General features: G+C 72.0%; 101 protein-coding genes and 1 tRNA gene (1 of these 102 only partly in view). 44 read left to right on the top strand and 58 right to left on the bottom strand.

Going from position 1 to position 111,840, the window contains the following annotated elements; all coding sequences use genetic code 11:
• On the top strand, positions 1–49 hold the 3' end of the coding sequence (locus ACFY3I_RS34875) for an SMP-30/gluconolactonase/LRE family protein (protein ID WP_390865004.1). It extends 809 nt beyond the left edge of the window; 49 of the gene's 858 nt are visible here — the last part of the coding sequence; its start codon lies beyond the left edge, outside the window; the stop codon is at positions 47–49.
• Between the two features lie 94 nt (positions 50–143).
• On the opposite strand, the gene ACFY3I_RS34870 is transcribed toward ACFY3I_RS34875, so the two are convergent.
• The 4 genes from ACFY3I_RS34870 to ACFY3I_RS34855 all read right to left on the bottom strand — a co-directional run bounded on the left by ACFY3I_RS34870 (position 144) and on the right by ACFY3I_RS34855 (position 6,532).
• Entirely contained in the window at positions 144–1,538 is a 1,395-nt protein-coding gene (locus ACFY3I_RS34870) for a pyridine nucleotide-disulfide oxidoreductase (RefSeq protein WP_390865003.1), read from the bottom strand.
• Complete coding sequence (locus ACFY3I_RS34865; protein ID WP_365290055.1) at positions 1,531–2,766, bottom strand: MAB_1171c family putative transporter; 1,236 nt, start codon at positions 2,764–2,766, stop codon at positions 1,531–1,533. Before ACFY3I_RS34865 ends, ACFY3I_RS34870 begins: the two co-directional genes overlap by 8 nt.
• Positions 2,763–3,365 carry a toxin-antitoxin system, toxin component family protein gene (locus tag ACFY3I_RS34860; protein WP_390865002.1) on the bottom strand — a complete coding sequence of 201 codons (603 nt, stop codon included), beginning with the start codon at positions 3,363–3,365 and terminating at the stop codon, positions 2,763–2,765. Before ACFY3I_RS34860 ends, ACFY3I_RS34865 begins: the two co-directional genes overlap by 4 nt.
• A gap of 149 nt (positions 3,366–3,514) precedes the next feature.
• On the bottom strand, positions 3,515–6,532 hold the full coding sequence (locus ACFY3I_RS34855) for a beta-galactosidase (protein ID WP_390865001.1): 3,018 nt from the start codon (positions 6,530–6,532) through the stop codon (positions 3,515–3,517).
• Between the two features lie 73 nt (positions 6,533–6,605).
• On the opposite strand from ACFY3I_RS34855, the gene ACFY3I_RS34850 reads away from it, so the two are divergent.
• Complete coding sequence (locus ACFY3I_RS34850) at positions 6,606–7,064, top strand: Rrf2 family transcriptional regulator (RefSeq protein WP_365290060.1); 459 nt, start codon at positions 6,606–6,608, stop codon at positions 7,062–7,064.
• 208 nt (positions 7,065–7,272) lie between these two features.
• Positions 7,273–7,941 carry a DUF4360 domain-containing protein gene (locus ACFY3I_RS34845; RefSeq protein ID WP_390865000.1) on the top strand — a complete coding sequence of 223 codons (669 nt, stop codon included), beginning with the start codon at positions 7,273–7,275 and terminating at the stop codon, positions 7,939–7,941.
• Between the two features lie 44 nt (positions 7,942–7,985).
• On the opposite strand, the gene ACFY3I_RS34840 is transcribed toward ACFY3I_RS34845, so the two are convergent.
• Positions 7,986–8,975 (bottom strand): GlxA family transcriptional regulator, encoded by a 990-nt coding sequence (locus tag ACFY3I_RS34840; RefSeq protein ID WP_390864999.1) that lies wholly within the window; start codon positions 8,973–8,975, stop codon positions 7,986–7,988.
• A 97-nt stretch (positions 8,976–9,072) separates the two neighbouring features.
• Here ACFY3I_RS34840 and ACFY3I_RS34835 point away from each other — a divergent pair, with 97 nt between their 5' ends.
• The 6 genes from ACFY3I_RS34835 to ACFY3I_RS34810 all read left to right on the top strand — a co-directional run bounded on the left by ACFY3I_RS34835 (position 9,073) and on the right by ACFY3I_RS34810 (position 16,978).
• Positions 9,073–9,975, top strand: coding sequence for an aminoglycoside phosphotransferase family protein (locus ACFY3I_RS34835; protein ID WP_390864998.1), 903 nt, complete (start codon positions 9,073–9,075; stop codon positions 9,973–9,975).
• A 262-nt stretch (positions 9,976–10,237) separates the two neighbouring features.
• Positions 10,238–11,464 (top strand): acyl-CoA dehydrogenase family protein, encoded by a 1,227-nt coding sequence (locus ACFY3I_RS34830; RefSeq protein ID WP_390864997.1) that lies wholly within the window; start codon positions 10,238–10,240, stop codon positions 11,462–11,464.
• Positions 11,465–11,469: 5 nt separating this feature from the next.
• Entirely contained in the window at positions 11,470–12,702 is a 1,233-nt protein-coding gene (locus ACFY3I_RS34825; protein ID WP_390864996.1) for a CaiB/BaiF CoA transferase family protein, read from the top strand.
• A 232-nt stretch (positions 12,703–12,934) separates the two neighbouring features.
• Positions 12,935–13,855, top strand: a complete 921-nt coding sequence (locus ACFY3I_RS34820; protein WP_390864995.1) for a UTP--glucose-1-phosphate uridylyltransferase — start codon at positions 12,935–12,937, stop codon at positions 13,853–13,855.
• Positions 13,856–14,153: 298 nt separating this feature from the next.
• Positions 14,154–15,314: a 4-hydroxybenzoate 3-monooxygenase gene (locus ACFY3I_RS34815; RefSeq protein ID WP_390864994.1), complete on the top strand. Its 1,161-nt coding sequence runs from the start codon at positions 14,154–14,156 to the stop codon at positions 15,312–15,314.
• A gap of 53 nt (positions 15,315–15,367) precedes the next feature.
• Positions 15,368–16,978 (top strand): methyltransferase, encoded by a 1,611-nt coding sequence (locus tag ACFY3I_RS34810; protein WP_390864992.1) that lies wholly within the window; start codon positions 15,368–15,370, stop codon positions 16,976–16,978.
• Between the two features lie 135 nt (positions 16,979–17,113).
• On the opposite strand, the gene ACFY3I_RS34805 is transcribed toward ACFY3I_RS34810, so the two are convergent.
• The 8 genes from ACFY3I_RS34805 to ACFY3I_RS34770 all read right to left on the bottom strand — a co-directional run bounded on the left by ACFY3I_RS34805 (position 17,114) and on the right by ACFY3I_RS34770 (position 27,541).
• A complete protein-coding gene (locus tag ACFY3I_RS34805; RefSeq protein WP_390864990.1) occupies positions 17,114–18,796 on the bottom strand; it encodes a pyridoxal phosphate-dependent aminotransferase in 1,683 nt (560 codons plus the stop codon).
• 205 nt (positions 18,797–19,001) lie between these two features.
• Complete coding sequence (locus ACFY3I_RS34800; protein ID WP_390864989.1) at positions 19,002–20,156, bottom strand: aldose epimerase family protein; 1,155 nt, start codon at positions 20,154–20,156, stop codon at positions 19,002–19,004.
• Positions 20,157–20,209: 53 nt separating this feature from the next.
• Positions 20,210–21,454 carry a multiple monosaccharide ABC transporter permease gene (gene mmsB, locus ACFY3I_RS34795; RefSeq protein WP_390864987.1) on the bottom strand — a complete coding sequence of 415 codons (1,245 nt, stop codon included), beginning with the start codon at positions 21,452–21,454 and terminating at the stop codon, positions 20,210–20,212.
• On the bottom strand, positions 21,451–23,001 hold the full coding sequence (gene mmsA, locus ACFY3I_RS34790; RefSeq protein WP_390864986.1) for a multiple monosaccharide ABC transporter ATP-binding protein: 1,551 nt from the start codon (positions 22,999–23,001) through the stop codon (positions 21,451–21,453). Before mmsA ends, mmsB begins: the two co-directional genes overlap by 4 nt.
• Before the next feature lie 44 nt (positions 23,002–23,045).
• Entirely contained in the window at positions 23,046–24,155 is a 1,110-nt protein-coding gene (chvE, locus tag ACFY3I_RS34785) for a multiple monosaccharide ABC transporter substrate-binding protein (RefSeq protein WP_390864985.1), read from the bottom strand.
• 131 nt (positions 24,156–24,286) lie between these two features.
• Positions 24,287–25,264 carry a hypothetical protein gene (locus ACFY3I_RS34780; RefSeq protein WP_390864984.1) on the bottom strand — a complete coding sequence of 326 codons (978 nt, stop codon included), beginning with the start codon at positions 25,262–25,264 and terminating at the stop codon, positions 24,287–24,289.
• 115 nt (positions 25,265–25,379) lie between these two features.
• Positions 25,380–26,384 carry a zinc-binding dehydrogenase gene (locus ACFY3I_RS34775; protein ID WP_390864983.1) on the bottom strand — a complete coding sequence of 335 codons (1,005 nt, stop codon included), beginning with the start codon at positions 26,382–26,384 and terminating at the stop codon, positions 25,380–25,382.
• Complete coding sequence (locus tag ACFY3I_RS34770) at positions 26,381–27,541, bottom strand: mandelate racemase/muconate lactonizing enzyme family protein (RefSeq protein ID WP_390864982.1); 1,161 nt, start codon at positions 27,539–27,541, stop codon at positions 26,381–26,383. Before ACFY3I_RS34770 ends, ACFY3I_RS34775 begins: the two co-directional genes overlap by 4 nt.
• Positions 27,542–27,742: 201 nt before the next feature.
• On the opposite strand from ACFY3I_RS34770, the gene ACFY3I_RS34765 reads away from it, so the two are divergent.
• Together ACFY3I_RS34765 and ACFY3I_RS34760 are read left to right on the top strand one after the other, a co-directional pair.
• A complete protein-coding gene (locus tag ACFY3I_RS34765; protein WP_390864981.1) occupies positions 27,743–28,639 on the top strand; it encodes a hypothetical protein in 897 nt (298 codons plus the stop codon).
• A gap of 125 nt (positions 28,640–28,764) precedes the next feature.
• Entirely contained in the window at positions 28,765–29,238 is a 474-nt protein-coding gene (locus ACFY3I_RS34760; RefSeq protein ID WP_365290101.1) for a carboxymuconolactone decarboxylase family protein, read from the top strand.
• 43 nt (positions 29,239–29,281) lie between these two features.
• On the opposite strand, the gene ACFY3I_RS34755 is transcribed toward ACFY3I_RS34760, so the two are convergent.
• Positions 29,282–29,731: a MarR family transcriptional regulator gene (locus tag ACFY3I_RS34755; protein WP_365290102.1), complete on the bottom strand. Its 450-nt coding sequence runs from the start codon at positions 29,729–29,731 to the stop codon at positions 29,282–29,284.
• 91 nt (positions 29,732–29,822) lie between these two features.
• Between ACFY3I_RS34755 and ACFY3I_RS34750 the strand changes: the two genes are divergently transcribed.
• Both ACFY3I_RS34750 and ACFY3I_RS34745 read left to right on the top strand, forming a co-directional pair.
• Positions 29,823–30,821, top strand: a complete 999-nt coding sequence (locus ACFY3I_RS34750) for an NADP-dependent oxidoreductase (RefSeq protein ID WP_390864980.1) — start codon at positions 29,823–29,825, stop codon at positions 30,819–30,821.
• 95 nt (positions 30,822–30,916) lie between these two features.
• A complete protein-coding gene (locus ACFY3I_RS34745) occupies positions 30,917–31,336 on the top strand; it encodes an organic hydroperoxide resistance protein (protein WP_390864979.1) in 420 nt (139 codons plus the stop codon).
• A gap of 96 nt (positions 31,337–31,432) precedes the next feature.
• Here ACFY3I_RS34745 and ACFY3I_RS34740 read toward each other — a convergent pair whose 3' ends face one another.
• A complete protein-coding gene (locus ACFY3I_RS34740) occupies positions 31,433–32,593 on the bottom strand; it encodes a serine hydrolase domain-containing protein (protein ID WP_390864978.1) in 1,161 nt (386 codons plus the stop codon).
• 190 nt (positions 32,594–32,783) lie between these two features.
• Between ACFY3I_RS34740 and ACFY3I_RS34735 the strand changes: the two genes are divergently transcribed.
• A complete protein-coding gene (locus tag ACFY3I_RS34735) occupies positions 32,784–33,596 on the top strand; it encodes an EI24 domain-containing protein (RefSeq protein ID WP_390864977.1) in 813 nt (270 codons plus the stop codon).
• Here ACFY3I_RS34735 and ACFY3I_RS34730 read toward each other — a convergent pair.
• The 3 genes from ACFY3I_RS34730 to ACFY3I_RS34720 form a co-directional block, all read right to left on the bottom strand.
• Positions 33,586–34,869 carry a pyroglutamyl peptidase gene (locus ACFY3I_RS34730; RefSeq protein WP_390864976.1) on the bottom strand — a complete coding sequence of 428 codons (1,284 nt, stop codon included), beginning with the start codon at positions 34,867–34,869 and terminating at the stop codon, positions 33,586–33,588. The genes ACFY3I_RS34735 and ACFY3I_RS34730 overlap by 11 nt on opposite strands.
• Positions 34,870–35,163: 294 nt before the next feature.
• Positions 35,164–36,138 carry an aldose epimerase family protein gene (locus tag ACFY3I_RS34725; protein ID WP_390864975.1) on the bottom strand — a complete coding sequence of 325 codons (975 nt, stop codon included), beginning with the start codon at positions 36,136–36,138 and terminating at the stop codon, positions 35,164–35,166.
• A gap of 23 nt (positions 36,139–36,161) precedes the next feature.
• Complete coding sequence (locus ACFY3I_RS34720) at positions 36,162–37,061, bottom strand: SGNH/GDSL hydrolase family protein (RefSeq protein WP_365290115.1); 900 nt, start codon at positions 37,059–37,061, stop codon at positions 36,162–36,164.
• Between the two features lie 252 nt (positions 37,062–37,313).
• On the opposite strand from ACFY3I_RS34720, the gene ACFY3I_RS34715 reads away from it, so the two are divergent.
• The gene (locus tag ACFY3I_RS34715) at positions 37,314–37,808 is read left to right on the top strand and encodes a DUF3145 domain-containing protein (protein WP_365290117.1); all 495 of its coding nucleotides are present in this window, start codon (positions 37,314–37,316) and stop codon (positions 37,806–37,808) included.
• Positions 37,809–38,070: 262 nt separating this feature from the next.
• Here the strand turns inward: ACFY3I_RS34715 and fabF are convergent, their stop codons facing one another.
• The 5 genes from fabF to fasR all read right to left on the bottom strand — a co-directional run bounded on the left by fabF (position 38,071) and on the right by fasR (position 43,054).
• Positions 38,071–39,333, bottom strand: a complete 1,263-nt coding sequence (fabF, locus tag ACFY3I_RS34710; protein ID WP_390864974.1) for a beta-ketoacyl-ACP synthase II — start codon at positions 39,331–39,333, stop codon at positions 38,071–38,073.
• Positions 39,334–39,450: 117 nt separating this feature from the next.
• Positions 39,451–39,699, bottom strand: a complete 249-nt coding sequence (locus tag ACFY3I_RS34705) for an acyl carrier protein (RefSeq protein ID WP_365290120.1) — start codon at positions 39,697–39,699, stop codon at positions 39,451–39,453.
• A 90-nt stretch (positions 39,700–39,789) separates the two neighbouring features.
• Entirely contained in the window at positions 39,790–40,821 is a 1,032-nt protein-coding gene (locus tag ACFY3I_RS34700; RefSeq protein WP_390864973.1) for a ketoacyl-ACP synthase III, read from the bottom strand.
• A gap of 17 nt (positions 40,822–40,838) precedes the next feature.
• A complete protein-coding gene (locus ACFY3I_RS34695; protein WP_390864972.1) occupies positions 40,839–41,759 on the bottom strand; it encodes an ACP S-malonyltransferase in 921 nt (306 codons plus the stop codon).
• Positions 41,760–41,848: 89 nt separating this feature from the next.
• Positions 41,849–43,054 carry a fatty acid biosynthesis transcriptional regulator FasR gene (gene fasR, locus ACFY3I_RS34690; RefSeq protein ID WP_390864971.1) on the bottom strand — a complete coding sequence of 402 codons (1,206 nt, stop codon included), beginning with the start codon at positions 43,052–43,054 and terminating at the stop codon, positions 41,849–41,851.
• A gap of 73 nt (positions 43,055–43,127) precedes the next feature.
• On the opposite strand from fasR, the gene ACFY3I_RS34685 reads away from it, so the two are divergent.
• Complete coding sequence (locus tag ACFY3I_RS34685; protein ID WP_390865156.1) at positions 43,128–43,781, top strand: pirin family protein; 654 nt, start codon at positions 43,128–43,130, stop codon at positions 43,779–43,781.
• 81 nt (positions 43,782–43,862) lie between these two features.
• On the opposite strand, the gene ACFY3I_RS34680 is transcribed toward ACFY3I_RS34685, so the two are convergent.
• Positions 43,863–44,687 (bottom strand): serine hydrolase domain-containing protein, encoded by an 825-nt coding sequence (locus tag ACFY3I_RS34680; protein WP_390864970.1) that lies wholly within the window; start codon positions 44,685–44,687, stop codon positions 43,863–43,865.
• Between the two features lie 19 nt (positions 44,688–44,706).
• On the bottom strand, positions 44,707–45,177 hold the full coding sequence (locus ACFY3I_RS34675) for an N-acetyltransferase (RefSeq protein ID WP_365290128.1): 471 nt from the start codon (positions 45,175–45,177) through the stop codon (positions 44,707–44,709).
• Between the two features lie 106 nt (positions 45,178–45,283).
• On the opposite strand from ACFY3I_RS34675, the gene ACFY3I_RS34670 reads away from it, so the two are divergent.
• Complete coding sequence (locus tag ACFY3I_RS34670) at positions 45,284–45,751, top strand: MerR family transcriptional regulator (protein WP_390864969.1); 468 nt, start codon at positions 45,284–45,286, stop codon at positions 45,749–45,751.
• A gap of 51 nt (positions 45,752–45,802) precedes the next feature.
• Here the strand turns inward: ACFY3I_RS34670 and ACFY3I_RS34665 are convergent, their stop codons facing one another.
• The 3 genes from ACFY3I_RS34665 to ACFY3I_RS34655 all read right to left on the bottom strand — a co-directional run bounded on the left by ACFY3I_RS34665 (position 45,803) and on the right by ACFY3I_RS34655 (position 48,685).
• Positions 45,803–46,672: a DUF4429 domain-containing protein gene (locus ACFY3I_RS34665; protein WP_390864968.1), complete on the bottom strand. Its 870-nt coding sequence runs from the start codon at positions 46,670–46,672 to the stop codon at positions 45,803–45,805.
• Between the two features lie 58 nt (positions 46,673–46,730).
• Positions 46,731–47,948, bottom strand: a complete 1,218-nt coding sequence (locus ACFY3I_RS34660) for an alpha/beta hydrolase (protein WP_390864967.1) — start codon at positions 47,946–47,948, stop codon at positions 46,731–46,733.
• A 101-nt stretch (positions 47,949–48,049) separates the two neighbouring features.
• Positions 48,050–48,685 carry a TetR/AcrR family transcriptional regulator gene (locus ACFY3I_RS34655; protein ID WP_390864966.1) on the bottom strand — a complete coding sequence of 212 codons (636 nt, stop codon included), beginning with the start codon at positions 48,683–48,685 and terminating at the stop codon, positions 48,050–48,052.
• Between the two features lie 66 nt (positions 48,686–48,751).
• On the opposite strand from ACFY3I_RS34655, the gene ACFY3I_RS34650 reads away from it, so the two are divergent.
• A complete protein-coding gene (locus ACFY3I_RS34650) occupies positions 48,752–50,371 on the top strand; it encodes an MFS transporter (RefSeq protein ID WP_390864965.1) in 1,620 nt (539 codons plus the stop codon).
• 259 nt (positions 50,372–50,630) lie between these two features.
• A complete protein-coding gene (locus tag ACFY3I_RS34645; protein ID WP_365290139.1) occupies positions 50,631–50,918 on the top strand; it encodes a small hydrophobic protein in 288 nt (95 codons plus the stop codon).
• A 39-nt stretch (positions 50,919–50,957) separates the two neighbouring features.
• Here ACFY3I_RS34645 and ACFY3I_RS34640 read toward each other — a convergent pair whose 3' ends face one another.
• Positions 50,958–51,764, bottom strand: a complete 807-nt coding sequence (locus ACFY3I_RS34640) for a potassium channel family protein (RefSeq protein ID WP_390864964.1) — start codon at positions 51,762–51,764, stop codon at positions 50,958–50,960.
• Positions 51,765–51,931: 167 nt separating this feature from the next.
• Positions 51,932–54,679, bottom strand: coding sequence for a pyruvate dehydrogenase (acetyl-transferring), homodimeric type (gene aceE / locus ACFY3I_RS34635; RefSeq protein ID WP_390864963.1), 2,748 nt, complete (start codon positions 54,677–54,679; stop codon positions 51,932–51,934).
• 424 nt (positions 54,680–55,103) lie between these two features.
• Between aceE and ACFY3I_RS34630 the strand changes: the two genes are divergently transcribed.
• From ACFY3I_RS34630 to ACFY3I_RS34605, 6 genes are all read left to right on the top strand, one after another.
• Positions 55,104–55,541 carry a DUF3052 domain-containing protein gene (locus ACFY3I_RS34630; RefSeq protein ID WP_351692127.1) on the top strand — a complete coding sequence of 146 codons (438 nt, stop codon included), beginning with the start codon at positions 55,104–55,106 and terminating at the stop codon, positions 55,539–55,541.
• A 120-nt stretch (positions 55,542–55,661) separates the two neighbouring features.
• Positions 55,662–56,120, top strand: coding sequence for a peroxiredoxin (locus tag ACFY3I_RS34625; RefSeq protein ID WP_390864962.1), 459 nt, complete (start codon positions 55,662–55,664; stop codon positions 56,118–56,120).
• A 220-nt stretch (positions 56,121–56,340) separates the two neighbouring features.
• The gene (locus ACFY3I_RS34620; RefSeq protein ID WP_365290147.1) at positions 56,341–56,916 is read left to right on the top strand and encodes a TerD family protein; all 576 of its coding nucleotides are present in this window, start codon (positions 56,341–56,343) and stop codon (positions 56,914–56,916) included.
• Between the two features lie 116 nt (positions 56,917–57,032).
• Positions 57,033–57,608, top strand: coding sequence for a TerD family protein (locus tag ACFY3I_RS34615; RefSeq protein ID WP_365290149.1), 576 nt, complete (start codon positions 57,033–57,035; stop codon positions 57,606–57,608).
• 141 nt (positions 57,609–57,749) lie between these two features.
• Positions 57,750–58,895: a DUF475 domain-containing protein gene (locus ACFY3I_RS34610; RefSeq protein ID WP_365290151.1), complete on the top strand. Its 1,146-nt coding sequence runs from the start codon at positions 57,750–57,752 to the stop codon at positions 58,893–58,895.
• A gap of 120 nt (positions 58,896–59,015) precedes the next feature.
• Positions 59,016–59,753, top strand: a complete 738-nt coding sequence (locus ACFY3I_RS34605) for a Tellurium resistance (RefSeq protein ID WP_365290153.1) — start codon at positions 59,016–59,018, stop codon at positions 59,751–59,753.
• Positions 59,754–59,773: 20 nt separating this feature from the next.
• Here the strand turns inward: ACFY3I_RS34605 and ACFY3I_RS34600 are convergent, their stop codons facing one another.
• Positions 59,774–60,565 carry a TerD family protein gene (locus ACFY3I_RS34600; RefSeq protein WP_365290155.1) on the bottom strand — a complete coding sequence of 264 codons (792 nt, stop codon included), beginning with the start codon at positions 60,563–60,565 and terminating at the stop codon, positions 59,774–59,776.
• A gap of 176 nt (positions 60,566–60,741) precedes the next feature.
• On the opposite strand from ACFY3I_RS34600, the gene ACFY3I_RS34595 reads away from it, so the two are divergent.
• From ACFY3I_RS34595 to ACFY3I_RS34585, 3 genes are read left to right on the top strand one after another with little or no spacing between them, the layout of a single operon-like run.
• The gene (locus ACFY3I_RS34595) at positions 60,742–61,914 is read left to right on the top strand and encodes an HpcH/HpaI aldolase/citrate lyase family protein (protein ID WP_365290157.1); all 1,173 of its coding nucleotides are present in this window, start codon (positions 60,742–60,744) and stop codon (positions 61,912–61,914) included.
• Between the two features lie 29 nt (positions 61,915–61,943).
• The gene (locus ACFY3I_RS34590; RefSeq protein WP_390864961.1) at positions 61,944–64,520 is read left to right on the top strand and encodes a phosphoribosyltransferase; all 2,577 of its coding nucleotides are present in this window, start codon (positions 61,944–61,946) and stop codon (positions 64,518–64,520) included.
• A complete protein-coding gene (locus ACFY3I_RS34585; RefSeq protein ID WP_390864960.1) occupies positions 64,520–65,332 on the top strand; it encodes an HAD family hydrolase in 813 nt (270 codons plus the stop codon). The genes ACFY3I_RS34590 and ACFY3I_RS34585 overlap by 1 nt, the downstream gene beginning before the upstream one ends.
• On the opposite strand, the gene ACFY3I_RS34580 is transcribed toward ACFY3I_RS34585, so the two are convergent.
• Positions 65,329–65,547 carry a zinc ribbon domain-containing protein gene (locus ACFY3I_RS34580; protein WP_365290163.1) on the bottom strand — a complete coding sequence of 73 codons (219 nt, stop codon included), beginning with the start codon at positions 65,545–65,547 and terminating at the stop codon, positions 65,329–65,331. The two genes, ACFY3I_RS34585 and ACFY3I_RS34580, sit on opposite strands and share 4 nt — an antisense overlap.
• 612 nt (positions 65,548–66,159) lie before the next feature.
• Between ACFY3I_RS34580 and ACFY3I_RS34575 the strand changes: the two genes are divergently transcribed.
• The 3 genes from ACFY3I_RS34575 (at position 66,160) to ACFY3I_RS34565 (ending at position 70,893) form a co-directional block, all read left to right on the top strand.
• Complete coding sequence (locus ACFY3I_RS34575) at positions 66,160–68,274, top strand: transglycosylase domain-containing protein (protein WP_390865155.1); 2,115 nt, start codon at positions 66,160–66,162, stop codon at positions 68,272–68,274.
• A 47-nt stretch (positions 68,275–68,321) separates the two neighbouring features.
• Positions 68,322–69,617: a hypothetical protein gene (locus ACFY3I_RS34570; protein ID WP_390864959.1), complete on the top strand. Its 1,296-nt coding sequence runs from the start codon at positions 68,322–68,324 to the stop codon at positions 69,615–69,617.
• A 109-nt stretch (positions 69,618–69,726) separates the two neighbouring features.
• On the top strand, positions 69,727–70,893 hold the full coding sequence (locus tag ACFY3I_RS34565; RefSeq protein WP_390864958.1) for an amidase domain-containing protein: 1,167 nt from the start codon (positions 69,727–69,729) through the stop codon (positions 70,891–70,893).
• Here the strand turns inward: ACFY3I_RS34565 and ACFY3I_RS34560 are convergent.
• Together ACFY3I_RS34560 and ACFY3I_RS34555 are read right to left on the bottom strand one after the other, a co-directional pair.
• Positions 70,881–71,426, bottom strand: a complete 546-nt coding sequence (locus ACFY3I_RS34560) for a DUF4383 domain-containing protein (RefSeq protein WP_390864957.1) — start codon at positions 71,424–71,426, stop codon at positions 70,881–70,883. The two genes, ACFY3I_RS34565 and ACFY3I_RS34560, sit on opposite strands and share 13 nt — an antisense overlap.
• A gap of 162 nt (positions 71,427–71,588) precedes the next feature.
• A complete protein-coding gene (locus ACFY3I_RS34555; RefSeq protein WP_390865154.1) occupies positions 71,589–72,932 on the bottom strand; it encodes a hypothetical protein in 1,344 nt (447 codons plus the stop codon).
• Between the two features lie 250 nt (positions 72,933–73,182).
• On the opposite strand from ACFY3I_RS34555, the gene ACFY3I_RS34550 reads away from it, so the two are divergent.
• Positions 73,183–73,254: transfer RNA gene (locus tag ACFY3I_RS34550), tRNA-Val, on the top strand.
• Positions 73,255–73,300: 46 nt separating this feature from the next.
• Here the strand turns inward: ACFY3I_RS34550 and ACFY3I_RS34545 are convergent.
• From ACFY3I_RS34545 to ACFY3I_RS34530, 4 genes are read right to left on the bottom strand one after another with little or no spacing between them, the layout of a single operon-like run.
• On the bottom strand, positions 73,301–73,630 hold the full coding sequence (locus tag ACFY3I_RS34545; RefSeq protein WP_365290170.1) for a hypothetical protein: 330 nt from the start codon (positions 73,628–73,630) through the stop codon (positions 73,301–73,303).
• 52 nt (positions 73,631–73,682) lie between these two features.
• On the bottom strand, positions 73,683–74,543 hold the full coding sequence (locus ACFY3I_RS34540) for a GNAT family N-acetyltransferase (RefSeq protein ID WP_390864956.1): 861 nt from the start codon (positions 74,541–74,543) through the stop codon (positions 73,683–73,685).
• Positions 74,540–75,511, bottom strand: coding sequence for an alpha/beta fold hydrolase (locus ACFY3I_RS34535; protein ID WP_390864955.1), 972 nt, complete (start codon positions 75,509–75,511; stop codon positions 74,540–74,542). The genes ACFY3I_RS34540 and ACFY3I_RS34535 overlap by 4 nt, the downstream gene beginning before the upstream one ends.
• A gap of 53 nt (positions 75,512–75,564) precedes the next feature.
• The gene (locus ACFY3I_RS34530; protein ID WP_390864954.1) at positions 75,565–76,521 is read right to left on the bottom strand and encodes an RNA polymerase sigma factor; all 957 of its coding nucleotides are present in this window, start codon (positions 76,519–76,521) and stop codon (positions 75,565–75,567) included.
• Positions 76,522–76,740: 219 nt separating this feature from the next.
• Here ACFY3I_RS34530 and ACFY3I_RS34525 point away from each other — a divergent pair, with 219 nt between their 5' ends.
• Entirely contained in the window at positions 76,741–77,313 is a 573-nt protein-coding gene (locus tag ACFY3I_RS34525) for a hypothetical protein (protein WP_390864953.1), read from the top strand.
• Between the two features lie 261 nt (positions 77,314–77,574).
• On the opposite strand, the gene ACFY3I_RS34520 is transcribed toward ACFY3I_RS34525, so the two are convergent.
• Positions 77,575–78,561, bottom strand: coding sequence for a ketopantoate reductase family protein (locus ACFY3I_RS34520; RefSeq protein ID WP_390864952.1), 987 nt, complete (start codon positions 78,559–78,561; stop codon positions 77,575–77,577).
• Positions 78,562–78,652: 91 nt separating this feature from the next.
• On the opposite strand from ACFY3I_RS34520, the gene ACFY3I_RS34515 reads away from it, so the two are divergent.
• Complete coding sequence (locus ACFY3I_RS34515) at positions 78,653–78,886, top strand: DUF2277 domain-containing protein (RefSeq protein WP_365290182.1); 234 nt, start codon at positions 78,653–78,655, stop codon at positions 78,884–78,886.
• Between the two features lie 183 nt (positions 78,887–79,069).
• Here the strand turns inward: ACFY3I_RS34515 and ACFY3I_RS34510 are convergent, their stop codons facing one another.
• From ACFY3I_RS34510 to ACFY3I_RS34495, 4 genes are all read right to left on the bottom strand, one after another.
• Complete coding sequence (locus ACFY3I_RS34510) at positions 79,070–79,669, bottom strand: DedA family protein (RefSeq protein ID WP_390865153.1); 600 nt, start codon at positions 79,667–79,669, stop codon at positions 79,070–79,072.
• A gap of 119 nt (positions 79,670–79,788) precedes the next feature.
• Entirely contained in the window at positions 79,789–81,669 is a 1,881-nt protein-coding gene (locus ACFY3I_RS34505) for an FAD/NAD(P)-binding protein (protein WP_390864951.1), read from the bottom strand.
• Positions 81,670–81,804: 135 nt separating this feature from the next.
• The gene (locus ACFY3I_RS34500; protein ID WP_390864950.1) at positions 81,805–83,430 is read right to left on the bottom strand and encodes an alkaline phosphatase D family protein; all 1,626 of its coding nucleotides are present in this window, start codon (positions 83,428–83,430) and stop codon (positions 81,805–81,807) included.
• 173 nt (positions 83,431–83,603) lie between these two features.
• On the bottom strand, positions 83,604–84,248 hold the full coding sequence (locus ACFY3I_RS34495) for an HNH endonuclease family protein (RefSeq protein WP_390864949.1): 645 nt from the start codon (positions 84,246–84,248) through the stop codon (positions 83,604–83,606).
• A 423-nt stretch (positions 84,249–84,671) separates the two neighbouring features.
• Here ACFY3I_RS34495 and ACFY3I_RS34490 point away from each other — a divergent pair, with 423 nt between their 5' ends.
• The gene (locus tag ACFY3I_RS34490; protein WP_360486938.1) at positions 84,672–85,253 is read left to right on the top strand and encodes a TMEM165/GDT1 family protein; all 582 of its coding nucleotides are present in this window, start codon (positions 84,672–84,674) and stop codon (positions 85,251–85,253) included.
• Between the two features lie 196 nt (positions 85,254–85,449).
• Positions 85,450–86,106 carry an HAD-IA family hydrolase gene (locus ACFY3I_RS34485; RefSeq protein ID WP_390864947.1) on the top strand — a complete coding sequence of 219 codons (657 nt, stop codon included), beginning with the start codon at positions 85,450–85,452 and terminating at the stop codon, positions 86,104–86,106.
• 183 nt (positions 86,107–86,289) lie between these two features.
• On the opposite strand, the gene ACFY3I_RS34480 is transcribed toward ACFY3I_RS34485, so the two are convergent.
• A complete protein-coding gene (locus ACFY3I_RS34480) occupies positions 86,290–87,276 on the bottom strand; it encodes a peptidoglycan-binding protein (protein ID WP_390864946.1) in 987 nt (328 codons plus the stop codon).
• A gap of 209 nt (positions 87,277–87,485) precedes the next feature.
• Here ACFY3I_RS34480 and ACFY3I_RS34475 point away from each other — a divergent pair, with 209 nt between their 5' ends.
• Positions 87,486–89,519 carry a DHA2 family efflux MFS transporter permease subunit gene (locus tag ACFY3I_RS34475; RefSeq protein WP_390864945.1) on the top strand — a complete coding sequence of 678 codons (2,034 nt, stop codon included), beginning with the start codon at positions 87,486–87,488 and terminating at the stop codon, positions 89,517–89,519.
• Here the strand turns inward: ACFY3I_RS34475 and ACFY3I_RS34470 are convergent.
• Positions 89,512–90,009, bottom strand: coding sequence for a GNAT family N-acetyltransferase (locus ACFY3I_RS34470; protein WP_390864944.1), 498 nt, complete (start codon positions 90,007–90,009; stop codon positions 89,512–89,514). The two genes, ACFY3I_RS34475 and ACFY3I_RS34470, sit on opposite strands and share 8 nt — an antisense overlap.
• 151 nt (positions 90,010–90,160) lie before the next feature.
• Here ACFY3I_RS34470 and ACFY3I_RS34465 point away from each other — a divergent pair, with 151 nt between their 5' ends.
• Both ACFY3I_RS34465 and ACFY3I_RS34460 read left to right on the top strand, forming a co-directional pair.
• Complete coding sequence (locus ACFY3I_RS34465; protein ID WP_390864943.1) at positions 90,161–90,808, top strand: hypothetical protein; 648 nt, start codon at positions 90,161–90,163, stop codon at positions 90,806–90,808.
• A gap of 5 nt (positions 90,809–90,813) precedes the next feature.
• Complete coding sequence (locus tag ACFY3I_RS34460; RefSeq protein WP_390864942.1) at positions 90,814–91,536, top strand: hypothetical protein; 723 nt, start codon at positions 90,814–90,816, stop codon at positions 91,534–91,536.
• On the opposite strand, the gene ACFY3I_RS34455 is transcribed toward ACFY3I_RS34460, so the two are convergent.
• Positions 91,525–91,956 (bottom strand): DUF1992 domain-containing protein, encoded by a 432-nt coding sequence (locus tag ACFY3I_RS34455; protein WP_365290202.1) that lies wholly within the window; start codon positions 91,954–91,956, stop codon positions 91,525–91,527. The genes ACFY3I_RS34460 and ACFY3I_RS34455 overlap by 12 nt on opposite strands.
• 91 nt (positions 91,957–92,047) lie before the next feature.
• On the opposite strand from ACFY3I_RS34455, the gene ACFY3I_RS34450 reads away from it, so the two are divergent.
• A complete protein-coding gene (locus ACFY3I_RS34450) occupies positions 92,048–92,437 on the top strand; it encodes a hypothetical protein (protein ID WP_390864941.1) in 390 nt (129 codons plus the stop codon).
• 12 nt (positions 92,438–92,449) lie between these two features.
• Here the strand turns inward: ACFY3I_RS34450 and ACFY3I_RS34445 are convergent, their stop codons facing one another.
• From ACFY3I_RS34445 to ACFY3I_RS34435, 3 genes are all read right to left on the bottom strand, one after another.
• On the bottom strand, positions 92,450–93,121 hold the full coding sequence (locus ACFY3I_RS34445; protein ID WP_365290205.1) for an O-methyltransferase: 672 nt from the start codon (positions 93,119–93,121) through the stop codon (positions 92,450–92,452).
• A 510-nt stretch (positions 93,122–93,631) separates the two neighbouring features.
• Positions 93,632–95,011 (bottom strand): glycine betaine/L-proline transporter ProP, encoded by a 1,380-nt coding sequence (gene proP / locus ACFY3I_RS34440; protein WP_390864940.1) that lies wholly within the window; start codon positions 95,009–95,011, stop codon positions 93,632–93,634.
• Positions 95,012–95,317: 306 nt separating this feature from the next.
• Positions 95,318–96,487 carry a steroid 3-ketoacyl-CoA thiolase gene (locus tag ACFY3I_RS34435; RefSeq protein WP_390864939.1) on the bottom strand — a complete coding sequence of 390 codons (1,170 nt, stop codon included), beginning with the start codon at positions 96,485–96,487 and terminating at the stop codon, positions 95,318–95,320.
• 274 nt (positions 96,488–96,761) lie between these two features.
• Here ACFY3I_RS34435 and ACFY3I_RS34430 point away from each other — a divergent pair, with 274 nt between their 5' ends.
• Positions 96,762–97,997 (top strand): cytochrome P450, encoded by a 1,236-nt coding sequence (locus tag ACFY3I_RS34430; protein ID WP_365290209.1) that lies wholly within the window; start codon positions 96,762–96,764, stop codon positions 97,995–97,997.
• 118 nt (positions 97,998–98,115) lie between these two features.
• Here ACFY3I_RS34430 and ACFY3I_RS34425 read toward each other — a convergent pair whose 3' ends face one another.
• The 7 genes from ACFY3I_RS34425 to ACFY3I_RS34395 all read right to left on the bottom strand — a co-directional run bounded on the left by ACFY3I_RS34425 (position 98,116) and on the right by ACFY3I_RS34395 (position 105,479).
• A complete protein-coding gene (locus tag ACFY3I_RS34425) occupies positions 98,116–98,802 on the bottom strand; it encodes a YoaK family protein (RefSeq protein WP_390864938.1) in 687 nt (228 codons plus the stop codon).
• A gap of 134 nt (positions 98,803–98,936) precedes the next feature.
• Positions 98,937–99,350: a transglycosylase SLT domain-containing protein gene (locus tag ACFY3I_RS34420; protein ID WP_390864937.1), complete on the bottom strand. Its 414-nt coding sequence runs from the start codon at positions 99,348–99,350 to the stop codon at positions 98,937–98,939.
• A gap of 335 nt (positions 99,351–99,685) precedes the next feature.
• The gene (locus ACFY3I_RS34415; RefSeq protein ID WP_390864936.1) at positions 99,686–100,495 is read right to left on the bottom strand and encodes an ECF transporter S component; all 810 of its coding nucleotides are present in this window, start codon (positions 100,493–100,495) and stop codon (positions 99,686–99,688) included.
• Complete coding sequence (locus ACFY3I_RS34410; protein ID WP_390864935.1) at positions 100,492–102,303, bottom strand: ABC transporter ATP-binding protein; 1,812 nt, start codon at positions 102,301–102,303, stop codon at positions 100,492–100,494. Before ACFY3I_RS34410 ends, ACFY3I_RS34415 begins: the two co-directional genes overlap by 4 nt.
• Positions 102,300–103,388, bottom strand: a complete 1,089-nt coding sequence (locus tag ACFY3I_RS34405; protein ID WP_390864934.1) for a CbiQ family ECF transporter T component — start codon at positions 103,386–103,388, stop codon at positions 102,300–102,302. Before ACFY3I_RS34405 ends, ACFY3I_RS34410 begins: the two co-directional genes overlap by 4 nt.
• A 226-nt stretch (positions 103,389–103,614) precedes the next feature.
• Positions 103,615–104,259 carry an SCO2322 family protein gene (locus tag ACFY3I_RS34400; protein WP_390864933.1) on the bottom strand — a complete coding sequence of 215 codons (645 nt, stop codon included), beginning with the start codon at positions 104,257–104,259 and terminating at the stop codon, positions 103,615–103,617.
• Positions 104,256–105,479, bottom strand: a complete 1,224-nt coding sequence (locus ACFY3I_RS34395) for a prenyltransferase/squalene oxidase repeat-containing protein (protein ID WP_390864932.1) — start codon at positions 105,477–105,479, stop codon at positions 104,256–104,258. Before ACFY3I_RS34395 ends, ACFY3I_RS34400 begins: the two co-directional genes overlap by 4 nt.
• Before the next feature lie 333 nt (positions 105,480–105,812).
• On the opposite strand from ACFY3I_RS34395, the gene ACFY3I_RS34390 reads away from it, so the two are divergent.
• Positions 105,813–106,460 (top strand): phosphotransferase family protein, encoded by a 648-nt coding sequence (locus ACFY3I_RS34390; RefSeq protein WP_390864931.1) that lies wholly within the window; start codon positions 105,813–105,815, stop codon positions 106,458–106,460.
• 12 nt (positions 106,461–106,472) lie between these two features.
• On the opposite strand, the gene ACFY3I_RS34385 is transcribed toward ACFY3I_RS34390, so the two are convergent.
• Together ACFY3I_RS34385 and ACFY3I_RS34380 are read right to left on the bottom strand one after the other, a co-directional pair.
• Positions 106,473–107,504 carry a hypothetical protein gene (locus ACFY3I_RS34385; protein ID WP_390864930.1) on the bottom strand — a complete coding sequence of 344 codons (1,032 nt, stop codon included), beginning with the start codon at positions 107,502–107,504 and terminating at the stop codon, positions 106,473–106,475.
• A gap of 241 nt (positions 107,505–107,745) precedes the next feature.
• Positions 107,746–108,804, bottom strand: a complete 1,059-nt coding sequence (locus tag ACFY3I_RS34380) for an MBL fold metallo-hydrolase (protein ID WP_390864929.1) — start codon at positions 108,802–108,804, stop codon at positions 107,746–107,748.
• Positions 108,805–109,814: 1,010 nt separating this feature from the next.
• On the opposite strand from ACFY3I_RS34380, the gene ACFY3I_RS34375 reads away from it, so the two are divergent.
• Together ACFY3I_RS34375 and ACFY3I_RS34370 are read left to right on the top strand one after the other, a co-directional pair.
• Positions 109,815–111,272 (top strand): aldehyde dehydrogenase, encoded by a 1,458-nt coding sequence (locus ACFY3I_RS34375; protein WP_390864928.1) that lies wholly within the window; start codon positions 109,815–109,817, stop codon positions 111,270–111,272.
• Between the two features lie 3 nt (positions 111,273–111,275).
• Positions 111,276–111,548 carry a ferredoxin gene (locus ACFY3I_RS34370; protein WP_390864927.1) on the top strand — a complete coding sequence of 91 codons (273 nt, stop codon included), beginning with the start codon at positions 111,276–111,278 and terminating at the stop codon, positions 111,546–111,548.
• Positions 111,549–111,840: the final 292 nt, after the last annotated feature.

The raw sequence follows: 111,840 nt of genomic DNA, 5'->3' as shown, positions 1-111,840 counted from the left end.
GATCCCCGGAGCGGGCAAGGGCGTGGCCCAACCGGCCTTCCAGGGCTAGCGCCGCGACCGGAAGGGTTCACCGGCTCGGGACGCCGACTCGGGGGAGCGGCGCCCCGGCGGCGGGCAGGGCGCCGGGGACGCTCCTTCCCGGGTTACAGGACTCCCGCCGACTTCAGTTCCTCCGTGGTCAGCGGGGGGCGGGTCAGCTGGGGCCGCAGGGGGCCCAGCAGCGCGGCCAGCATCACGGTGGGGGACAGCAGCACCTGCGCCCCCCGCTCCAGGGACGTCACGTCCGTCACCCGGCGGGCGATCCGGCCGTTCCCCGTCGCCGTGTAGAGGAGCCGGTCCACGTAGGCGTGCGCCAGCCTGTCCCGCAGCGTCGGTCCCTCCGGCGTCGCGCCGGGGTAGAACACGTCCGCGCCCGTCGACAGTTCCCAGGCCGCCCGGACCGGCCGGCTCACCGCCTTCTGGACGGACCGGGCCAGTCCGGGCGAGCCCCAGCCCCGGCGCTCCAGCACCTTCCGCAGGGCGAGGGCTCCCTGCGCGGCCACCGACATGCCGTGCCCGTACACCGGGTTGAGCGCGCACACCGCGTCGCCGAGGACCGCGAGGTTCTCCGGCCAGGCCTCGGCCCGTTCGTGGAAGTGGCGCCGGTTGGCCGTCGTACGCGTCACCGACACGTCGCTCAACGGCTCCGCCTCCGCGAGGAGTTCGGCGATGACGGGATGGGGCAGCTCCTCCCGGGCGTAGCGCAGGAAGTCCTCGGTGGCGGAGCCCGGTTCGCCGCCGCGGCTGCCGTGGAGGGTGACCAGCCACCGGCCGTCCTCGATCGGCATCAGGACACCGCCGCGTCCGGGACGGCCACCGCGCGGGCTCGCCTGGACGTTGACGATCGGGAACCCGGCGCGGGCCGCCTCCGCCGGTGCCCGGAACATCCGGCTGGCGTACGCGATACCGGAGTCCACCTCGCGGAACTCGGGCGCGGGCAGGCCGAGTCCTTCCAGCCAGCCGGGCAGCCGGGAGCCGCGTCCGGTCGCGTCGACGACCAGTCCCGCGGTGCGCACCTGCTCCGTGCCGGAGCCCGACGCCCGCAGCCGTACGCCCGTGACGGCGCGCTCCGAGCCGAGCAGGCCCACCGCCTCGGTCGCCGTCAGCAGTTCGATCCGGTCGTCGGCGAGGACCCGCTCCCGTACCACCCAGTCCAGCAGGTCCCGGCTGCCCGGCAGCACGAACGACGACTCCGCCCAGCGCCTGTACCAGCCCCGCGGGGACAGCGCCACCATGTCCGTGGTCACCGGCAGCCGTCGTATGCCGGCCGCGTGCAGCCGCCCCATGGTGCCGGGCAGCAGTTCCTCCAGGGCGTGGGCGCCGCCGGACCACAGCTGGTGGACGTGGCGGGCCTGCGGGAGCCCCTTGCGCGGTTCCGGTCCGGCGGGCAGCGTGTCCCGCTCCACGACCACGACCCGGTCCGTGAAGGGGACGAGTGCCCGGGCCGCGAGCAGCCCGGCGAGGGAGCCGCCGAGGACGACGGCGGTGCGGTCAGTCATGAAGGGCAACGCTCTCTGCTGGGGCGGCCGCACGTTCCCGTACCGCCTCGATCCGGTCGGGGTGACGCAGCGCCCGGGACACCGCCCCGATCTCCCGCAGGAGGTGGGTGGCGTCCGGAGAGCCGGTCGCGTCGGCGGCCTCGGGGGCACGGCCCCGGGTGTCGACGGCGTTCAGGATGCTGACCGCGGAGGCCAGTGCCCGGGCCTGCTCGGGCGGGTGGCCGAGGCCGAGCGCGGCGTCGTAGGAGCGCCGGTCGAGGCCGGCGTCGATGTGCCGGGTCAGGGGCAGCAGTACGTCCCGGATGAACGTCTCGCGCCGGGTCAGCCGCAGCTCGGGTGTCGCGCGCAGCACGAAGGGGACGCCGTCGCCGTGCACGGACCGGGTCAGCTGGTACAGCGGGCGCAGCTCGTGGTGGGCGAGCCGGACCCGCCAGCGGTCGTGCAGGTACTGGCCGGCGTGCGGGAGGATGAAGCCGACGGCGATGTCGATCGCGGACAGCGCGGCGACCGGCGGGGCCAGACTGGTGCTGAGCCAGTCCAGGTCCGAGCCGCACCAGCGGGCGGTGACCGCGGTCAGCTTGCAGGCGTCGAAGATCAGGTTCAGGACGTAGCCGACGCCGAGCAGCTTCAGTCCCCAGCGCAGCCAGGCGTCGAGGCCTTCGGTGCGCACCCAGTTCCAGATCAGCCGTGAGGTGATGAGACAGGCGACGCAGTGGGCGACGAGGTAGAGCAGGATCTCCTCGCGCATGTAAGGGGTGTCGGCGTAGTACGTGTCGAGGTCCCGCAGCCGCTGCACCGGCACGTCGGCGAGGGCGAACAGCAGCCACAGGGCGGCGATCACCGAGGAGTAGCCGACGACCACCCAGCGCATCGCGCGACGGGTGGCGGCCGAGCGGTCGGCCAGGCCGTTGCGCCAGGCGATGATCAGCAGCAGGCAGGAACCGCCGAACGCGGTGAGGAGCGAATAGCACCACGGCGCGGAGATGTTGGGGACGCCGGTCCACCGGTTCACGGCGGCGATCGTCGACGGCGTGCAGAACACGAAGACCGCGCAGGCGAGCAGCAGCAGCCCGCCGACCGCGCGCAGCATCGGGTCGCGCCAGAGCCGGATGATGGACGGCAGTTTGATCACCAGGGCGACGGTCAGCACCGCGGCGGGGATCCAGAAGGAGATGTAGAGGTCGCCGAGGAGGCCTCCGGGGCCGGCCGCCGACGCGGGGCCGGTCACCGTGCCGCCCCGCCGCGGCCGCGGTAGCCGAGGCTGCGCTGCACCGGGTCGGACGGGGAGCGGTGCGGCCGTTCGACGTAGGGCCGGAAGGCGGTCGCGAGCCGGTACCCGAAGTCGTCGGCCTCGGCCTCGTCGCTCTCCCGGGAGCCGTTGCGTGCCGCGACCGTCAACGCCAGGTCGCGCCAGCCGGGTTGGCCGGCCAGTGCCCGGGCCGCCTCCGGACCGGCCCGGTGGTGATGGCGGTTGCCGGTGTGCAGGTGCCACAACTCATGTCCGAGGATGACCAGTTGCTGTACGGCCTCGGCGCGTTCCTCGACGATGACCAGGTCGAAGTCCTGGAACTCCATCCACAGGCCGGTGACCTCGATCTCGTCCGGGAACCGTTCGAACCGCAGCTCCACCGGCCGTCCACGGCGCAGTGCGGTCATCTCCTCGCACAGTGCCCGGCACAACTCGCCCACTCCGGCGGGCGGCCGGGGCCGGGCGCGGACCGCGGCCGTGAGATCGGCGGCGAGGGCGCGCATCTGCGCTCCCGGCCGGGGGCGCCGCGGCCTCGTGGCGATCCGGGCCCACCGGTGCCCCGCGCCGGCCAAGTCCATCGCTCCCCCTTCGCCCCGCCCCGCGGCGGTCACCGCGCTGCGTCGGCCCGTCCGACCCTACGCGTCCGGACGTGTTCGCGTCATGCCATCCACCGACGGTGGTTCATTCCGCAACGGCCGCGGGCGCGGGAGGGTCCCGCCGGGTCCGTTCAACGGCCGGGGGAGGCCACCTGGGCCACCGGCACCCCTCCCGCCGCGCTTCCCAGCAGTTCCAGCCGCACCGCCCCGGGCCCGAACTCGCTCGTTCCGTCCGAGAGCACGGCCAGCGCCAGCGTGTTGGACCCCCGGGTCCGCAGGATCCCGTTCGGCAGCACGAACGTGTGCTGCGGGCCCACGTCGTTGATGTACTGCCCGAGGTTCCACCCGTTCAGGAAGATCTGCACCCGGTAGGCCCGTGCCGGGTCGTCCTCCAGGACCAGTCCCACCGACGCGTCGACCCCGTCCGGCACGGTCGTCCGGAACCCGGTGCGGTACCAGGTGACGCCCATCCCCTTGTCCGAGCGGGGCAGCGTGACCGGCTCCCACCGGCTGTCGGCGAAGCCGGGCAGGTGCCAGCCCTGCCGCTCCCCGAAGAGGCCGCCGTTGTTCTGCGGCCCGCGCACCGGATCGGGCGCGGTCTCGCCCTGGATCCGCCAGCTCACCTTCGGGGCGGCGCCCTCGAAGGTGACGGCGGTCAGCCCGCGGGCGACCTTGTGGGTGTCCAGAGACCGGCCGTCCATGTCGTGCTGCATCCGGCGCACCAGCACGGACAGCACGTGCTCGCGCCGCGCCTCCTTCTCCCGCTCCCGCTCGTCCTCGTCCCTCTTCCGCTTCGGGCGGGGGACGCGGAACTCGGCCGTGGCGGCCCAGCTGCCCTGCCGGACCGTCTTCGCGTCCGGCACCGGCATCCGGTGCGACCCGAGCGGTTTCCCGTCCAGCCAGGCCATCAGCATGCCCTGGGTGCCGCTGCTGTAGGCGAGCGCGACCGACTCCAGGTCCTCCAGGTCGCCGTCCAGCCGGCCCCGGTACCAGACGTCCCCGTAGTGGAAGCCGTAGTCGTCGGCGAACAGCACCGGCTGACCGTCCGGGACGGGCGTCGTGCTGAACGACGTCCTCCTGTCGGCCGCCTTCCACGACGAGTCGTCGAAGGCAGTCGCCGACTCGGGGTTCTCGGCCCGGCGGCGCCAGCCGTCCAGGACCGGAAGCGCCGGCTTCGGCGCCCCCGCCAGGTCCGACGTGGCCACCAGGCTCCCCGTGAGGCTGACCCGGGTCCGCACCGGCCGCCCGTTCCAGGTGAGCGCGGAGATCCCGCGCGGCCCCCACACCTCCACGCCGCTCGGGCCGACCGTGTCACCGGTGAGCCGCACGGAGGACCCGTCGAGTGCGGCGTGCCGCAGCAGCGCGGGGCCGTAGACCAGCAGGGTGCCGGACGGGGTGTCGTACGGGAACAGCCGTACCGAGGTCGCGTCGTCGGCGAAGAGCAGGAGCAGCGGGGTGTCGCTCTCGCCGCGCTGGACCAGGACCCGGGTGAGCCCGCCCTGGCCGAGCGGCACCGTGACGTGCAGGAGGCCCTGGTCGTAGACCCAGGCGGCCTCGGCGTCCAGCCGCTGGACGAAGGGCTCGGCCGGGCACTCCAGGACCAGGTGGGCCATCTCGCCGTACGGGCCGGTGAACAGGGCGACGTCCTGCCCGCCCGCGGTGAGCGTGAGCATCGGCTGCGCGGTGGCGTACCGCAGCTTCCGCCTGCCGAGGGAGAGCCCGGTGGTGATCAGCCGGGCGTCGTGGGCCGGGACGGTGACCTCGATGTCGTCACCGCCGTCCCGCTCGCGGGTCCGCAGGGTGGACGTCACCTTCTCCGCCCCGTCGTTGCGCAGCACGTACACGTGCGCCCCGGTGTCCGGGTTGGTGAGGTGGTACGTCCTCAGGCCGTCCACGGTGACGTCGGCCGCGCGCTCCAGCTTGGCGAAGTCCGGGACGCGCTGGAGGAGGTGGCCGAGCTGGTGCATCGGGGCGATCTTGGCGGTGACGTTGCGGGCCTCGTCGATGGCCGCGCCGTAGTCGTACGACGTGTAGACGACCGGTGCCGGCAGCCAGCCCCAGTTGGTGCCGCCGTAGGTCATGTAGACGTTGTGCAGGGTGATGCCGTTGGCCAGGTTGGTGAGGTAGAAGCGGCGTTCGTAGGCCGCGTCCCTGGTGCGGCGGGACTCGGCGTAACCCTTGCCGCCGAACTCGACCCCGCCCCACGGGTCGAACCAGCCGCCCCCGAACTCCGGCACGAACCCGGGCGTACGGGGACTCGCGGTCGCGCCGCCCTTGAGACCGCCGACGCCGAAGTGGCCCCAGTCCGGCGGGGTCTGCGCGGGGGCCGGGTAGCCGTCGAATCCGTACAGCCACTTCCCGGTCTCGCCGCCGGTGTCGAAGGAACCGGGGATCCAGAAGCCGTTGCGGCCCTTGTCGTTGTGGAAGAGGGGGACGTCGATGCCGTCCGCCCGCACCTTCTTGTACAGGTGCGACATGTAGGCCGGGCCGATCGGGTCGGCGACGTGGCCGTCGTACTCGTTCTCGATCTGGTAGAGCAGGACGGTGCCGCCGCCGTCCGTGAACTGGTGGCGGCGCACGATGCGGTTGACGGCCGTCAGCCACGCGTCGACGTGCCCGAGGTAGGTCGGGTCGGTGGTGCGGGCCGAGCCCTGGGTCGCGGTCAGCCAGCCGGGGAAGCCGCCGGCGTCGACCTCGGCGTTGATGTAGGGCCCGGGGCGCAGGATGACGTACAGCCCGGTCTCGGCGGCCGTGCGCAGGAACAGGTCCAGGTCGCGGACGCCGGTGAAGTCGAAGCGGCCGGGCGCGGGCGAGTGGACGTTCCACGCCACGTAGATGCTGACGGCGTTGTAGCCGTGCGCCCGCATCTTCTCCAGCACGTCCCGCCACAGGGACGGGCTCGGGAGCCGGAAGGGGTGCAGTTCACCGGACCAGAGGACCAGCCGCCGCCCGTCGACGACGAGGGAGTACTGGTCGTGGCCGATCGCGTGCCGTCTTCCGTCGGCACCCGGCGCGGCCGGGGCCGGGCCGGTCGGCACGGTGCGCGCCGCGTAGGCGGCGGGCGCGCCGGGGCCGCCGCTGCCGCCCAGGGCGAAGCCGAGCGCCGTCGAGCCGGCGAGGGCACTGAAAGTACGTCTGCTGAGCGCCAAGGGATCCTCCCGGGCGATCTTACGGGGCGCGAGTGCGGCCATTGTCCACGGGAGCACGCCCCACAATGGGCACATGAGGATCTCGGCGCGGGCGGATTACGCGGTACGGGCGGTTCTGGAGCTCGCCGTACGGCAGGACGGCGGCCCGGTGAAGGCCGAGGAACTCGCCGGGGCGCAGGACATCCCGCACAAGTTCCTCGAAGGCATTCTCGGTGATCTCCGGCGCGCCGGGATCGTGGACAGCCGGCGTGGCGGGGGCGGCGGCTACCGGCTGGCCCGGGACGCGTCCGCGATCACCGTGGCGGACCTCATCCGGGCCGTGGACGGTCCGATCGTGTCGGTACGCGGCGAACGCCCCACCGGGCTGTCCTACACCGGCACCGCCCAGCCCCTCCTGCCGCTGTGGATCGCGCTCCGCGCGAACGTCCGCCGCGTCCTGGAGGGCGTCACGGTGGCGGACCTCGCGGCGGACGCCCTCCCGGAGCCGGTCCGGGCCCTGGCCGCGGAACCGGCGGCCTGGGAGAACCCCTGAGGGCTCCGCCGGCTGTGAAATCCGGGTTTGTGAATGGCCAGAGTTCGCCCTGACCGCGCCGTGTGGGGGTTTCTACGATGCCAGCGCCCCGGCCTTCACAGGAACCCCACAGGTTCTTCAAAGGTGAACCATGTTCATCCTTGAGGAGTGTGGGTGTCCGGTGGGCCGCGGGTGTCACCCCCCACTCGATCACCGAACCGGAGAAGCCATGAAACCCAAGAGGCATGGACTCCTGCTCGGCGGTGCGCTCACCGCGCTGCTCTCCGCCGGGTTGCCCGCTCAGGCCCAGGCCGCGTCGTCGCCCGTCTTCGACAACCCGCCGCCGGACAAGATCGTGATCACCGTCGCCACGGTGAACGGCTCCGGCTGCCCGCAGGGCACCACCGCGGTCGCGGTCTCCGAGGACAACGAGGCCTTCACCGTCACCTACAGCGACTACCTCGCCCAGGCCGGCGGCAACTCCGACCCCACCGCCTTCCGGCGCAACTGCCAGCTCAACCTGGTGGTCCACGTGCCGGGCGGCTTCACCTACGCCATCGCCAGCGCCGACTACCGCGGGTTCGCCTCGCTCCAGCAGGGCGCAACCGGCACCCAGCGCGCCTCCTACTACTTCCAGGGCTCGTCCAACACGGCCTCCGCGAGCCACCCGTTCCGGGGCCCCTACGACGACAACTGGCAGGCCACCGACACCACCGACTGGGCCCAGCTGGTGTGGGCGCCCTGCGGGGTGCAGCGCAACTTCAACATCAACACGGAGCTGCGGGTGACCGCCGGGAGCGCGAACCCCGGCAAGGTCAGCTTCATGACCATGGACTCGACCGACGGTGAGATCAGCACCGTCTACCACCTGGCGTGGAAGGAGTGCCCCGCCAAGTAGTCCGGGCGGGCCGTGCGCCGGTGCCTGCGGGCCCCGGCGCACGGTCAGCCCCGGGCCGCCGCCGTCTCCCGGAACGTGTTCCGGTACGCCTGCGGGGAGACCCCGATCGACGCGTGCAGGTGCTGCCGCAGGGACGTACCCGTGGCGAAGCCGACCTCGGCGGCGATGCGGTCGATCGCCAGGTCGCTGGTCTCCAGGAGGTCGCGGGCCCGCCGTACCCGCTGCTGGATCAGCCAGCGCCCCGGGCTCGTCCCCGTCTCCTCCTGGAAGCGGCGCGCGAAGGTGCGCCGGCTCATCCGCGCATGGTCCGCCAACTCCCGCAGGGCGAGGGGGCGTTCCAGGTTCTCCAGGGCCCACGCCCGGGTGGCGGCGGTGCCGGTGGCCCCCTCGTCCGGCACCGGCTGCTCGATGTACTGCGCCTGGCCGCCGTCCCGCCACGGCGGGACGACGCACTGCCGGGCCACGCTGTTGGCGACCGCGCTGCCGTGGTCGGAGCGCACGACGTGCAGGCACACGTCGACACCGGAGGCGGCGCCCGCCGAGGTCAGGACGTCCCCGTCGTCGATGAACAGCACGTCGGGATCCAGGTCGACCTGCGGGAACATCCGCCGGAACCGGGGCGCCAGCGCCCAGTGCGTGGTCGCGGGCCGTCCGTCGAGCAGCCCGGCGGCCGCGAGCGTGAAGGCGCCCGTGCAGATGGAGACGATCCGGGTACCGGGCCGGATCCGGCCGAGCGCGGCGGCCACCGGCCCGGGCACCTCGTCCGTGATCCGCTCCATGTCGTAGGGCGGTACGACCACGGTGTCCGCGCTCTCCAGGGCCTCGGGCCCGTGCCCGACGGTGACCGTGAAGTCGGCGCTGGTCGCCACCGTACGGTCCTCGGTCGCCGTGCAGGTCACCACGTCGTAGGCACCGGGAACGCAGGGGAAGACCCGGTTCGCGATGCCCAGCTCGAACGGGTAGACCCCGTCGAGGGCGAGCACCACGACCCGGTGGGGCCGGGCCTTCAGGAAGTCGACATCGGTCTCGGGCATGGCACGATTCTATCGGCTGCCGCCCAAGTGGCCATCGCGTGTCCCGCCCCGGAAAGGCGTTTGACGCCCGTCCGCGCCCGGTGGTCCGATGGCGCGCATGACCCCAGGGCCGCCGCACCCGGACACGCACACCGTCGACGACGGCCTGGTACGACGGCTGATCGCCGGGCAGTTCCCCCGCTGGGCGGGGCTGGAGGTGCGGCGGTGGCCCTCCGGCGGCACCGTCAACGCCATGTTCCGCCTCGGCGAGGCCATGGTCGTACGGCTGCCGCTGGCCGAGGGCGGGGCGGCGGACGTCTCGGGGGAGCGGACGTGGCTGCCCCGCCTCGCACCCCACCTGCCCGTGCGGATCCCGGAGGTGCTCGGCGCCGGCGAACCGGCCCACGGATATCCGTGGCCGTGGTCGGTGTACCGGTGGCTGCCGGGGGACCTTCCCGAACCGGGCGCCCTCGCCGCGCCCGTGCCGCTCGCCGAGGACCTGGCCGCGTTCGTCACCGCGATGCGGGACATCACCCTGCCCGGCGCCCCACGCGCCCACCGGGGCGGGCCGCTCTCCTCGCTCGACGCGGAGACCCGGGCGGCGATCGGACGACTGCGCGGCCTCCCCGCGGAGAACGTCGACTGCGACGCCGTGACCGCCGTCTGGGAGGAGGCGCTGCGGCTCCCGGACGCCGACGGGCCGCCGGTCTGGCTGCACGCCGACCTGATGCCGGGCAACCTGCTGGTGGACGGCGACGGCAGGCTGGCCTCCGTCATCGACTTCGGCTGCGCGGGGGCGGGCGACCCGGCCTGCGACCTGTTCCCGGCGTGGAACCTGCTGCCGCCCGAGGGCAGGAAGGCGTTCCGCGCGGCGCTGGCCGTGGACGACGCGACCTGGACCGGCGGCCGGGCCCGTACGCTCTCCCAGGCCGTGATCGCGCTGCCGTACTACCGGCACACCAACCCCGCGATGGCCCGCAACGCCCGGCACGTGATCCGGGCGGTACTGGGCGAGGTCTGAGGGGGAGGAACGGCGGCTCGGCCAGGCACGTGCGGCCGGTTCGGCGAAGTGCGTACCCGTCGGGTCCCGGGTCGGGAAAGCCGAACGGGCGACCGTCGTGGAACCGCGGATACGGGCGGCGGAAAGAGCCATTTGGGTACTTCGCCGCGACGAGGGTACCCCGGACGGCCAGGTCTCGCGGGAATCGGCGCGGGACCCGGTTCTAATCGCACAAAGCTGAAAAACACATGCACGTCCCGTCGTGATCGGAGGAGGGCCTCCCATGGGCGTCAACCCGCTGCTGCCGAAGCCGACAAGCCCCTACCTGGGCGAAGGGCTGCTGCCCGCCGACTTCTACTCCTTCGAGGAATTGCTGTCGGACGGCGAACGGGAGAAGGTCGAGCGCGTCCGTGAATTCCTGCGCACGCAGGCGGCTCCCCTCGTCGACGACTACTGGGCGCGGGCCGAATTCCCCTTCGAGCTGATCGAGGGATTCGGCGCGCTCGGGCTGGCGGACTGGGCGGACCCGGACTCCGCGGAACCCCATCCGAGCAATCTCCTCTCGGGATTCCTCGCGCTGGAGTTCGCGCACGCCGACGCGTCCCTCGCGACCTTCTCCGGCGTGCACACGGGGCTTGCCATGGGTTCGATCCTGGGCTGCGGCTCCGAGGAGCAGAAGCGGCGGTGGCTGCCGGCGATGAGCCGGTTCGGGAAGATCGGGGCCTTCGCGCTGACCGAACCGCACGGCGGCTCGGACGTGGCCGGCGGCCTGCGGACGACCGCGCGCCGCGACGGCGACGAATGGGTCCTCGACGGGGCCAAGCGGTGGATCGGCAACGCGACCTTCGCCGACCTGACCGTCGTCTGGGCCCGGGACACCGAGACCAACCACGTGCTGGGCTTCGTCGTGGAGAAGGACACCCCCGGGTTCACCGCGACGAAGATCGAGAACAAGATGGCGCTGCGGATCGTGCAGAACGCCGACATCGTGCTGGAGGGCTGCCGGGTCCCGGAGGCCAACCGGCTGCAGAACGCCAACTCGTTCAAGGACACCGCCAACATCCTGCGCCAGACGCGCAGCGGGGTGGCCTGGCAGGCCGTCGGGACGATGTTCGGCGCCTACGAGATCGCCCTGCAGTACGCGAAGGAACGCGAGCAGTTCGGGCGCCCGATCGGCGGCTTCCAGCTCGTCCAGGACCTGCTGGTGAAGATGCTCGGCAACGCCACGGCCTCGTGCGGGATGGTGACGCGTCTGGCCCAGCTGCAGGACGCCGGGGTCTTCAAGGACGAGCACTCCGCCCTGGCGAAGGCCTACTGCACGGTGCGCATGCGGGAGAGCGTCGGCTGGGCCCGGGAACTGCTGGCCGGCAACGGCATCGTCCTCGACTACAAGATCGGCCGGTTCGTCGCCGACTCGGAGGCCCTCTACTCCTACGAGGGCACCCGGGAGATCCAGACCCTGATCGTGGGCCGCGCCGTCACCGACGGCCTGAGCGCCTTCGTGAAGTGATGACGATGACCACCGAATCCGTCTTCACCGGCCTGAAGGTCCTCGACGCGTCCTCGTTCATCGCGGGACCGGCCGCCGCCACCGTCCTGTCCGACTTCGGCGCCGACGTCATCAAGATCGAGCCGCCCGGGGCGGGCGACCCCCAGCGAAGGCTGAGTTCGGTACCCCCCAGCCCGCAGGCGGAGGCGAACTACAGCTGGCACCTGGCCAACCGCAACAAGCGGGGCATGGTCCTCGACCTGAAGTCGCCGGCCGCCGTCGACGTGCTCAAGCGGCTCGTCGAGTGGGCCGACGTGGTGATCACCAACTTCCCGCACGGCACCCGCGAGAAGCTGCACCTGGGCTACGAGGAGGTCGCCGGCTGGAACCCGCGGGTCGTCTACGCCGACCTCACCGGCTTCGGGGACGCCGGCGCCGACGCCCGGCAGCCCGGGTTCGACCTGACCGCCTTCTGGTCGCGCAGCGGCCTGCTGGCCTCCACCCGCGACGCGGGCGCCCCGCCCACCGTGCCCGTCTGGGGCAGCGGCGACTACACGACGGCGATCACCATCTACGCGGCGATCACCACCGCCCTCTACCACCGCGAGCGGACCGGACGGGGCGCCAACGTCGGGACGTCACTGCTCGCCACCGGCGTCTGGGCGACCGGGACCCTGGTGGCTGGAGCCCTCGCCGACGGCACCCCCTTCGAACTGCACGACCGCAAGGCGCCGGCGAACCCGCTGATCAACCCCTACCGGACCGCGGACGACAAGTGGTTCATGCTGGTCGCCTCGCCCCTGCGCTGGCCGGGACTGGTCCGCGCCGTCGGACACCCCGAACTGCTGGAGGACCCCCGCTTCGCCGACCTGGAGGGCATGGTCCGCAACGGCGCGGCGCTGGCCGAGCTGCTCGACACCGAGTTCCGTTCCCGGCCCTTCGCCCACTGGGAGGACGTGCTCACCCGGGAGCGCATCACCTACAGCCTCATCCAGACGCCGGAGGCGGCCGCGCGGGACCAGCAGCTGCGCGACAACGACATCGTCGTACCGCTGGAGGGCGTCAGCGGGCTGACGGAGACCGTCAACAGCCCGGTCCTGCTCCGGGGGGTGCCGAAGGTGCCGGCGAAGCGGGCGCCGGAGCTGGGCGAGCACAACGAGGAGATCCTCGCCGAGCTGGGTTTCGGTCCCGCGGAGATCGCCGAACTGCGGGCCGGCGGAGTGGTGCCGGGCGCGGCTCCGACGGAGCCGCCGCGTTGAGCGCGACGCCGTCCCGGCCCGTGAGCGCGGGCGGCGGGCCCACGCCGCCCCCGCCCGCGTCTCCCTCCGCGTCGCCGTCTCGGCAGCCGTCTCCTCTGTCATCTCCTCTGTCATCTCCTCTTAGCCTGGAAATCGTCTGGACGAGGGGATCCGTCCGGTCGCTGTTTCCCGGAGGGGACGGGGCCCGTTGGTAGCGTCGGCCTGCCCCGTGCCTCCGACCGAGAGAGACCTGATGCCCCCGACGATCCGCAGGGCCGTGATCCCCGCCGCCGGACTCGGCTCCCGTCTGCTGCCGCTGACGAAGGCGACGCCGAAGGAGATGCTCCCGGTCGGCGACAAGCCGGTGATCGAACACACCGTGCGGGAGCTGGTGGACTCCGGAATCACCGACATCACCATCGTCGTCTCGGGCGGCAAGAGCCTGATCCAGGACCACTTCCGGCCGAACCCCGGGCTCGTGGAGCAGCTGCGCGCCGACGGCAAGACGGCCTACGCGGACGCCGTCGAGGAGGTCGCCGAGCTGGCCCGCCGCGGCCACATCACCTACCTCGACCAGTACGGCCCGTACGGCAACGGCACCCCCGTGCTGAACGCGGCCCGTTCCTTCGGCGACGAACCCGTCCTGGTGCTCTGGCCGGACGACGTGTTCGTCGCCGACGTGCCCCGCTCCCAGCAGCTGATCCGCGCCTACGAGCAGACCGGCTGCCCGGTGCTGGCCCTGCTGCCCATGGACCCCGCGGACTCCCAGCGCTACGGCGTGCCCATCGTCAAGGAGGACCTCGGCGACGGTCAGCTGCGCATCACCGGCCTGGTGGAGAAGCCGGCGCCGGCCGACGCGCCGTCCCCGTACGCGGCCATCGGCGGCTACGTCATCACCCCCGGCATCATCGACGAACTGCGCGAGCAGACCCGCCGCTGGTACGAGCACCGCACGGGCGAGGTGTACCTGACCGACGCCATCAACGCCTACGCCGCCAGCCGGGCCGTGTACGGGCAGGTCATCCAGGGCCGCTGGTACGACACCGGCAACCCGGCCGACTACCTGGTCGCGCAGATGGCCTTCGCCCTCGCCCACCCCGAGTACGGTCCCGTCCTGCGCGGCCTGGTCCGCGGGCTCGACGAGGAGACGGGGAACGCCGCGGATACGGTATGATCGTCTCAGAGCTGGTCGCCACAACACCCGGTGGCTGGTGCTGCGTTGGTGGTCCAAGGAAAGACGCCCCGCTTCCTGTGGGGAAATGCAGGTGCAAGGCCTGCCCGGCGCTCCGATCGGTGCCCGTCCGCATGACGCGGACGGGCACCGCCGCGTTTTCCCCGTGTCCTTCTCGCTCTTCGTTGCCTCAGGCCACCCTTTCGGGCTAATCATCCCGCCTCGCCCCGCTTTGGCCGCCTCCAGCCAGGATTCGGCTGATATGAAACCTCCTGGCTAAAAGGAATCTTCAGGGGCGGGTATGACAACAGCACAGGTCGGCGTGGTGATCGTCGGCGCCGGACCGGCAGGGCTCGTGCTGGGGAACCTGCTCCTGGACCGCGGCATCGACTGCGTGGTCCTGGAGCGGCGCGGCAGGGCGGCGGTGGAGGGCCGGGCCAGGGCCGGTTTCCTCGCCCCCCACTCGGTGCGGGTCCTGACGGAGAACGGGCTGGCGGCCGGCCTGCTCGCCCGCGGACAGACCCACAGCACCTGCCTGTTCCGCAGCGACCGGGGCGAATTCACCCTGGACTACGGGAAGCTGGGCCTCGGCGAGCCGCACACCGTCTACCCCCAGCAGGAGCTCGTACGGGACCTGATCGCCGAATACCTGCGGCGCGGCGGGGAGATCCGGTTCGGCGCCGAGGCCGAGGGGATCACCGAGGGCCGGGTGCGGGTACGCGGCGGCGCCGACGTCACCGGGCGGTACGTCGCCGGATGCGACGGACACCGGGGCATCGGCCGCGCCGCGCTGACGGCCCACGGCACCCGGACCGCCCGCTGGGACCACGGCGTCTCCTGGCTGGCCGTGCTGGCCGCCGCCCCGCCCAGCCTGCCGGCCACCGGATACGCCCTGCACGAGCGGGGGTTCGCCGGCCACATGGCCCGTACCGCCTCCGTCACCCGTTACTACCTCCAGTGCCCGCGCGGCACCGACCCCGCCGAATGGAGCGAGGACCGGATCTGGACGGAACTGGCGACCCGGATGCGGACGGCCGAGTTCGGGCCGCTGCGCGAGGGCGCCGTCCTGGAGTCCGCCCGCGTCGACCTGCGCTCCGACGTCCTGGAGTCCCTCGGCTCCGGACGGCTGTGGCTGGCCGGCGACGCCGCCGGACTGATCAGCCCGTCCGCCGCCAAGGGCGCCAACCTCGCCGTCCTGCAGGCCGAGTCGCTCGCCCGTGCCCTCGAGGGAGCGCTGGCGCACGGTGACGGAACCGGCCTCGACCGGTACACCGGCGCCAGTCTGTCCCGCGTCTGGCACGCCCACGAGTTCTCGCAGTGGATGAGCACCCTGCTGCACGGCCCCGACGGAGACGACGACACCGCCCGCTACGGCCGGGCCCTGCAGTACGCCCGGCTCGAGAGCCTGCGCACCTCCCGCTCCCACCAGGACTTCTTCGCCGAGAACTACACCGGCATCTGATCCCCGGGACGTCAACCCCGGTCCGCCCGCCCCACGATCAACGGGAACCCTTCATGAACCTCTCCGTCGTTCAGGCATGTCTGACGGAAACCGACCTGGAACGGATCCGGCACGCCGCCGGGCACGTCCGCGACCACGACACCGACCGGGTCCTCGCCGGCCTGCTGCCCGGCCTGACGGCCGAGGAACGGGCCGACGTCTGCCGCCACCTCGTCTACGACCACACCGCCGTGCTGGTCTTCCCCGCCTCCCTGGACGCCCTCCCCGACGAACTGCGGCGCGCCGGGCTGGAACCCGGACCCGTCACCCCGAGCGTGGTCGTCCGCGGCCGGCTGGCCCGCCGGTACGGCGCGGCCGTCGCCGACAGCCCGGTCGCCATCGTGCACGTGCCGGTCGCCGGGCGGACCGTCGAGATCTTCGCGCTGGCCGTGCCGCCCGGCTCCCCGCTGGAGGCGGTCGCCGCCGACGAACGCGCCGCCGGCCACGAGTCCCACCACGCCTTCGCGGTGACCGCGCCGGGGCGCGTGATCCCGGCGGGGCTGCGCACGCTGCTGACCGAACGCGCGGGCGCGGTCCCGGACGGCGGCGGCTACAACAGGCACGAGAACGTCACCGTCCTCTACTTCCGCACCGCCGACCACCGCCGCTTCGAACTGCGCCTGCCCGGCCGCCACGACCCGGTGCCGGACGCGACCCTCTCCCTCCTCGGCGTGATGACCGGCGCCTGGGCCACCCAGGCCGTCCGCACCATGGCCGAACTCCGCATCGCCGACCACCTCGCCGCCTGGCCGGGCCTGGACGCGGGCACCCTGGCCGAGAACACCGGCGCCGACCCCGACGCCCTGCGCCGCCTCCTGCGCTACCTCGCCACCCTCGGCCTGCTGACCGCCTCGGCCGACGACACCTATCACCTCACCGCCCTCGGCGAGCCGCTGCACACCGGCACCGAGTTCTCCCTCCACCCCCTCGCGCTGCTGTACGGCGGCCCGTTCTACGACTCCTTCGCCGGGCTGACGTACGCCGTGCGCACCGGGCAGGAAGCTTTCGCCCACCGCCACGGACAGCACCACTTCCCCTACTTCGCCGAGCGCCCCGAGCTGGGCGATCTCTTCCACCGGGCGATGGCCGCGAGCGCGGAGATGTTCACCCCGGTCCCCGACCTGGTGGACTTCTCCGGGGTACGGCGGGTGGTGGACGTCGGCGGCGGCAACGGCGCGCTGCTCGGCCGGGTGCTGCGCGCCCACGACCACGTCGAGGGCGTCCTCCTGGAGCAGCCCGAGGCCCTGGCGGCGGCCCGCGCCCACCTGGGCGGCCTCGCCGCCCGCTGCGCCTTCGTCGCCGGCGACTTCACGGAGTCGGTCCCCGAGGGCGGCGACGTCTACCTCCTGTCCCGCGTCCTGCACGACTGGGACGACGAACGCTGCGCGACCATCCTGCGGCGCTGCGGCGAGGCGATGCGCGCGGGCAGCCGACTGCTCGTCGTGGAGCGCCTGTTGCCCTCCGGCACGACTGCGGCCTGGGATCTCCACATGCTGTGCAACGTCGGCGGCAGGGAGAGGGACGAGGCCCACTACGGACGCCTGCTGGAGGAGGCGGGTTTCCGACAGGTCGCCTGCCATCCGCTTCCCCTGGGAGCCTCACTGTTGCAAGCCGTAAGGGGCTGAACTGCGCGGTCCGTCCACCGCGGGCCGGTGGGGGCGGGCCGCGCAGTTCCCCGCGCCCCTTTCGGGGCGCCTGAGCGAACCGTGCCCCGTCAGGGGCGCGGGGAACTGCGCGAACGGCCACGCAGCGGTACGCACCTACCCGGTCTGGCCCATTCCCGCCGCGTTGGGCCAGCTCTGGGCGTTGGGCCAGCCCGTGGCCGGCGCCGGGGCCAGGTCGGGCGCCGGAGGCGCGGGTGCCGTCATGCCGCGTACCTGCGCCGCGGTCAGCCCGCCCCGGGCCGGCACCCCGGTCGGGGTGGGCCCGACCGGAGCGGGCTGCGGCGGGGCCTGCATGGGCATCTGCATCGGGGTCTGCATGGGCGGTGCCTGCATGGGCGGCGCCTGCATCGGCGCGGGCATCTGCGCCACCATCGGCTGAGGCTGCGGGGGCTGCTGAGGCTGCTGCATGGCCGGCGCTGCCGCCGGCATCGGCATCCCGGCCGGCGGGCCGGCGACGGGGAGCGGCATGCCGACACCGGCGGCGGGAGCGGCGGCGAGACCCGGCCCCATGGCCGGCGCCGCGGCGAGACCCGGAACGGGCCCCGCACCGACGGCCTGAGCGAGCTGTATGCCCGCTCCGTTGGTCTCGCTCACCAGCCGGTCCACCGCCGCCGTGCCCGAGCTGTAGCTGGTCCCATTGCCCAGCTCGGGCACGGCGGTTCCCCTCCTGGACCCGTAGAGCACCTGCTCCAGGGCGGACACCAGGCGACGCACGTCCACCTCGGGGCGCACCACGAGCCTCAGGAAGCGGCTGGACGAACCGATCTTGTTGCCGCACTCGCGGACCAGGATGCGGTGCTCGGTGAGCATCCGGTCCCGGACCACCGTGCCCTCGGCACCGACGGGAAGCCGTACGAAGAGGAAGTTGCCCTGCGAGGGGTAGACGGTCAGACCCGGCAGGACGGAGAGCTGGCTGGCCATCTCCAGCCGGTCCTTGCGGACCTGGAGCAGGCTCTGCGCGTACTCGGCGCCGTGCTCCTTGAGCATGAAGACGACGTACTCGGCGAACGCGTTGAGGTTCCACTTCGGCAGCATCGAGCGGACCTTGCCGGCCAGCGAGGGGTTGGCGACCATGTAGCCGAACCGGATGCCGTGCAGGCCGAAGTTCTTGCCGAGGCTGCGCAGCACGATGACGTTGGGCCGGAGCATCGCCTCCTGGACGACGCTGGGCTCGGCCTCGGCGTCCGCGAACTCCAGGAACGACTCGTCGACGACGATCAGGTCCAGGTCGGCCATGGCGTCCATGAACTGCACCAGGGCCTGCTTGTGCAGGAAGCCCCCGTCGGGGTTGTTGGGGTTGCAGATGACGGCGACCCGGGTGCCGCGCTTGCGGATGAACTCGGCGTACTGCGCGAGGTCCAGGGCGAAGCCGTTGGACTCCTGGAGCGGGAACATGTCGACGCGTTTGCCGGTCTCCATCGGCTGGTCGGTCCAGCGGCCGAACGTGGGGACGGGGACGGCGAGGGAATCGCGGACCAGCAGGTGGTCGATCCAGGTGATCAGCTCGGTGGAGCCGTTGCCCATGGCCACGGCCTGCGGCGGGAGCTGGAGGAGCTGGCAGAGCTCGGCGGTGATGGTGTCGGCGCTGCTCGGGTAGAACGTGATGATGTCCTTCAGCCGGGACGCCATCGTTTCCATCATCGCCGGGGTGGGGAAGTACGGATTGCAGGGTATGCAGAAGTCGACAGGACCGGCCCCCTCGCCGCCCTCACGGGTCAGCGCCGCCATCGACGGGCTGTGCGCGCCGCTGCGGAACAACGAGGTGACGTTGCCTGCCATTGAACCTCCGTATGAGGCGGGCCCGGTGGGGACGACCGGGCCCGTCGCCTTGGGTGGCCCGCGCGGGGGAGCACGGGCCGTCCTTGAGTACGGAGTCGCGCGGGGCGTCGTTCAACGGTTGTGAAAGAAGTGTGACTTACCGTTTCTGCGCGGTGTTCCGCCGCGTGGGCGCGACCGGCCCCTTACCGGCCGCGCCCCCGCCGCCTCAGGCCCCGAACGAATGAACCGTCCGTGACCTGTAGGTCTGTCCGGGCCGCAGCACCGTCGAGGGGAAGCGCGCCTGGTTCGGCGAGTCGGGGAAGTGCTGGGTCTCCAGGCACAGTCCGTCACCCTGGCGGTAGGTGCGGCCGGAGGTGCCGGTGAGGGTGCCGTCGAGGAAGTTGCCCGAGTAGAACTGCAGGCCCGGCTGGTCCGTGGCGATCCTCAGGGTGCGCCCGGAGCGCGGGTCGCGCAGGGTGGCGATGTGCTTCGGCTCGGCGGTGACGCCCTTGTCGAGGACCCAGTTGTGGTCGAAGCCCTTGGCCTGCACCTGCTGGGGGTGACCCGCGCGGATGTCCCGGCCGACCGGCTTGCCCCCGCGGAAGTCGAAGGGGGTCCCGGCGACCTTGGCCAGCTCGCCCGTCGGGATCAGACCCGGGTCGGTGGGGGTGTAGCGGCCGGCGGCGATCGTCAGTTCGTGATCCTCGATCGTGCCCGTGCCCTCACCGGCGAGGTTCCAGTAGACGTGGTTGGTGAGGTTGACCACGGTCGGCTTGTCGGTGGTGGCCGTGTAGTCGATGATCCAGTCGCCGTGCCGGTCGAGGGTGAAGGTGACCTTCGTCCTGAGGGTGCCCGGGTAGCCCATCTCGCCGTCGACGCTCGTGTAGTGGAGGTGCAGGCCGACGTCGGAGCCCGAGGTGAAGCCCTCGACGTCCCAGACCTTCGTGTTGAAGCCCTTGGCCCCACCGTGCAGGCTGTTGACGCCGTCGTTGACGGAGAGCTGGTAGCTCTTGCCGTCGAGGGTGAACTGCCCCTTGGCGATCCGGTTCCCGTACCGGCCGATGGTCGCGCCGAAGAAGGTGGTTCCGGCGACGTACGCGGCCAGGTTGTCGTAACCGAGCGACACGTTGGCGTACCTGCCGTGCCGGTCCGGGATCTCCAGGGACTGGACGATGCCGCCGTAGGAGAGGACCTTGAGGCGGGTGCCGCCGTTCTCCAGGGACCAGCGGTGGACCTTGGTGCCGTCGGCGAGCTTCCCGAAGAGCTCCCTGACCGGCTTCCGGCCTCCCGAGGAGGCCTCGGCGGTGCCCGTGCCGAGGGTGGTGGCGGCGATCCCCGCCGCCGCGGCTCCCGCGATGACCGTGCGTCTGTTCAGTTCCATGTGCGGCTCCTGCAGATAGGAGGGGCCCCGCCTCGCGGCGGGGCCCTTGCTGACTACGAACCGGACTTGCGCTTGTTCCACACGTCGAACCCGACCGCCGCGAGAAGGGCGAGGCCCTTGATGACCTGTTGCCAGTCGGTGCCGACGCTCAGAAGGTTCATGCCGTTGTTCAGCACGCCGAGGACGAGACCGCCGATGATGGCACCGAGGATGGTGCCGACACCGCCGCTCATGGAGGCGCCGCCGATGAACGAGGAGGCGATCGCCTCCAGTTCGAAGCCGTCGCCCGCCTTCGGCGAGGCCGCGTTCAGCCGGGCGGCGACCACCAGACCGGCCAGGGCCGCGAGCACGCCCATGTTCAGGAAGACGTAGAAGGTGACCTTCTTGTCCTTGACGCCGGACAGCTTGGCCGCCGGCAGGTTGCCGCCTATCGCGTAGATGTGCCGGCCGAAGACCGCGTTGCGCATCACGTAGCCGTAGCCGACGACCAGTACGCCGAGCACGATCAGGACGATCGGGGCGCCCTTGTAGCTGGCGAGCAGCATGGTGAGGACGAGGATCGCGGCGATCAGCGCGGTCAGCTTGAGCAGGAACAGCCGGGTGGGCGGCACCTCCAGGGCGAACTCCTGCTGACGGCGGCGGTCGCGGAACTCCTGCCAGACCACGGCGGCGATCAGCACGATGCCCAGCAGCAGCGTGATGTTGTGGTAGTTGGTGTGCGGGCCGACCTCGGGGAGGAAGCCGTTGCCCAGGTTCTGCAGGCCGTTCGGGAACGGGCCGATGGTCTGGCCCTGGAGCAGGATCTCGGTGAGACCGCGGAAGAGCAGCATCCCGGCGAGGGTGACGATGAACGACGGTATGCCGAAGTAGGCGATCAACACGCCCTGGGCGGCGCCCGCGACGGCGCCCATCACCAGGCACAGGACCAGCGCGAGCGGCCAGGGCATCCCGTGGTTCACCGTCAGCACGGCCGCGAAGGCGCCCACGAACGCCGTCAGGGATCCGACCGACAGGTCGATGTGCCCGGCGATGATCACCATCATCATGCCGATGGCCAGGATGAGGATGTAGCTGTTCTGCAGGACCAGGTTGGAGACGTTGCGCGGCAGCAGCAGGTCGCCGTCGGTCCACACCGCGAACAGGGCGACGATCAGGCCGAGCGCGATCAGCATGCCGTACTGGCGCATGTTGCGGCGCAGCCCGTCCAGGACCATCCGGAGCAGGTTCCGGTCGGCGGCCGATCCGCTTCCGCCCGGCGGCGCGGGCGCCGGGCTCTTGGCGGTGACATCCGTGCTCATCGCGTTACCTCTTTGTCCTTCGTCATGTGGCGCATCAGCACTTCCTGCGTGGCCTCGGCCCTGGGCACCTCACCGGTCAGCCGGCCGGCGGCCATGGTGTAGATGCGGTCGCACATGCCGAGCAGTTCGGGCAGTTCGGAGGAGATGAAGACGACCGCCTTGCCCTGGGCGGCGAGCCGGTCGATGACCGTGTAGATCTCGTACTTGGCGCCCACGTCGATGCCGCGGGTCGGCTCGTCCAGGATCAGCACGTCCGGACCGGCGAAGATCCACTTGCTGAGGACGACCTTCTGCTGGTTGCCGCCCGACAGCTTGCCGACCGGTTCGAAGACCGTCGGCGCCTTGATGTTCATGGACTCGCGGTAGCCCTCGGAGACCTGCCGCTCCTCGTGTTCGTCCACGATCCCGCGCCGGGCGACCTTGTCCAGCGCGGTCAGCGAGATGTTGCGGTTGATGGTGTCGATGAGGTTGAGGCCGTAGTGCTTGCGGTCCTCGGTGACGTACGCGATGCCGTGCCGGACCGCCTCGGCGACCGACCTGGTGCGGATCTCCGTGCCGTCCTTGAGGACGGTGCCGCCGTCGTAGCGGCCGTAGGTGCGGCCGAAGACGCTCATCGCGAGTTCGGTGCGGCCGGCGCCCATCAGGCCCGCTATACCGACGATCTCGCCGCGCCGGACGTGGACCGACACGTCGTCGACGACCTTGCGCTCCTGGTCGATCGGGTGCCGCACGGTCCAGTCGCGGATCTCCAGGGCCGGGGCCGCGTCCTCCTCGCCCTCGTAGGGGGTGCGCTCGGGGAAGCGGTGGTCGAGGTCGCGGCCGACCATCCCGGAGATGATCCGCTCCTCGGTCGTCTCCGCGGACTTCACGTCCAGGGTCTCGATGGAGTGACCGTCGCGGATGATCGTCACCGAGTCGGCGACCCGGCGGATCTCGTTGAGCTTGTGCGAGATGATGATCGAGGTGATGCCCTGGTTCTTCAGCTCCAGGATCAGATCGAGGAGTTTGCCGCTGTCCTCGTCGTTCAGGGCCGCGGTCGGCTCGTCGAGGATGAGCAGCTTCACCTTCTTCGAGAGCGCCTTCGCGATCTCCACCAGTTGTTGCTTGCCCACGCCGATGTCGGTGACCCGGGTCTCCGGATGGTCGTCCAGCCCCACCCGGCGCAGCAGCTGGGTGGCGTGCCGCAGGGTCTCCCGCCAGTCGATGAACCCGCCCCTGGCGTGTTCGTTGCCGAGGAAGATGTTCTCCGCCAGCGAGAGATACGGCGACAGCGCGAGCTCCTGGTGGATGATCACGATGCCGCGCTGTTCGCTCGCCCGGATGTCACCGAACGCGCAGGGTTCGCCCTCGAAGAGGATCTCGCCCTCGTAGCTGCCGTGCGGATGGACGCCGGAGAGGACCTTCATCAGGGTCGACTTGCCGGCGCCGTTCTCCCCGCAGATGGCGTGGACCTCGCCCTGGCGGACGGTCAGGGTGACGTCCGACAGCGCCTTGACGCCGGGAAAGGTCTTGACGATCGAGCGCATTTCCAGGACGGGTCCCGCCATGGTCTGCCTTCCAATCAGTGCTTGACGGTCAGGGGGGAGGCGGATTACTTGAGCTGGGCGTCGGTGTAGTAGCCGCCCTTGACCAGGACGTCCTCGTAGTTGGACTTGTCGACGCTCACGGGCTGCAGCAGGAAGGCGGGGACGACCTTGGACCCGTTGTCGTAGGTCTTGGTGTCGTTCGTCTGCGGGGTCTTCTTGTTCAGCGCGTCGTCGACCATCGTGGCCGCGACCTCGGCGAGCTTGCGGAGGTCCTTGTAGACCGTCTGCGTCTGCTGCCCCGCGATGATCGACTTCACGGAGGCCAGCTCGGCGTCCTGGCCGGTGATGACGGGCAGCGCCTGGCCGCCCGACCCGTAGCCGTCGGACTTCAGCGCGGCGAGGATGCCGATCGAGATGCCGTCGTAGGGCGAGAGCACCGCGTCGACCTTGGCGGACTTGTAGGAGGAGGTGAGGATGTCCTCCATGCGCGACTGCGCGGTCGCGCCGTCCCAGCGGAGCGTGGTGACCTTGTTCAGCGCGGTCTGACCCGACTTGACCACCAGCTGCTTCTTGTCGATGTACGGCTGGAGCACGCTCATCGCGCCGTTGAAGAAGTACTTGGTGTTGTTGTCGTCGTTCGAGCCGGCGAACAGCTCGATGTTGAACGGGCCCTTCTTGCCGCCGTCCAGGCCCAGCTTGTGCACGATGTACGTGCCCTGCTCGACGCCGACCTTCTCGTTGTCGAAGGACGCGTAGTAGTCGACGTTCTTGGTGCCGAGGATCAGCCGGTCGTAGGCGATGACCGGGATCTTGGCGTCCGCGGCCTCCTGGAGCACGTTGTTCAGGGACTTGTTGTCGATCGCCGCGATGACCAGTCCCTTGACGCCCTGCGTGATCAGGTTCTCGATCTGGGAGACCTGGGTGTCCGGGTCGTCCTCGCCGAAGACCAGCTTGGTCTTGTAGCCCTTGGCCTGGATGTCCTTGACGAGGTTGTTGCCGTCGTTGATCCAGCGCTCGGACGACTTGGTCGGCATCGCGATGCCGATGGTGCCGCCCTTGGCGCTGCCGTTGTCCTCCTTGCTGCCGCCCTCACCGCTCTGCCCGCAGGCGGACAGGGTGAGAGCGAGGGAGGCGGCCCCGGCTATGAGGGTGAGGGCGCTTCTACGAGTGCGCATGATGATCGGTCCCTGTTCTTCTCGTCGTTGAGATGTGAAGCGCCCCGAAGGGGCGCTGGGGGTGCCCCCTGCCGAAGGCTGGGGGAGGAACTGCGCGACCAGCCACAACGGACCCGCAGTCCCAACGTTCATCAGGCGGAATCCGCGGTGGGGAACCGGCGGAGAACTCCCGGCAACCGAGACCCCAGCGGCGCCATCTCCCCGTCCGCCCCGTGCCGGGCGAGCAGGTCCAGGGCGAGCCGCCCCCGCCGCACCCGCTCCCGCGCCGTGTCCAGGGTCACGTCCCGCAGGTGGGTGCCCCACGGGTAGATGCCGGGAGCCTTGGACAGGCCGAACTTCAGGTAGATCGGTGCGCCGCGCCGGATCAGCTCGGCGACCTCGTACATCCGGATGTAGCCGCCGAGGTCGTCCGGGGCCTCGATGTACATGTCCATGGGGGCGGCGGACACCCGGCGGATCTCGGTGAGGTGATCGAGCGTCAGGTCGCTCGGCACGTTGACGGAGTCGGCGCCCAGGTGCTCGAAGACGGCGTACGACGCCGGGTTGACCGGTCCGACGAGTGCGGACACCTTCAGCGTGGTGCCGGCCGGGATGATCCCCGCCTGCCGGGCCCGGTGCAGCGTCCACAGCACGCCCTCGTCGGCGACGAGCAGGCACTCGACCCCCAGCTCCGTGGCCCGTACGGCGTCCTCGACGCATCCGGCGACCGCGTCGTGGCCCCGTGCGCGCAGTCCGGCGCCCCGCGAGTCGGAGCGCACGGAGCCGCCGATGTCCCAGGTGCCGCGCGGTCCGGTGAACAGGCAGAGTTCGATGCCGCGTTCCTTCGTGGCGTCGACCATCTCGGTGATCTCGGCGTCGGTGAGCATCCACACACCGCTGCCCTGGCTGATCCGGTGGATCGGCACGTCCAGCCGTGAGGACTCCTTGAGAACGACGGCCAGCGCCTCGGGGCCCTCGCAGGAGGGGATCTCGGTGCGCCACCTGCCGCCGCCCGGGAAGGTGTGGGCGGAGGCGTCGGCGGGGTCGAGGGCGGGGGCGCCCAGACCGAGGGCGGTGAGCACCCGTTCACCGGGTCGGCGGGCCGCCGTAACGGAAGCGTCGGTCGTCACAAGCTGTCCTTCGTATGTTCGGTATCTCGGACAAGGTTCGCGGCTCGGGGCAGAGAAAACGGCGTGGTGTACTCCGGCCGCGGCGAGGTCGGGACATGCCGCGGCCGGCGTACGACTAGGGGCGGAGCAGCACCTTGCCCACCTTCGGATCACCGGCCCCCACCAGCTCGATGGCCTGCGGGAAGTCGGTCAGCGGCAGTTCGTGCGTGACCAGCGGCAACGGATCGAGCAGCCCGGCCCCGAACACCCGGACCGCGTGCGCCCAGGCGTCCGGCGGCGCGCCGAAGACGGTGTGCACCTCCAGCTGCCGGACGACGAGGCCGGTCGGGTCCAGGCCCTCGGCGCCGGCGGCCGGGATGCCGGTCAGGACCAGGCGTCCGCCGCGCCTGAGCAGGGAGGCGGCGGTGCGCGCGGCGGACGCGGACCCGGCGGTCTCGACGACCACGTCGACGTCGTCGGGCAGTTCCTGGTCCCTGGTGCGGAAATCGGTGGCGCCGAACCGCCGGGAGAGCGCCTCCCGGTCGTTCCGCGTGCCGACCACCAGCAGCTCGGCCGGAGAGACGGCGCGCAGGAACTGCACGGCGAACATGCCCAGCGTGCCTGTGCCGACCACCGCGACCCGCTCGCCCGGGCGGGCGGCGCCCTTCAGCGCGGCGGCCGCGATGCAGGCGGCGGGTTCCAGGAGGGCCGCGGCGGTCAGGTCGGCGTCGTCCGGGAGGACGTGCAGCAGCCGGGCCGGCAGGGTCAGGGTGGCGGCCATGGCACCCGGCTGGGTGAACCCGGTCTCCTCGTACCCGTCCGTGCACAGGGTGGTCTCGCCGGCGTGGCACCGGTCGCACACCTGGCAGTTCCGGAACCCCTCGCCGACCACCTTCCGGCCGGCCAGGCTCCCGGGGACTCCGGCGCCGACCGCCCGCACCGTCCCCGACCACTCGTGGCCGGGTGTCAGCGGGTAGCGGACGTACCCGTCGGGCCGGTTGCCCTGGTACACCTCGCGGTCGCTCCCGCAGATCCCGACCGCGTGCACGGCGACCAGCGCCTCGCCGGGACCGGGCTCGCGGGGGGTGTGCGCCTCGACCCGGTGCGTGCCGGGCGCCTCGACGACGACCTGGGAGCTCACTTCGACGTCCCCTTCGGCCTGCGCTGCTCCCAGCCGTCCGCCCACAGGTCGAAGCGGGCCTGCTGCTGCGGGAACTCGGCGGCGGCGTCCGCGTCGAACTCGACCCCGAGACCGGGCGCGTCCGACAGGTGGAAGTACCCGTCGACGACCTCGGGGGCGCCCTTGACCACCTTCTTGATCTCGGCGTCGGCGAAGTCGTTGAAGTGCTCAAGGATCTTGAAGTTCGGGGTGGAGAACCCGACCTGGAGGGAGGCGGCGGTCAGCACGGACCCGCCGACGTTGTGCGGGGCGACCAGCACGTAGTGCGTCTCGGCGGTGGCGGCCAGCTTCCGGGTCTCCCAGATGCCGCCGAGGTGGCCGACGTCCGGCTGGACGATGTCCACGGCCTGGCTCTCGAAGAGCTCGCGGAACTCGATGCGGTCGTGGATGCGCTCACCGGTGGCGACCGGGATGTCCGTCTTGGCGGCGACCTTCTCCAGTGCCTTCAGGTTCTCCGGCGGGCAGGGCTCCTCCAGCCAGGCCGGCTTGAAGGGCGCCAGCTCGCGCGCGAGCCGTACGGCCGTCGCGGGGGAGAAGCGGCCGTGCATCTCCAGCATCAGTTCGGTGTCCGGACCGATGGCGTCCCGCACGGCCTCGATCAGCGAGACGGAGTACAGCGTCTGCTCGTGGTCGAGCTCGAAGTGTCCGGTCCCGAACGGGTCGATCTTCAGCGCCCGGTACCCGCGCTCGATCACCCCCTGGGCGGCCTTGTGGTACGCCTCCGGCGTTCGCTCGGTCGTGTACCACCCGTTGGCGTACGCCTTGACCCTGTCGGTGACCTTCCCGCCGAGCAGCTGCCACACCGGGACGCCCAGCGCCTTGCCCTTGATGTCCCAGCAGGCCATCTCGACCACGGCGATGCCGGACATGACGATCTCGCCCGCGCGGCCGTAGTCGCCGTACTTCATCCGGCGAACGAGGTCTTCCGCCGCGAACGGGTCGGATCCGAGAATGTGATTGGCCTCGGCCTCCCGCAGATAGCCGATCAGCGCGTCGGTGTGACCGAGCATCCGGGTCTCGCCGACTCCCGTGATCCCCTCGTCGGTGTGCACCTGGACGTACGTCAGGTTGCGCCACGGCGTCCCGACCACGTGTGTGCTGATTCCGGTGATGCGCACGGCGGTTGCCCCTCAGCTGTTCGATATTTCGTCACACGTTCGAAATGCTGGCGTGACAGTAAGGACGGGGCGGTAAGGGTGTCAATGGGTCCGGCAGGTAACGGTTTCGGCAAGGCCTTCGACAGGATTTTCGATCCCCCACAGAACCTTCACAGGCCTGAGTGGTTAAGTGACCGGTGGGGAACTTAGTCTTCCCGCGTCATGGACTACTGCCACCCGTGCCGACGGCACCTCAACGGCGCTCTCGCCTGCCCGGGATGCGGCTCTCCGGCCGAAACGCCACGCGCTTCCGCACCGGAGGCGACCGCCCCCGATCCGGCCGCCACCGGTGAATCCCTCTACCCGCGGGCGGAGTTCCCCGCGGACGGGCACTCCGACGCACCCCGGGACGCGATCGCGGACACCGACGCCGACACGCCCGAGGGCGGCCACGGCGACGGCGGCCACGACGACGGCGACGAGGGTGACGAGCCCGTGCCGGGCGGCCGGGCGGACCGGCGCCGTGCTGCGCGCGGCCGGGGCGGCCGGGGTCGCGGCCGGGCCGACGAGGTCCTGCCCGAGGACGCGGAGGAGCCTTCCGGGCCCGACGGGAGCCGTCGCGACCGCAAGGCCGCGGCCCACCGCAGGCGCCGCCGCAGGATCCTCCTCGTGAGCGTGGCGTGCGTCCTGGCGGCGGGCAGCCTGAGCCTCGCCGAACTCGGCACCGACGCCATACCGTTCACCAGTCCGGGTCCGGCCTCGGCGGGCGGCGACACCACCGACGGAGGCACCTCGACGGAGTCTCCGGGGGCGACGGCCGAACCCCTGGGCGACACGTCCGGCGCGACCGGCCCGGCGAGCTCGGCCTCCGCCGACCCCTCCGACTCCCCCTCCCCTTCCGCGTCGAAGGACAAGGCGTCCGACTCCCCGTCGGCGACCCCGAAGGACACCTCGGCGCAGTCGGCGACGACGGGCACCGGCACGGGCCCGAAGGCGCCGCCGGCGGCGCCGACGACGTCCGCCGCCTCGACGCCGACGGCGGACCCGACGACGGCGAACCCGAGCCCCACCCCGTCGCAGAGCCACTCGTGCACGCGGTTCCTGTGGTGGTGTTCCTGAGGCGCGTCCCGCGATCGGGGGGTGCGCCGAAGCGAATCCGGAAAATCACCGGTCACCCCGTCACATCCGCGAGACGCGTTCCGTCATAGGTGTGTATCCCGCTGAACCCGACGGAGGAACACACCATGGAAGCCCGCCTGAACCTCTTCGCCGTCCCCACCGCCGCCAAGCTGATCAAGGCCTTCAGCGGCGCGGGCAGGGCCGCGGAGGGGACGTCGATCCCCGCCGCCACCCTGGAACTGGTCAAGATCCGCGCCAGCCAGATCAACGGCTGCGGATTCTGCCTCGACATGCACACCAAGGACGCGGCGGCCGCCGGCGAGGACCAGCAGCGGCTCCACATGGTCGCGGCCTGGCGCGAGGCGACCGTCTTCACCGATGCCGAGCGCGCCGCGCTGGAGCTGGCCGAGCAGGGCACCCGGATCGCCGACGCGGCGGGCGGGGTCCCCGACGAGGTGTGGGAGAACGCGGCCAAGCACTACACCGAGGAGGAGCTCGTCGCGCTGGTGGCGACGATCGCCCTGATCAACGCCTACAACCGGCTGAACGTCATCTTCCGGCAGCCGGCGGGCGACTACCGCCCCGGCCAGTTCGCCTAACCGTCCCGGGGGCCGCCGCCGGTACCACCGGGCGGCGGCCCCGCTACGCGTCCAGCATCCGCCGCAGCAGATCCCGCAGCGAAAGCCGCTCGGCGTCCGACAGCCCGGCCAGCGGCTCGCGCGCGAAGCGCAGTTCGTCGCGCAGGTCGCGGGCGACCCGGCGGCCCTCGTCCGTCGCCGCGGCCAGCTTCACCCGGCGGTCGGCGGGGTCCGGCCGCCGCTCCGCGAGCCCGCGTGCCTCCAGCCGGTCCACGATCCCCGTGACGTTCGACGGCTCGCACTTCAGCTTCTGCGCCAGCTTGCGCATCGGGAGCGGCTCCAGGGAGAGCAGGTTGAGCAGCCGCGCCTGTGCCCCGGTGAGCGCGTGCTCGCCCGCCGCCTCCTCGTAGTCCGCGTAGAAGCGGGCCACGACGTCCCCGATCAGCTCGACGACCTCCAGGGTCAGGGCGTCGGGGCGCCGGGTCTTCGCTGGGCTGGGCTGTGAGGACGACATGCGTCCCAGAGTACCCCGTTACTTGACATCATGAAATATTCAGGCGCATGGTTGTTTCAGTTGCTGAAGTAATTGAGGAAAGGCGCACGTCATGATCAACCGCGAGTGGCACCTGCAGAGCCGTCCCGTCGGCTGGCCGAAGCCCGAGGACTTCGCCCTCGTCGAGGCGGAGGTCCCCACGCCGGGTGAGGGGCAGGTGCTCGTGCGGAACAAGTACCTCTCCGTCGACCCGTACATGCGCGGCCGAATGAGTGCCGCCAAGTCGTACGCCGCCCCCTTCGAGCTGGGCAAGGTCATGCAGGGCGGCGCGGTCGGCGAGGTCGTCGAGTCGAACGCCGAGGGCATCGCGGCCGGCGACCACGTCCTGCACTTCTTCGGCTGGCGCGAGTTCGCGGTCATGGACGCGAAGAACGCCGTCAAGGTCGACGCGGCGGCGGCGCCCCTGTCGACGTACCTCGGTGTCCTCGGCATGACCGGCCTGACCGCCTACGCGGGTCTGCTGCGCACCGCCTCCTTCAAGGAGGGCGACTCCGTCTTCGTCTCCGGCGCGGCCGGCGCGGTCGGCAGCCAGGTCGGCCAGATCGCGAAGCTCAAGGGCGCCTCCCGGGTGATCGGCTCGGCCGGGTCGGACGAGAAGGTCAAGCTCCTGGTCGAGGAGTACGGCTTCGACGCGGCCTTCAACTACAAGAACGGCCCGGTGGCCGAGCAGCTGCGGGCCGCCGCCCCGGACGGCGTCGACGTCTACTTCGACAACGTGGGCGGTGACCACCTGGAGGCCGCGATCGGGCGGCTCAACCGGGACGGCCGGATCGCGGTCTGCGGCATGATCTCCGTCTACAACGACACCGAGCCCGCCCCCGGCCCGCGGAACCTCGCGCGCCTCATCCAGACCCGGGGCCGGATCGAGGGCTTCCTGGTCGGCGACCACTACGACCTGCAGCCGCAGTTCGTCGCCGAGGTCGGGCCCTGGGTGGCCTCCGGGCGGCTGAAGTACCGCGAGACCGTCGTCGAGGGCATCGAGAACAACCTGGAGGCGTTCCTCGGGGTCCTGCGCGGCGACAACACCGGGAAGATGATCGTCAAGCTGTAGGGCTGCCCATGCTTTCCGGTATGCGGTAACTTCTTTCCGAAACCGCCGTAGATCGTGGGCGCGAGTCACGGCGGTCCGAGGAGAGAAGAATCCGCATGCCCATTCAGCAGTCCGACGTCCTCTACACCGCCGTCGCCACCGCCGAGAACGGCCGGGACGGCCGGGTCGCCACGGACGACGGCCGGCTCGACGTCGTCGTGAACCCGCCGAAGGAGATGGGCGGCAGCGGCTCCGGGACCAACCCGGAGCAGCTGTTCGCCGCCGGGTACGCCGCGTGCTTCCAGGGAGCCCTGGGTGTCGTCGCGCGGCAGGCCGGAGCCGACGTGTCCGGTTCGACCGTCACCGCCAGGGTCGGACTCGGGAAGAACGACGAGGGGTTCGGGCTCGTCGTGGAGATCTCCGCGGTGATCCCGGGCGTCGACCGGGCCGTCGCCCGGGACCTGGTGGCGAAGGCGCACGAGGTCTGCCCGTACTCGAGGGCGACCCGCGGGAACATCGGCGTGACGCTGGCCTGATCCCGTCGTTCACGTTGCGTGGAGGCCGCACCCCTGGACGTGGGGTGCGGCCTCTCGTCCGGGCGGGGCGGGGACGGTGCCGGGTGCGAGTCGCCCTCAGTCCGTCTCCAGTGCCGCCCTGTGCACGGCCAGGGCCAGGGCGTCGTTCTCCGGGGCCGCTCCGCCCGGGAACGCGAAACGGCGCCGTGTGTAGCCGTAGGCGACGCCGCTCCTCGGGTCCGCGAACGCCTGGGAACCCGCCGCGCCGCTGTGGCCGATGGTGCCCGCGCCCAGGAACGGATGCCAGGTGTCGGCCGTCGCCTGGAAGCCCAGGCCGTACGACTTGTGGACACGTGCCACCAGGTCGTACCCGACCGAGTGGAACTGGCCGAACTCCGCGACCGTGTCCTCCTTCAGCAGCGCGGCCTTGCCGTCGACCTCGCTCAGCAGCGCCGCGTACATCCCGGCCAGGCCGCGCGCCGAGGCCACCCCGCCGAAGGACGCCGGGCCCCGGGCGCGGACCCGCGGGTCGTTGGGCAGGGCCGTCAGGTCCACGGGCTCGGCCGCGTGCTCGTTGAAGGCGATCCCGGCGAGCGTGCGCGGGCCGGACGGGACGGCGTCGAGCAGCGCCCGCTGCCCGGCCGTCGGCCGCATCGGCAGGGTGGGGCGGAACCGCGGCTCCTGCGCGGCCGGCAGGCCGAGGAAGAGGCCGAGGCCGTACGGCACCCGGACCCGTTCCTCGTACAGGTCCTGGAGGGTACGGCCGGTCGCCCGCCGCACCACCTCCCCGGTCAGGGCCCCGATGACGAGGGCGTGGTAGCCGAAGGCCGTGCCGGGGCGCCAGAACGGCCGCTGGTCGGCGAGGCGTTCGGCCATCGCCCGGTCGTCCGCCAGCTCCTGGGGACCGAACCCGGTGTCGGTGCCGACCAGGCCCGCCCGGTGCGCGATCAGCTCCCGCAGGGTCAGCGCGCCCTTGCCCTCGGCGGCGAACTCCGGCCAGTAGTAGGTGACCTTGCGGTCCAGCTCCAGCGTGCCGTCCTGCACCAGCATCGCCACGACGAGATGGGCGGCGCCCTTGGTGGACGAGAACACGCCGTAGAGGGAGTCCCCGTCGGCCCCCTCGCCCGCCCACAGGTCGACGACCCGCCGGCCGTGCACGTACGCGCACAACTGTCCCTCGTAGTCGCTCGGTTCACCGGCGACGAAGGCGGCGAACTCCTCGCGCACCGCCTCGAAACCCGCCTCGACCGTGCCCCGGACGGTGATCTCCCGCGTCATCCGCTCTCCTCAACCGAGCCGCCGCAGGCGGCTCCCATGGTGAACAACGCCCTGCCCTCGGTTCCCGGGAATCGGTACGGCGGGACGCACCCGTTCGACTCAACGGGGACCGGGAGGTCTTGGCGCGCCGCCGTCCCGGAGGCGCCATGCCCGCACGGAGCCCCGGGACGGCACCGGTAAAGTTTTCGCCATGCGTGATCTCGGGGTGGGCTTCGGATATCTGATCGAGGGCCAGCGGTGGGTCGGCCGGCACGGCAGGCAGTACGGTTTCGGTCTGCTGCCCGGCCTGATCACCCTCGTCCTGTACGCGGCGGCGCTGGTCGCCCTGGCGATATGGGGAGAGGACTCCGTCGCCTGGGCCACCCCGTTCGCCGACGACTGGTCCAGCCCCTGGCTCGGCCTCTTCCGCGGCTTCCTCACCGCCGTGCTCTTCGCCCTCGGCCTGCTGCTCGCGGTCCTCACCTTCACCGCCGTCACCCTGCTGATAGGCCAGCCCTTCTACGAGAACCTCTCCGAGAAGGTCGACGCGGACATCTCACCCGACGGCACCGTGCCCGAGTCCGGGCTGCCGTTCTGGCGCGAGCTGTGGATCTCGGCCCGCGACAGCCTCCGCGTCCTGGTCCGCGCCGGCCTGTGGGGCCTGCTGCTCTTCGCCCTCGGCTTCCTCCCCGTCGTCGGGCAGACCGCCGTACCGGTCGTCGGCTTCTTCGTGACCGGCTTCTTCCTCACCGAGGAACTCGCCGCCGTCGCCCTCCAGCGCCGGGGCGTCGACCTGCGCGCCCGGCTCGCCCTGCTGCGGTCCCGCAAGACCCTGGTGTGGGGCTTCGGCACCCCGCTGGGCCTCGCCTTCCTGGTTCCCTTCGTCGCGGTGTTCCTGATGCCCGGCGCCGTCGCGGGCGCCACCCTCCTCGCCCGCGACCTGCTGGGCGAGGAGACGGCCCGGGAAGACCCCGATCAGGACCGCGACGGGGACCGCGGCCGGGACCGGCGGCTCACCTCCTGAAGCCCGCGTCCGCCGCCACGGTCACGATCGCCCGCACCTGGTCGATGATGTCCACCCGGTTGCGCAGGAACTCCGGGTCGGTCACCTCGGTGGTGTTCCCGGCCCCGAACTGCAGCACCGGCGTGTGCACGTGCCCGCCGGGCAGCCGGTCGTGCAGGCCGAGCCGGTCGCGCAGCAGGGTGGCCCGGTAGGCGATCTCGTTGGACAGGTAGTCCCCGCCGCCCCCGGCCCGCGCCGTCGACCCGGGAGTGGGCCCGTCGGGGCGCACGACGGGCTGCGTGCCCCCCGCGGGGATCTCGGTCACCTCGGTGTGGTCGTACACCGGGAACCGCCCGGTCCGCGCCGCCGTGATCGCCGCGTACGGCAGGGTGGTCGTCGTCCACTGCGGCTGCGAGGCCGGGTCGGCGACCGGGACGGTCTCCGTCCGGCTCACATCGTCGTTGTCGGGGAACCCGCCCCGCCAGGCCCCGTTGGTGCGCTCCACGTCGAACCGGCCGACACGTCCCTGGCTCACGGTCGTGAACAGGTCCACCTCGTCCAGGTACGGCCGCAGCGTCCGCTCCACGGTCCCCCGCGCGAAGTCCTCCCACCGCACCGGGAAGACGGCCGTCTCGATCCGGGCCGGGCCGTGCGAGGTCCGCACGACCGTCCCGTCCAGGGCCAGCGCGCTCGCCCCGGACGGATTGGAGATCCGGATGTCCCGGTCGAGCGTGAACGGGTCGAACCCGGTGACCAGGATCCGCCGCAGCCCCTTGCCGGGATACCGGATGTCGGTCTGGCCGCGCGAGGTCCGCTCCAGCACGTCGAGCAGCGCCGCCCGCCCCCGCGCGCTCAGCCCGAACGCCGGCTCCCAGGTCCGCAGGTCCCGGGTCATCCCGAGCCGCGCCCAGTACAGCGGCCGGTCGTCGTCCCGGCTGAGGTCACCGCGGTCCCGTCCCCGTCCCTGCGCCCGGTCCACGGCCCGCCGCCACAGCGCGGCCCCCTCCTGCCGGACGATCCGCCGGGCCTGCGCGTACGAGCGCGCGCGCTCCAGCGCCCGGGCGAGACCCGGGGCCACGGAGTCGAACCCGGACCGCCGGAGTATCTCCCGCGGCACGGCCAGGTCCAGCCGCTGCTCCTCGACGGTGGGCGACGAGGGCGGGGAGGACGAGAAGGGCGGGAAGGACGGGAAGGACGTGGGGGGCGCGGTGGCCGCCTGTGCGGCGCCCGGGGCGAGCGCCCCGGCCAGCAGGGCGATACCGAGAACACCGATCCGAACGCGCAGCGAGTTCACGAACGTTGGCCTTCCGTCGCAGTGGGGTGCGTGGTGCCGTCCGGGCCGCAGTATCGCGTGCGGTACACGGCGCGGTCCATGCCGGGGGACGCGACCGGGCCGCCTCGTGGCGCGTTCCGGAGGTGTTGAACGGCTCGTGGGTGTTTGTGAAGGCTTCGTACGGGATAGCTGTGGGGTGGGCGATGGCCGGCCGTCGGGCTCCTGGCCGCGGTTAGGGTCTGAGCCGGGACCCGTCCCCCTCGAGCAGCCCCGGTCCGGGACCTGACCCCTGGACCGGGGCTTGCGGCTGTCCGGTCAGTCCCGCACCCCGAAGCCGTACACCGTCTCCGAGCGGTACACCGTGCCCGGGTCGAGGCGGGTGCTCGGGAACTCCGGGCGGTTGGGGGAGTCCGGGTAGTGCTGGGTCTCCAGCGCGACGCCGTCGCCGGGGGCGAACGGGCCGCTCAGGTGCTCGGCCGTGTAGAGCTGGATGCCCGGTTCGGTGGTGGCCACGGTCAGGGTGCGGCCGGAACCCGGGTCGTGCAGCTCGGCGATCTCCTCCGGGGAGGCGGTGACGCCCTTGTCCAGGACCAGGTTGTGGTCGTAGCCGGAGCCCACCTTGCGGGCCGTGCGGAAGTCGAAGCGGGAGCCGGAGACGTCGGCGAGGACCCCGGTCGGGATCAGGCCGTCGTCGACGGGCGTGTACCGGGAGGCCGCGATCCGCAGTTCGTGGCCGCCCGCGTTCCCGGAGCCCGCGAGGTTGAAGTAGCCGTGGTTGGTGAGGTTCACGACGGTCGGGGCGTCGGTGACCGCCTCGTAGGCGACGCGCAGCGCGCCGGACGCGTCCAGCGTGTAGGTCGCCGTGACCTCCAGGCGCCCCGGGAAGCCCTCCTCCCCGTGCGGGCTCACCCGCGTCAGCCGCACCCCGTGCTCGACGGCCTCCGCCTCCCAGACCCGCTTGTCGAAGCCGCAGGTGCCGCCGTGCAGGGAGTTGGGTCCGTTGTTCGGCTCCAGGGCGTAGGTCACGCCGTCCAGCGGGAAGCGGGCCCCCGCGATCCGGTTGGCGTACCGGCCGACCAGGGCGCCGAAGTAGGGGCCCGGATGCTCCAGGTAGCCGTCCAGACCGGTGAACCCCAGCACCACGTCCGCCGTCCGCCCGTCCCGGTCCGGGACCTCCGCCGACTGCACGATGCCGCCGTACGACAGGACCCGCACCCGGGTCCCCGCGCGTTCCAGCGTCCAGCGGTGCACCTCGGTGCCGTCGGAAAGTGTGCCGAAAAGTTCGCTCATGAGGGAAACCCTAAGCCAAGGGTCTAGTCCACCGGATTCACCGCCGTGATGGTCCGGTAGGCGATCCCGGCGAGCTTCGTCTGGCCGTCGGTGCTCGGATGGAACCAGTCCCAGTGACTGAGCTGATCCGTGCCGAAGCGGTACGCGTACACCGCCCCGCCGTCGAAACGGCACCGCCGGTCCTTGGCGCACACCTGGGCCAGCACCTGGTTGTAGTCCTCGACCCGCTGCTGCACCCGGTCCCGGCGCAGGGAGGCCGCACTGGTCAGATCGTCCGCGTCGCCCAGCATCGACGGGCAGATGCCCAGCTTCCAGATCTGCTTGCCCAGCGGACTGCTCCGCCCCTGCGCCCACAGCCGCTTCAGGTTCGGCACGCTCGACACGTACACCTGCGTCCTGGGCAGCGACTTGCGCAGGGTGCCCAGGGCCTCCTCGAACTGGGCGCGGAAGTCCGCCACCGACGTCATCGCCCGAACCGACCTGCGGCAGGCGTCGTTCGCCCCCGCCATCACCGTCACCAGCTGCGGCCGGTGCACGACCGCGTCCGCCATCTGCCCGGACAGGTCCGCCATCCGGGCGCCGGTCACCGCGTAGTTCCAGCTGTGGTCCGCCGCCCCGGCCCGCCCCAGCAGACGTACCGCCAGACTGTCCACCTGGTCGCTGGTGCCGGTCGCCCAGGACACCTCCGGGCAGTCCGAGAGCACCGTGCACGCGTCGAAACCACGGGTGATGGAGTCCCCGACGGCCGCGATCGAGGCCGGGCTGGGGTCCCACACCGGCACGGGCCGGGAGGCTCGCGCCCGGCCGCCGTCACCCCCCGAGGACGAGCCGCCGATCATGTCGCACCCGGCCAGCGCCAGCGCGGCGCTCGCGGCGACGACACCGATCAGGGCACGCGAACGCCGGCGTCGCTGCTTGCGCATACCCCGCTGGTCCTCTCCGTAGCTGGTTCGTCCCCCTTCATAACAACGCACGGGAGTTCCCACGCCCCCGCCCTGCAACGGTCAACCCCGTACAAGCGTCCCCCTGGGTGAATGGCGGGGGTTTCCTGGCTGTGGGACCGACGGTACGTCACACTCCTTGCGCCGCCGCACGGTAGCCTCGCCATCAACGCGGCCGTCGTGCCACTGCCGCCAGCCAGCCAGCAAGATGTCCCGCTCTGCCCGGAGGTTCCGGTGACGACACGTGGAGTTCTGTACGTGCACTCCGCGCCGCGCGCGCTGTGCCCGCACGTCGAGTGGGCCGTCGCCGGGGTGCTCGGCACGCGCGTCAACCTCGACTGGATCCGGCAGCCGGCCGCCCCCGGCACCTGGCGCTCCGAGTTCTCCTGGCAGGGCGAGGTCGGCACGGCCTCCAAACTGGCCTCCGCGCTGCGCGGCTGGCACCTGCTGCGCTTCGAGGTCACGGCCGAGCCCTGCGCGAAGGCCGAGGGCGAGCGCTACAGCTGCACCCCCGACCTCGGCATCTTCCACGCGGTCACCGGGATCCACGGCGACATCCTGATCCCGGAGGACCGCCTGAGGGCCGCGATGACCCGCTCACAGCGCGGCGAGACGCAGCTGGAGGCGGAGATCGCCAAGCTCCTCGGCAAGCCGTGGGACGACGAACTGGAGCCGTTCCGCTACGCGGGCGAGGGCGCGCCGGTGCGGTGGCTCCACCAGGTGGTCTGAGCGCCGCCTCGGCCGAGCCGCAGTCGGCCGTCCGCCGTCCGCCGTCCACGGCACCGTCGTGGCTGTTCGCGCAGTTCCTCCCCCAGCCTTCGGCCGGGGGGACCCCCAGCGCCCCTGAAGGGGCACGAGAGCAGCCCGCCTGCTTTTAGGGGCGCGGGGAACTGCGCGACAAGCCCCCACCGGCCGTCGGACGGCGACGAAACGCACTGTGGCCCGAACCCCGTCACCGGAGTTCGGGCCACAGGCCTTGGACCGGCGTTTCTCAGATGGTCCTGAACGCCAGCGCCACGTTGTGGCCGCCGAAGCCGAACGAGTCGTTCAGCACGGCGATCCGGCCCTCGGGCAGCGCCCGCGCCTCACCCCGCACCACGTCCGCGTTGACCTCGGGGTCGAGCTCGTCCAGGTTGATGGTCGGCGGAGCCGTACGGTTGACCAGCGCCAGGATCGACGCGACGGTCTCGATGCCGCCCGCGCCGCCCAGCAGATGGCCCGTCATCGACTTGGTCGCCGAGATGGCCATGTGGTCGACGTCGTCGCCGAACACCTTGCGCAGCGCCTTGATCTCGGCCACGTCACCCTGCGGCGTCGACGTCGCGTGCGCGTTGACGTGCACGATCTCCGCCGGCTTCAGGTCCGTGTTGTCGAGCAGGTTCTGCAGCGCGTGCGCGATGCCGTTGCCCGAGGGCTCCGGCTGCGTGATGTGGTGCGCGTCGGCGGAGATGCCCTGCCCGACCGCCTCCACGTAGATCCGGGCCCCGCGCGCCTTCGCGTGCTCCTCGGACTCCAGGACGATCACGCCCGCGCCCTCACCGAGGACGAAGCCGTCGCGGCCGGAGTCGTAGGGACGCGACGCGCCCTCGGGGTCGTCGTTGTTCTTGGACATCGCCATCATGTTGCCGAACGCGACGATCGGCAGCGGGTGGATCGCCGCCTCCGTGCCGCCGGCCACGACGATGTCAGCCCGGCCGGTGCGGATCATCTCGATGGCGTACCCGATGGCCTCGGCGCCGGAGGCGCAGGCCGACACGGGGGTGTGCACACCGGCCCGCGCACCCAGCTCGATACCGACGTTGGCGGCCGGCGAGTTGGGCATCAGCATCGGCACGGTGTGCGGGGAGACACGGCGTACGCCCTTCTCCTTGAGCACGTCGTACTGGTCCAGCAGGGTCGTCACACCGCCGATGCCGGAGGCGATGACGGCGCCCACCCGGTCGGGGTCCGCGGACGCGTCCTCACCGGCCTTGGCGGTGAAACCGGCGTCCTTCCAGGCCTCCTGAGCGGCGATCAGCGCGAACTGCGCGGACCGGTCCAGCTTGCGGGCCTGCGGGCGCGGGATGATCTCGCCCGGTTCGACGGCGATCTGCGCCGCGATACGGACGGGCAGTTCGGCCGCCCAGTCCTGCTCCAGGAGGCGTACACCGGACTTGCCGGCGGTCAGGGCCTCCCAGAACGAAGCTGCGTCGCCACCCAGCGGTGTGGTTGCGCCGATACCGGTGACGACCACGGTGCGATTGGTCGGGCTCACGGGAATTCTTTCTCCAACGGAAACGGGATTCGACGGCGCCACCGCCGGGTGGCGGGGCCTCGCAGTCAGGGAACCCGCCGGGTACCCGGGCACGCGGCCCGGGACCCGGCGCGGAACTCAGTCCTGGTGCTTGAGGATGTAGTTGGTCGCGTCCCCGACGGTCTTCAGGTTCTTGACGTCCTCGTCCGGGATCTTGACGTCGAAGCGCTCTTCGGCGGCGACGACGACCTCGACCATGGACAGCGAGTCGACGTCCAGGTCGTCGGTGAAGGACTTGTCCAGCTGGACGTCCTCGACGGGGATCCCGGCGATCTCGTTCACGATCTCGGCGAGACCTTCGACGATCTCTTCCTGAGTGGCGGCCATGTCAGGCGCTCCTTCTTAGTGTTCCAGACGGTTGCTGCGGTGTTGCTGGCGGCGTTTCCGGTACCGGATGCATGATCCGGCACGGAGTGCCTAGGGGAGGGTAACGACAGTGGCGGCGTAGACGAGACCCGCCCCGAACCCGATGACGAGCGCGGTGTCGCCGCTCTTCGCCTCGCCGGTCGCCAGGAGCCGCTCCATCGCGAGCGGGATCGAGGCGGCCGAGGTGTTGCCGGTGGTGCGGATGTCACGGGCGACCGTGACGTGCTCCGGCAGCTTGAGAGTCTTCACCATCGAGTCGATGATCCGCACGTTGGCCTGGTGCGGGATGAAGACGTCCAGGTCGTCCGCGCTGATCCCGGCCGCGTCCAGCGCCTGCTGGGCGACCTTCGCCATCTCGAACACGGCCCAGCGGAACACCGCCTGGCCCTCCTGCGTGATCGCCGGGAACTTGATGTTGCCCTGGCTGTCGAGGGGGAGGTTGGTGACGTCGCCGACGTGGAACCGGTCCCAGGGCACGGTCTGCTTGATGGTCTCCGACTTGTCGCCCTCGGAGCCCCAGACCGTCGGGCCGATCGCCGGCTCCTGCGAGGGGCCGACCACGACCGCGCCCGCGCCGTCGCCGAACAGGAAGGCCGTGGCCCGGTCCTCCAGGTCGGTCAGGTCGCTGAGCCGCTCCACGCCGATGACGAGCACGTACTCGGCGGACCCCTCGACCACCATGCCCTTGGCGAGGGTGAGGCCGTAGCCGAAGCCCGCGCAGCCGGCGGAGATGTCGAACGCGGCCGCCTTCTGCGTGCCCAGCCTGTCGGCGATCTCGGTCGCGACGGCCGGGGTCTGGCTGAAGTGCGAGACGGTCGAGACGACGACGGCGCCGATCTGCTCGGCGGAGATGCCCGCGTCCGCGATCGCCTTGCCGGACGCCTCGATGGACATCGCGGCGACCGTCTCCTCCGGGCCCGCCCAGTGCCGGGTCTCGATGCCGGAGCGCGACCGGATCCACTCGTCGGACGAGTCGATCGTCTCCAGGATCACCTCGTTGGGCACCACACGGGTCGGGCGGTAGCCGCCGACGCCGAGGATGCGCGCGTACGGGGCACCCTTGCTGGGCTTGATCTTCGACATCGCAGTGGGCTCCTAATTCAGCTGTGCTCGGCGATGAGCTCGCGGGCCGCGTCGAGGTCGTCGGGGGTCTTGAGCGCCAGGGTCTTCACGCCGGGCAGCGCGCGCTTGGCCAGGCCGGTCAGGGTGCCGCCGGGGCACACCTCCAGGAGGGCGGTCACGCCGAGCTCCTTGAAGGTCTCCATGCACAGGTCCCAGCGGACCGGGTTGGCGACCTGTCCGACCAGCCGCTCCACGATCTTGTCGCCGGAGGCGACGGCCCGGCCGTCCCGGTTGGAGACGTAGGTGAGCTTCGGGTCGGCGGGCTCCAGCTCCGCGGCGGCCTCGGCCAGCTTGTCCACCGCGGGCGCCATGTGGTGCGTGTGGAAGGCGCCGGCGACCTTCAGGGCGACGACCTTGCGGACGCCCTCGGGCTTGTCCTCGGCGAGCGCGGCGAGCTGCTCCAGGGTGCCGGCGGCCACGATCTGGCCGGCGCCGTTGATGTTCGCCGGGGTCAGGCCCAGCTTCTCCAGGTGCGCGACCGAGACCTCCGGGTCGCCGCCGAGCAGCGCCGACATGCCGGTCTCGGTGATCGCGGCGGCCTCGGCCATCGCCAGACCGCGCTTGCGGACCAGGCTCAGCGCCTCGGTGTCGGTCAGGACGCCCGCGAAGGCGGCGGCGGTGATCTCACCGACGCTGTGTCCCGCGACCGCGCCCGGCGCGATGTCCGCGATGGCACCGAGTGCCGTGCCGGACAGGAGTCCGGCGGCGACGAGCAGCGGCTGCGCGATCGCGGTGTCCCGGATCTCGTCCGCGTCGGCGTTCGTGCCGTAGTGCACCAGATCGAGCCCGATGACGTCGGACCATTCACGCAAACGGTCCTGGGCACCGGGGAGTTCGAGCCAGGGGGTCAGGAAGCCGGGCGTCTGGGCGCCCTGGCCGGGAGCGACGAGTACGAGCACTCTCACACTCTCTCTTGGGGAGCCCCACGGCCGCCCGTGGGGACAGGGACGAAGAACACGAGGGGGTTTTGTGGACCCCCGACAAAATCCTATGGCTGGGGATCTCCATCGACCAGACGCCCCAGGATCAGTGCGATCCGCAGCGTGAAGGCGGATCGTACATCGGAGGGCGACCATCCGGTGACGTCAGTCACACGTCGGAGCCGGTAGCGCACGGTGTTCGGGTGAACGAAGAGCATCCGCGCCGCGCCCTCCAGGCTGCTCGCCTGTTCCAGATAGACGCTCAGCGTTTCCAGCAGCGCCGAGCCCGCTTCCTCGAGCGGTCTGTAGATCTCCTCCACCAGCTGTTCGCGCGCACCCGGATCGCCCGCCATGGCGCGCTCCGGAAGCAGGTCGTCCGCCAGCACCGGCCGCGGCGCGTCCTGCCAGGCGGAACAGGCCTTGAGCCCGGCGGCGGCGGCCTGCGCGGACCGGGTGGCGGCCAGCAGATCGGGTACGACGGGTCCCGCGACCACCGGCCCGGCGGCATAGGGTCCGATCAGCGACTTGGCGACGGCCAGCGGGTTGTCGTTGCCGCCCGCGATCACCACGAGCCGGTCCCCGAGCACCCCGGTGAGCACCTGCAGCTTGGCGTGCCGGGCGGCCCGCCGGATCGCCTCGACGGTCAGCTCGCTGTCCCCGTCGGGCGCGGTGCCGAGGACGACGCACACGTGCTCGGGGGAGTTCCAGCCCAGCGCGGCGGCCCTGCTCACCGCACCCTCGTCGGCCTCCCCGCTCAGCACCGCGTTGACCACCAGCGACTCCAGCCGGGCGTCCCAGGCACCCCGTGCCTCGGCGGCCTGCGCGTACACCTGGGCGGTGGCGAAGGCGATCTCCCGGGCGTACACCAGCAGCGCCTCCCGCAGCACACGCTCGTCGCCCGGGGCCGCCACCTCGTCGATGGCGCTCTCCATGACCTCGATGGTCGTGCGCACCATCTCGACGGTCTGCCGCAGCGTGATCGCCCGGGTCAGCTCGCGCGGGGCGGTCCCGAAGACGTCGGTGGAGATGGCCTGGGGCGCGTCGGGGTGCCGGAACCACTCGGTGAAGGCCGCGATGCCCGCCTGGGCGACCAGCCCGATCCAGGAGCGGTTCTCCGGCGGCATGGCCCGGTACCACGACAGGGTCTCGTCCATCCGCGCGATGGCCTGGGCGGCGAGGCTGCCGGAGGACTGCTCCAGCCGCTTCAGGGTCGCGGAGTGCTGGTGGACTGCACGCGCCGAAGGGTCGGACTTGCGGGTTACGGGTTCGGGCACGGGGACAAGAGTGCCTTATCCGGACGGGAGCGTGCGCCGCCGGGTGCCGACCGCGGTCTACGGTGGTCGCGTGATGGACCTACGGCGCGCGGCCGAGCGCTACCCCGGGGGAGACCCCGCGACCGGAATCGAGTCCCGCCACGCCTTCTCCTTCGGGCCGCACTACGACCCCGGCAACCTCCGCTTCGGCGCGATCATCGCGTGCAACGAGGAGCGCCTGGCACCGGGCGCCGGCTTCGACGAGCATCCGCACAGCCACACCGAGATCGTGACCTGGGTGGTCGAGGGCGAGCTGACCCACCGGGACTCGGCGGGCAACGAGGCGCTGGTGCGCCGGGGCGACGTGCAGCGGCTGAGCGCGGCGGGCGGAGTCCGCCACGTGGAGCGCAACGACGGGGCCGTGCCGCTGGTGTTCGTGCAGATGTGGCTGGCTCCGGTACGCCCCGGCGGCGAGCCGTCGTACGAGATCGTGCGCGGCATCGCCGACTCCACCCCGTACGCGGTCCCGGAGGCCGCGGCGATGCTGCACGTGCGCCGGCTGGCGGCGGGGGAGCGGACGGCCGTGCCGGACGGGGCGTACGTGTACGTCCATGTCGTGCGGGGGGATGTGCGGCTGGCCGGCGTGGAGTTGGGGCCGGGGGACTCGGCGCGGGTCGCCGACGCGAAGGATCTGGAGGCGTCGGGGATCACGGACGCGGAGTTGCTGCTGTGGGAGATGGCCGGGTAGCACGCTGCCCGCGGGCAGGCGCGCCGCAGGGCGGCACCCGGCAAGCGCCGGTGAGCGTCCCGGTCCCGGGTCCGGCGGGGCTCAGCCGCGCAGCTCCGTCAGGACCGCGTCCGTGAACGGCGGCCACACCTCGGCCGCCCAGGGGCCGAACGCACGGTCCGTCAGGGCGACGCACGCCACCCCCGCCTCGGGATCCACCCACAGGAACGTGCCCGACTGGCCGAAATGGCCGAACGTCCGCGGGGAGGACGAACCCCCCGTCCAGTGCGGGGACTTGGAGTCCCGGATCTCGAAGCCGAGACCCCAGTCGTTCGGGTTCTGGTGGCCGTACCCCGGCAACACGCCCTTGGTACCCGGGTATTGGACGGTCAGCGTGGCCTCCGCGACCGTCCGCGGATCCAGCAGCCTCGGCGCCTGCAGCTCCGCCGCGAAGCGGAGCAGGTCGGAGACCGAGGACGCGCCGTCCTTCGCCGGGGATCCGTCCAGGGACGTCGCCGTCATGCCCAGCGGCTCCAGCACCGCCTGGCGCAGGTACTCGCCGAACGGCATCTCCGTCGCCTTGGCGACATGGTCCCCGAGCACCTCGAACCCGGCGTTGGAGTACAGCCGCCGCTGTCCGGGCGGCGCGGTCACCCGGTGTTCGTCGAAGGCCAGCCCCGAGGTGTGCGCAAGCAGATGCCGGACCGTCGACCCCTCCGGGCCGGCCGGCTCGTCGAGCTCGACCGCCCCCTCCTCGTACGCGACGAGCACCGCGTACGCGGCGAGCGGCTTGGTCACGGAGGCCAGCGGGAAGCGCTGCCCGGCCGGACCGTGGGTGCCGAGCACCGTCCCGTCGGCCCGTACGGCACCCGCCGCGGCGGTGGGCACCGGCCAGTTCTCGATCAGCGCAAGGCTCTGCAAGGACATGCTGACGACCCTAAGGGGATCAGAGCGTCAGGGTCATCGTGGGGTCCGGCTTGTGGACGAAGCCGAGCGCGGCGTAGAGCGGCTCGGCCTCGGCGGACGCGGTCAGCATGACCTGTCCGGCGCCCCGCTCGCGGAACCAGGCCAGCAGCTCCGCCATGCACGCGCGCGCGTACCCGCGGCGGCGCGCGTCCGGGTCGGTGGCCACGCTGAAGACGTACCCGGAGCGGCCGAGCGGACTGGACGCCTTGCCGATCCGGTAGTCGAGGGTCCCGGCGACCAGCGCGGCCAGCGCGTCGGGCCGGTCCGGGTGGTCGACGACGAACGCGGCGAAGTCCCCGTCCGGCTCGCCCAGCCGCTCCCGCAGCCCCGGCAGCGCGTGTGCGTGCCAGTGCGTGGCGCGATCCCCGCGGGGCAGCGCGTCGATCATGATCTGGCGCAGACGCAGCACTTCCGGTGCGTCCTCGGGCCGTGCACGGCGTACGAGACTCATACCCGCGCACGGTAGTCACCGGTCGTCCTCGGCGTCGCGCGCATTTCTCACCGTCTTGACGGGTTCCGCTTGCTTGGAGCGCACTCGAAGGTCATAGCGTTGGGTCATGACGGTGATGCAGACCTCGACCGCGGCCCTTGCTCAGCAGTCCGACCGCGCACCCGCCGACATCTGTTCCGCCCCGCCCCGCCGCCATCCGCGCCCCGAGGGCCAGGACCGCTACACGATCAGCGAGGTCGTCGCCTTCACCGGACTGACCGCCCACACCCTGCGCTGGTACGAGCGGATCGGGCTGATGTCGCACATCGACCGCTCCCACACCGGCCAGCGCCGGTACAGCAACACCGACCTGGACTGGCTGGACTTCGTGACCAAGCTCCGGCTGACCGGGATGCCGGTGGCGGACATGGTCCGCTACGCGGAGCTGGTGCGGGAGGGCGACGGCACCTACCCGGAGCGCCGGGAGCTGCTGGAGCAGACGCGCCGGGACGTCGTGACCCGCATCGCCGAGCTGCACGACACGCTGTCGGTGCTGGACCGGAAGATCAGCTTCTACGAGACGGGCGGCAGCTGAAACCCGTGGAGTCAGGGCGCGGGGCGGGCACCCGCGCCCGTCGGCGCACCCTCACAGCTCGGCCAGCAGTTCCGCCTTCTTCGCGGTGAACTCCTCGTCGGTGACCAGTCCGGCCTCGTGCAGTTCGCCCAGATGGCGAATCCGCTCCGCGATGTCGGCGGGATCCCGCCTACCCGCCGAGGCGGGCAGCGCCGCGCCGCCCTTCGCCCGTACCGCCTCCAGGACCGCGGCGGCGAACGGCAGCGACTCGTGGACCGGCCCGTACCCGAGTCCGAAGACCACGGTCGCGGGGTCCTGGTCGGCCGCCACCGCCGGCGTCGCCCCCGGGACGTCCGTGCGGCGCAGCAGCCGCAGATGCCCCTCGAAGACCTCCGGGGACCGCCATTCCACGCCGCCGAGGTCGGCCACCGCGAAGCGCTGGTCGCCGGCCTTCCACTTGGCGGTCGAGGCGCCCGTCCACGACCAGCGGAAGTGCACGGCCCCGCCGTCGAAGCTGGCCTTGCCGTCGTAGGCCTTGAACTGCCGGGGCGCCTCGGGCGCGGCCACCAGGAACCGCTCGGCCGGTTCGGACGCGGACCCGGTGAGCAGCGGGCGCAGTTCGTCGGCGTAGTACTCCGCGAGGGTCTCCCGCTCGGCGGGGAGGACGAGCCGGTAGGGGTCGCTGCCGTCCTTCAGCTGCCCGGCGGCCGCCTCCATCAGCGGATCGGCGCCCGGGCGCGGCTCGGCCCGCAGGACCACGGTGCCCCGTTTGCCGGGAGCCAGTGACACCCCCGCGAGCGCCGCGAACGGCACCCGGCGTTCACCCAGCGTGTGGAAGAGCTTGGGCGTCCGGATCCCCCGTTCGTAGCGGATGAGCACGGAGTCGGACTCGAACTCCCAGGCGGCATGAAATCCGGCCAGTACGTCACCCATGCGGCTCATCGTATGCGGCACGTGCTTCTCAGTCCCATCCCCGCGCATACCGCACTTCCTGCTGTCTCTACGCGCGTCCGGCCGTCGTCGTCCCGGACAAACCCGTCCGGCACCCGTCATCGTCATGGGCACAGGTCACCGCGCCATACGCGCCAACCCCGATGTCGGCGAGGTTGCGCAGGCTGTCCGTGCCCGGCTCGAAGTACCCGGCGTGGCCCTGCGCGTCGTGTGCCGACAGCACCCGGGCCCCGAAGGCGGAGGAGACGGGGTCGGCACCGTGGCCGAGTCCGCCGAGCTCCAGGTAGGGGACGTCCTGGATCCAGTCGGTGGCGTCCCGCATCGACCACACCCGGGCCGGGGTGCCCAGGTGCGCCGCGTTCTCGGCCCGCATCCCGGGGCTGGCGGCCACCGCTATGTCGGACACCCGGTCCGGCATGGAGTGCGCGGCCACCCCGCAGACCACCGAGCCGTAGCTGTGGCAGAACATCGACACCGGCGCCTTGCCCGGCAGCGCGCGCAGCAGCGCGTTGAGCCGGACGGCGCCCTGTTCCGCGGCCGTACCGGTCGCCGCGCCCACGCCGAGCCCGTCGGGGGCGGTGTAGTCGGCCCAGGCGATCACCGCCGTACGGGTCGTGGGGCTCGCCGCGCGTTCCGCCGCGAACAGCGCCTTGGCCATGCCGACCGGCGCGGTGTACTGGCGGTTGGTCCGCTGGAAGGTGAGCAGGTCGGTGTCGACGCCGGGGACGACGACGGAGATCCGTTCGGCCCCGGTGAGGCGGCCGAACACCTCGGCGACCCGGCCGCTGCCGTCCGGGTCGAAGGCGAGGATCTGCCGGCCCTCGGCCATCAGCGCCTCGTAGCGGTGCATGCGGCGGCCGGCGTCCTGCTGGCCGGCCGTGCTGAGCCGCGGGTCGTGCATGCGTTTCTTCTCGACGGCGCGCTGCTGGTCGAGGGCGACGCGGTTGGCCCGGTAGCGCAGGGCGACGGGCGCGCCGTTCATGTTGCCCACCGCGAGCGGGTAGCGGTGCGCGAGGCGGTCGCGGTCCCGCACGGTGAGCGTGGCGAAGAAGCGGGTGAGCAGCGCGGGGGACGCCTTCGGGTCCGGCAGGCGGAGGCCGTGCACGCTGCCGCGCTCCCACTTGCTCAGGGAGGACTGCAGGGCCGTGGTCTGGTGGTGCGCGCGCATGGCCGTCCAGCCGGTGGTCGCGAGCATCACGAACACCACGGCCAGAGCGAGCAGCGCGCGCCAGACGTTCAGTGGCGGGGAGGTGTCGAAGGAAGTCACTGGGAGGACACACTAGGAGAACGAAGGGGTCTCACGGTAACCGAGTGACAGTAATCACGTTTCGACAAACGTGTGGCCGATCACGACCCCGGCGGACCCTCTCAGCCCACGGGACTCTCGCGCCAGTTCCCGGCGAGCGCCGGCCCCACCTGATCGAGGTACGACGCGGTGAGTTCGCGGATCGCCGGGACGCCGAAGTCGTCTCCGAACGACCAGTTCCGCTCGGTCACCCGTATGACCGCGCCGAACACGGCGACCACGAGCCGGGGCCGGGGGTCGGTCTCCGGGTCGACGCCCTCCCGCTCGGCGATGATCCGCGCGATCTCCTCCTCCGTCTCCGACTGGCGTCGCAGATGGGCGGCGAACAGCGCCGGGGTCGCCTCGATCATCTTGTACGTGCGCATCAGCAGTTCCACCGGGACGTACCGCTCGACGGCCTCCTCGATGCTGTCCCAGCCGTCCATGACCGACCGGCGCAGCGCCTCCAGCGGGGTCTCCCCGGCCGGGCGCCGGCGCACCGCCTCGACGTAGTGCGCCTCGGTGAGGCGCGGCACGAAGAAGGCCACGTCCTCCTTGCTGGCGAAGTAGCGGAAGAAGGTGCGCTGCGAGACGTCGACGGCCCCGGCGATCTCGTCGACGGTGGTGTGCTCGTAGCCCCGGGTCACGAACAGCTCCAGTGCGGTGCGCAGCAGCGCGTCCCGGGTGCGCTGTTTCTTGCGTTCGCGCAGCGTTTCCATATGTGACAGTTACTGACTAGTGATTTCGTTTGTCAACTGTCAGCAGCTGTCACTAGCCTCGACGGTATGACTAGTCAGACCACGATCGACGCGGCGGGGTCGGGGGACGCACCAACCACAGCCCTGCCGGAACAGCCGCCGGCCGCCGGCCTGCGCGGCCACCCCTGGTTCACCCTGATCACCGTCGCGGTCGGGGTCATGATGGTCGCCCTCGACGGCACCATCGTGGCCATCGCCAACCCGGCGATCCAGAAGGACCTCGGCGCGACCTTCGCCCAGGTGCAGTGGATCACCAACGGCTACTTCCTCGCCCTCGCGGTCTCCCTGATCACCGCGGGCAAGCTCGGTGACCGCTTCGGCCACCGGCAGACCTTCCTGATCGGCGTCGTCGGCTTCGCCGCCGCCTCGGGTGCCATCGGCCTGTCCGACAGCATCGGCCTGGTCGTCACCTTCCGGGTCTTCCAGGGCCTGTTCGGCGCGCTGCTGATGCCGGCCGCGCTCGGCCTGCTGCGGGCCACCTTCCCGGCCGAGAAGCTCAACATGGCGATCGGCATCTGGGGCATGGTCATCGGCGCCTCCACCGCGGGCGGCCCGATCCTCGGCGGTGTGCTGGTGCAGCACGTCAGCTGGCAGTCGGTGTTCTTCATCAACGTGCCGGTCGGCCTGCTCGCCCTCGTCCTCGGCGTGGTCATGCTGCTGGACCACCGCGCCGAGAACGCCCCGCGCTCCTTCGACCTGCTCGGCATCGGCCTGCTCTCCGGCGCGATGTTCTGCCTGGTCTGGGCGCTCATCAAGGCGCCGAGCTGGGGCTGGGGCGACGGCAAGACCTGGACCTTCGTCGCCGTGTCCGTGCTGGGCTTCGGCCTCTTCTCCTTCTGGGAGACGAAGGTCAGGGAGCCGCTCATCCCGCTCGGCCTGTTCCGCTCCGTCCCGCTCTCCGCGGGCGTCGTGCTCATGGTCCTGATGGCCATCGCCTTCATGGGCGGCCTGTTCTTCGTGACGTTCTACCTCCAGAACGTGCACGGCATGGACCCGGTGGACGCCGGACTCCACCTGCTGCCCCTCACCGGCATGATGATCGTCGGCTCCCCGCTGGCCGGCGCCGCGATCACCAAGCTCGGCCCGCGGATCCCGCTGGCCGGCGGCATGGCGGCCACCGCGATCGCCATGTACGGCATGTCCACCCTGAAGGCGGACACCGGCAGCGGCGTGATGTCCGTGTGGTTCGCCCTGCTCGGCCTCGGTCTCGCGCCGGTCATGGTCGGTGCCACCGAGGTCATCGTCGGCAACGCGGCGATGGAGCTGTCCGGCGTGGCCGGCGGTCTCCAGCAGGCCGCGATGCAGATCGGCGGCAGCCTCGGTACGGCCGTCCTGGGTGCCGTGATGGCCTCCAAGGTCGACGGCGACCTGCCGGGCAACTGGGCCGACGCGGGGCTGCCGAAGCTGACCGACGCGCAGCTGGCGCAGGCCTCCGAGGCGGTCCAGGTCGGGGTGGCGCCGGTCGCGCCGGGCACCCCCGCGGAGATCGCCGCGAAGATCTCCGGCGTCGCCCACGACACGTTCATCTCCGGCATGAGCCTGGCCTCGCTGGTCGCGGCGGGCGTGGCGGCGGTCGCGATCCTGGTCGCCCTGCTCACCAAGCGCGGCGAGAACGCGGACGCGGGCGCGGGCGTCGGACACGTCTGACGCGGGTTCGGTGCACCGCCGCGGCCGGTACGCGGATTCCTCCCGGCGGAGTTCCCCTATCCGGGTGACTCCGCTCGGGATCCCTCGCGTTCGGCGCACGCCGCAGGTCACAGTGGGTCAAGTCCTCCGCAGGGCATGGAGGGCAGCCGGGCCGCGGCGCGCCGCTGGAGGGGGGTGGCGCGCGGGCAGGTCTGCGCGCGCGGAACAGGGGTACCCGGTCATCGCACTCGAACAGTCCATGAGGGCAGAGGAGTTGACGATGGCGAGCTTCGGGCAACGAACACGCGGGTACCCCCGTTCACGCGGCCGGACAGGCATGCGGGACGGGCTGGACCGCGGCACGCTCGGAATCATCGGCACGATATTCGCCGTGGTCGGCTTCTTCGCCCTCGGGATCCTGCTGGGCCCGGCCGCGCTGGTGTGCGGCTGGCTGTCGATGGGCCGGACATGGAACCCGAGGAGTTCGATACCGGCACTGGTGGCCGTGGTGCTGGGCGCCATCGACACGCTGCTGGCGCTGTTCTGGCTGGCGGGCGTGTCGGTCTAGCCGCGGGCGGCGGGGCCGCTCGCGTCCGGCGCGCCGGGCTCAGCCCGCGGGCCGCGGACAGTCGCGGCCGGCGCGGACGCACCCCGCCGCCGCCGGTGACCGCGCCTCGCCCCCCGGGGCCCGGCAGTCCCGCAGCGCGGCCACTTCCACGCGCAGCGCGCGTACCTCCTCCGTCAGCGAGGCGATCGCCTCCGTCTGGCGGCGTTCCTCCACGTCGTCCTTCTCGAACCGGGCGATGAACCAGGTGGCGATGTTCGCCGTCACCACACCCAGCAGGGCGATCCCGGACAGCATCAGGCCGACCGCGATCATCCGGCCCAGCCCCGTGGTCGGGGCGTGGTCGCCGTACCCCACGGTCGTCATCGTCGTGAACGACCACCACAGGGCGTCACCCAGCGTGCGGATGTTCCCGTTGGGGGAGTCCCGCTCCACCGAGAGCACGGCCAGGGAACCGAACATCAGCAGTCCGACGACCGCGCCCACCACGTACGTCGTGAGCCGGATCTGCGAGGCCATCCGGGCCCGCCGCCCCACCAGGGTCAGCGTCGCGACGAGCCGGAGCAGCCGCAGCGGCTGGAGCAGCGGCAGCACCACCGCGCACAGGTCCATCCAGTGCGTGCGCACGAACTCCCTGCGCCGGGGCGCCAGGGCCAGCCGCACCAGATAGTCGACGGCGAACGAGCCCCAGACCACCCACTCCGCGCCGGTGCACGCGGCGGTGAGGGCGTGCCCCGCGGAACCGTCCACGATCGGCAGCGCGTACGCGACGGCGAAGGCCACCGCGAGCGCCAGCAACGGCCGTTGGGTCAGCTCCTCCCAGCGCGCCTGGGTCGACTCTCGCTCCATGTACGCATCGTAGGCATCATCGACGCCCCGACAGCGCCCCGAAGGGGCGCTGGGGGCACCCCCGGCCGAAGGCTGGGGGAGGAACTGCGCGACCAGCCACGACGCACCCGCAGTTCCCCACCACCCCGCACCCCACCACCCCTCCCGGCCCAAGCCGAGCGCAGCGGCTACGCGTCGCCCCCCGCCGCGCCCGGGTGCGCCGCCGTCACGTCCAGCAGCTGGTACCGGTCGATCGCCTGCTTGAGCACCGAGCGGTCGAGCCTGCCCTCCCGGGCCAGCTCGGTCAGCACCGCGACCACGATGGACTGCGCGTCGATGTGGAAGAACCGGCGTGCCGCGCCGCGCGTGTCGGCGAAGCCGAAGCCGTCGGCGCCCAGCGACTGGTACGTGCCCGGCACCCAGCGCGCGATCTGGTCCGGAACCGACCGCATCCAGTCGGACACGGCCACGAACGGGCCCTCGGCGCCGCCCAGCTTGCGCGTCACGTACGGGGTGCGCTGCTCCTCCTCCGGGTGGAGCAGGTTGTGCTCCTCGCAGGCCACGGCCTCGCGCCGCAGCTCGTTCCAGGAGGTGGCGGACCAGACGTCGGCCTTCACGTTCCACTCCGCCGCGAGGATCCGCTGCGCCTCGATCGCCCAGGGGACCGCGACACCGGACGCCATGATCTGCGCCGGGACGGTGCCCGCGGTGCCCGCGCTGATCCGGTGGATGCCCTTGAGGATGCCCTCGACGTCCACGTCGGCGGGCTCCGCCGGGTGCTGGATCGGCTCGTTGTAGACGGTCAGGTAGTAGAAGACGTCCTCGCCGTGCGGGTGCTCGGCGTCGCCGCCGTACATGCGGCGCAGGCCGTCCTGGACGATGTGCGCGATCTCGTACGCGTACGCCGGGTCGTAGGCCACGCAGCCCGGGTTCGTCGAGGCGAGCAGCTGGGAGTGGCCGTCGGCGTGCTGGAGGCCCTCACCGGTCAGGGTCGTGCGTCCGGCGGTCGCACCCAGGACGAAACCGCGCGCCAGCTGGTCGGCCATCTGCCAGAACTGGTCGCCGGTGCGCTGGAAGCCGAACATCGAGTAGAAGACGTAGACGGGGATGAGCGGCTCGCCGTGGGTCGCGTAGGCGGAGCCCGCCGCGATCAGGGAGGCCGTGCAGCCGGCCTCGGAGATGCCGTCGTGCAGCATCTGGCCGGTCGGCGACTCCTTGTAGGCGAGCAGCAGGTCGCGGTCGACCGACTCGTACTGCTGGCCGAGCGGGTTGTAGATCTTCGCGCTCGGGAAGAAGGAGTCCATGCCGAAGGTGCGGTACTCGTCGGGCGCGATCAGGACGAAGCGCTTGCCGAGTTCCTTGTCCCGCATGAGGTCCTTGAGCAGTCGTACGAACGCCATGGTGGTGGCGATGGACTGCTGGCCGGTGCCCTTCTTCACGGTCGCGTACGTCTTGTCGTCCGGCAGGGTGAGCGGCTGGGAGCGCACGACGCGGGTCGGCACGTACCCGCCGAGCCCCTTGCGCCGGTCGTGCATGTACTGGATCTCCTCCGAGTCCCGGCCCGGGTGGTAGTACGGCGGCAGGCCGGACTCCAGCTCCCGGTCGGAGATCGGCAGGTGCAGCCGGTCCCGGAAGCCCTTGAGGTCGGCGACCGTCAGCTTCTTCATCTGGTGGGTGGCGTTGCGGCCCTCGAAGTTCGGGCCCAGCGTCCAGCCCTTGATCGTCTTGGCCAGGATGACCGTCGGCTGGCCCCGGTGCTCGGTGGCCGCCTTGAACGCCGCGTAGATCTTGCGGTGGTCGTGGCCGCCGCGCCCCAGGTGCAGGATCTGGTCGTCGGTCATGTGCTCGACCATCGCGCGCAGCCGCTGGTCGTCCCCGAAGAAGTGGTCGCGGATGTACGCGCCGGACTCGGTGGCGTAGGTCTGGAACTGACCGTCCGGGGTCGTGTTCATCCTGTTGACCAGGAGGCCGTCGCGGTCCTGGGCGAGCAGCGGGTCCCAGGTGCGGTCCCAGACCAGCTTGATCACGTTCCAGCCGGCGCCGCGGAAGACCGACTCCAGCTCCTGGATGATCTTGCCGTTGCCGCGCACCGGGCCGTCCAGCCGCTGCAGGTTGCAGTTGACGACGAAGGTCAGGTTGTCCAGGCCCTCGCGGGCGGCGATGGACAGCTGGCCGAGCGATTCCGGCTCGTCCATCTCGCCGTCGCCGAGGAACGCCCACACGTGCGAGGCCGAGGTGTCGGCGATCCCGCGCGCGTGCATGTAGCGGTTCATCCGCGCCTGGTAGATCGCGCCGATCGGGCCGAGGCCCATCGACACCGTCGGGAACTCCCAGAAGTCCGGCATCGAGCGCGGGTGCGGATAGCTGGAGAGGCCGTTCGGGTACTTCGACTTCTCCTGGCGGAAGCCGTCCAGCTGCTCCTCGCCGAGCCGGTCGAGCAGGAACGCGCGCGCGTAGATGCCGGGGGAGGCGTGGCCCTGGAAGAAGACCTGGTCGCCGCCGCGGCCGTCGTCCTTGCCGCGAAAGAAGTGGTTGAAGCCGACGTCGTAGAGGGACGCGGAGGAGGCGAAGGTGGCGATGTGGCCGCCGACGCCGATGCCCGGACGCTGCGCGCGGGAGACCATGACGGCCGCGTTCCAGCGGGTCGCGTTGAGGATCCTGCGCTCGATCTCCTCATTGCCCGGGAAGAACGGCTCCGCGCGGGTGGGGATAGTGTTGACGTAGTCCGAGCTGCGCATCTCGGGCACGGCCACCCGCCGCTCGCGCGCGCGCTCGATCAGGCGGAGCATCAGATAACGGGCCCGTTCCCGGCCGCGTTCGTCCACGGCGGCGTCGAGCGAGTCGAGCCACTCCTGGGTTTCCTCGGGATCGAAGTCAGGAACCTGACTCGGAAGGCCGCCAATGATGATCGGGTTGCGATCGGATCCGGAAGCCACGCTGTTCCTTACCTGTCAGAGGGGCACTGATTCCCTGCGTTTTCCTGCATATCCCTGCGTTTCGCTGCACCGCTGTCCATCGTCCACCCCGGGGCACCGCACGTCATCTCTACCGCGAGGTAACTCGGTCCCGGCCAAAACGCAACGATACGCCCGGGGTGTGACGCGCTTGGCAAACTCGTTCGACGGTCGTATGTGAGGATGATTCTGAAAGGAACATAGCGGGCAAAAGGGAGTGGTGTATGCCACACCCGACTGCGATACGGTGCCGGGAGTTGCGGCGACACGGCCGGGATCGTCACCGTTTCGGCGGTCTCGACGGCCGGGTACTTGCGCGATCCGTCCCGCCCGTGTGGACTACGGCCAATGCTTCGCGCACGCGCGTGGCTGAGTTAATCAACAAGACATGATCAGGAGGCAACCCGTGAGCGCGACCGCGGACCACGCGGAGGAGCGGACCACCCCTGCCGTCAGGCTGGGGTTCCAGCCAGACCAGGTGGTCCAGGAGATCGGCTACGACGACGACGTCGACCAGGAACTCCGTGAGTCCATCGAAGACACCATCGGCACCGAGTTGGTGGACGAGGACTACGACGACGTGGCCGACGCCGTGGTGCTGTGGTTCCGTGAGGACGACGGCGACCTGACGGACGCGCTGGTGGATGCCGTCACGTACATGGAGGAAGGCGGCTGGATCCTGCTGCTGACCCCGAAGACGGGCCGTGACGGCTACGTCGAGCCGAGTGACATCGGTGAGGCGGCCACGACCGCCGGCCTCTCGCAGACCAAGAGCGTCAGCGTGGGCAAGGACTGGAACGGCAGCCGGCTGCTGACCCCGAAGGGTGCCGCCAAGAAGCGCTGAGCCCCGCGGCCGGCGGAGGGACCGTGCCCCGGTCCGTCCGCCGGCCTGCCGTGATCGCCGCGCGTAGGGTGCCACGTAGGGTGTTCTCACCCGAACAGCCCCTTACGAAGGGATGCAGTGATGGCGATCCAGGTCGGCGACAAGGCGCCCGACTTCGCACTCAAGGACAACCACGGCCGGTCCGTGCGGCTGTCCGACTTCCGCGGCGAGAAGAACGTCGTGCTGCTCTTCTACCCGTTCGCCTTCACGGGTGTGTGCACCGGTGAGCTGTGCGAGCTGCGCGACAACCTGCCGCGCTTCGAGGACCGCGACACCCAGCTGCTCGCCGTCTCCAACGACTCCATCCACACCCTGCGGGTCTTCGCCGAGCAGGAGGGCCTGGAGTACCCGCTGCTCAGCGACTTCTGGCCGCACGGCGGCACCTCGCGCGACTACGGCGTCTTCGACGAGGCCAAGGGCTGCGCGGTCCGCGGCACCTTCGTCATCGACAAGGAAGGCGTCGTGCGGTGGACCGTGGTCAACGGACTGCCCGACGCGCGCGACCTGAACGAGTACGTGAGCGCGCTCGACGCCCTGTAGACCGGCCGGCGGTCCCCTGAAGGGCTCTCCCCTGACGCCGTACGCCGACCCGCCGAGGATCACGGGACAGCCCTTAGGGGGCGACCTGGCCGACACCCGGTAATTCTTCGGGGTCCAGGGCCTGCGGGGGGCGGGAACCCGTCACTAGGATCGAGACGTTGATCCGGTATCCGAAGCACGACGGGGGCTCCCCGCCCCTGGACACCACAAGGGAGGACTCGTGGGAGTCAGCCTCAGCAAGGGCGGCAACGTTTCGCTGACGAAGGAGGCCCCCGGCATGACCGCGGTCCTCGTCGGTCTGGGCTGGGACGTGAGGACCACCACCGGCACCGACTTCGACCTGGACGCCAGCGCGCTGCTGCTGAACGCCGAGGGCAAGGTCGGCAGCGACCAGAACTTCGTCTTCTTCAACAACCTGAAGAGCCCCGACGGTTCGGTCGAGCACACCGGTGACAACCTCACCGGTGAGGGCGAGGGCGACGACGAGGTGATCAAGGTCAACCTGGCCACGGTCCCGGCCGACGTCGACAAGATCGTCTTCCCGGTGTCGATCTACGACGCCGACAATCGCCAGCAGTCCTTCGGTCAGGTCCGCAACGCGTTCATCCGCGTGGTGAACCAGGCCGGCGGCGCCGAGATCGCCCGCTACGACCTGTCCGAGGACGCCTCGACCGAGACCGCGATGGTCTTCGGCGAGCTGTACCGCAACGGCGCGGAGTGGAAGTTCCGCGCCATCGGCCAGGGCTACGCCTCCGGCCTGCGCGGCATCGCCCAGGACTTCGGCGTCAACGTCTGAGTCCTGCCGGGGGCCCAGCCACTCGCACGTCCGCTCTGTCCGGCGCCGCACCGTTTACGGTCGGCGCCGGACGCGCAGGACAACCGGAGAAGCACCACTAGGGGAGGACCAACACCATGGGCGTCACGCTCGCCAAGGGAGGCAATGTCTCCCTCTCCAAGGCCGCACCGAACCTCACCAACGTCATGATCGGACTCGGCTGGGACGCCCGGTCGACCACCGGCGCCCCCTTCGACCTGGACGCCAGCGCGCTGCTGTGCAAGGACGGCCGGGTGCTCGGTGACGAGTGGTTCGTCTTCTACAACCAGCTCACGAGCCCGGACGGCTCGGTCGAGCACACCGGTGACAACCTGACCGGTGAGGGCGAGGGCGACGACGAATCGATTCTGGTCGACCTGCCCAGAGTGCCGGCCCAGTGCGACAAGATCATTTTCCCGGTCTCCATCCACATGGCCGACGAGCGCGGCCAGACCTTCGGCCAGGTCTCCAACGCCTTCATCCGGGTCGTCAACCAGGCCGACGGCCAGGAGCTCGCCCGCTACGACCTCAGCGAGGACGCCTCCACCGAGACCGCCATGATCTTCGGCGAGCTCTACCGGTACCAGGGCGAATGGAAGTTCCGGGCCGTCGGCCAGGGGTACGCGTCGGGGCTGCGGGGCATCGCGCTCGACTTCGGTGTGAACGTCTCGTAGCACTCGTCACAGCCGGATGTGGGGCCCGCGCGAGCCGCAGGACACCGGTGCCCTCTAGACTCCGTGGTCAACAGTGAGTAAAGCCGAGTACGGCGCGGGGCGCACCCACAGGTTCCCCCGCACACGATGATTGGGTAGCCAGTGCTTCTGAAAACCTTCGGCTGGTCGTTCGCGATCACCGCGCTCGGCCTGGTCGCCGCGGTCTTCTACGGGGGGTGGGAGGCCTTTGGGATCGTGGCCATCCTCGCCGTCCTCGAGATCTCCCTGTCGTTCGACAACGCGGTCGTCAACGCCGGAATCCTGAAGAAGATGAACGCCTTCTGGCAGAAGATCTTCCTCACGGTCGGCGTGCTCATCGCGGTCTTCGGCATGCGGCTGGTCTTCCCCGTCGTGATCGTCGCGGTCACCGCCAAGATGGGCCCCATCGAGGCCGTCGACCTCGCGCTCAACAACAAGGACCGCTACCAGGAACTGGTCACCGACGCGCACCCGGCGATCGCCGCCTTCGGTGGCATGTTCCTGCTGATGATCTTCCTCGACTTCATCTTCGAGGACCGGGACATCCAGTGGCTGCGCTGGATCGAGCGCCCGCTGGCCAAGCTCGGCAAGGTCGACATGCTGTCGGTCTGCATCGCCCTGATCGTCCTGCTGATCACCTCCTTCACCTTCGCCACCCACGCCCACCAGCACGGCGGCGGACACGTGGACAAGGCCCAGACGGTCCTGATCGCCGGTATCGCCGGCCTGATCACCTACATGATCGTCGGCGGACTCTCCGGCTTCTTCGAGGACCGGCTCGAGGCCGAGGAGGAGCGTGAGCACGAGGAGGAGGAAGAGGCCGAACGCACCGGCAGGAAGAAGTCGTCGGTCGTGCTGGCCGGACAGGCCGCGTTCTTCATGTTCCTCTACCTCGAGGTCCTGGACGCGTCCTTCTCCTTCGACGGCGTGATCGGCGCGTTCGCCATCACCAACGACATCGTGCTCATGGCGCTCGGCCTCGGCATCGGCGCCATGTACGTCCGCTCGCTCACGGTCTACCTGGTCCGGCAGGGCACCCTGGACGACTACGTCTACCTGGAGCACGGCGCCCACTACGCGATCGGCGCGCTGGCGGTCATCCTGATGGTCACCATCCAGTACGAGATCAACGAGGTCATCACCGGTCTCGTCGGCGTCGTCCTGATCGCCTGGTCGTTCTGGTCGTCCGTGCGGCGCAACCAGCGCCTGGCGGCGGCCGAGGGGAACGCGGGGACGGACGACAAGGCCGAGGTCCCGTCCGGCGTCTGAACCGGGCCACCGGGCCGGAAACGAAGGGTGTGACACCCTTCAGGACGAGGAACGCTCTGTTCGGGGCGGCCGACACGGTCGGCCGCCCCGCGGCGTCGGCGGAAGTCTCTGGGGGCGGGAATGGGTTTCTTCGACGGGCTGCTGGGCGGCAGGGCGGCCGAGTTCGACTCGGGCAGTGCCGCGTCCAACTCCATCGAGCTCACCAAGCGGCACCAGCAGGTGTCCCTCACCAAGCAGGGCGCGGCCACCGGCAACCTGCGCGTCAACCTCACCTGGCGGATGCGGACGTCGGACTTCGACGGGGAGCAGCGGGAGAGTCTCTTCCGGCACCCGTTCAAGGCGCTCAGGCCCCCCGAGGTGATGGGGCACGGGCAGAGCATGGTCAACGTCGACCTCGACCTCGGCGCGCTGTACGAGCTGTCCGACGGCAGCAAGGGGGTCGTACAGCCGCTCGGCGGTCTGCTCGGGGACGTGAACGCCCCGCCGTACATCAAGCTCAGCGGCGACGACCGCTTCGGGTCGGCGTCCGGCGAGACGATGTACGTCAACCTCGACCACCGCGACGACATCCGGCGCCTGCTGGTCTTCGTGTACATCTACGACCAGACGCCCGCCTTCGACCGCACCCACGCGATCGTCACGCTGTACCCGAGCAACGGGCCGCGCATCGAGATCGGCCTGGACGAACGCCATCCGCAGGCCCGGTCCTGCGCGGTGGTGATGATCGAGAACGTGAAGGGCGAACTGGTCGTCCGGCGTGAGGTGAAGTTCGTCTACGGCTTCCAGGGCGAGCTGGACCGGCTGTACGGCTGGGGCCTGCAGTGGGGGCGGGGTTACAAGACGAAGGCGGAGAAGTAGTCCGTGCGGTGCGGGTGCAGTCAGCGCCCGATGAACTGCGGCCCCTGCGGAGGCAGCCGGAAGTCCGGGCCCGGGACGGTCGCCACCGGGACCGGGGCCTGGGCCGGCGGCGGGTAGCCGTACCCCGACTGGGGCTGGGTCTGGGGGTAGCCGTAGGCCGGCTGCGGGGCCGAGGCGGGTTGTGGGTACCCGTACGCGGGCTGGGCCGGGACCGATGTCGGCTGCTCGGGCGGGAGCGGCTGGGCGCCCTGCGGTTCGTCCAGCGTCTCCGACTCGTCCACCGAGATGCCGAAGTCGGTCGCCAGGCCCTTCAGGCCGTTGCTGTAGCCCTCGCCCAGCGCGCGGAACTTCCAGCCCTCGCCCCTGCGGTACAGCTCGCCGCAGATCAGCGCCGTCTCGGCGCCGGTCTCGGGCTTGATGTCGAAGTGGGCCAGCGATTCGGCGTCGGGGACCGAGGCGTCGTACAGCAGGATGCGCAGGGCGGGTACGTTCTCGAACGGGACGCCGTCGGCCGAGGCGACCAGGAGGATTCGGCCGACATTGGGCTCGACACCGGTGAGATCTGTCTGGATCGTGTCGGTGAGGCCTTCCGCCACCCGTTTCTTGCCGAGCCGCCAGACCTTCCCGGACGGGTGCCGGGGCTGGTTGTAGAAGACGAAGTCCTCGTCGGATCGCACACGTCCGTCGGGGCCGAGGAGCAGCGCCGAGGCATCCACGTCCGGTACTCCCTGTCCGGGCGTCCACTGCAGCACGGCCCGGACCGTGCCGGCGTCCAGCGGGACGTTCGACCCTTTCAGCATCGCGTGCGTCATGCGGTCATCCTGCCCTCTCGGTCCTGGTCACGACAACGCGGGGGGCCTCGCACCCGACACAGGCGGGTTACCTGGAATTCATGCCCGGCGGGAACCCTCGACATGGCTCTGTACGTACTATTACCGGCCACCCTTTACCCAATCCACAGGTCAGGCCCACGCCACGGGGGAGTTGCATGCGTCATTTCGGGCACATCGCGCCAGAGGTACGCCGACGCCTCTTCCACCAGGAGCCGTGCGAGTTCACCGCCGACTCCCCGGCCCGGCTGCTCTCGGCGGCCCTGGGCGCCACGCTCTACAGCCCGGCGACCCGGGAGCGGCTCGCCGACGACGTCGTCAAGCAGGCGGGGCTCGGCGTGGTCTCGATGGTGCTGTGCCTGGAGGACTCCATCGGGGACGAGGACGTGGCGGCGGGCGAGGAGAACCTGGTCCGCCAGTTCGCCGACCTGGCCGCCCGGGTCCGCGAGGGCGTGGAGCCGCCGCTGCTCTTCATCCGGGTCCGCGAGCCCGAGCAGATCCCCGATCTCGTGCGACGGCTCGGTGACAGCGTGTCACTGCTGTCCGGCTTCGTGTTCCCGAAGTTCACCGAGGAGCGCGGCATCCCCTTCCTGCAGGCCCTGGACGGCGCCGAGGCGCGCAGCGGGCGGCGGCTGTTCGGAATGCCCGTCCTGGAGACGCCCGAGCTGATGTACCGCGAGACGCGTGTCGACGCCCTGGAGGGCATCGCCCGCGCCGTGGACAAGTACCGCGACAAGGTGCTGGCGCTGCGTCTGGGCGTGACCGACTTCTGTTCGTCGTACGGGCTGCGGCGGGCCCCCGACATGACCGCCTACGACGTGCAGATCATCGCGTCCGTCATCGCCGACGTGGTGAACATGCTGGGGCGGGCCGACGGCACCGGGTTCACGGTGACCGGACCGGTCTGGGAGTACTTCCGGGTGCCCGAGCGCATGTTCAAGCCGATGCTGCGCACCAGTCCGTTCCTGGCCGAGCAGGCCGTGGAGCTGCGCGACCGGCTGATCGAGCACGCCATGGACGGGCTGCTGCGGGAGATCTCCCTGGACCAGGCCAACGGGCTGCTGGGCAAGACCTGCATCCACCCCTCGCACGTCATACCCGTGCACGCGCTGTCGGTCGTCAGTCACGAGGAGTTCTGCGACGCCCAGGACATCCTGCGGCCGGAACGGGGCGGTGGGGGTGTACTTCGCTCGGCGTACACGAACAAGATGAACGAGGTGAAGCCGCACCGCGCCTGGGCCGAGCGGACCATGCTGCGGGCCGAGGTGTTCGGCGTGGCCAACGAGGACGTCGGCTTCGTGGAGCTGCTCGCCGCCGGAATCCCCGGCTGACGGGCCCTAGGGGACGACACAGGAAGCGCATGAACATCGCAGTGAACAACGGGGACTGGTCCGGCAGCTGGGTCGCCGAGCGGCTCGGAGTCGAACTCGTGGGCGACGACGGACTGCGGGCCCTGCTCGGGCTCGCCCTGCGCCGCAACCCGAAACGGGCCCATCTGCTGGTCTCCAACGTGCTGGGCAAGCACGTGCCGCAGTCGCCTGCGGTGGTGTACGGGCACGGGTCCGCCCTCGGCCGCCGGGTGCGCGAGCTCCTCGGTGACGAGGAGGCGGCGCGCGCGGTGGTGGTCGGCTACGCGGAGACGGCCACCGGCCTCGGCCACTGCGTCGCGGACGGCATCGGTCTCGCCCCCTACCTGCACTCCACGCGGCGCCCGGTGCCCGGGGTGACCCCGGCCGGCGGGTTCGAGGAGTCCCACTCGCACGCGACCTCCCACCTGCTGCTTCCCGAGGACCCCGCGCTGCTCTCCGGCGACGGCCCCCTGGTCCTGGTCGACGACGAGTTCTCCACGGGCAACACGATCCTGAACACGATCAGGGACCTGCACGCCCGCTATCCGCGGAAACGTTACGTCGTGGTGGCTCTGGTCGATATGCGGTCCGCGGCGGACGCGGGGCGCCTCGACGACCTCGCCGACGAGATCGGCGCCCGGGTGGACCTGGTGGCAGGCGCCTGTGGAACGGTGAAGCTGCCGGACGGCGTCCTGGAGAAGGGCCAGGCGCTGGTGGCGCGGTACGAGGAGAGCGCGGCGGCGGACGATGCGCCGGGTGCGGGTGCGTCGGGGCCGATCGCGCAGTTCCCCGCGCCCCTGGGTGGGGAGACCGGGCGTCGGCCTCAGGAGCAACCCCGGGTGGGGGCGCGGGGAACTGCGCGACCAGGTCCCACCGGTCCGCAGCCGACCCGCGACCTCATCACCCGCGTCGACCTGCACTGGCCGCACGGCCTCCCCGACGGGGGCCGCCACGGCTTCGGCACCGCCCACCGAATACGCCTCGAAGCGGCCCTGCCCGCCATGGCCGCCCGCCTCGCCGAGGCGCTGCCCCTGGGCGCCCGCCGGGTGCTCACCCTCGGCTTCGAGGAACTGATGTACACCCCCCTGCGGGTCGCCCGTGAGCTGGAGCCCCTCGTCCCCGCCGAGGTGCGCTACTCCACCACCACCCGCTCGCCCGTGCTGGCCGTCGACGACCCCGGTTACGCCATCCGCAGCCGACTCGTCTTCCCGGCCCACGACGATCCCGCCGACGGTCCCGGCGAGCGCTACGCGTACAACGTGGCCGGGGCCGGTTTCGACGCCGTCGTCGTGTTCGTCGACTCGGCCGGTGACACCCCCGAACTGCACGCGCCGGACGGCCTGTTGGCCCGGCTCGGCGCGTATGTCCCGCATGTCCTGCTCGCGGTCGTACCGTCGTACGTCCCCGCGCCGACCGAAGAGAGCCCCGCCATGCTGCCCGAGCCCCTCCGCGGCCCCGCCTTCTCCTCGTATCCGCCGGAGGACGTCGGCTGGCTGCTCCAGGACCTCTCGGACGTCACGCTGGAGGCGCCGACCGAGGAGCGCGAGGAGGCGATCCAGAGCGGCGGCGCGCACTACGCGGAGTCGCTGCCGCAGGAGTACCAGCCGAGCGAGCGGTACCAGGCGCTGTTCCACGCGGCGCTGGAGACCTCGGCCGCGCGGATCGCGCAGGCGGTCGGGGTCGTGACCGAGACCGTGCTGGCCGAGCGGTCCGCCCGCCCGGTCCTGGTCTCGCTGGCCCGCGCCGGGACCCCGGTGGGCGTCCTGATGCGGCGCTGGGCCCGGTTCCGCTACGGCCTCGACCTGCCGCACTACGCGGTGTCGATCGTGCGCGGCCGCGGCATCGACGCGAACGCCCTGCGCTATCTGGCGGACCGTCACGACCCGCGGGACGTGGTGTTCGTGGACGGCTGGACGGGCAAGGGCGCGATCACCAGGGAACTCGCCGACGCGATCGTGGAGTTCCAGGAGCGGGAGGGCGTCTTCGGCTTCGACCCGGAGATCGCGGTGCTCGCCGATCCCGGCTCGTGCGTGCGGACCTACGGCACCCGGGAGGACTTCCTGATCCCCTCCGCGTGCCTCAACTCCACCGTCTCCGGGCTGATCTCGCGGACCGTGCTGCGAGCCGACCTGGTGGGTCCGAACGACTTCCACGGCGCGAAGTTCTACCGCGAACTGGCCGGTGCGGACGTCTCGGTGGCCTTCCTGGAGGCGGTCTCCGCCCACTTCCCGGCGGCCGTGGACGCGGTGGACGCGGCCGTGAAGGAGCTGGCCGCGGCGGACCGCACGCCGACCTGGGAGGGCTGGGCGGCCGTCGAGCGGATCAGCGAGGAGTACGGCATCCACGACGTGAACCTCGTCAAGCCGGGCGTGGGGGAGACCACCCGGGTGCTGCTGCGCCGGGTGCCCTGGAAGATCCTGGCGCGGGCCGGTGCCGGTGCCGACCTCGACCACGTGCGGCTGCTGGCCGAGCAGCGTGGTGTTCCGGTCGAGGAGGTCGGCGAACTGCCGTACACCTGCGTCGGGTTGATCCATCCCAAGTACACGCGCGGGGCGACCGGCGCCGACGGCAGGGCGGTGAACGTCTGATGGCGGTGCTGGTGGCCAGCGACCTCGACCGTACGCTCATCTACTCGGCGGGCGCGCTCTCCCTGACGATGCCGGACGCGCGGGCGCCCCGGCTGCTCTGTGTCGAGGTGCACGAGAGCAGGCCGCTGTCCTACCTGACCGAGACCTCCGCGCAGTTGCTGACCGAACTCGGTGACGCGGCCGTCTTCGTGCCGACGACCACCCGGACCCGCAAGCAGTACGAGCGGATCAACCTGCCCGGGCCCGCGCCGCGTTACGCCATCTGTGCCAACGGCGGCCATCTGCTGGTGGACGGGGTGTCCGACGGGGACTGGCACGGGCGGGTGCTGGCGCGGCTGGCCGAGGAGTGCGCGCCGCTCGACGAGGTGTGCGGGTACCTGGCCGAGCACGCCGACCCGGTGTGGCTGCGCAAACTCCGGGTGGCCGAGGACCTGTTCGCCTACCTGGTGGTGGAGCGGGAGTTGCTGCCCGAGGAGTGGGTGAAGAACCTCGCCGTGTGGGCGGAGAACCGCGGCTGGACGGTGTCCCTGCAGGGGCGGAAGGTCTACGCCGTGCCCAAGCCGCTGACGAAGAGCGCGGCGATGCGGGAGGTGGCGCGGCGGGTCGGCGCCGGGCTGACGCTGGCCGCCGGCGACTCGCTGCTCGACGCCGATCTGCTGCTGGCCGCGGACCGCGGCTGGCGCCCCGGCCACGGCGAGTTGGCCGACGCCGGCTGGGCCGGGCCGGCCGTCGTCGCGTTGCCGGAGCGCGGGGTGATCGCCGGTGAACGAATCCTGCGGGAATTCCTGAAGACGGTCCGTACGGAGGGCTAACCGCAACAACCGCCGCCGCAACAGCCGCCTCCAGAACCGGAGTTGGCGGCGGGAGCGGAGGCGGAGGCGGTACCGCCGACCGCCACCGCGGACAAGAGCTTTACGGTGTCTTCATGCCCCTGGGGGCATGCTGCCGGAGCGGACGACTCGGCCATGGGGCGGGACAGTTCGAAGGTGTCGCCGCAGGTGCGGCAGCGGTACTCGTAGCGGGGCATAGGGAACAGGCTAACGGGAGTACTGGGGTAGTGATGGGCATCACTGCGCCTCAGAATTTCATGAGTGTTCCTTTCTGTCCGATACTTGTGCGGAGATATTGAAAAGATCGCTGATAATTTAAGCTGGCCGCGAGGAGCCGAAAGACCGGGGGATGAGGGGGGCTCGCAGCGCCGCGCCCGCCGCGGTCCTGCCACCCGTCGTGTCTAACCGCGCGCGCAAGACCGAGTGCGAGGGGAGACGCAGTCGTGAGGGACGGTACGGAGCGGACGGGTGACCCCGAAGACGGCAACGACCAGGCCGGATCCCGGGATCGAAAGCCGTTCGAGCCGGACGCGACCCTGCATCTGAAGGTCGACGCCCTGCGCGCGGAGCACGCTCCGCGGCAGAAGGACGAAGACCCTGAGCAGGCGCAGGAGATCGCGCGACGCAAGGCGGAGTCCTTGTGGAACGAACTGCACGCCCTGCGGGCCGCGGAGGCCGGCACCGCGGCGGCGAAGGGCGGCGCCGACACGCCGGCGGCGGGCACGCGGGCGGACGGCGAGAAGCCGGATCCGCCGCGGCACGACGAGACCCTGCACCTGAAGGTGGCCGCCCTGCGGGCGGACGTCACGATGCAGATCCGGGTGCCCGAACAGCGGCGGTCGGAGCCCGAGCCGGAGTCCGCGGCCCCGGGCGGCCGGGCCGAACGGCGCCGCAGCGCCCGCCTGTCGCCCCAGGAACGGGCGCTGGCGGCCCTCGCGGGAGTCCGGGCCCTCGTGGGGCCCCGACTCGCGCCACTGGCCCCGTACGCGCGCAAGCTGCGGCCGCTGTACCCACGGCCCGGCCGGTCCGGCTGGCGGCGCTGGATGCCGTCCTGGCGGCAGTGGCTGGGGGGCGCCCTCGGGAGCATCGGCCTCACCGGGCTGTTCCTCGTCGTCGCCTACGCGGCCACGGACATACCGTCCAACCTCAACACCTATGCCACCCAGCAGGACAACGTCTACTTCTGGTCCGACGGCACCCCGATGGCCCGGACCGGCTGGGTGCAGCGGCAGGACATGCCGCTCAAGGACATACCCGTGGACGTGCGCTGGGCGGTCCTCGCGGCGGAGAACGAGAGTTTCTACTCGGATCCCGGTATTTCGGTGAAAGGCATAACCAGGGCCCTGTATCGCACGATCGGCCAAGGGGACACCGAGGGTGGTTCGACCATCACCCAGCAATACGTGAAAAACGTCTATCTCACGCAGAACCAGACGGTGAGCCGCAAGTTCACCGAGGCGATGATCTCCCTCAAGCTCGACAACAGGATGAGCAAGGACCAGATCCTGGAGGGATACCTCAACACCAGCTGGTTCGGCCGGGGCACGTACGGCATCCAGCGCGCCGCCCAGGCCTACTACGGCAAGGACGTCGGGCAGCTGAACGCCAGTCAGGCCGCCATGCTCGCCTCCCTGCTCAAGGGAGCCGGACTCTACGACCCCACACTGAGCCAGGCCAACCACAAGCGGGCCGTGGAGCGCTGGTCGTGGATCCTGGACCGGATGGTCAAGATAGGCAAGCTGTCACCCGCCGAGCGCGCCAAGTACAAGACCTTCCCCGAACCGATCAAGAACAACAAGGTCTACGACACCGGCAGCCAGAGCGACTACCTGGTGGAACTGGCGCAGCAGTACGCCAAGAAGTCCGCCCACATCTCGGACAAGCAGTTCGACCTCGGCGGATACCAGATCTACACCACCTTCGACCGCAAGAAGGAGGACACCCTCACCAAGGCGGTGACCAAGGCCCGCAAGGACGCCGAGAAGAGCGACCCCAGGCTCGCCGAGGACGCCCACTACGGCGCCGCGTCGGTCTCCGACGACGGACGGATCGTCGCCGTGTACGGCGGCCCCGACCACCGCAAGCAGGGCTTCAACGAGTCCAACTCGACCACCGTCCAGGCCGGTTCCGCCTTCCTGCCCTTCGTCTACGCCGCCGGCCTCCAGAACGGCGTCCACAAGGAGCGCGGCGGGGCAACCACCCCGGTCACCCCGGAGACGCTCTACGACGGCGACGACAGGATCCCGGTCACCACACCGGACGGCCCGTACTGGGACCGCAGCGGCAAGAAGGTCTCCGCCAGCAACGACAACGGCACGTCCTACGGACAGATCAGCCTCTCCCAGGCCCTCGCCAAGTCCGTGAACACCCCGTTCATGCAACTCGGCATGGACACCGGACTGGACCGGGTACGGGCCACCGCGGTCGCCTCCGGGCTGCTCTCCGACAGCATCGGGGCGCAGGTGCCGGCGCTGTCCATGGGCAGCTCCACGCCCAGCGCGATCCGGATGGCGAGCGGCTACGCGACCTTCGCGGCCGGCGGCGACCACACCGAGCCGTACTCGGTCGCCAAGATCACCCGCAACGGCCACCGCGTCGCCCTCGACACCCCGAAGCCGGCCCGCGCGGTCCGCGCCGACGTGGCCGAGGACGTCGAACAGGCACTCAGCGAATCGTTCCGTCTCGCCCATCCGGGCCTCGCCGTCGGCACCCCGGTCTCGGGCAAGGCGGGCAGTACCAACGCCGCAGGGAAGGACACCGCCTCCTGGTACACCGGCACGGCCTCGTCCGTGACCACGTCCGTCGTCGTCTACCGCCTCGACCTGAACAAGTCCCTGGAGCCGCTCCCCCTCCAAGGACTCGCAGGAAGCGGCGAGGACAGCGTCTCGTACGAGGTCTGGGCACAGGCCATGGGCCTTGACTGACCACCGAAGCCGACAGCTCCCCCACACCACCCGCAGAGTGAGCCCGCATGAAGCCCCGCACGAAGTCGACAACCGGCGGCCGCCGCCGCAAGGCGCCCGCCCGTGACCGCCGTCCAGCCCGGCCGGAGTTCGTGACCCTGGCCGCCTTCCTCGTCGTCGCCTCCCTCGTCGCGGGCTACCTGGTGCTCACCAGACAGGACGACACCGCCCCCACCGCCGCCGGCACCCGCAGGACCGCCCCGTCGGCGTCGGCGAGCCCGAAATGGGACGGCAAGACCAAGATCCTCGGAGACGGATCCACCTCCTACACCGGGCCCCAGAAAGGCCAGCTGAAGCCCGAGAAACTCAAGCCCGGTGAGAAACCGCCCCAGTTCGTCGTCTTCTCCTGGGACGGCGCCCTGCAGGGCGACGACCAGCTCTTCTCGCACTACCGCGAGATGGCCAAGCAGTACAACGCCCACATGACCTTCTTCCTCACCGGCATCTACCTCCTGCCCAAGAGCAAGAAGTCCCTCTACACCGGCCCCATGCACTCCCCGGGCGACGCCGCGATCGACTACGCCACCGACGCCCACATCCGCACCACCCTGGAGCAGCTGCGCGAGGCCTACGACCAGGGCAACGAGATCGGCACCCACTTCAACGGCCACTTCTGCGAGAAGAAGGGCGGCGGCGAGTGGAGCGTCGCCCAGTGGAAGAGCGAGATCGACCAGTTCTACCGGTTCGTCGAGAACTGGAAGACCAACACCGGCTTCAAGGACATCCCCGCCCTGCCCTTCGACTTCAAGCAGGAGGTCGTCGGCGGCCGCGCCCCCTGCCTGGAAGGCCAGCCCAACCTCCTCAAGGCCCTCCAGAAGTACGGCTACAACTGGAAGTACGACGCCAGCTCCCCCGGCGACTACCAGATATGGCCGTCCAAGAAGAACGGCCTCTGGAACTTCCCCCTGGAACTGCTGCCCTACGGCGACAACATCCAGGCCCTCTCCATGGACTTCAACTTCCTCTACAACCAGTCCAACGGCGAGGTCGACGGCGACTCCTCCCAGTACGCCACCTGGGAACAGGAGACCGTCGACTCCTACATGAACGGCTTCAACCGCGTCTACTACGGCAGCCGCGCCCCGCTCTTCATCGGCAACCACTTCGAGGACTGGAACGGCGGCATCTACATGAAGGCCATCGACCAGATCGTCCCGAAGATCTGCACCAAAAAGGGCGTCAAATGCGTCTCCTTCAAGGAACTCGCCGCCTGGATGGACGCCCAGGACCCCGAAACCCTGGCCCGGCTGCGCTCCCTCGACCCGGCCCAGGCCCCGTCCGACTGGTCCTCGATCGTCAAGTGAGGCTCGCCGGGGGCTGATTCCGGTTCCGTAACCCCCTTCACAACGGCCACACACGCCGTGCGAAGATGCCGTCGCCCGGTAGGTGTACCGGCGTAGAGGGGAAACACCATTGAAATCAAGAAAACTGAGCCGTAAGCGCAGCCGTGCGGCCATAGTCACGGCGGCGGCGGCCTCGGTCGTCGCCGGCGTCGCCCTCGTGCCCAACTGGAGCGCGGGCGCGGCGGTCGTGGACGATCCGACCGTGAACGCCGCGACCAAGGCGACCTTCCAGAAGCTGGCCGACGCGGTCTTCACCGACCGCACCCAGGCCCTCGTGCACGGGGCCACCACGAAGCAGAGCACCACCCGCTTCTCCGGCGACGTCCGCATGTCCAGCACCCAGTCGCGTGACGAGCACTCCGCGCTGACCCAGCTGCGCGGCCGCCAGAACAGCCTCGCCAAGCTCGGCGAGACCTACAGCGCCGGCAACACCCGGGTCACGCTCGACGCGACCCGCGTCACCGGCCGCACCGCCAAGGCCGACGTCACCGAGACCACGACGCTGACCTACGCCAAGGCCACCGGCAACGCCCCGAAGACCACCGGCTTCCAGTCCCACCACGAGCTGACCTTCAAGGCCGACCGGCAGGGCACCTGGCAGCTCACCAAGGTCAAGGACACGGACGACGGCGGCCTCGCCGTCAACACCCTGTCCAAGCCGTCGGTCAAGGCACCCGCCACCGGCGACGACGGCAACACCACGCCGGACGCCCCGCGCGCCGCCACCACCCGCAACCCGGTGGCCGTGCCCAAGACCGGCACCACGTACGACTACAAGGCCATGGCGGCCTACGCCGAGAAGTACTGGAACGTCTACAACAAGGACTACCCGGACTTCAACGGCCAGGGCGCCGGCGGCGACTGCACCAACTTCGTCAGCCAGTCCCTGAAGGCCGGCGGCTGGAAGCACGTCCCGGGCTACGTGTACGACTACACGAAGTGGTTCGGCACCGCCGACATCCAGTCCGACTCCTTCGTCGGCGTCAACGAGTGGTCCTGGTTCGCCCAGAACTCCAAGCGGACCAAGCCGCTCGCCAACGTCTACCAGGCCGAGGTCGGCGACGTCATCCAGATGGACTTCAACCGTGACGGGGAGAAGGACCACACGATGATCGTGACGTACAAGAGCAACGGCGTCCCGTACGTCACGTACCACTCGAACAACACGCTCCGCCGGTCGGTGGCGAGCCTCATCGCCGCCTACCCCAACGCGTACTACTACGCCTACCGCACCTGATCACCCGCGGTGAGGGCCCGCTGCTCCGCCTCGGGGTGGCGGGCCCGCCAGTAGGGATTGTCGTGCGGCAGGTTCGTGCTCACCCTGCCGTACATCCCGAACGCCATCAGCACGATGCCCACCACGAAACTGAACAGCACGTTCTGGATCCTGAAGGCCAGGAAGTTCGAGTCCGTGTCCAGCAGGGCCAGGAACAGGAAGCCGTTCAGGATGAACAGCACCCCCAGCACCATGTTCAGCGTGGACGCGAAATTCCCGCCGACCACCATCCCGACGAACAGCAGCAGGCCGACACAGATCGACAGCACACTCAGTGCGCCGTTCGTGTTCAGACCCACCGCGGTGTTGCCGCCCGTGTCGAAGAAACCGATGTTGTCGGTGAGCCCGAGGATCCCGAAGGCCAGCAGGAACAGGCCCATCAGGCCCGCCCCCACCCGGTAGACCTGGTTCAGACGGTGATCGACGGGCAACGCCTCGTCGAACAGGATCTGCCGCCGCGTCTCACGGTGCGCGTGCGCCATGTGTGAGGCCATCTCCGCCTCCAGATGTCGAGTGCGGTTCGCCTACCAATATCCGCCCGCACCGACCCGTCGGCAACGGCTCACCGGGCAGACGGACCACGAGACGAACCGCTCACCGGACGAACCGCACGCGAGACGCACTACCGCCGGGCGAGCCGCTCACGAGACGAACGGTCACGGATGCCCGGTACCCCGGTCCTCCCGGATCTGCCCCACCACCCGCGCCACGCTCCGCCGCACCGCCTCCGTCTCCGTCAGGAAGTGCCAGTAGTCCGGATGGCGCCCCTCCAGCGTCCCGACCGCCCGCTCCAGCCGCCCCACCGCGTCGTCCAGCGGCCGCGCGTGCCGCGGGTCGGGACTCGTCCGCCCCGACATCGCCAGCCGCTGCGCGTCCCGGATCGCGAACCGGGTCCGCTCGATCTCCGCCTGCGGATCCTTCTGCACCGCGTTCAGCCGGGCCAGCCGGTCACCGGCCGCCGACACCGCCTCGTCCGTGCCGTTCAGCAGCGCCCGCACCGTCGACAGCAGCGAGGTGGCGTCCGCCCACCGCTGCCCGTCCCGGGCGGCCCGCGCCTCCTCCAGCTTCTGCTCGGCCTGCCGGACGTTCAGCCCGGCCTGCCGGGGCACCTCCTGCAGATCCTGCCAGCAGGCGGCCGAGAACCGCCGCCGCAGCTCGCTCAGCACCGGATCCACCTGCCCGGCCCGCGTCGTCAGCGCCTGCGCGCGCGTACGCAGACTCACCAGCCGGTGGTCGATCTCGGCCGCCTGCTCCGGCAGCCGCTCCGCCTCCACCCGGATCGCCTCGGCCTCCCGCTGCACCCGCCCGGCCCGCTCCAGCGTGGCCTGCACACCGTGCCGACCCGCACCCTGGTTGAGCTTCGTCAGCTCCGGCGACAACGCGGCCAGCCGGGCCGCCAGCTCATCGGCCCTGATCCGGGTCTCCCGCACGGCGTCCAGCGCGTTGCTGGCCGCCAGCAGCGCCTGCCGGGCCCGCTCCACGGCCGGCGCCAGCCGCGCCAGCTGCGTCTCGGCCTTGCCGAGCAGCGGCCCGAGCGACTCCCCGAACCGGTCCAGCTCCCCCTTGACCCGGACCAGCTCGTCCTTGGCCCCGGAGATCTCCGCCCGCGCCCGCGAGGCGACGGAGGCCTCCAGGTCGTCCCGGTCCAGATCGTGGGCGTCGATGGCCTGGATGTAACGGTTGCTGGCCTCGTCGATCCGCCGCCCCAGCTCCTCGAAGTCGGAGACGGCACGGCGGGCGGCCGGAGTGTCGTCGACGGCGGAGATGGTCTCTATGGAGATCCGCAGATCCCGCTGGGCGGTGTCCAGCTCGTAGAAGGCGCCCGCGGCGGCGTCCTTTGCCGCCTGCGCCTCGGCCCGCTGACTGTCCGCCCGTCCCCCGAACCACCGCCGGGTCCCGCCCCCGGCGAACGCCCCCGGCACCACCAGCACGGCGAGCAACGGCAGACTCACCAGCCCCAGGACATCCCGGAAGGGCGTGCGCCGGACCCGCACGGGAATCGGGTACGACCGCTCGGATACCGCCGAAGTCGCCGATGTCCCCGATGTCCCCGTCACTTCTCCCTCTCCCGTGCCACGGTGCGCCCTGAGTCCTGGCGGCTGCTGCAATTCTCCCACTCGTGAAAGACGAACACACGAGCCGGTCAGTTCGCGGTTGACGGGATCGACCCGTGCCGCTTCCCCGTATGGCCGTCCCGGATACGGGTTTGCGGGGCAGGGCGCCGGGCAATGTAGGCTGTCGACTCGTCTCGGGTGCGTAGCTCAGGGGTAGAGCGCCTGCCTTACAAGCAGGATGTCGGCGGTTCGAAACCGTCCGCGCCCACAACGTGAGAGGACCCCGGCCGATCGGCCGGGGTCCTCTCACGTTGTCAGGCCTCTCCGCCCGTGTGTTTGAGGCGGCTCCGGGCGTTCACGCGGTCCGGTGCCGTGACCTCCGCCCAGAAGCGGTGGCCGCTGACGAAGACCGCCAGCTCGTGTTCGCGGCGGCGCAGCTTCTCCACCTCGGCCTGCTCGTCCTCGGTCCAGCCGGGGGAGGCGGGGCGTTCCACCTTGCGCCAGCCGCCGCCGTCACTGAATCCGTCCAGCGGCACGACAGACCAGGGGAGCCGTTTCAGCAGGGCCGACAGCTCGGCCCGGACCTGATGCAGCTCCTCCTGACCGGCGAGGAGGTCACTCGGAAAGTCATAGGTCGCAGCCACGCCCGCAATGGTACGCCTGTTCGATTTTCGGTGGCGAGTTGGTTCGTGGGGTTCATGTGTTCGAACAGTCGTCCTGTGCGCGCCAGACCCAGGCGACCCGTTCGTACAGGTGCTCGAAGCCGGCGCGCAGCATGTTGTGGAGGGACGTGTTGTGCTCGCCGGGTCCCTCCGCTCCCGTTTCGGCCACGAGCCAGCGGCAGCCCGCGTCCCGGGCGGCCCGGACGCGCGCGGTGAGCAGCGCCGACTGGGCGCCGCGGCCGCGGCCCGCCGGAAGCGTCGCGCCACCGAACATGTCTGCGCAGTCGCCGTTCACGAAGAGGCTCCCGACCGCGATGATCCGCTCGCCCTCCCGGACCGCGTACTGCCGCCAGCCCGGCCGGCCCACGCAGGCGGCGGCCATGTCGGCCATGGCCGGCCCGGTGAAGCCGAAGGTGGTCATCATGGCGGCGGCCCATTCGCGAGCCTGGTGGGGCTCGACGGGTCCGACCCGCAGGGCCGGGTCGAGCGCGGCCACCCCGTCCGCGGCGGACAGCGCGGTCCCGGTGTCACATCCCAGCTTGGCGAACCGGGTGCCCTCGGTGAGCCGCAGCCGTGCGACGGTCGACGCCCAGTCCGGGGGCAGCAACGACGGTGCGATCATGAAAGCGCCCTGGGGCACGCCCTGTTCGCGGAAGAAGTCACGGACCCGCACCGCGAGGGCGGCGGTGGCGGGGCGGCCGGGACCGAACCCTCCTGCCCGGTTGAAGAAGCGGCTCGGGTCCTCCCGGATCGCCAGCGCCCGCGCCGGACCGAGGCGCAGCGAGCCGATGCCCAGCGCCTCCCGGACGGGTGCCGGCGCGCCGGCCGCGAAGTCGGTGTAGGCGGCGATCTCGGTCTGCTCGGCCAGTGCGATCGGCACGGTGGTCGTCCTCATGCCCGGTCTTCTCTCTCCTGGTCGTTCCCCTGATTTCTCTCCTGTTTTCTCTCCTGATCTCCCGCCTGGTCCCTGAGGAAGTCCAGCACGGCGGCGACGAACGCGTCCGGCTCCTCGATGTGCCCGAAGTGCCCGCTGTCGCGCAGCTCGCACAGCCGTGCGCGGGGCAGGGCGGAGTGCAGTGCGTGGGCGAAGCGGGGCGGGCAGACGACGTCGTGGGCGCCGACGACCACCAGCGTCGGCACGTCGATCGTGCCGAGCCGGTCTCGCACGTCCCAGTCGGCCGGCAGCCGGTTCGGGTCGTGGGTGACCTGGAGGGAGAAGCCGCCCTCGCGCCCGGTCGTCCCGCGGTGGTCGGCGAAGTAGGCCGGCAGGACGCGGTCCAGGTAGCGCCGGTGCGACGCGTCGTCGGTGATCTTCAGGGTCCGTGTCACGTGCGCGGAGTGCCAGGTCCGGGCCGCGTCGGCCACCTCGGGGTCGTCCGGCCGGCGCCGGACCAGGGCCGTCATCTCCTCGGCCGCGGCCGCCGTGAGTACGGTCCCGGCCACGGGCGCGGTGTCGTAGAGGATCAGCCCGTCGAGGCGGCCGGGACGGTCGAGGGCGAACTGGAGGGCGACGAAGCCGCCGTGCGAGTGGCCGAGGAAGTACCCGCTCGCTGCGCCGAGGTCGTCGAGGACGGCTTCGGCGCAGCGGGCGTAGCGGGACATGGAGTAGTTCCCGTCGGGCAACGGGTCGCTGGCGCCGGAACCGACGGGGTCCAGGTACACGAGGGTGAGCGCGTCGCGCAGTCCGGGCAGCCGCAGGTACGCGGAGTGCGCGCCGGGGCCGCCGGGATGGACGAGGCACACCGGTCCCCGGCCGGTGACCCGGTAGACCTGGCGGGTTCCGTCGACCACGACGGTCCGTGCCCGGCCCGCGGCCTCCGGCGCGAGCGCCCCGCGCCCGGGGGTGTGGTTCGTTGTGTTCATACCCGCACGATGCGGTGGGGGCCGGGAAAGTTCGACGCGCCGCCGGACGGCCGTCAGCGGCGGCGCGGGTGGTAGAGGCGCACTCTGCTGACGCGGCCCCGGTCCAGGAAGTGCACCCATACGACGCCCGGCGGGCAGTGGAAGGGATCCTCGGTCGGGCTGTGCAGGGCGGCCTCCCAGATGACCACCTCGCGGCCGGCCACCACGTTCAGCAGCTCGTGCCGTACGCCGTCGGACAGGTCGTGGTCGAAGGCGGTGGGCAGGTAGTCGATGCCGGTGTGTCTCCCGGTCGGCCACGTCACGTCCGCCTGCGGCGACCACCACGGGGACAGGGCCGACGCGAGCCGGCCGCGGTGGGCGTCGGCGAGGGTTCGGGCGGCCATCTCGAAGTGCAGCGAGCTCAGGGCGGTGGCGTCGTCGTGCGCCCGGTCGACCGAGTCCGACAACGCGGCGACCAGTTTGCTGCGGGCCTGGTGGAGCCGGCTGCGTACGGTGCCGACCGGGGTGGCGCACAGCGCGGCGATGTCCTTGTAGGACGTGACGTCGGTGAAGTAGCGCAGCATCGTCACCAGCCGCAGGCCGGGGGACAGGTCCTCGATGGCGTTCCAGACCCAGTCCCGCAGGGCGTGCCGGTCGATGACCTGCGCCGGGTCCGGCGGGCCGTCCCACCGGTCCGTCGCGGCCGACCCGGCGACGTCGGCGACGTCGGCGACGGGAACGGCGGACATCCTGCGCAGCCGGCCGCGGCACACGTTGCGCGTCACCATCCGCAGCCAGGGGCCGACGGCCTCCGGGTCCCGCACGTCGCCGACCCGGCGCAGCGCGATGAGCGCCGCGTCCTGCACCGCGTCCTCGGCGTCCTGACTGTGGCCCAGCAGCGCGAGCGCGACCGCGTACATGCCCGCCCGGTGCCGGGCGAGCAGCAGCCCGAGGCAACCGGCGTCACCGGCCCGTGCGGCGCGCAGCAGCTCGGCGTCCCCCGGCGCGCCGGTCCGCGGAAGATCCGCCATGCTCCGACGATACCTCCGTGCCTGTTCGGGACGGTGGCGTCCGGGCGGTCCCCGGCAGGGGCGGCCCGCGGCAGCCGGAAGCCGAGTCCGGCCCGGCCACGCCTCCGGGCCCGCTTCCGGGCCCGCCTCCGGGTCCGCGATGAGAGCCTGGACGGCATTGGGCGCGCGTTCCCGCCGGGCGGGAGCACGAGGTGCGCGGAAGAACGGAGCGGGGACAGGATGAGCGGGCAGCGGCCGACGTTCGTGAAGGTGTGCGGACTCACCCAGGAGCAGCAGATCGACTGGGCCGTCGAGCTGGGGTACGACGCGATCGGGATCGTCGTGACCCCGAGGAGCAAGCGGTACTGTCCGCCCGGGCGGGCCCTGGAGCTCGCCGGGTACGCCCGGGGGCGGATCCCGGTCTTCGCCGTGGCCCTGACGTACGCCGAGACGGCCGGGATCGCCGGGCACGTCGACACCGTCCAGATCTACGAGAGCGCCCCCGTCCCGAACCTGGCCCTCGCCTCCGGCGTGCCGCCCGAGCGGCCCGAGGCGCTCCAGTACTTCTTCTACGACGCCAGCGCGGGCAGCGGCGTCTTCGCCGACATTCCCGCCTGGGTCATGGACGTGCCAGGACGGGTCGTCATCGCGGGCGGTCTCGACGAGCACAACGTGGCCGGTGTCGTGGAGGCCTTCGGCCCCTACGGGGTGGACGTCTCCAGCAGCGTGGAGACCGCGCCGGGGGTCAAGAGCCGAGAGCGGATGGCCGCGTTCATCGCCGCGGCACGAACCCCGGGGCGGGGCGGGGCCTGACGGAGGCCGGGACCATCGGCGCCGCCGCGGCGGTTCCGGGACGGGGCGCCGCCGCCCAGGACGCTGCCCGGGCCGACGGGCATCCCGCGTCGGAGCCTGCCGCGGAGCCGGGGCGCGCCGGGCGCTCCGGCACCGCGCGGCTCCGCCGTCGGGGTGGCCCGGTCGGTCACGGTGGCGCAGGAGGGCGGGCGGTGACGGCCTGCCACGGTGTTGCAGGAGGGCGGGCGGTGGCGGCCTGGCGCGGTTTCTGCGGCGGAGCGGTCAGTGGCCGGCTTCGCGCAGCTCCCTCACCAGCCGGGCCGTCACCGGGACGGGAACCCCGTGGCGGTCCGCCGCGCGCAGCAACGCGCCTCCGATCGCGTCGAGTTCGAGTGGGCGGCCGGCTTCCGCGTCCCGTTGCATGGAGGACTTGGCGGCGGGCGGGAAGGCGTCGTACCGGGCCAGGGCCTGGGCCGGGTCGACCGGGGCGCCGCAGGCGCGGCTGACCGCGGCCGTCTCCGCGACGAGCGAGGCCAGTTCGTCGCGGTGCCGGGTGCGGGCCTCGCCGAGGGGGAGGCCGTAGCGGGTGGTGAGCAGGGCGAACGGCGCGAGGAAGGACATCTTCGACCACAGGGCCGTGGTCTCGTCGTCCAGCACGCGGGTGGCGGGACCGGCGGTGGTGAGGGCTGCGGCCAGGGTCTCCAGACGGGTGCGGGGGACCTTGGCGCCGGTCAGGTCGATCTCCGCGAAGGGACTGGTGTGTTCGATCGTGCCGGGGGCGGTGCGGGTGGACTCGACGCGGATCACGGAGGGGGCCACGCGGTCGGGTGCGTAGCGGCCGCGCAGCAGCGCCGGGTGCTCCACGCCGTTCAGGAACGGTACGAGCAGGGCGTCGCCGAGGGCCGCGGGCGGGATCCGGGTGAGGGCCGCGTCCAGGGCGGTCGCCTTGACGGTGATCAGGCAGGCGTCGACCGGTTCGCGGAGGGTCGTGCCGGTGTCCACGGGGGCGGTGAAGTCGCCGAACAGGGCGCTGCGGACCCGGATTCCGGAGGTGCGCAGGGTGCCGGCGGTCTCCTCGCCGGCCAGGCACAGCACGCGGTGTCCGGCACGGGAGAGCAGGGCCGCGAGCAGGCCGCCCACGCCGCCGGGACCGAGTACGGCGACGGTGAGCCGGGGGCCGGGTGTGCCGTCCGCGGTGCTCGTGGGGTCCACGTGGTCCGTGGCGGCGGAGTGGTCCGGGGTGGCCGGGGTGGCCGGGTTGCCGGTCATGAGGGTGTCCTCTCGTCGGTCGGCCCCGGGAGCGGTGGCCGCCTCGGGAGGATCCTCGCAGGAAGGAGGGGGACTGCGGGAGACTGGCGGCATGTGCCGGAGTATCAAGACCCTGCGTCCGCCTCAGCTGGCCGAGGAGGCCACCGAGGACGAGATCCGTGCTGCCGCGTTGCAGTACGTACGGAAGGTGTCCGGGTTCCGGGCGCCGGCCGCCCACAACCGGGAGGTGTTCGAGCGGGCGGTCGACGCGGTGGCGGAGGCCACCGCCGCGCTGCTCGGGGGGCTGGAGGTGCGTGGGCAGGCGGTCCGCGAGGCCACCGGCTGAGAGCCCGCGGGCAGGGGGCGTGCCCGGGCGCGCACCGGTGACGGGGCCCGGCGGTGACGGGTGAGATACCGGGACGCCGGAGGCGCAGGGGGCGCCCGGGGCCTCTGGGGCCTCTGGGGCCTCTGAGACCTCTGAGACCTCTGAGACCTCCGGGACCCCCAAGACGTAGGGCCCCCTACGGGATCACGCCGGGCGTCTTCGTACCAGGAATCCCGCGCCCGCGCCCGCCCCGAACAGGGCCGCCACCGACACCGCCGTCGCCACCCAGGTCGCGCCCAGCCACTGGGCGCCCAGGTAGCCGAGGGCGACGCTGTAGACCGCCCAGCTGAGGCCCGCCAGCGCGGACCAGGGGAGGAACTCGCGGACGCGGCGGTGGGTCGCGCCGGCGCCCAGGGAGACGATGGAGCGGCCGGCGGGGGCGAAGCGGGCCAGGACGACGAGGGCGCCGCCGCCCCGGGACAGGGCTTCGCCGAGACGTTCCTGCGCGCTGCTGAGCCGTCGGGAGCGGGCGATCGCGCGGTCCAGGCGGGCCCCGCCGCGCCAGGCCAGCCGGTAGGCGACCAGGTCGCCGAGGACCGACGCGGCGGCCGCGCAGAAGGTGAGCGCGAGGATGTCGGGTACGACGTGCGGGACGTGTCCGGGAGCCGCGCCGGTGCCGGCCGCGGCCGCGGTGGCCGCGGTGATGACCAGGACACCGCTGGGTAGTACCGGCAGGAACACGTCAAGGAGGACGGACACCGCCACCATGGCGTATATCCATGGCCCGGCCTCCAGCGACCCCATGCTGTCCCACACGACGGTTCCCCCGTGATTGTCCTGTTGCGCCCCCCGACGTCAGCCATACAGCGTACGCGCCGGGTGTGACAGGAGTTTCACGGGGGGTTCGCGGAATCCGCAAAGGGTTAAACGGTCACCGGCGTGTCCCGCCCGGTGGCCGGTGCCGTGCGCGGCCCGGTTCCGGGCGCGGCCGTGCGGAGCACCGCCCGGGCGATCGCGTCGGCGTCCGAGAGGGTCACCGAGTCCACGCCCGGCCGGGCGCCCGCCGCGGTCACCCAGTGCACGCCCTCGGTGGGGACGCCGAAGCCGAACCGGCGCGGGTGGGCCAGGCCGTGGCGGTCGACGAGCCGGTACGGGCGTGGGGTGACGTCCATGCCCCCGGTCTCGTGGCCGTCCACCCGGTGCGGGCGGCAGGCGCCCTCGCGCAACAGCCCGGACAGCAGTTCGTCGGTGGTGCGCCGCAGGTCCGGCTCCGGGAGACGGGCCTCCACGAGGGTGGTCACCCGGACCTCCGAGCCGGGCACCTCCGGTGAGCGTGCCAGCCACGCGCCGTCCGCCGGGTCCACCTCCAGACCGGGGCCGAGCACCGCCACCACGCCCGCCGTCAGCAGCGCGGCCAGTTCCTCGACGCGCCGGCGGGGCGGGCCGATGGACAGGAACGCGTTGAGCGGGGTGTACCAGCCGTCCAGGTGGGCCCGCCGGGAGGCGCCGGTCAGCCCGCCGTGGTCGACCACCAGCCGGATCTCGTTGCGCAGGTCGCGGAGCACGTCCAGGGCCGCCTTGAGCGGGCCGTCCACGTTGCCGAGAGCGGCCTGTGCCGCGTCCTCCCTGAGATGCTCGACGAGCCAGCCGTGCCAGTCCGCAGGACCGGTGAACTCGCGTCGCCCGTAAGGACGCTGGAGGCGTTCCCAGGACCAGCGGTCCGCCTCCGCGACGCCGGCCCCGTCCAGTAGGGCGGTGCGCGCGGCCCGGCCGTCGGCCGCGAGGAGCCGCCCGGCGAGGTCCCCGTCGCCGGTCAGGGCGGTGTAGTAGACCGTCTCCACCTCCTTCGCCACCAGCGGCCAGACCTCCGCGAGGAAGTCGGGCGCCTCGCCGGAGTCGGCGCGTTCCCGCAGGCCCGCGATGACCTCGGGGGTGAGCAGCAGCGGGGTGTGCCGGCCGTAGGGGCCCTTGGCGTTGTCGCCGCGCGCGTGGTGGGGGACGCCCCGCCGGGAGCCCGCGAACAGGCGGGGTTCGCGGCCGGAGGGGGTGTAGCGCAGGGTGCCGTCCGGGGTGCGGGTGAAGCGGCCGCCCCGGCCGGTGGTGAGCAGGGCCAGGTGGTCGAAGAAGTTGAGGCCGAGGCCACGCAGCAGCACCGGTTCGCCGGGGGCTATCGGGGCGAGGTCTACGTCGGCGGGGTTGGCGGGCGGTATGTGGCGCAGGCCGTGCCGGGCGGCGTGTGCGGTGTGTCCGCGGTCCTGTGGAGCCGCCGCGGGCAGGTGGCCCTGGACCAGCACCACCGCGGCCAGGCCGGGCAGGTCGCGACCGTCGTCGAGGGTGAGCGTCTGGCGGCCGTCGGGGCCGTCGGCGAGGCGTACGGCACGGGCGCGGTGGGTCTCGACCCGGACCGCCTCGGGTGCCAGGGCGACCGTTCTGGCGAACACCCACTCCAGGTAGCGGCCGTAGTGGGCGCGGGTCGGGTAGGCGTCGGGGTGCAGTTCGCCGGCGGCCCATTCGTGCAGGCTGGGACCGGTCCTGACCGGCCCCGAGCACGCCACGCTGGCGTCGGTGAACAGGGTGACCTGGCTCGCCACGGTGTTCATCAGCAGTTCCGCCGACTGCGCCGTTCGCCAGACCCGGCCGGGGCCCGGCGGTGCCGGGTCGATCACGTGCACCGTGAGGCGCGATCCAGGGGGAAGCAGTTCGGGGGCGGAGGCGCAGAGGCGTTCCAGGACGCTGGTGCCGCGCGGCCCGGCGCCGACCAGGGCGACGGCGACCGGGGCGGATTCCTGGGGCGGGACGGACAACGACGTGACTCCCGGGCGTGTGGGGGCGCTGGGCAGGACCACCGTCCGGACCGGATGAGGAAGCGGACGGTCCGCCTCATCATGCCGTCGCGGTGATCAGAAGCCAACGTGGGTCCCACCGGCCCGGGATGTCCCTCATGGGGTGGTGAGGACGGACTCCTCCACGGTCTCCAGGGTTCCGTCCCGGCGGGCCCGCTCCAGTCGCAGCCGGGCCGAACGGCCCTGCAGGACCAGTGTCATGAGCTGGTTGCCGAACCACGGCCCGCCCTTCTTGCGCCATGTCACCGGCGGTGGCGCGCAGCGTCCGTGCCGGGTGAACCGCCGTCCCAGGAGCCGGGCCAGGGCGCTCCAGCCGAAGCGGAAGCCGACCCGGATCGTCGGCGGCACCGAGTTGTGGACGGGGGAGCAGGTGAGTTGCAGCACACGGGCGGCGGGCCCGGTGCCGGCCGGCCACGCGGGTTCGGCGACGTAGGCGTGGTGGACGTCCCCGGAGAGCACGCAGATCGACGCGGGCGCGGCGGGTCCCGAGCCGGCACGGGCGATCAGTCCGGCCAGGTCGGCGAAGGAGGCCGGGAAGGCCGCCCAGTGCTCCAGGTCGGCGGCGCGCCGCAGCCGCTCGCCGAACTCCGCCCAGCGGGGGCCCCGTTCGCCCCGGCACAGGGCCGCGTCCCAGGTCTCCAGGTCGTGTATGAGGTGCGGCAGCAGCCAGGGCAGCGAGGTGCCGAGCAGGAGGTGGTCGTACGACTCCCGGTCGGCCAGCGCCTGTTCGCGCAGCCACTCGGCCTCGCCCGGGTCGAGCATGGCGCGGTGCTGCTCGTCCAGCACGCGGGCGGCCCGGGAGTCCACCATCAGCAGCCGTACCCGGCCGAGGTCGCGCCGGTAACTCCAGCGCACCGAGGCCGGGTCGGCGTCCGCCTTGGCCGCGAAGGCGCGCAACTCGTCGGTGCCGTCGGGGGTTTCGCGGACGGCCGCGTAGAGCGGGTCGGCGGCCAGCTCGGCGGGGGAGAGGTTGCCCAGGTGCTGGTGCACCCAGTACGACATCAGTCCGCTCAGCAGCCGCTCCTGCCACCAGGGCGTGGCCCGGGCGTCGGCCAGCCAGGCGGCGGAGGTGTTCCAGTCGTCGATGACGTCGTGGTCGTCGAAGATCATGCAGCTGGGCACGGTGGACAGCAGCCAGCGCACCTCGGGGTCGAGCCAGGACTCGTAGTAGAGGCGGGTGTACTCCTCGTAGTCCGCGACCTCGGCGCCGGGCGGTTCCGACAGGTCACGGCGGGCGGCCAGCCAGTGCCGGGTCGCGGCCGAGGTCTCGTCGGCGTACACCTGGTCGCCCAGGAGCATGAGCACGTCCGGCCGTTCGCCGCCGGCGGCGACGCGCGCGGCCAGGCTGTCCAGGGCGTCGGGGCCGACCGGGTCGTGGCCGTCGGCCGGCGGGGCGGCCCAGCGGCAGGAGCCGAAGGCCACGCGCAGCTCGTCGCCCTCGGCGGGGGCCCGTATCACCGGGGCCGGGAAGCGGGAGTCGGGCAAGGGCCACACCCGGGTGCCGTCCAGGACCACCTCGTACGGGGTGGAGGTCCCCGGTGTCAGCCCGGTGACCGGGACCAGGGCGTAGTGGTGGCCGGCCACCTGGAAGGTGCGGGTGCTGCCGCCCGCCCCGTCCGGGCAGCGCACCTCGGCGGTGCACGGACGGCTCGTCTCGACCCATACGGTCGCCGACGAGCCGTCGGTGTACCTCAGCAGTGGTCCCAGGCGCAGTCCGGCCACGTTCGCCCGCCCTCTTTCCCGGTCGGTCCGCCTCCGTCGCCCCGTACGGTACGGAACGAGGGAGGCCTGCGGGGAGGCTTCGACGCGGGAAAGGGCGCGGGAAGGGGGGTGGAGCGTGGCCGGAACGCCGGGGAAGCGGGACCGTCTGCCGGGCGGGCCCGCCGCCGGGTGGGTCAGCAGCCGGAGAGGTAGCCGGTGAGCGCGCTCTTCTCGGCGGAGTCGACGGAGAGGCCGTAGTAGTACTTCACCTGCACCCAGGCGCGGACGTAGGTGCAGCGGTAGGACGTCAGCGACGGCATCCAGGTGGCCGGGTCCTGGTCGCCCTTGGACTGGTTGACGTTGTCGGTGACGGCGAGCAGCTGGGGACGGGTGACGTCGTTGGCGAAGGCCTCGCGCCGGGCGGTGGTCCAGTTCCTGGCGCCGGAGTCCCAGGCCTCGGCGAGCGGGACCAGGTGGTCGATGTCGACGTCGGAGGCGGCGGACCAGGTGGCGCCGTCGTAGGGGGAGTACCAGGTGCCGCTGGTCGCGGTGCAGGCGGAGTTGGTGACGACGTTGGAACCGTCGCGCTTGAGGATCCACTCACGGGTGTTGCAGGTACCGCTGATGGTGTCCCAGGTCGGGAACAGGTCGCGTTCGTAGCCGGTCCGGACCTCGGTCGCCACCGTGAGGGAGGCGAGGTAGGTGCGGGCGGTGGCCGCGCTGACCGGGGTGGGGAGGGCGGCGGAGGCGGTGGGGGAGTTGAAAAGGGCGGCGGAGGCTATCAGGCCGGTGAAAGCGGCGAGTATGCTGAGCCGTCGACGCGCGTAGAACTTGGGCATGCGAACTCCCTTGTGGGGGTGGGGTGTTGGAGCGCGAGCGTGGGAATGCTCGCGCTCCGGTGTTGCCGTGGGGTGAGCGCTCGGTAAGAAGCTAGTGACGTGTGCATGACACGACAAGATGTGCGACGTGACTCACAGACCCGGTCCCCGGCCTTGGGGATCGGCGCGGTGGTCACGTACCGTGGTGGGTGTTGAAGGGGAGTAGCTCTTCGCCGGACCGTCGACACACTGCTCAGCCCGTCTGAGCCGGCGCCCGGAGGCGGACCTCGCTCACGAGGCCGCCAGCGAGACCTTCGGCAAGCAGTGCACGCCTGTGCCGTACAGCGGTGCGGGTGATCCATGTGTGCTGCCGTGCCGAGGTGTCGTGTGTCCAGCGCGAAATGCAGCACTCTCGGCGGGGTGGCCCCGACCGATTGAGGACCCTTGATCAGCATCACCGTGACGGCGCTCGTCTTCGGCGTCATCTTCCTCGCCGAACTGCCCGACAAGACCGCGCTCGCCGGCCTCGTCCTCGGCACGCGCTACCGGGCGTCCTACGTCTTCGCGGGCGTCGCGGCCGCCTTCCTGCTGCACGTCGTGCTCGCCGTCGCGGCCGGCAGCGTGCTGACCCTGCTGCCGCAGCAGATCGTGCACGCCCTGACCGGCGTGCTCTTCCTCGGCGGCGCGGCCGTGCTGCTGCTGAAGAAGGGCGAGGAGGAAGAGGAGGTCCGCAAGCCCGCCGACCAGTCCTTCTGGAAGGTCGCCGGCACCGGTTTCATGCTGATCCTGGTCGCCGAGTTCGGTGACCTCACCCAGATCATGACGGCGAACCTCGCGGCCCGCTACGACGACCCGCTCTCCGTCGGCCTCGGCGCGGTGCTCGGCCTGTGGGCGGTGGCCGGGCTCGGCATCGTCGGCGGCAAGGCCCTCATGAAGAAGGTGCCGCTGCGGCTGATCACGCAGATCGCGGCCGTCCTGATGCTGGCGCTCGGCGTGTGGAGCCTGTGGGAGGCGATCGCCGGCTGACCCGGACGCGTCCCGCCCGGGTGCCCGCCGGCCGTCCCGCCGAGCTGAAGAGTCGGTGAACGGCCGGCGACGCCGGTGGCGGGATGGCCACCTCGTTTTGTACCGTGGAGAAACAAAGTGGCTCCCGCTCGTTTTCCCTGACCGGCGGGCGGGGCCGCTCTGTTTTGCATTGCACGGCCTGCTTAGGAGCTGCCCGATGACGGCCACCGTCCTCACCGCCCACGCCCTCCTGCTCGACATGGACGGCACCCTCGTCAACTCGGACGCCGTCGTCGAACGCATCTGGCGACGCTGGTCCGAGCGGCACGGGCTGGACGGCGACGAGGTCATGAAGGTCGTCCACGGACGCCAGGGGCACGCGTCCATGGCGGTGCTGCTGCCGGACCGGCCCGTCCAGCAGAACCTCGCGGACAACGCGCGGATGCTGGCCGAGGAGACCGCCGACATGGACGGCGTGGTCGAGGTGCCGGGCGCCGCCGCCTTCCTCGCCTCGCTGGCCGGGCTGCCGCACGCGCTGGTGACCTCGGCCGACGTGGCGCTGTCCACGGCGCGGATGGCCGCGGCCGGGCTGCCGCTGCCCGAGGTGCGGATCACCGCGGAGTCGGTGGGCGCGAGCAAGCCGGATCCGGAGGGCTTCCTGAAGGGCGCCGCCGAGCTGGGCGTCGCCCCCGCGGACTGCGTGGTCTTCGAGGACTCGGGCGCGGGGATCGCGGCTGGGCGCGCGGCCGGGATGCGGGTCGTGGGCGTCGGACCCCGGGCGGGCGTGCACGGACCGGACACGGTGGTGGCGGACCTGACGGAGGTACGGGTGGAGGCCGCGGCCGACGGCTCCCTGCGGGTACGGGTCGGCTGACGCGGCGGTCGGGGGTGCCGGTCGCCGCTACGGTGCGGGTCCGGTGGGGGCTTGTCGCGCAGTTCCCCGCGCCCCTTCGCGGCGTTGCCCCCTGGGTCGGCTTCGAGGACACCCACCAGGGGCGCGGGGAACTGCGCGACCGGCCACGACGGCGCCGCGGCCGCCCACCACCGTGACCGGCTCCTACGGCTCCGCCGTCTCCGCCTCCAGCGCCGCCCGAGTGGCCGCCCCGTACACCCCCGACGGGTCCGTCAGGATCCCCCGCGCCAGCTGGTACGTCCGTACCGCGGCCTCCGTCGTGCCGCCGTAGTGGCCGTCGGCCGTCCCCGTGAAGAGTCTCAGCTGCGCCAGTCGCGACTGGAGCTCCGTCACCTCGGGGCCGCTGTCCCCCGGGCCCAGGACCGGTGCCGAGGTGGGCTGCGCGGAGGCGGCCGTGCCGGTCGTCGTCGCCGACCGGGTCGGCGTGGCCCGACGGGACGCGGTCGCCGACGGGCTCGCGCTCACCGTCCGGGACGGCGAGGCCGTCGGCGAGGCGCTCGTGGCGGCGGGCGCGGACGGCACCGCCGGCGCCTTCGCCGCCGCCGACGTCACCGGTGCCGTGGCCGACGCCGAGCCCCTGCCCGGCGTCACGTCGGGAACGCTCGCCCGGACGTCCCCCGGCGCCGCCGTGTCCCGCTCCGGCGTCATACGGGAGAACAGTCCGCCGGCGAGAGTGGCCGTCGCGAGGACCCCGGCCACCGCCCCGGCGATCGAGACCGGCAGCACCCACCGGGGTACCCGACGCCGTGCCCGCGGCGGGTCGCGTGGCGGCACCTCAGGTTCGGGCGCCTCGGGCTCGGGTGCCTCCGGCTCGGGCACCTCCGCAGCCGGCGCCTCCCGCCCCGGCACCTCCGCCCCCGGCACCGCCCGCAGCGACACGGTGGCCGCCTCGACCACCGGCGACGGCGCGCTCCTCCCGCCTGCGGCATCGGCCTCCGGCCCGCCTCCCGGGAGGTCGACGTACGGTCGTATCCGCAGCGGGTCGAAGTCCTCGGCGGCCGCCTGTTCGGCGGTCCGGGCGTCGCGCAGCGCGTCCGACGCCCGCCGGGTGCAGTCGCAGGAAGGCGTGTTGTCCGCGCCCCTCGGCTCCCCGCACTCCGGGCAGCGGTGGCCCCCGGTCGTCTCCGTCACGCTGTTCGTCCCCTCCCTCCGGGCGGGTCCCGCACGATTCCTTCGCACCCCCGCGCGAACCCTCACGGACTCCACAGGTTATGCGGCCCGCCCACACGTACGTTCGCAGGATCCCCCCGTTTCAGCGGCGGACGAAGGCGGCTCGACGGGCCGTACCGGGTGACACCGTCCACGATGGAAGATGGCTGAAAGCACTCCGGGAGGTCTCCATGGCCCTGGACATGACGCACACCCAGGCGCGGGACGCGGAGCACGTGCCCGGCAATGTGCTCGTCCCGATCGGTGCGCTGCTGCTCGGCCTGCTGCTGGCCGCGCTCGACCAGACCATCGTGTCGACCGCGCTGCCCACGATCGTCAGCGACCTGGGCGGCCTCGAACACCTCTCCTGGGTGGTCACCGCCTACCTGCTGGCCTCCACCGCCGCCACCCCGCTGTGGGGCAAGCTCGGTGACCTGTACGGGCGCAAGCGGCTCTTCCAGGCCGCGATCGTGATCTTCCTCGTCGGGTCGGCCCTGTGCGGGACCGCCCGGAGCATGGGCGAGCTGATCGGCTTCCGCGCGCTGCAGGGGCTCGGTGGCGGCGGGCTCCTGGTGCTGTCGACGGCGATCGTGGGAGACCTCGTGCCGCCCCGCGACCGGGGGCGCTACCAGGGCCTGTTCGGCGCCGTCTTCGGCGCGACCAGCGTGCTGGGGCCGCTGCTCGGCGGCGTGCTCACCCAACATCTCAGCTGGCGCTGGGTGTTCTACGTCAACCTGCCCCTCGGCCTGATCGCGCTCGCCGTGATCGCGGTCGCGCTGCGCATACCGCGGCGGAGCGCCCACCACCGCATCGACTACCTCGGCACCGCGCTGATCGCGGCCGTCGCCACCTGCCTGGTACTGGTGGCCTCGATGGGCGGGACCACCTGGCCCTGGGGGTCGCCGCAGATCATCGGGCTCGCGGTGCTCGGGGTACTGCTCGCCGTCGCCTTCACGGCCGTCGAGCGGCGCGCCGCCGAACCGGTGCTCCCGCTGAAGCTCTTCCGCGTCCGCACCTTCACGCTCGCCTCCGTGATCAGCTTCATCGTCGGCTTCGCGATGTTCGGCGCGATGACCTACCTGCCGACCTTCCTCCAGGTCGTGCACGGCATCTCGCCGACCCTGTCGGGCGTGCACATGCTGCCGATGGTGATCGGACTGCTGCTGTCCTCCACCCTCTCCGGCCAGATCGTCAGCCACACGGGCCACTGGAAGGTGTTCCCGGTCGCCGGCACCGCCGTCGTCGCCATCGGCCTGCTCCTGCTGCACCGGCTCGACGAACACAGCTCGACCGCCGAGATGAGCGGCTGCTTCTTCGTCTTCGGCCTCGGCCTCGGGCTGGTCATGCAGGTACTGGTCCTTATCGTGCAGAACTCCGTCTCCTACGAGGACCTCGGCGTCGCCACCTCCGGCGCGACCTTCTTCCGCTCCATCGGCGCCTCCTTCGGCGTGGCGATCTTCGGCTCGGTCTTCGCGAGCCGCCTCGCCGACAAGCTGGCCGACGCCTTCCTGGGCGTGCGCCTGCCGGGCGGTGTCACCCCGGACGCCCTGCAGGCCGACCCGCGCGGCATCTCCGAACTGCCGCCCGCGCTGCGCCCGGCGGCATTGCACGCCTACGCGTCCTCGATCACCGACGTCTTCCTGTACGCCGCCCCGGTGGCCGCCCTCGGCTTCCTCCTGGCCTGGTTCCTCAAGGAGGACCGGCTGCGCGCCTCGGTCACCGCGCCGGACGCCTCGGAGACCATCCCGCCCAACCCCGTGCAGCGCTCGTCGTACGACGAGTGCTGCCGGGCCCTGTCGCTGCTCGGCACCCGGGAGGGCCGCCGGCAGGTCTACCGGAAGATCAACGAGCGGGCGGGCGTCGACCTGCTGCCCGCGGCCGGCTGGCTGCTGCTGCGGATCCGCAGGTACGGCTCCGTGGAGCCCGGACGGCTCGCCGAGCGCGGGACCGTGCCGCTGACCGTCGTCCTGGAGGGTGCCCGCCAACTGGAGGAGCGGCACCTCGTGGACCGCCTGGGTCTGGACCTGACCCTGACCGGCCAGGGCCGCGTGATCGCCGAACGGCTCGCCAGGGCCCGCGAGGAGTCCCTGGCCGACCTGCTCGGCGACTGGTGGGGCCCGGACCGGCCCACCGACCTGGACCGCCTGGTGCGCGACCTGACCGACGGACTGTGCGGCACCGAACGCGAGCAGCCCCAGAAGACGCCGTCCCGGCAGGTCAGTTGACGAGGTCCTTGCGGAACCAGTGCTCGGCGTACACGTCGTCGTTGTGCGGTTCGCCCTCCGTGTAACCGAGTCGCGCGTACAGGGCACGGGCCTCGACGAGATCGGTGCGGGTGTCCAGCACCATCCGCCCCGCCCCGAGCGCGCGGGCCGCGTCCTCGGCCGCCGCCACGAGGAGGGCGGCACCGCCCAGGCCGCGCAGCCCCTCGTGCACGAAGACCCGGGTGAGTTCGGCGGTGGCCGCGTCCAGGAGCCGTACGCCCGCGCTGCCGGCCGGTACACCGTCGTACCGCGCGACCAGCAACCTCCCGGTGGGCGCGGTGAGTTCGCTTCCCGGGTGGGCGGCGATCGCGCGCTCCAGCTCGGCCGGGTCGGTACGCCGGCCCTCGTGGCGCAGGTACCAGCGGTCGCTGACCTCGGTGTAGTACGCCCGCCACAGGGCGGCGGCGACGGGCGAACCGGGGCCTTCGGGGGTGATCGTCCAGATGGTCATGGACGGCAGTCTCGGGCGGCCCCGGGGGGGTCGCGCAACCGGATTCCCGGCGGTACGCTCCCGCCGCCGCGTTCAGGGCTGTTTGCCGGGCGCCGTGCGGGTCACCCGGTGAGGGAGCCGGCCCGTCGGGCCGAGACACCGGAAGGCAACCATGTCCACAGGCTTGATCATCGCGATTGTGATCGTGGCCGCCGTGGTCGTCGTCGCGGCCCTGCTGGCCGCGCGCTCCAGGCGCGGCGGCCCGCACGGCCTGAAGCAGCGCTTCGGGCCCGAGTACGAGCGGGTCGTGGCCCAGCACGAGGGCGACACCAAGGCGGCCGAGCAGGAGCTCGCCGAGCGGGTGCAGCGCCACGGCGACATGCGCGAACGCCCGCTGGAAGAAACGGAGCGCGAGCGCTACACGGCCCGCTGGACGAGCGCGCAGGAGCACTTCGTCGACTCGCCGCGGGAGTCCGTGACCGAGATCGACCGGCTGCTCGCCGAGGTGGCCGCGGCCCGCGGGTTCCCGGCCGGTGCCGAGTACGACGACCAGGTCGCCGCGCTGTCCGTGCACCACGCCGACCACGTCGACGGCTACCGGCGCATCCATCGTGCCGCCCAGGCGCCCGTGAGCGCGGACCAGCAGAGCCAGGCGGCCACCGAGGAGATGCGCGAGGCCGTGCTCGAGGCCCGCTCGCTCTTCGACGACCTCGTCACCTCGTCGGCCGGCGCGTCCGGCCGTCACCACGCCGGTGTCGGTGCCGACACCGGCGGCCATCTGCCCTGGTCCGCGGACCGAAGCCGCCCGAAGGAGAGCTGACCGACATGACCGAAGCCAGGACAGGGAAGGGCCGCCAGTCCATGAGCGGCGACATATACCCCGGCGACGAGGCGATGCCGGGTCGCGAGGAACGCACCGCCGAGGGCACGACCGACCGCGAGGGCACCCCCGCCAGGGGGGCCGCCACCGGGCGTGAGGACATCGCGGCGAAGCGCGCCGACGACCGGGAGGAGGCGCCCGGGCAGGCGGTGCTGGTGGCCGGCGACGGGCCGGGCCACACCCCGGACGCGACCCGCGCCGACCGCCCGGCACGCACGGACGACCGCGGCATCGGGACGGACGACCGCGGGATCGGGACGGACGACCGCGCGGCGGCCGCCGGCGGCTTCGCGGCGGGCGACGACCGGCCGGCCGCCGACGGGGGCCGGACCGCGGTGAACACCGGCCGCCCCGCGGCGGGCGACGGCGAGCAGGCCGTGAACGGCGGGCGGCTCATGCCCAACGAGGAGTGCGGGCAGCTGGAGCGGCGCCTGCAGCACGCGGTCAACGGTTTCGTCGACGAGCCGCGCGCGGCCGTGGAGGAGGCCGACCGGGCGCTCGAGGAACTCAGCGCCCGCCTCACCGACGCCGTCGACCGGCGCCGCCGTACCCTGCGCGGCAGCTGGCAGGAGGCCGACCGGGACCACCCCGGCACGGCCGACACCGAGCAACTCCGGCTGGCCCTGCGGGACTACCGCGAACTCGCGGACCGGCTGCTACACATCTGAGTCCGCCGCCGTCCCGGCCGCCGCCCGGCGCTCCCGCCACTCGCCCACGACCTCTTCGACGTCGTACGGCTTCTTGCCCAGCGGGGGCCCGGGTGGCGGCTTGTACATCATGTCCCGGATCTTCACGTTGACCTCCGTGATGATCCTGCGGACGATCCGCTCCGAGGGGGCCGCGTAGGCGGCCGCCAGCGCGTCCTCGGCCTCCTTGCGCAGCGCGAGCGCCGGCGGCAGCATCGCCAGGCCCTCCCGGGCCATCTTCCGCTTGACCCACCACAGTTCGTCGTAGGACGTCTCCAGTTCGGTCGGCAACGGCTCGCCCGCGCCGGTGAGCCGGTCGAACTCGCCGCGCTGCTGGGCGTCCCGGATCTGCTTGTCGACCCAGGACTCGAACGGCACCCCGGGTGGCTTTCGCTCGGTCATGACTTCATTGTGCCGGACGCCACCGCGCCGGGCGTTTTATCATGCGCCGGAGATCCACGAACGATTCAGGAACCGCGCAGGGGGAAAGCACGTGCTCGAACTCACCATGGCCTCCGTGTCCGGGGACGCGGGCGAAACCGCCGGCATGTTCATGGCCGACGCGCCGAGCGAACCGGGCGCCGTGCTGCGAGTGGGCCGCGATGCCGCCGTCTGCCGTCTCACCACGCCCGACGACTGGCTGTTCGTCTCCCGGGTGCACCTGGAGTTCCTGTGCGGGCCGGAGGGCGGCTGGCAGGTCACCTGGCTGCGCGGTTCCCAGGCCGAACCGTCGTCCGAGGTCCTGCTGACCGTCGGCGAGTACGCCCAGGCCATCGGGTACGGCGTCACCGTCGCGCTGCCCCGGGGCGGCTCCGGCGAGATCGTCGTCCGGGACCGCACCGCCCCGCGCAGCGTCAACGTGGGCTTCTACCACGAGGCTTGAGACCGGGCCGGGTCAGGCCAGGACCCGGGCCAGGGCGAACCCGTCGTACCCCTTGCTGCCGACCGTCTGGATCGCCGTGCCGCTCAGCCTCGGGTGGGTGGCGATCAGTTCGATCGCGGCCCGGGTGCCGACCACGTCGGGTTCGCCGTTGTCCGCGTCCGCGACCCGGCCGCCGCGCACCACGTTGTCGAGGACGATCAGGCTGCCGGCGCGGGTGAGCCGCAGCGCCCACTCCACGTAGTGCGGGTTGTTGGCCTTGTCGGCGTCGATGAAGACCAGGTCGAAGGGGGCCGGGTTCTCGTCGGCGAGCTTGGGCAGCGACTCCAGGGCGGGGCCGACCCGTACCTCGACGACGCGTTCCAGTCCGGCGCGCGCGATGTTGCGGACCGCCACCTCGGCGTGCCGGGCGCTGTACTCCAGCGTGATCAGCCTGCCGTCGGCGGGCAGGCCGCGGGCCAGCCAGATGGTGCTGTAGCCGCCCAGGGTGCCGATCTCCAGGATGTTCCGGGCGTCCTGGATCTGCGCGAGGAGCTGGAGCAGTTTGCCCTGGCCGGGGGTGACCGCGATGTGCGGGAGGTCGTTGGCCTCGCTCTCACGCAGGGCCGCCTGGAGTACCTCGTCGTCCGGCGAGAGGTGGCTGGAGAAGTAGAAGTCGACGTCGTCCCAGAGCTGAGAGCCGCTCATGCGTCCGCTGCCTTTCCGGTGTCAGGTAACTGCCCACCGAAAGCTATCGGCTCAGCACTGCTCACGGGGTGGGTGTCCCGGCGACCGACCGCCCCGGTACCGGACGGAACTCAGCCGATCGGCGCACCCGACTCACCCGGCGCACCCGGCGGGCCGGTGGCGGCCGCACCGGAGCAGGCGTGCGCGTCCGCGGGGCCGCCACCGGCCGATCACGGACGATGCCCCCCGCCGTGCCGTCGATCAGGACCTCGGACGGTACGACGGAGGGCACGGTCGCGGGTGCCGTTCCGGACAGCGACCGCCTGTCTGTCGACAGGCCGGGCGCGGGGTGCGGCCCTCCGGGGACCTAGTGCTGCGACCGGGAAGGTTCACCGGCTCGCGACGCCCGGCACGGCACCTCGCCGCGTTGTCGCATCGCCCGAGTACATCCAGTACGCGGGCGATGCTCCGCCTTGCGATGCACCGCACCGGACGCCGCGAGCTTTCCGGCAAACCTTTCCGGTCACAGCACTAGCGGGGTGCCTCGACCGACGGGGCCGAGCCCGGCAGGGGCCTGCCGGCCGTCTCGGCCATCCGCCAGGCCGCGAAGCCGCCGACGACCGCCGCGGCCATCATGTAGTACGCGGGCATCATCATGTCGCCCGTCGCCCCGATCAGGGCCGTCACCACGAGCGGGGTCGTACCGCCGAAGAGGGACACCGAGACGTTGAAGCCGATCGACAGGGAGCCGTAGCGGACCCGGGTCGGGAACAGTGCCGGCAGGGCCGCGGGCATCGCCGCCGTGAAGCAGACCAGCAGGAGGCCCAGCGCGCCCATGCCGAGGCCGACCGCGGCCAGGCTGCCCTGGCGGATCAGGAGCAGGGCCGGGACGGAGAGGCAGAGGAAGCCCGCGCAGCCCGCGGCGATCACCGGGCGGCGGCCGACGCGGTCGGTCAGCGCACCGGCGAACGGCTGGACGATCATCATCAGGGCCATGACGGCGAGGACCACCAGCAGACCGTGCGTCTCGTCGTACTTCAGCTCGCTCGTCAGGTAGCTCGGCATGTACGACAGCAGCATGTAGTCCGTGACGTTGAAGACCAGGACCAGGGCCACGCACAGCAGCAGGGCGCGCCACTGGCTCGTGATCATCTCGCGCAGGGGGACCTTCGGGCGGGACGACTCGGACTTCTCGACCTCCGCCGCGAACGCGGGGGTCTCCTCCAGGCGCATCCGCAGGTAGAGGCCGATGATGCCCATCGGGCCCGCGACCAGGAACGGGACGCGCCAGCCCCAGGAGGTCAGGTCGCCGTCGGAGAGCAGGGCCGTCAACAGGGTGACCAGGCCCGCGCCGCCGATGTAGCCCGCCAGCGTGCCGAACTCCAGCCAGCTGCCGAAGAAGCCGCGCTTCTTGTCCGGCGCGTACTCGGCGATGAACGTGGAGGCCCCCGCGTACTCGCCGCCGGTGGAGAAACCCTGCACCAGGCGGGCGGCGAGGAGCAGGATCGGGGCTCCGACGCCGATCGTCGTGTACGACGGGATCAGGCCGATCGCGAAGGTGCCGGCCGCCATCATGATCATGGTGACGGCGAGGACCTTCTGGCGGCCGACACGGTCGCCGAGCGGCCCGAAGACCATGCCGCCGAGCGGGCGGACCAGGAAGGCCGCGGCGAAGGCGCCGAACGTGGACAGCAGCTGCGCGGTCGGGCTGCCGGACGGGAAGAAGACCTTGCCCAGGGTCACCGCGATGTAGCTGTAGACGCCGAAGTCGAACCACTCCATGGCGTTGCCGAGCGCCGCGGCCTTCACGGCGCGCTTCACCAGCGCGGGGTCGGTGACGGTGGGTGCGCGGTCGGCCGTACGGGGGCCGGGGATCGTGACGGGCGGGGTGACGGCTGTGGCGGTCGCCAAAACGGGGCTCGCCTACCTTTCGACGGGGACAGGGACGGCGGCCCGTACGGCGCCGGACGGGTCGGAGAGCGACGATAGGAGGGTTCGGGCCCGTCACGTCGCGTACCCGCATCCGTGCAGTGTGCAGCTAAACGCGGTGTACGCAGGGACGTATGCCCGCCGACGGGGGCGTATGCGGACCGATCACTGTGATCCTTGTCGCGCTCCGCGCGGACGACCGGGCCCCTTCCGCGCCGGTCGTCCGCCGGATCCGCCCCCGCCCCGCCCTGTCCGTCCCCCTCGCCCCCTCGCCCCCCCGTCCGTCCGCTACAGCCGCTGGAGGATCGTCCCGGTGGCCAGGCCGCCGCCCGCGCACATGGTCACCAGGGCGAACTCCTTGTCGGTGCGTTCCAGCTCGTGCAGGGCCGTGGTGATCAGGCGGGCGCCGGTGGCCCCCACCGGATGGCCCAGGGCGATGGCGCCGCCGTTGACGTTGAGCTTGTCCAGGCTCTGCTCGAAGACCTGGGCCCAGCTCAGCACCACCGACGCGAACGCCTCGTTGATCTCCACCAGGTCGATGTCCCGCAGGGTCATGCCGGCCTTGCCGAGCACCGCCCGGGTCGCGTCGATCGGCCCGTCGAGGTGGAAGTGCGGATCGGCGCCCACCAGGGCCTGGGCGACGATCCGGGCCCGCGGGCGCAGTTTCAGGGCGCGCGCCATCCGCTTCGACGCCCACATGATGGCGGCGGCGCCGTCGGAGATCTGCGAGGAGTTGCCCGCCGTGTGGACCGCGGTCGGCATCACCGGCTTCAGGCCGAGGAGCGCCTCCGTGGACGTGTCGCGCAGGCCCTCGTCCCGGTCGACCAGGCGCCACATGCCCTGCCCCGCGTGCTGCTCCTCCTCCGTCGTCGGCACCTGTACGGCGAAGGTCTCCCGCTTGAACCGCTCCTCGGCCCAGGCGTGCGCCGCCCGCTCCTGCGAACGCAGCCCGAGCGCGTCGACGTCCTGCCTGGTCAGGCCCCGGTGGCGGGCGATGCGCTCGGCGGCCTCGAACTGGTTGGGCAGGTCGACGTTCCACTCGTCGGGGAAGGGCTTGCCCGGCCCGTGCTTGGAGCCGGAGCCCAGCGGCACCCGCGACATCGCCTCGACGCCGCAGCTGATCCCGACGTCGATGACCCCGGCGGCGATCATGTTCGCGGTCATGTGCGCGGCCTGCTGCGAGGAGCCGCACTGGCAGTCGACGGTGGTGGCCGCGGTCTCGTAGGGCAGTCCGACGGTCAGCCAGGCCGTGCGCGCGGGGTTCATGGACTGCTCGCCGGCGTGGGTCACCGTGCCGCCGACGATCTGCTCGACGCAGTCGGCGGGGATGCCGGTGCGGCCGAGGAGTTCACGGTAGGTCTCGCCCAGGAGATAGGCGGGGTGGAGGTTGGCGAGCGCGCCGCCGCGCTTGCCGATGGGGGTGCGTACGGCTTCGACGATCACGGGTTCCGCGGCCATGGGGGCTCGGTCCTCTCCTCGGTCACCCGCGCGGCGCAGGGGCGTCCCGGCCCGGCCCGCCACGCAGAACTAGAACGCGTACTAGTTCTGTGTGCAGTCTGCTGACAGGCTGTCCGCAACCGCAAGAGGGGTGCACGCAATTGGGGCGACCGCGCCTCTTGCGACTTGTAGAACCCGTTACTACCTTCACGGCAGCCGACTCGCTCTGATGGTCCGTCAGAACGCGGTCGGAGCAGACGTATTCCAGGTCCGTACACGGTGGGAGTGAGTCGCCATGCCCTGTCCCGCGCTGCCCGACGGGTTCGACCTCACCGACCCCGACCTGCTCCATCAACGGGTGCCGCTGCCGGAGTTCGCCGAGTTGCGCCGGGCGGAGCCGGTCCGCTGGATCGAACAGCCGCACGGCATCGCCGGGTTCGCGGACGACGGGTACTGGGCCGTCACCCGGCACGCCGACGTCAAGTACGTCTCCACGCACCCCGAACTCTTCTCGTCCTGGCTCAACACGGCGATCATCCGCTTCACCGAGCACATCCCGCGGGACGCGATCGACGCCCAGCGGCTGATCCTGCTCAACATGGACCCGCCCGAGCACACCCGGGTCCGCCAGATCATCCAGCGCGGCTTCACGCCCCGCTCCATCCGCGCCCTGGAGGACCGGCTGCGCGCCCGCGCCCGGGCGATCACGGACGCCGCCCGCGCCCACTCCGGACCCTTCGACTTCGTCACCGAGGTCGCCTGCGAGCTCCCCCTCCAGGCCATCGCCGAACTGATCGGCATCCCGCAGGACGACCGGGCGAAGATCTTCGACTGGTCGAACAAGATGATCTCGTACGACGACCCGGAGTACGCGATCACCGAGGAGGTGGGCGCCGAGTCGGCCACCGAGCTGATCGCCTACGCGATGAACATGGCCGCCGACCGCAAGCAGTGCCCGGCCAAGGACATCGTCTCCACGCTGGTGGCGGCCGAGGACGAGGGCAACCTGGGCTCCGACGAGTTCGGCTTCTTCGTGCTGATGCTCGCGGTGGCCGGGAACGAGACCACCCGCAACGCCATCACCCACGGCATGCACGCCTTCCTCACCCACCCCGACGCCTGGGACCTCTACAAGCGCGAGCGCCCCGCGACCGCCGCCGAGGAGATCGTCCGCTGGGCCACCCCGGTCAACTCCTTCCAGCGCACCGCCACCCAGGACACCGAGCTCGGCGGCAAGCTGATCCGCAAGGGCGACCGGGTCGGCGTCTTCTACGCCTCGGCCAACCACGACCCCGAGGTCTTCACCGACCCCGGCACCTTCGACATCACCCGGGACCCCAACCCCCACCTCGGCTTCGGCGGCGGCGGCCCCCACTACTGCCTGGGCAAGTCCCTCGCGGTCCTGGAGATCGACCTGATCTTCAACGCCATAGCCGACGCGATGCCGGCCCTGCGCCTGGTCGGCGACCCGGACCGGCTGCGCTCGGCGTGGATCAACGGAGTGAAGCACCTCCAGGTCACCACGGCCTGACCCCTCGACCCGGGCCGACGGCTCCCGGCGCCGCCGGCCCGCCCCGAGGGAGGCAGGAGCACCCCTTCCCACGCCCTCGTTCCTGCCTCCCCCGAGACACCGTCACCACCGGCCCGCGTCACTCCCGCCCGGACGTCACCACGGCCAGCACCCCGGCGACCACCGCCGCGACCAGCAGCGGGACCCCCAGGCTCTGGTGGAGGACCAGCCAGGCGCCCAGCACCGCTCCGGCGGCCAGCGCGAACACCGCCGCCACCCGGCGCGGGGAGCGCGGCTTGCTGGCGTCGCCGAGATGGGACTCGGCGACCAGGCCGGTCAGCGTCGTCGTCAGGACCGTGGTCGCCGTGAGGTCCGGGACGCCCAGCTTGCGGACGTTGGCGTTGCGCAGCCCCATCGCGAAGGCGGTCAGCGCGATCAGCGTGTACGTCGTCGCCGTCCCGCCGGGCCCGGCGAAGGCCACCACGGCCGCCGCGGCGACCAGGACCGCCTCCGCCGCCAGCGTCACCCGCATCCACCGGCGGCGGGACCCGCCGCAGAACCGGGCCGTGACCCGGCCGCCCACCGCCGCGCCCAGCAGGAACGCGGCCAGTGAGGCGGCCGAGTGGGGGACGGAGAAGCCGGGCGCCCCGGCCGCCGCGAAGCCCAGGATCACCACGTTGCCGGTCATGTTCGCGGTGAAGACGTGGCCCAGGCCGAGATAGCTGACCGCGTCGATCAGACCGCTCAGCACGGTCAGGGCCAGCAGGACGACGACCAGTCGCACACCGCGGGTCTCGGGATCACGGGTCGGTGTCGCCGCGGGCATCGCCCCTCCGGTCGGGTGGCTCTCGGGTTCGACGGCTCTGCCGCATCAGTCCACCACGTCCGGACACACGTCGGCACCCTCGCCCGGGAGGAGGGGGGCGAGGGTGCCGAGGTTGGGGGAGCGGGTCGGCCGGCTCAGTACCAGCCGTTGGCCTGCCAGAAGCTCCAGGCGGCCGTCGGGCTGCCGTAGCGGGAGTTCATGTAGTCCAGACCCCACTTGATCTGGGTGGCCGGGTTGGTCTTCCAGTCGGACCCGGCGGACGCCATCTTCGAGCCCGGCAGGGCCTGGACCAGGCCGTAGGCGCCGGAGGAGCTGTTGGTGGCGCTGGGGTTCCAGCCGCTCTCGTGCGAGACGATGTTGCTGAACGCGTCGAACTGTGCGGCGTCCGGGATCATCTTGTGCGCGATCGCCTGGGCGGAGGAGGCCGAGCCGGTGGCGGCCTGGGCGGGCGCCGCGCTCAGTGCCATACCGGCGGTGGCGGCGGCCACGGCGGCGGCGGTGAGGACCTTCTTCGGGGAGGCGATGCGGCTGATCAGGGACACGGACACGGAGAACCTCGTTCGTCGGGGACAGGGGATCGCCGTGCTCCGGAACCGCCCGAGGGCGGCGGCCGTGTGCGTCGGCTCCGTGGCCCGCTGGGAGCCGGTGGTGCCTGGCGACGTCGTCCAGAGAAGCAGGCCGCAAACCCGTCCGCAATCACCCCTTTTACTAGTTGCGGTCGCACAGGAGGCTTATGCCGCTTGTGTGGCGTGGCTCTCAAAGCGCAGGTCAGGCCCCTGGCGAATCGGACATTAAGGAAATACTCCACTACTAGCCCCGGCCGTAGGTGATCCGGGTCACGTGGGGTGCCTCACCGGTGCCGTCACCGGACGCCCCCGAGCCCTCACGCCCCGGGATCGTCGAATGTGACCGCGGTCTCGAAGGCCGCCCTCCTGGTCGCCCGGCGCAGCGCCCGCAGCAGGGCCGGCCCGAGGACGAGGGTCAGCACCACCGTGCACAGGGCCCGGCCCAGGTTCCAGCCCATCGCGGTGGCCAGGCTGTAGGCGAGGAAGCGGGCCAGGTTGGCGGCGGGCCCGGCCTGTGGGTCGAAGGCGATGTTCGAGGCGGTGCCGGCCAGCAGCGGCCAGCCGGCCAGGTCCACGACCAGGCCGTAGCCGAACGCGGCCAGGAAGCCGTACCCCGCCAGCAGCGCGAGCTCACCGCGTCCGCGCAGCCGGCCCGCCCCCGGCAGCAGCCCGGCGCCCATCGTGAACCAGCCCATCGCCAGCATCTGGAACGGCAGCCACGGCCCCACCCCGCCGGTGAGCAGCGCCGACGCGAACATGGTGAGCGAGCCGAGGGCGAACCCGAAGCCCGGCCCCAGCACCCGCCCGCTCAGCACCATCAGGAAGAACATCGGCTCGATCCCCGCGGTGCCCGCCCCGATCGGCCGCAGCGCCGCCCCCGTCGCGGCCAGCACGCCGAGCATGGCGACCGCCTTCGGACCCAGCCCCGACTCGGAGATCGTCGCCCCGAGCACGGCGACCAGCAGGAGCAGCAGACCCGCGAACAGCCACGGCGCGTCCTGGGCGTGCGAGGTCAGCCGGGAACCGGGCGGGGCGAGGAAGGGCCAGCCGACGGCGACCACGCCGACCGCACTGACGAGGAGCAGGGCGGCCACCGAGCGGGGGCCGAGCCGCACCGGGCCGGTCATGCCAGCGCCTCCCGCACCTGGGCCACGGTCAGCCACCGCTGCGGCGCCAGGACCTTCGTCACCTGCGGCGCGAAGGACGGGGAGGACACGACTATGTCGTCCGTCGGACCGTCCGCGATCACCTCGCCCTGCGCGAGCAGCACGACCCGGTCCGCGATCTCGGCGGCCAGCTCCACGTCGTGGGTGGCCAGCACGATCGCGTGCCCGTCGGCGGCGAGTCCGCGCAGCACGCCGACCAGCCGGGCCTTCGCCGCGTAGTCGAGGCCCCGGGTCGGCTCGTCCAGCAGGAGCAGCGGCGGCCGGGCGGTGAGCACCACGGCCAGCGCCAGCGCCAGCCGCTGCCCCTCGGACAGGTCACGCGGATGCGTGGCGTCGGCGACCCCGGGGAGCAGCGCGGACACCAGCTCACGGCAGGTCCCCGGCGCCGCCGCGGCATCCCGGTCGGCGGCCGCGCACTCGGCGCCGACCGTGTCGGCGTACAGCAGGTCACGGGGTTCCTGCGGGACCAGACCGACCAGGCGTACGAGGTCGCGCGGGCGGGTGCGATGCGGTACGGCCCCGCCGACCCGGACCGTCCCGGAGTTCGGCTCCACCAGCCCCACCAGAGCACTCAGCAGCGTGGACTTCCCGGCCCCGTTACGGCCCATGAGGGCGACGGTCTCGCCGGGCGCGACGGTGAGACCGACCCCGCACAGCGCGTCCACCCGGTCCCGGCGGACGGCCAGCGAGCGGACCTCGGCGAGCGGAGGGACGGCAGCCGCGGGGACCGCCGGGCCTGCGGGCCCACGGGCCCCGGGCCGCCCGCCGCGGGAGCCCCGGCCAGCGGACCGCCACCGGCCCGCGCCCGGCCCGGCACGGGGGGTCGTGGCCGCGGGAACCGTGAGATCCGCAGGAGGCGCCGGGGCCGCGGGAACCGTGGGATCCGCGGGCGGCGCCGGGGCCGCTGGGGCGGGAGTCGGGTCGGCGATGGGGGTGTGCTGCCTCGGGGTTCGTACGGTCAGCCGCTCACGCAGCCCGCCGGCCCGGCGCCGGGCGTCCCGGACCGTCATCGGCAGCGGCGACCATCCGGCCAGCCTGCCCAGCTCCACCACCGGCGGGCACACCGGCGACACGGCCATCACCTCGGCCGGGGTACCGCACACCGGAGCGGCTCCCGGCTCGGGAAGCAGCACCACCCGGTCGGCGTACTGCACCACCCGTTCCAGCCGGTGCTCGGCGAGGAACACCGTGGTCCCGAGGTCGTGCACCAGCCGCTGCAGCACGGCCAGCACCTCCTCGGCGGCGGCCGGGTCGAGTGCGGAGGTCGGCTCGTCGAGGACCAGGACCTCCGGATGCGGGGTGAGCACCGACCCGATCGCGACCCGTTGTCGCTGCCCGCCGGAGAGGGTGGCGATCGCCCGGTCCCGCAGCCCGTCGAGGCCGAGCAGGTCGAGGGTCTCCTCCACCCGGCGCCGCATCACGGCCGGCGCGATGCCGAGCGACTCCATCCCGTAGGCGAGTTCGTCCTCCACCGTGGCGGTCACGAAATGGGCGAGCGGATCCTGACCCACCGTGCCGACGACATCGGCGAGTTCACGTGGCCTGTGCGTCCGGGTGTCCCGCCCCGCGACGGTCACCCGGCCGCGCAGGGTGCCCCCGGTGAAGTGCGGCACCAGTCCGCTGACGGCGTTCAGGATCGTCGACTTGCCGGTACCGGAGGGGCCCGCCAGCAGGACGAGCTCGCCTTCAGGCACTTCGAGGTCGACGCCCCGCACGGCCGGCCCGGCCGCACCCTCGTACGTCACGGAGACGTCCTCGAAACGGATCACGACGGCTCCTTCGGCGCGACGAGGACGGGCAGCAGGCCGAGCAGTACGGCCGCCGCGGGCCACAGCGGAAGCGTCGGGGCGACCAGCGGTACGACCCCGGGCTGCAGGGCGTCCGGATCCCGCGCCGCGGCCAGCGCCAGCAGACCGGCGACGGCCGCGCCCGACCCGGACACCAGCCAGGCCCGTACGTCCCACGCGTCCGGCCGGTAACGGGTGCGCAGCGAACGGCGGCCGCCGAGCCGCAGCCCCGCGAGCGCGGCGACCACCCCGGCCAGCAGCAGGGGCAGCCCGTAACCGCCGCCCTCGGCGGTGAGCAGCCCGTACGTTCCCGCGCACACCCCGAGCAGGCCGCCGAGGGTCAGCGCCGCCGTCGTACGACGGACCCGGTCCGGTACGTCGGCGCTACGGCCGTAACCACGCGCGTCCATCGCGGCGGCCAGGGCGACCGAACGCTCCAACGCGCCCTCCAGCACCGGCAGTCCGACCTGGAGCAGACCCCGGACGCCGGAGTCGGGGCGGCCGCGCAGCCGGCGGGCGGCGCGCAGCCGCCGGACGTCGGCGATCAGGTTCGGGGCGAAGGTGAGCGCGACGACCACGGCCACGCCCAGCTCGTACAGCGCGCCGGGCAGCGACTTGAGGAGACGGGCCGGATCGGCGAGCGCGTTCGCGGCGCCGACGCAGATCAGCAGGGTGGCGATCCGCAGGCCGTCGTAGAGCGTGAAGACCAGCGCCTCGGCGCTGACCCGGCCACCGAGCCGGATGCCCTGCGCCCAGTGGGGCAGCGGGATCTCCGGGAGGGTGACGAGGGTGTGCGAACCGGGGACGGGGGAGCCGAGGAAGACGGTGAAGGCCAGCCGGACGAGCAGCACGGCGAGGGCGAGCCTGGCGAAGGCGGAGTAGGCACCCGCCCCCCGGTTCCGACCCCGGCAGGCGGCCACGACATGACCGGCCACCGCGACGAGCAGGGCCAGCAGGAGGGGGTTGGTGGTACGGGAGGCGGCGACCCCGAGGGAGAGCGCCCACAGCCACCAGGCCCCGGGGTGCAGGCCGCGCGCACGCCGGGCCCGGGGAACGGGGGCCGCCACCCGGTCGCGTCCCCGGGGGGCGGCCGATTCCGGCCGTCCCCCGGTCAGGGTCCGCCCACCCGGGGGGACCTCCGGCGTGGCGGCGGCACGGCCGTCCGCGGCCGCGTGCGCCGGCCCGGACGCGGGCGGCCGGGGAGCGCCCCCGAGGGCCGCGGGGCGGCAGCCGTCGGCGGCCGCGCCCCGGAGCGCGGCCGGTCCCGGCCGGCCCGCGCCGTGGCGGTCGCGATCACGCATCCTTGCGCCGCCGCGCCTGCCAGAAGGCGCCCGCGGCGACCGCGACGACCACCCCGGCCCCGGCGAGCAGACCCACGGACGGCCCGTTCCCCGACGGCCCGCCGTCCGGGGCACCGCCCCGGGACGTACCGGCCGCCGCGACCTTCTCCCCGCACCCCTTCGCCGGATAGCCGCCGATCGCGCACAGCAGCGCGTTCGTGTCGTACCGCAACGGCCTGGCCACCGCGGCCAGCGCCTCCGCCGCCGTCGCGTCCTCCGCCACCACCGAGCACGCGGTCCGCCGCACCGGCGGCCGCTGCGCGGACGGCGCGTCCGCCGCCGTACCGAAGTCGATGACCAGCCCCACGCGCTTCTTCCCCCGGACCGCGGCCGTGTCCGCGCAGATCGTGCCGAAGTCCGCCGTCCCGCGCGGCCGCGACGCGTCCCCCGAGTCCTCGCTCACCGCGAACCGGTACCCCTCGACGGCGCCGTCGCCCGGCCGCGCGGTGGCCGGGCCCTGTGTGGCGTACGTCCACCGCGCACCGTCCCGCTCCCAGAAGGACCAGTAGCGGTATCCGGCCGCCTGCGCCGGCACGGCCGCCACCAGCACGGCCAGCGCGGTGACGACGAGCAGCGCCGCGCGGCGGACGCCGCTCACGGCTGTCGCTGCTTCCGGCGCCCGCTGAGCAGGAACCCGATGCCGACACCGGCGACGAGGCCGGTGCCGACGATCCACCAGAGACTGGTGCCCGACGACTTCTCGGCCTTCGTCCCGGCCTTCTTCCCGTCCTGCTCCGCCGCGGCCTCGGGGGCCGGACCGGTCGCGTTCAGGGCCGTCACCAGGTCCGTGCCGCCGAAGTCGCGCGGGTCCGCGCCCATCGCGTGCGCCGCGAGGATCAGTTCCGCGTAGGCCGCGGGACCGCTCTGCTTCGCCCACGGCACGGCATGGGCCTCCAGCCAGGCGTACGGCTGCTTCGCGGGCTCGGTCGAACCCTGCGCGGCCATGGCCACCACGGCGTCGGCGGTGTTGCCGTAGTCCGGCTGCGGCTTGGCGCCGGCCAGCGCGGAGACCAGGTACCCCTTGGCGTGGGTGGCCGCGGCCAGGTACGCGACGCCGTTGCGGGCCACGTCCCGCGGTGCCGGAGCCTTGCCGAGGGCGGCGCAGGCGTGGCCGTCCGCCGGCGCCTTCCCGGCCGTCGTCACGAACCCCTTGCCGAGGACACCGAGCACCCCGGCGGCCGTCGCGTCCGCGTTGGCGGTCAGCTTCCCCTTCTTGTCCGGCTGGTAGGCGAGCGCGCCGCCGCCGTCCCCGCCGCAGGGGAGGGACCACTTGGCGAGCAGGCCGGCCGCCGCCCCGTCCGGGCTCTCGCCGGCGGCGGCGAGCGCACCGGCCACCACGGCGGTGGAGTTGGTGTCGCTGGGCGAGCCGGGCGCGTAGCCCCAGCCGCCGTCCTTGTTCCGCTGCGCCTTCAGCCAGGTCACCGACCTGCCGACGGCGTCGTCGTGTCCGCCGACCGCCGTGAGCGCCTGTACGGCGGCGGCCGTGCTGTTCGTGTCCACGGTCACCTTGGCACCGCAGGCCGCGGCCGGCTCGGCGCGGAACGCCGCGTACGAGCCGTCGGCGCACTGCTGGCCGGTCAGCCAGTCCACCGCCTTCGCGGCCGGGGTCACCCCCACCGTGTGCTGGGCGAGCAGGGCGAGCGACTGGCGCCAGACGCCGTCGTACTGGGGGTCCGTACGGCCGAACAGCCCCGACGGGAGTACCGCCGAGGCGGACGGGGACGGGGTGTCGGCGGCCGTCGCGGTGATGGCGGGCGTGGCGGCACCGATGACGGCGGTGGCGGCCAGCACCGCGGCGCTGCGGCGGAGGACGGTCATGATCGGCGGATGCCTCTCCCTGCGGGGGAGCCGGGCGCCTCGGGACACCCCGCGGCTCGGCTCCGTGAACCTCTACGGTGCCGTGCGCCGACGGGTGCCGACGCACATGGACTGGTCGGCGTCCCGCGCGGGGCGGTCCGGTGCACCGCCGGTACGACGGGTCACGGAAAGGGGCGATCCCGGTCCGGGCGAGGCCGAGGACCGGGCGGGTACCGGCGCCGGGTTTGCACCGGCTTTCCCCCGTACGGGTGATGACGACCCGCCCACTTTACCGGCCGCCCTCTCGGGGCCGAGGGGCGGCCGGTGGTCGAAGCCGCTGGTTATGGTCATGCCATGACGGGAAGACTGCTGGGTTCGGGGCGTTCGGCCGACGTGTACGAGATCGACGGGACCTGGGTGCTGCGCCGGGTCAGGGACGGCCGGGTGGACGCGGCCGCCGAGGGCGCGGTGATGACGCACGTACGGCTCCACGGGTACCCGGCGCCCCGGGTGCGGCCCTCCGGATCCCCCACCGACCTGGTCATGGAGCGGCTGTCCGGGCCCACCCTGCTGGCGGCGCTGCTGGCGGGGGAGACGGGCCCGGCCGAGGGCGGTGCCCTGCTCGCCGCGCTGCTGCGGCGGCTGCACGCCGTGCCCGGACGGGATCCGGCCCGCCCCGGCACGCGGGTCCTCCACCTCGACCTGCACCCCGGCAACGTGATGCTGACGCCCGACGGGCCGCGGGTCATCGACTGGACCGAGGCCGAGGACGGGCCGCCGGGGCTGGACTGGGCCATGTCCGCGGTGATCCTCGCCCAGGTCGCGGTGGGCGAGCTGCCGATGGCCCGCGACCTGCTCGCGGCCCTGCTCGCCGATCCTGGCGAACTGACCGACGAGGGCCTGGCGGAGGCCCTGCGGCGACGCGCGGCGAACCCGACGATGAGCCGACGGGAGGTCGAACTGCTCCCGGCGGCCGAGCGGTTGGTACGAACCCTGCGATGACCTGGGCCGCGCTCAGGCCGCCGTCACGACCGGGGCGATGCCCGCCGACAGGTGGCGGCCCATCCGGCGCAGGGCGTCGTCGCAGGCGGCGGGATCCTCACCGACGGCGACCCAGAGCGCCAGCCGGTCCTCGACGGTCGCGTACGGGCCGGCGGTGACGTGGTGACCGGCGTCCCGGGTGAGGATCATGCGCTCGGCGCCGGGCTCCCGGGCCGCTTCCGGGGAGAGCGTCAGGTGCTCGAGGCGGCCGGTGGCGGCCGGGTAGGCGAACCGGACCGAGGCGGCCCGCTGCCGGGTGGGCGTGGTGTCCGGCACCTCGCCGGTGGCCAGGGCCGCGGCGGCCTGCGCGAGGTCGACGCCGGTGGCGCGCCTGACCAGGAGCGGGATCAGGTCGCCCGGCAGGCACGGGGTGACGTCGGTGACCCGCGGGCCGCGGTCGGTGAGCCGCAGCCCGATGTGCAGCACACCCCGGATCAGGCCGAGGGCGTGCACGGTGCGGTCGACGGCCAGCCGCAGGAAACGGTTGTGCAGCAGACCGTCGTGGGTGTGCACGGTGTGCCGCAGCGGCTGCCGGGCGGGCGCCGGGCCCAGGGTCGTACGGGTGATGGCGACGATGCGGATCTCGCCGTCCAGGACCACGGTCTCGGCGCTGACCCTGGGCGGTCCGGGATCGTCGGCGGGGACCGCGCCGGCGGCGAGCGAGGCGTGCAGCAGGGCCGGGTCGGCACAGGCGGCCGCGGCGCCGCGGGAGGGGCCGGGCAGCCCGAGCTGCGCGGCGATCCTGGCGGCCGCGACCGCGTACCCGGCGGAGTGGGCCAGTACCCCGCGGACCCGGTGCCGGGCCGCGAACCGGACCACCGCGGACGCCGTCGCCCCGTCCTTGCCGGGGTCGGCCGCGAGGCGACCGGCCAGGCGCGGGCGTGCCCAGTCGGGCGGGGCGGCGTCCACCAGCACCACGGGGCGGGCCGCGGCGATGCGCGTCAGCACGAACTCGTCGTACGCGCGCCGGCGGCCGGCGCCGAGAAGCAGGAGGGGCTGCGGCATCGACTCGCCTCACCTTCCGGGCGGAGGCGGGGCGGCTGGTCGTCCCTGGATGCCGTTGCCGCCTCAGGCGGCACCCGGGGCGGTCGGGTTCGACCATGACCTGACCATGTGACCGATCCCGATCCTTTCTGGCGAACCGTCATATGTCAACGATTACCGCCCAATTCCCCGGCGCGACCCGGCATGTCCGCGGACCGGAAGCGGTGTTCGCATCCGAGGGCGCCCCCGGTCCTCCCGTCGGCTACACCGCCACGTACGTGACCGGCTCGGTCCCGGCCACCGGCTCCACCAGGCCCAGTTTCACCAGCCGCCGCAGATGCGCCTCCGCCTCCGAGACGGCGATGTTCCGCGACCCGTAGGGGATCTGTTCCCAGGGCCGGTTCCACTCCATCCCGACGGCCAACTGCCACAGGGTCAGGGGCCGCCGCAGCAGGACCCGGAGGGCCGCGAGCCGTTCCTCGTGGTGGGCCAGGAGTTCCCGTACCCGGGCGGGCGCGTCGGTGAGGGTGTACTGGTGGGCCGGGAGGACCTCGGCGGGGGCGAGCCGGCCGACGCGCTCCAGGGAGTCCAGGTAGTCGCCGAGGGGGTCGGTGACAGTCGCGTCGTCGGGATCCTCGTACAGGCCGATGTGCGGGGTGATCCCGGGGAGCAGATGGTCACCGGAGAACAGGCGCCCGTGTCCCGGCAGCCGGGCCGGATGCTCCTCCTCCAGGTGCAGGCAGACGTGGCCGGGCGTGTGCCCGGGCGTCCAGACGCCGCGCAGCCGGCGGCCGGGCAGGTCGAGCAGTTCACCGGGATGGATCTCCCGGTCGGGAACGGCGGGGGACAGGCCCGGCAGGGAGCCGCCCCTGCGGGGTCCGCCCCGCAGCGGCGCGACGTGCTCCTCGGGTGCGCCGGCGGCCTCCAGCTTCGCCGTCATGTAGGTGAACCACCGCTCGGGCCGGGTCCCGCGGGTCCGCCGCACGATGGCCGCGTCGGCCGCGTGCATGGCGATCCAGGCCCCGGAGGCCTCCCGGACCCGCCCCGACAGCCCGTGGTGATCGGGGTGATGGTGGGTGATGACGACCCCGTACACCTCGCCGACCGCCGTCCCGCACGCGGCCAGCCCCGCCACGAGTGCGTCCCAGGAACCCGGATCGTCCCATCCCGTGTCCACCAGCACGGGCCCGCGATCGGTGTCGACGACGTACACCAGGGTGTGACCGAGGGGATTGTCCGGGATGGGCACCTCGACGGCCCGCACGCCGCCACCGTGATCGTGAACGGTGACCGCCACCGACTCGCCCTGACCGTTCGTCATCCGTAGCCTCCGCCCCCGCACCGTCGCGCGGCCATCGCTCACTATAACTAGAACTGGTTTCAATGGATGCCCAAGTCGACCGGCATCGCGGGACATTGACCTGACCTGCGAGGATGCGGACGCGTCCGGGTGCCGCTTGTGGACACCGCGCAGTGGGCGACGGCCTGGTGACGACCGGGCACCGATGTCCGTCCGTCCGGAGGGCCGGTTGCCGCGGAGCTGGGCCCGGAGCCGGGCCGGATCAGCCTCGCCGACCGGGCCCGGACGTCCGCGCTGTTCGTCGATCAGGACGGCAGCGGCGGCGAGTCCCGACCGGACGGCCGTGGACGGGGCTCCCCGAGACGGCCGCCCATGGCCTAGAGCTGGCCTTGCCACCATGGCACGTCCAGGCTGTCAGCCGGGATGACCTCGGCCCTTGCCAGAATCTTCCTGTCGAGGGCCCTTACGAGGGCGCGCAACTCACGCGCGCTCTTCCTGGGCAGTGCGTGAAGCACGGCTTCGAGGTGCTCGCGGAAGTCGGCGCCGCAACACCCGCACTCAGGGATGCCGCAATCGGGACTTATGAGTGGGTCCACAAGTTGACTGAGAGGGCCGTGTGCATAGGCCCGCCAGTGCCAGAACGCTTCTTCCGTGGCTTCGGGCCAGAAGCGGGTTCGCTCCAGCCGACGCAGGTCAGCTGTGCAAGATCCCGAGAGGTGATCGATGAACGGGTACCGTCGCCGCCTCCAGGGGCGGACAGGGAGGTTTCCCCGCAGGGCTGACGGGCGCCTACGCGGCATTGTCCCTTCGGTTGTCTGTCATGGGGGCAAGCTACAGAACCACGCTTCGGGAGGCCACCGCGTATCCGGTGGCCGCAGGACCCGAGCTTGGGAGGCCCGGGTTCCCGGCTGCCGGTAGCCGCCCGTCGTCGGGAAACCGCTGGTCAGGCCCATTCTCGTGCTGTCCGTGGACTCCTTTGACTGGAACTGGTATCAGTTCTGAAACATCGTCAGGAAGCGTGGTGGGGTGCCGTGACCGAGTTCCTGGAGCATGGACAGCTGTTCATCGGCGGGGAGTTGACCGACCCCCTGGGCAAGGACGTCATCGAGGTGGTGTCGCCGCACACCGAGGAGGTCTTCGGGCGGGTGCCGCACGCCTCGCGGGCGGACGTGGACCGCGCGGTCGGGGTCGCGCGGCGGGCCTTCGACGAGGGGCCCTGGCCGCGGACGAGCCTCGCCGAGCGGATCGAGGTCGTCACCCGGATCAAGGACGCGATCGCCGTGCGGCACGAGGAGATCGCCCGGGTGATCTCCTCCGAGAACGGTTCACCGTACTCGTGGAGCGTTCTCGCCCAGGCCCTCGGCGCGATGATGGTGTGGGACTCGGCGATCCGGGTGGCCCGCGACTTCACCTACGAGGAGACGCGCGACGGGGTGCTCGGGAAGATCATGGTGCGGCGGGAGCCGGTCGGGGTCGTCGCGGCCGTCGTGCCCTGGAACGTGCCGCAGTTCGTGGCCGCCGCCAAGCTCGCCCCCGCGCTGCTCACCGGCTGCACGGTGGTGCTCAAGCCGTCCCCGGAGTCGCCGCTGGACGCCTACCTGCTCGGCGAGATCACCAAGGAGGCCGGGCTGCCCGAGGGCGTGCTGTCCATCCTCCCGGCGGACCGCGAGGTGAGCGAGTACCTCGTCGCGCACCCGGGCGTCGACAAGGTCTCCTTCACCGGCTCGGTCGCGGCCGGCAAACGGGTGATGGAGGTCGCCGCGAAGAACCTCACCCGGGTGACCCTGGAACTGGGCGGCAAGTCGGCCGCGGTCGTGCTGCCGGACGCGGACGCGGCCACCGCCGTCGCCGGGATCGTCCCCGCCGCCTGGATGAACAACGGTCAGGCGTGCGTCGCCCAGACCCGCATCCTCGTCCCGCGTTCCCGGTACGACGAGTTCGCCGACGCCTTCGCGGCCGCGGCGGGCGCCCTGAAGGTCGGCGACCCGCTCGACCCGGCCACCCAGGTGGGCCCGCTGGTCGCGCGCCGCCAGCAGCAGCGGAACCTGGACTACATCCGGATCGGGCAGGAGGAGGGCGCGAAGATCCTGACGGGCGGCGGCCGTCCCGCGGGGCTGGAGAAGGGCTGGTACGTCGAGCCGACCCTCTTCGGCGACGTCGACAACTCGATGCGGATCGCCAGGGAGGAGATCTTCGGTCCGGTGATCTGCCTCCTCCCCTACGGGGACGAGTCCGAGGCCCTGAAGATCGCGAACGACTCGGACTACGGGTTGAGCGGAAGCGTGTGGACGTCGGACGTGGCGCACGGCATCGAGGTCGCGCGCCGGGTCCGTACCGGCACCTACTCGGTCAACACCTTCAGCCTGGACATGCTCGGTCCGTTCGGCGGCTACAAGAACTCAGGGCTGGGGCGGGAGTTCGGGCCCGAGGGCTACGGCGAGTTCCTGGAGCACAAGATGATCCACCTCCCGGCCGGATGGGAGGCGTGAGAGATGGAGGTGACTCCCGCGCGAGCGCATTCGGGTGTGGGGGCGGGTGACCGCTGGCACGTCGAGGTCGACCGTTCCGTCTGCATCGGCTCGGCCCAGTGCGTCAACCGGGCCGCCGGGGCCTTCCGCCTCGACTCCGCCATGCAGTCCCACCCCGTGGACCCGGAGAGCGACGCCAGCGGCATGATCCTCGACGCGGCGGAGAACTGCCCGGTGGAGGCGATCACGATCACCCTGCTGGACAGCGGGGAACCCGTCTTCCCGCCCGAGGAGTGACCTCCCGCCCCGGGGTGCGTACTAGCGGGGCCGGAGGACGGCGAACAGCGCCCCGGCGCGCGTGCCGTCCGGCTGCCGCCAGGCCCCGGTGACGTACCCGGCCGCGTCGGCGGGCGGCCGCGAGCCGGGGACCAGCCTCCGCCCCAGCCGCAGGACCGACCCGTCGCCGGGGACGGCGAACTCGGTGCCCCCGTCGGTGCTTGAGTTCTAGTGGTCGTTGCAACACCCCAGCTCAGGGGATGCAATGGACTTCGAGATCCGGGAGAACCGGGGGCCCGGAGGCGGGCGAAGG

Source organism: Streptomyces sp. NPDC001068 (genome assembly GCF_042897315.1).
Lineage (GTDB): Bacteria > Actinomycetota > Actinomycetes > Streptomycetales > Streptomycetaceae > Streptomyces.
Note: the sequence above shows the minus strand (reverse complement) of the source record. Positions and strands in the feature narration are given on the sequence as shown.

What these genes read in the sequence shown, in the direction of transcription:
- ACFY3I_RS34665 (WP_390864968.1), bottom strand. Translation starts at nt 46,672, where the DNA reads ATGAGCCGCATGGGTGACGTACTGGCCGGATTTCATGCCGCCTGGGAG.
- ACFY3I_RS34870 (WP_390865003.1), bottom strand. Translation starts at nt 1,538, where the DNA reads ATGACTGACCGCACCGCCGTCGTCCTCGGCGGCTCCCTCGCCGGGCTG.
- ACFY3I_RS34685 (WP_390865156.1), top strand. Translation starts at nt 43,128, where the DNA reads ATGGACCTACGGCGCGCGGCCGAGCGCTACCCCGGGGGAGACCCCGCG.
- ACFY3I_RS34605 (WP_365290153.1), top strand. Translation starts at nt 59,016, where the DNA reads ATGGGTTTCTTCGACGGGCTGCTGGGCGGCAGGGCGGCCGAGTTCGAC.
- ACFY3I_RS34720 (WP_365290115.1), bottom strand. Translation starts at nt 37,061, where the DNA reads ATGCGCAAGCAGCGACGCCGGCGTTCGCGTGCCCTGATCGGTGTCGTC.
- mmsA (WP_390864986.1), bottom strand. Translation starts at nt 23,001, where the DNA reads ATGGCGGGACCCGTCCTGGAAATGCGCTCGATCGTCAAGACCTTTCCC.
- ACFY3I_RS34600 (WP_365290155.1), bottom strand. Translation starts at nt 60,565, where the DNA reads ATGACGCACGCGATGCTGAAAGGGTCGAACGTCCCGCTGGACGCCGGC.
- ACFY3I_RS34705 (WP_365290120.1), bottom strand. Translation starts at nt 39,699, where the DNA reads ATGGCCGCCACTCAGGAAGAGATCGTCGAAGGTCTCGCCGAGATCGTG.
- ACFY3I_RS34820 (WP_390864995.1), top strand. Translation starts at nt 12,935, where the DNA reads ATGCCCCCGACGATCCGCAGGGCCGTGATCCCCGCCGCCGGACTCGGC.
- ACFY3I_RS34835 (WP_390864998.1), top strand. Translation starts at nt 9,073, where the DNA reads ATGACCCCAGGGCCGCCGCACCCGGACACGCACACCGTCGACGACGGC.
- ACFY3I_RS34435 (WP_390864939.1), bottom strand. Translation starts at nt 96,487, where the DNA reads ATGGCCGCGGAACCCGTGATCGTCGAAGCCGTACGCACCCCCATCGGC.
- mmsB (WP_390864987.1), bottom strand. Translation starts at nt 21,454, where the DNA reads ATGAGCACGGATGTCACCGCCAAGAGCCCGGCGCCCGCGCCGCCGGGC.
- ACFY3I_RS34460 (WP_390864942.1), top strand. Translation starts at nt 90,814, where the DNA reads ATGACCGAAGCCAGGACAGGGAAGGGCCGCCAGTCCATGAGCGGCGAC.
- ACFY3I_RS34810 (WP_390864992.1), top strand. Translation starts at nt 15,368, where the DNA reads ATGAACCTCTCCGTCGTTCAGGCATGTCTGACGGAAACCGACCTGGAA.
- ACFY3I_RS34445 (WP_365290205.1), bottom strand. Translation starts at nt 93,121, where the DNA reads ATGAGCGGCTCTCAGCTCTGGGACGACGTCGACTTCTACTTCTCCAGC.
- ACFY3I_RS34745 (WP_390864979.1), top strand. Translation starts at nt 30,917, where the DNA reads ATGCCCATTCAGCAGTCCGACGTCCTCTACACCGCCGTCGCCACCGCC.
- ACFY3I_RS34415 (WP_390864936.1), bottom strand. Translation starts at nt 100,495, where the DNA reads ATGACCGGCCCGGTGCGGCTCGGCCCCCGCTCGGTGGCCGCCCTGCTC.
- ACFY3I_RS34470 (WP_390864944.1), bottom strand. Translation starts at nt 90,009, where the DNA reads ATGACCATCTGGACGATCACCCCCGAAGGCCCCGGTTCGCCCGTCGCC.
- ACFY3I_RS34845 (WP_390865000.1), top strand. Translation starts at nt 7,273, where the DNA reads ATGAAACCCAAGAGGCATGGACTCCTGCTCGGCGGTGCGCTCACCGCG.
- ACFY3I_RS34830 (WP_390864997.1), top strand. Translation starts at nt 10,238, where the DNA reads ATGGGCGTCAACCCGCTGCTGCCGAAGCCGACAAGCCCCTACCTGGGC.
- ACFY3I_RS34510 (WP_390865153.1), bottom strand. Translation starts at nt 79,669, where the DNA reads ATGGGGTCGCTGGAGGCCGGGCCATGGATATACGCCATGGTGGCGGTG.
- ACFY3I_RS34485 (WP_390864947.1), top strand. Translation starts at nt 85,450, where the DNA reads ATGACGGCCACCGTCCTCACCGCCCACGCCCTCCTGCTCGACATGGAC.
- ACFY3I_RS34385 (WP_390864930.1), bottom strand. Translation starts at nt 107,504, where the DNA reads ATGCCGCAGCCCCTCCTGCTTCTCGGCGCCGGCCGCCGGCGCGCGTAC.
- ACFY3I_RS34725 (WP_390864975.1), bottom strand. Translation starts at nt 36,138, where the DNA reads ATGAGCGAACTTTTCGGCACACTTTCCGACGGCACCGAGGTGCACCGC.
- ACFY3I_RS34805 (WP_390864990.1), bottom strand. Translation starts at nt 18,796, where the DNA reads ATGGCAGGCAACGTCACCTCGTTGTTCCGCAGCGGCGCGCACAGCCCG.
- ACFY3I_RS34800 (WP_390864989.1), bottom strand. Translation starts at nt 20,156, where the DNA reads ATGGAACTGAACAGACGCACGGTCATCGCGGGAGCCGCGGCGGCGGGG.
- ACFY3I_RS34540 (WP_390864956.1), bottom strand. Translation starts at nt 74,543, where the DNA reads ATGAGGACGACCACCGTGCCGATCGCACTGGCCGAGCAGACCGAGATC.
- ACFY3I_RS34615 (WP_365290149.1), top strand. Translation starts at nt 57,033, where the DNA reads ATGGGCGTCACGCTCGCCAAGGGAGGCAATGTCTCCCTCTCCAAGGCC.
- ACFY3I_RS34530 (WP_390864954.1), bottom strand. Translation starts at nt 76,521, where the DNA reads ATGGCGGATCTTCCGCGGACCGGCGCGCCGGGGGACGCCGAGCTGCTG.
- ACFY3I_RS34740 (WP_390864978.1), bottom strand. Translation starts at nt 32,593, where the DNA reads ATGACGCGGGAGATCACCGTCCGGGGCACGGTCGAGGCGGGTTTCGAG.
- ACFY3I_RS34825 (WP_390864996.1), top strand. Translation starts at nt 11,470, where the DNA reads ATGACCACCGAATCCGTCTTCACCGGCCTGAAGGTCCTCGACGCGTCC.
- ACFY3I_RS34455 (WP_365290202.1), bottom strand. Translation starts at nt 91,956, where the DNA reads ATGACCGAGCGAAAGCCACCCGGGGTGCCGTTCGAGTCCTGGGTCGAC.
- ACFY3I_RS34590 (WP_390864961.1), top strand. Translation starts at nt 61,944, where the DNA reads ATGAACATCGCAGTGAACAACGGGGACTGGTCCGGCAGCTGGGTCGCC.
- ACFY3I_RS34595 (WP_365290157.1), top strand. Translation starts at nt 60,742, where the DNA reads ATGCGTCATTTCGGGCACATCGCGCCAGAGGTACGCCGACGCCTCTTC.
- ACFY3I_RS34465 (WP_390864943.1), top strand. Translation starts at nt 90,161, where the DNA reads ATGTCCACAGGCTTGATCATCGCGATTGTGATCGTGGCCGCCGTGGTC.
- ACFY3I_RS34645 (WP_365290139.1), top strand. Translation starts at nt 50,631, where the DNA reads ATGGCGAGCTTCGGGCAACGAACACGCGGGTACCCCCGTTCACGCGGC.
- ACFY3I_RS34625 (WP_390864962.1), top strand. Translation starts at nt 55,662, where the DNA reads ATGGCGATCCAGGTCGGCGACAAGGCGCCCGACTTCGCACTCAAGGAC.
- ACFY3I_RS34760 (WP_365290101.1), top strand. Translation starts at nt 28,765, where the DNA reads ATGGAAGCCCGCCTGAACCTCTTCGCCGTCCCCACCGCCGCCAAGCTG.
- ACFY3I_RS34525 (WP_390864953.1), top strand. Translation starts at nt 76,741, where the DNA reads ATGAGCGGGCAGCGGCCGACGTTCGTGAAGGTGTGCGGACTCACCCAG.
- ACFY3I_RS34750 (WP_390864980.1), top strand. Translation starts at nt 29,823, where the DNA reads ATGATCAACCGCGAGTGGCACCTGCAGAGCCGTCCCGTCGGCTGGCCG.
- ACFY3I_RS34575 (WP_390865155.1), top strand. Translation starts at nt 66,160, where the DNA reads ATGCAGATCCGGGTGCCCGAACAGCGGCGGTCGGAGCCCGAGCCGGAG.
- ACFY3I_RS34390 (WP_390864931.1), top strand. Translation starts at nt 105,813, where the DNA reads ATGACGGGAAGACTGCTGGGTTCGGGGCGTTCGGCCGACGTGTACGAG.
- ACFY3I_RS34520 (WP_390864952.1), bottom strand. Translation starts at nt 78,561, where the DNA reads ATGACCGGCAACCCGGCCACCCCGGCCACCCCGGACCACTCCGCCGCC.
- chvE (WP_390864985.1), bottom strand. Translation starts at nt 24,155, where the DNA reads ATGCGCACTCGTAGAAGCGCCCTCACCCTCATAGCCGGGGCCGCCTCC.
- ACFY3I_RS34495 (WP_390864949.1), bottom strand. Translation starts at nt 84,248, where the DNA reads ATGCCCAAGTTCTACGCGCGTCGACGGCTCAGCATACTCGCCGCTTTC.
- ACFY3I_RS34370 (WP_390864927.1), top strand. Translation starts at nt 111,276, where the DNA reads ATGGAGGTGACTCCCGCGCGAGCGCATTCGGGTGTGGGGGCGGGTGAC.
- ACFY3I_RS34655 (WP_390864966.1), bottom strand. Translation starts at nt 48,685, where the DNA reads ATGGAAACGCTGCGCGAACGCAAGAAACAGCGCACCCGGGACGCGCTG.
- ACFY3I_RS34840 (WP_390864999.1), bottom strand. Translation starts at nt 8,975, where the DNA reads ATGCCCGAGACCGATGTCGACTTCCTGAAGGCCCGGCCCCACCGGGTC.
- ACFY3I_RS34585 (WP_390864960.1), top strand. Translation starts at nt 64,520, where the DNA reads ATGGCGGTGCTGGTGGCCAGCGACCTCGACCGTACGCTCATCTACTCG.
- ACFY3I_RS34670 (WP_390864969.1), top strand. Translation starts at nt 45,284, where the DNA reads ATGACGGTGATGCAGACCTCGACCGCGGCCCTTGCTCAGCAGTCCGAC.
- ACFY3I_RS34700 (WP_390864973.1), bottom strand. Translation starts at nt 40,821, where the DNA reads ATGTCGAAGATCAAGCCCAGCAAGGGTGCCCCGTACGCGCGCATCCTC.
- ACFY3I_RS34650 (WP_390864965.1), top strand. Translation starts at nt 48,752, where the DNA reads ATGACTAGTCAGACCACGATCGACGCGGCGGGGTCGGGGGACGCACCA.
- ACFY3I_RS34675 (WP_365290128.1), bottom strand. Translation starts at nt 45,177, where the DNA reads ATGAGTCTCGTACGCCGTGCACGGCCCGAGGACGCACCGGAAGTGCTG.
- ACFY3I_RS34680 (WP_390864970.1), bottom strand. Translation starts at nt 44,687, where the DNA reads ATGTCCTTGCAGAGCCTTGCGCTGATCGAGAACTGGCCGGTGCCCACC.
- ACFY3I_RS34570 (WP_390864959.1), top strand. Translation starts at nt 68,322, where the DNA reads ATGAAGCCCCGCACGAAGTCGACAACCGGCGGCCGCCGCCGCAAGGCG.
- ACFY3I_RS34860 (WP_390865002.1), bottom strand. Translation starts at nt 3,365, where the DNA reads ATGGACTTGGCCGGCGCGGGGCACCGGTGGGCCCGGATCGCCACGAGG.
- ACFY3I_RS34765 (WP_390864981.1), top strand. Translation starts at nt 27,743, where the DNA reads ATGGACTACTGCCACCCGTGCCGACGGCACCTCAACGGCGCTCTCGCC.
- ACFY3I_RS34425 (WP_390864938.1), bottom strand. Translation starts at nt 98,802, where the DNA reads ATGCCCGCGGCGACACCGACCCGTGATCCCGAGACCCGCGGTGTGCGA.
- ACFY3I_RS34735 (WP_390864977.1), top strand. Translation starts at nt 32,784, where the DNA reads ATGCGTGATCTCGGGGTGGGCTTCGGATATCTGATCGAGGGCCAGCGG.
- ACFY3I_RS34515 (WP_365290182.1), top strand. Translation starts at nt 78,653, where the DNA reads ATGTGCCGGAGTATCAAGACCCTGCGTCCGCCTCAGCTGGCCGAGGAG.
- ACFY3I_RS34850 (WP_365290060.1), top strand. Translation starts at nt 6,606, where the DNA reads ATGAGGATCTCGGCGCGGGCGGATTACGCGGTACGGGCGGTTCTGGAG.
- ACFY3I_RS34560 (WP_390864957.1), bottom strand. Translation starts at nt 71,426, where the DNA reads ATGGCCTCACACATGGCGCACGCGCACCGTGAGACGCGGCGGCAGATC.
- ACFY3I_RS34430 (WP_365290209.1), top strand. Translation starts at nt 96,762, where the DNA reads ATGCCCTGTCCCGCGCTGCCCGACGGGTTCGACCTCACCGACCCCGAC.
- ACFY3I_RS34640 (WP_390864964.1), bottom strand. Translation starts at nt 51,764, where the DNA reads ATGGAGCGAGAGTCGACCCAGGCGCGCTGGGAGGAGCTGACCCAACGG.
- ACFY3I_RS34580 (WP_365290163.1), bottom strand. Translation starts at nt 65,547, where the DNA reads ATGCCCCGCTACGAGTACCGCTGCCGCACCTGCGGCGACACCTTCGAA.
- ACFY3I_RS34475 (WP_390864945.1), top strand. Translation starts at nt 87,486, where the DNA reads ATGGCCCTGGACATGACGCACACCCAGGCGCGGGACGCGGAGCACGTG.
- ACFY3I_RS34535 (WP_390864955.1), bottom strand. Translation starts at nt 75,511, where the DNA reads ATGAACACAACGAACCACACCCCCGGGCGCGGGGCGCTCGCGCCGGAG.
- ACFY3I_RS34395 (WP_390864932.1), bottom strand. Translation starts at nt 105,479, where the DNA reads ATGACCGTCCTCCGCCGCAGCGCCGCGGTGCTGGCCGCCACCGCCGTC.
- ACFY3I_RS34380 (WP_390864929.1), bottom strand. Translation starts at nt 108,804, where the DNA reads ATGACGAACGGTCAGGGCGAGTCGGTGGCGGTCACCGTTCACGATCAC.
- ACFY3I_RS34815 (WP_390864994.1), top strand. Translation starts at nt 14,154, where the DNA reads ATGACAACAGCACAGGTCGGCGTGGTGATCGTCGGCGCCGGACCGGCA.
- ACFY3I_RS34755 (WP_365290102.1), bottom strand. Translation starts at nt 29,731, where the DNA reads ATGTCGTCCTCACAGCCCAGCCCAGCGAAGACCCGGCGCCCCGACGCC.